This window comes from Schaalia suimastitidis DSM 15538 (genome assembly GCF_000429105.1).
Classification (GTDB): Bacteria; Actinomycetota; Actinomycetes; order Actinomycetales; family Actinomycetaceae; genus Pauljensenia; species Pauljensenia suimastitidis.
The window spans coordinates 57,672-165,894 of the sequence record NZ_AUBF01000009.1; the positions used below are offsets into that span (position 1 = coordinate 57,672).

General features: G+C 56.8%; 88 protein-coding genes, 1 tRNA gene, 3 rRNA genes, 1 other RNA gene and 1 pseudogene (1 of these 94 running past the window's edge). 73 read left to right on the forward strand and 21 right to left on the reverse strand.

Going from position 1 to position 108,223, the window contains the following annotated elements; genetic code table 11:
- The 4 genes in view from G438_RS0104470 to deoC are tightly spaced (at most 24 nt apart) and all read left to right on the forward strand, a layout consistent with a single transcriptional unit that may run on beyond the window.
- A protein-coding gene (locus tag G438_RS0104470; RefSeq protein WP_051259296.1) for an ABC transporter permease crosses the window boundary here: on the forward strand, positions 1-1,186 show its 3' portion. 89 nt of this gene lie to the left of the window's left edge; the window shows 1,186 of its 1,275 coding nt (coding positions 90-1,275); its start codon lies off the left edge, out of view; the stop codon is at positions 1,184-1,186.
- Positions 1,183-1,608 (forward strand): cytidine deaminase, encoded by a 426-nt coding sequence (locus G438_RS0104475; RefSeq protein WP_026460314.1) that lies wholly within the window; start codon positions 1,183-1,185, stop codon positions 1,606-1,608. Before G438_RS0104470 ends, G438_RS0104475 begins: the two co-directional genes overlap by 4 nt.
- A 10-nt stretch (positions 1,609-1,618) precedes the next feature.
- Entirely contained in the window at positions 1,619-2,911 is a 1,293-nt protein-coding gene (locus G438_RS0104480) for a thymidine phosphorylase (RefSeq protein ID WP_205618409.1), read from the forward strand.
- A gap of 24 nt (positions 2,912-2,935) precedes the next feature.
- Complete coding sequence (deoC, locus tag G438_RS0104485; protein ID WP_026460316.1) at positions 2,936-3,589, forward strand: deoxyribose-phosphate aldolase; 654 nt, start codon at positions 2,936-2,938, stop codon at positions 3,587-3,589.
- A gap of 82 nt (positions 3,590-3,671) precedes the next feature.
- Here the strand turns inward: deoC and G438_RS0104490 are convergent, their stop codons facing one another.
- A complete protein-coding gene (locus G438_RS0104490; protein WP_026460317.1) occupies positions 3,672-5,513 on the reverse strand; it encodes a phospho-sugar mutase in 1,842 nt (613 codons plus the stop codon).
- 147 nt (positions 5,514-5,660) lie between these two features.
- Here G438_RS0104490 and G438_RS0104495 point away from each other — a divergent pair.
- From G438_RS0104495 to G438_RS10820, 4 genes are all read left to right on the forward strand, one after another.
- Positions 5,661-5,732 (forward strand) — tRNA-Gln (locus G438_RS0104495).
- 49 nt (positions 5,733-5,781) lie between these two features.
- Positions 5,782-6,822, forward strand: a complete 1,041-nt coding sequence (locus G438_RS0104500) for a bifunctional UDP-N-acetylglucosamine diphosphorylase/glucosamine-1-phosphate N-acetyltransferase GlmU (protein WP_026460318.1) — start codon at positions 5,782-5,784, stop codon at positions 6,820-6,822.
- Between the two features lie 36 nt (positions 6,823-6,858).
- Entirely contained in the window at positions 6,859-7,839 is a 981-nt protein-coding gene (locus G438_RS0104505) for a ribose-phosphate diphosphokinase (RefSeq protein ID WP_026460319.1), read from the forward strand.
- Between the two features lie 153 nt (positions 7,840-7,992).
- Complete coding sequence (locus G438_RS10820; RefSeq protein WP_034285230.1) at positions 7,993-8,280, forward strand: 50S ribosomal protein L25; 288 nt, start codon at positions 7,993-7,995, stop codon at positions 8,278-8,280.
- Between the two features lie 421 nt (positions 8,281-8,701).
- On the opposite strand, the gene G438_RS0104515 is transcribed toward G438_RS10820, so the two are convergent.
- Together G438_RS0104515 and G438_RS0104520 are read right to left on the reverse strand one after the other, a co-directional pair.
- Positions 8,702-9,238: a hypothetical protein gene (locus tag G438_RS0104515; RefSeq protein ID WP_026460320.1), complete on the reverse strand. Its 537-nt coding sequence runs from the start codon at positions 9,236-9,238 to the stop codon at positions 8,702-8,704.
- 15 nt (positions 9,239-9,253) lie between these two features.
- The gene (locus tag G438_RS0104520; protein WP_084403090.1) at positions 9,254-10,132 is read right to left on the reverse strand and encodes a purine-nucleoside phosphorylase; all 879 of its coding nucleotides are present in this window, start codon (positions 10,130-10,132) and stop codon (positions 9,254-9,256) included.
- An 80-nt stretch (positions 10,133-10,212) separates the two neighbouring features.
- On the opposite strand from G438_RS0104520, the gene dapE reads away from it, so the two are divergent.
- From dapE to G438_RS12220, 3 genes are all read left to right on the forward strand, one after another.
- Entirely contained in the window at positions 10,213-11,343 is a 1,131-nt protein-coding gene (gene dapE / locus G438_RS10825) for a succinyl-diaminopimelate desuccinylase (RefSeq protein WP_034285232.1), read from the forward strand.
- A 30-nt stretch (positions 11,344-11,373) separates the two neighbouring features.
- Entirely contained in the window at positions 11,374-12,105 is a 732-nt protein-coding gene (locus tag G438_RS0104530; protein WP_026460322.1) for an LOG family protein, read from the forward strand.
- Positions 12,106-12,207: 102 nt separating this feature from the next.
- Positions 12,208-12,372: a DUF3117 domain-containing protein gene (locus tag G438_RS12220; protein ID WP_084403092.1), complete on the forward strand. Its 165-nt coding sequence runs from the start codon at positions 12,208-12,210 to the stop codon at positions 12,370-12,372.
- A 263-nt stretch (positions 12,373-12,635) separates the two neighbouring features.
- Here G438_RS12220 and G438_RS0104540 read toward each other — a convergent pair whose 3' ends face one another.
- The 4 genes from G438_RS0104540 to G438_RS0104555 form a co-directional block, all read right to left on the reverse strand.
- Complete coding sequence (locus G438_RS0104540) at positions 12,636-13,271, reverse strand: O-methyltransferase (RefSeq protein ID WP_026460323.1); 636 nt, start codon at positions 13,269-13,271, stop codon at positions 12,636-12,638.
- Positions 13,272-13,329: 58 nt separating this feature from the next.
- Positions 13,330-14,454, reverse strand: a complete 1,125-nt coding sequence (locus tag G438_RS0104545) for an Mrp/NBP35 family ATP-binding protein (RefSeq protein ID WP_026460324.1) — start codon at positions 14,452-14,454, stop codon at positions 13,330-13,332.
- Between the two features lie 282 nt (positions 14,455-14,736).
- A complete protein-coding gene (locus G438_RS10830) occupies positions 14,737-15,276 on the reverse strand; it encodes a DUF1003 domain-containing protein (protein WP_034285201.1) in 540 nt (179 codons plus the stop codon).
- On the reverse strand, positions 15,269-16,558 hold the full coding sequence (locus tag G438_RS0104555; protein ID WP_420804714.1) for a magnesium transporter MgtE N-terminal domain-containing protein: 1,290 nt from the start codon (positions 16,556-16,558) through the stop codon (positions 15,269-15,271). The genes G438_RS10830 and G438_RS0104555 overlap by 8 nt, the downstream gene beginning before the upstream one ends.
- Before the next feature lie 107 nt (positions 16,559-16,665).
- Here G438_RS0104555 and G438_RS10835 point away from each other — a divergent pair, with 107 nt between their 5' ends.
- From G438_RS10835 to G438_RS0104585, 5 genes are all read left to right on the forward strand, one after another.
- On the forward strand, positions 16,666-17,346 hold the full coding sequence (locus tag G438_RS10835; RefSeq protein WP_131245767.1) for a YflT domain-containing protein: 681 nt from the start codon (positions 16,666-16,668) through the stop codon (positions 17,344-17,346).
- A gap of 151 nt (positions 17,347-17,497) precedes the next feature.
- On the forward strand, positions 17,498-18,547 hold the full coding sequence (locus tag G438_RS0104565; protein WP_026460326.1) for an NAD(P)-dependent alcohol dehydrogenase: 1,050 nt from the start codon (positions 17,498-17,500) through the stop codon (positions 18,545-18,547).
- Positions 18,548-18,814: 267 nt separating this feature from the next.
- Complete coding sequence (locus tag G438_RS0104570; protein ID WP_026460327.1) at positions 18,815-22,342, forward strand: DUF5979 domain-containing protein; 3,528 nt, start codon at positions 18,815-18,817, stop codon at positions 22,340-22,342.
- A gap of 346 nt (positions 22,343-22,688) precedes the next feature.
- Positions 22,689-23,096, forward strand: coding sequence for a hypothetical protein (locus G438_RS12465; RefSeq protein ID WP_026460328.1), 408 nt, complete (start codon positions 22,689-22,691; stop codon positions 23,094-23,096).
- Positions 23,097-23,103: 7 nt separating this feature from the next.
- Positions 23,104-23,307: a hypothetical protein gene (locus tag G438_RS0104585; RefSeq protein WP_026460329.1), complete on the forward strand. Its 204-nt coding sequence runs from the start codon at positions 23,104-23,106 to the stop codon at positions 23,305-23,307.
- Between the two features lie 21 nt (positions 23,308-23,328).
- Here G438_RS0104585 and G438_RS0104590 read toward each other — a convergent pair whose 3' ends face one another.
- Positions 23,329-24,876, reverse strand: coding sequence for an aminopeptidase P family protein (locus G438_RS0104590; protein ID WP_026460330.1), 1,548 nt, complete (start codon positions 24,874-24,876; stop codon positions 23,329-23,331).
- A gap of 114 nt (positions 24,877-24,990) precedes the next feature.
- On the opposite strand from G438_RS0104590, the gene G438_RS0104595 reads away from it, so the two are divergent.
- From G438_RS0104595 to G438_RS0104625, 7 genes are all read left to right on the forward strand, one after another.
- Positions 24,991-25,836: a PHP domain-containing protein gene (locus G438_RS0104595; protein WP_026460331.1), complete on the forward strand. Its 846-nt coding sequence runs from the start codon at positions 24,991-24,993 to the stop codon at positions 25,834-25,836.
- Between the two features lie 2 nt (positions 25,837-25,838).
- Positions 25,839-26,474 (forward strand): MarC family protein, encoded by a 636-nt coding sequence (locus G438_RS0104600; RefSeq protein WP_026460332.1) that lies wholly within the window; start codon positions 25,839-25,841, stop codon positions 26,472-26,474.
- A 185-nt stretch (positions 26,475-26,659) separates the two neighbouring features.
- Positions 26,660-29,026, forward strand: coding sequence for a glycogen/starch/alpha-glucan phosphorylase (locus G438_RS0104605; RefSeq protein ID WP_026460333.1), 2,367 nt, complete (start codon positions 26,660-26,662; stop codon positions 29,024-29,026).
- Between the two features lie 143 nt (positions 29,027-29,169).
- Positions 29,170-30,069 (forward strand): AlbA family DNA-binding domain-containing protein, encoded by a 900-nt coding sequence (locus G438_RS10840; protein ID WP_051259315.1) that lies wholly within the window; start codon positions 29,170-29,172, stop codon positions 30,067-30,069.
- A gap of 234 nt (positions 30,070-30,303) precedes the next feature.
- Positions 30,304-30,684, forward strand: a complete 381-nt coding sequence (locus tag G438_RS0104615; protein ID WP_026460334.1) for a GntR family transcriptional regulator — start codon at positions 30,304-30,306, stop codon at positions 30,682-30,684.
- Positions 30,681-31,394 carry an ABC transporter ATP-binding protein gene (locus G438_RS0104620; RefSeq protein ID WP_026460335.1) on the forward strand — a complete coding sequence of 238 codons (714 nt, stop codon included), beginning with the start codon at positions 30,681-30,683 and terminating at the stop codon, positions 31,392-31,394. Before G438_RS0104615 ends, G438_RS0104620 begins: the two co-directional genes overlap by 4 nt.
- Entirely contained in the window at positions 31,394-32,209 is an 816-nt protein-coding gene (locus tag G438_RS0104625; protein WP_026460336.1) for a hypothetical protein, read from the forward strand. The genes G438_RS0104620 and G438_RS0104625 overlap by 1 nt, the downstream gene beginning before the upstream one ends.
- A 315-nt stretch (positions 32,210-32,524) precedes the next feature.
- Here G438_RS0104625 and G438_RS0104635 read toward each other — a convergent pair whose 3' ends face one another.
- Entirely contained in the window at positions 32,525-34,177 is a 1,653-nt protein-coding gene (locus G438_RS0104635) for a DEAD/DEAH box helicase (RefSeq protein WP_240470987.1), read from the reverse strand.
- A gap of 250 nt (positions 34,178-34,427) precedes the next feature.
- Between G438_RS0104635 and G438_RS0104640 the strand changes: the two genes are divergently transcribed.
- Positions 34,428-35,057, forward strand: coding sequence for a ferritin-like fold-containing protein (locus G438_RS0104640; protein ID WP_026460339.1), 630 nt, complete (start codon positions 34,428-34,430; stop codon positions 35,055-35,057).
- Positions 35,058-35,175: 118 nt separating this feature from the next.
- Here the strand turns inward: G438_RS0104640 and G438_RS0104645 are convergent, their stop codons facing one another.
- On the reverse strand, positions 35,176-35,400 hold the full coding sequence (locus G438_RS0104645; RefSeq protein ID WP_026460340.1) for a DUF3107 domain-containing protein: 225 nt from the start codon (positions 35,398-35,400) through the stop codon (positions 35,176-35,178).
- A gap of 79 nt (positions 35,401-35,479) precedes the next feature.
- Here G438_RS0104645 and G438_RS0104650 point away from each other — a divergent pair, with 79 nt between their 5' ends.
- The gene (locus G438_RS0104650; protein ID WP_026460341.1) at positions 35,480-38,962 is read left to right on the forward strand and encodes a UrvD/REP family ATP-dependent DNA helicase; all 3,483 of its coding nucleotides are present in this window, start codon (positions 35,480-35,482) and stop codon (positions 38,960-38,962) included.
- Positions 38,959-42,366 (forward strand): ATP-dependent helicase, encoded by a 3,408-nt coding sequence (locus G438_RS10845; protein WP_051259300.1) that lies wholly within the window; start codon positions 38,959-38,961, stop codon positions 42,364-42,366. Before G438_RS0104650 ends, G438_RS10845 begins: the two co-directional genes overlap by 4 nt.
- A gap of 89 nt (positions 42,367-42,455) precedes the next feature.
- Here G438_RS10845 and G438_RS10850 read toward each other — a convergent pair whose 3' ends face one another.
- On the reverse strand, positions 42,456-43,550 hold the full coding sequence (locus G438_RS10850; protein WP_240470989.1) for a phosphotransferase: 1,095 nt from the start codon (positions 43,548-43,550) through the stop codon (positions 42,456-42,458).
- Between the two features lie 140 nt (positions 43,551-43,690).
- On the opposite strand from G438_RS10850, the gene G438_RS0104665 reads away from it, so the two are divergent.
- From G438_RS0104665 to G438_RS0104730, 15 genes are all read left to right on the forward strand, one after another.
- Complete coding sequence (locus G438_RS0104665; protein WP_051259302.1) at positions 43,691-44,905, forward strand: TadA family conjugal transfer-associated ATPase; 1,215 nt, start codon at positions 43,691-43,693, stop codon at positions 44,903-44,905.
- The gene (locus tag G438_RS0104670; protein ID WP_026460343.1) at positions 44,905-45,765 is read left to right on the forward strand and encodes a type II secretion system F family protein; all 861 of its coding nucleotides are present in this window, start codon (positions 44,905-44,907) and stop codon (positions 45,763-45,765) included. Before G438_RS0104665 ends, G438_RS0104670 begins: the two co-directional genes overlap by 1 nt.
- Positions 45,762-46,655: a type II secretion system F family protein gene (locus tag G438_RS0104675; RefSeq protein ID WP_051259303.1), complete on the forward strand. Its 894-nt coding sequence runs from the start codon at positions 45,762-45,764 to the stop codon at positions 46,653-46,655. Before G438_RS0104670 ends, G438_RS0104675 begins: the two co-directional genes overlap by 4 nt.
- Positions 46,656-46,814: 159 nt before the next feature.
- On the forward strand, positions 46,815-47,006 hold the full coding sequence (locus G438_RS0104680) for a hypothetical protein (RefSeq protein ID WP_051259304.1): 192 nt from the start codon (positions 46,815-46,817) through the stop codon (positions 47,004-47,006).
- 49 nt (positions 47,007-47,055) lie between these two features.
- Positions 47,056-47,412 (forward strand): TadE/TadG family type IV pilus assembly protein, encoded by a 357-nt coding sequence (locus G438_RS0104685; RefSeq protein WP_026460346.1) that lies wholly within the window; start codon positions 47,056-47,058, stop codon positions 47,410-47,412.
- Positions 47,402-47,818: a hypothetical protein gene (locus tag G438_RS0104690; protein ID WP_026460347.1), complete on the forward strand. Its 417-nt coding sequence runs from the start codon at positions 47,402-47,404 to the stop codon at positions 47,816-47,818. The genes G438_RS0104685 and G438_RS0104690 overlap by 11 nt, the downstream gene beginning before the upstream one ends.
- Before the next feature lie 29 nt (positions 47,819-47,847).
- Positions 47,848-48,258 carry a hypothetical protein gene (locus G438_RS0104695; protein WP_205618407.1) on the forward strand — a complete coding sequence of 137 codons (411 nt, stop codon included), beginning with the start codon at positions 47,848-47,850 and terminating at the stop codon, positions 48,256-48,258.
- Between the two features lie 81 nt (positions 48,259-48,339).
- On the forward strand, positions 48,340-49,701 hold the full coding sequence (gene gdhA / locus G438_RS0104700; protein WP_026460349.1) for an NADP-specific glutamate dehydrogenase: 1,362 nt from the start codon (positions 48,340-48,342) through the stop codon (positions 49,699-49,701).
- Between the two features lie 176 nt (positions 49,702-49,877).
- Positions 49,878-51,008, forward strand: coding sequence for a peptide chain release factor 2 (gene prfB / locus G438_RS0104705; RefSeq protein ID WP_026460350.1), 1,131 nt, complete (start codon positions 49,878-49,880; stop codon positions 51,006-51,008).
- A gap of 116 nt (positions 51,009-51,124) precedes the next feature.
- Entirely contained in the window at positions 51,125-51,814 is a 690-nt protein-coding gene (gene ftsE, locus G438_RS0104710) for a cell division ATP-binding protein FtsE (RefSeq protein ID WP_026460351.1), read from the forward strand.
- Positions 51,815-51,818: 4 nt separating this feature from the next.
- Entirely contained in the window at positions 51,819-52,733 is a 915-nt protein-coding gene (gene ftsX / locus G438_RS0104715) for a permease-like cell division protein FtsX (protein WP_026460352.1), read from the forward strand.
- An 11-nt stretch (positions 52,734-52,744) separates the two neighbouring features.
- Positions 52,745-54,118 (forward strand): peptidoglycan DD-metalloendopeptidase family protein, encoded by a 1,374-nt coding sequence (locus G438_RS0104720; RefSeq protein ID WP_165569229.1) that lies wholly within the window; start codon positions 52,745-52,747, stop codon positions 54,116-54,118.
- A gap of 148 nt (positions 54,119-54,266) precedes the next feature.
- Complete coding sequence (smpB, locus tag G438_RS0104725) at positions 54,267-54,794, forward strand: SsrA-binding protein SmpB (protein WP_026460354.1); 528 nt, start codon at positions 54,267-54,269, stop codon at positions 54,792-54,794.
- Positions 54,795-55,059: 265 nt separating this feature from the next.
- Positions 55,060-55,435, forward strand: a transfer-messenger RNA (tmRNA) gene (gene ssrA, locus G438_RS12225).
- Between the two features lie 442 nt (positions 55,436-55,877).
- Positions 55,878-57,089 (forward strand): hypothetical protein, encoded by a 1,212-nt coding sequence (locus tag G438_RS0104730; RefSeq protein ID WP_026460355.1) that lies wholly within the window; start codon positions 55,878-55,880, stop codon positions 57,087-57,089.
- Between the two features lie 63 nt (positions 57,090-57,152).
- Here the strand turns inward: G438_RS0104730 and G438_RS12730 are convergent.
- The 4 genes and pseudogenes from G438_RS12730 to G438_RS12470 form a co-directional block, all read right to left on the reverse strand.
- Positions 57,153-57,408: pseudogene (locus tag G438_RS12730) on the reverse strand (terminase TerL endonuclease subunit); the annotation flags it as partial.
- A gap of 166 nt (positions 57,409-57,574) precedes the next feature.
- A complete protein-coding gene (locus G438_RS12755; protein ID WP_205618408.1) occupies positions 57,575-57,727 on the reverse strand; it encodes a hypothetical protein in 153 nt (50 codons plus the stop codon).
- A 378-nt stretch (positions 57,728-58,105) separates the two neighbouring features.
- Positions 58,106-58,414 carry a hypothetical protein gene (locus G438_RS0104745; protein WP_026460356.1) on the reverse strand — a complete coding sequence of 103 codons (309 nt, stop codon included), beginning with the start codon at positions 58,412-58,414 and terminating at the stop codon, positions 58,106-58,108.
- A gap of 50 nt (positions 58,415-58,464) precedes the next feature.
- Complete coding sequence (locus G438_RS12470; RefSeq protein WP_165569230.1) at positions 58,465-58,614, reverse strand: hypothetical protein; 150 nt, start codon at positions 58,612-58,614, stop codon at positions 58,465-58,467.
- Here G438_RS12470 and G438_RS0104755 point away from each other — a divergent pair.
- The 3 genes from G438_RS0104755 (at position 58,605) to G438_RS10860 (ending at position 62,019) form a co-directional block, all read left to right on the forward strand.
- Positions 58,605-60,458, forward strand: coding sequence for a cytochrome c biogenesis protein CcdA (locus G438_RS0104755; RefSeq protein ID WP_026460357.1), 1,854 nt, complete (start codon positions 58,605-58,607; stop codon positions 60,456-60,458). The two genes, G438_RS12470 and G438_RS0104755, sit on opposite strands and share 10 nt — an antisense overlap.
- A gap of 200 nt (positions 60,459-60,658) precedes the next feature.
- The gene (locus G438_RS0104760; protein ID WP_034285206.1) at positions 60,659-61,183 is read left to right on the forward strand and encodes a sigma-70 family RNA polymerase sigma factor; all 525 of its coding nucleotides are present in this window, start codon (positions 60,659-60,661) and stop codon (positions 61,181-61,183) included.
- A complete protein-coding gene (locus G438_RS10860) occupies positions 61,180-62,019 on the forward strand; it encodes an anti-sigma factor (protein WP_051259305.1) in 840 nt (279 codons plus the stop codon). The genes G438_RS0104760 and G438_RS10860 overlap by 4 nt, the downstream gene beginning before the upstream one ends.
- Positions 62,020-62,195: 176 nt before the next feature.
- Here the strand turns inward: G438_RS10860 and G438_RS0104770 are convergent, their stop codons facing one another.
- Together G438_RS0104770 and G438_RS0104775 are read right to left on the reverse strand one after the other, a co-directional pair.
- Complete coding sequence (locus G438_RS0104770) at positions 62,196-63,518, reverse strand: family 16 glycosylhydrolase (RefSeq protein WP_026460359.1); 1,323 nt, start codon at positions 63,516-63,518, stop codon at positions 62,196-62,198.
- A gap of 74 nt (positions 63,519-63,592) precedes the next feature.
- A complete protein-coding gene (locus G438_RS0104775) occupies positions 63,593-64,768 on the reverse strand; it encodes an ROK family protein (RefSeq protein ID WP_026460360.1) in 1,176 nt (391 codons plus the stop codon).
- A 73-nt stretch (positions 64,769-64,841) separates the two neighbouring features.
- Here G438_RS0104775 and G438_RS0104780 point away from each other — a divergent pair, with 73 nt between their 5' ends.
- From G438_RS0104780 to G438_RS0104825, 10 genes are all read left to right on the forward strand, one after another.
- Positions 64,842-65,768: a carbohydrate ABC transporter permease gene (locus tag G438_RS0104780; protein ID WP_026460361.1), complete on the forward strand. Its 927-nt coding sequence runs from the start codon at positions 64,842-64,844 to the stop codon at positions 65,766-65,768.
- Between the two features lie 2 nt (positions 65,769-65,770).
- Positions 65,771-66,664 (forward strand): carbohydrate ABC transporter permease, encoded by an 894-nt coding sequence (locus G438_RS0104785; protein ID WP_026460362.1) that lies wholly within the window; start codon positions 65,771-65,773, stop codon positions 66,662-66,664.
- 29 nt (positions 66,665-66,693) lie between these two features.
- A complete protein-coding gene (locus tag G438_RS0104790; protein ID WP_026460363.1) occupies positions 66,694-68,058 on the forward strand; it encodes an ABC transporter substrate-binding protein in 1,365 nt (454 codons plus the stop codon).
- Between the two features lie 195 nt (positions 68,059-68,253).
- On the forward strand, positions 68,254-69,930 hold the full coding sequence (locus tag G438_RS0104795) for a glycoside hydrolase family 36 protein (RefSeq protein ID WP_026460364.1): 1,677 nt from the start codon (positions 68,254-68,256) through the stop codon (positions 69,928-69,930).
- Between the two features lie 283 nt (positions 69,931-70,213).
- A complete protein-coding gene (locus tag G438_RS10865) occupies positions 70,214-71,617 on the forward strand; it encodes a peptidase U32 family protein (protein WP_131245774.1) in 1,404 nt (467 codons plus the stop codon).
- Between the two features lie 89 nt (positions 71,618-71,706).
- Positions 71,707-72,180, forward strand: a complete 474-nt coding sequence (locus G438_RS10870) for a VOC family protein (protein ID WP_051259306.1) — start codon at positions 71,707-71,709, stop codon at positions 72,178-72,180.
- On the forward strand, positions 72,125-72,802 hold the full coding sequence (locus G438_RS10875; protein WP_131245776.1) for a hypothetical protein: 678 nt from the start codon (positions 72,125-72,127) through the stop codon (positions 72,800-72,802). Before G438_RS10870 ends, G438_RS10875 begins: the two co-directional genes overlap by 56 nt.
- 188 nt (positions 72,803-72,990) lie before the next feature.
- Entirely contained in the window at positions 72,991-73,845 is an 855-nt protein-coding gene (locus tag G438_RS0104815; protein WP_026460365.1) for a VOC family protein, read from the forward strand.
- On the forward strand, positions 73,845-74,192 hold the full coding sequence (locus tag G438_RS0104820) for a YciI family protein (RefSeq protein ID WP_131245778.1): 348 nt from the start codon (positions 73,845-73,847) through the stop codon (positions 74,190-74,192). Before G438_RS0104815 ends, G438_RS0104820 begins: the two co-directional genes overlap by 1 nt.
- Before the next feature lie 148 nt (positions 74,193-74,340).
- Positions 74,341-74,805: an ASCH domain-containing protein gene (locus G438_RS0104825; protein ID WP_051259308.1), complete on the forward strand. Its 465-nt coding sequence runs from the start codon at positions 74,341-74,343 to the stop codon at positions 74,803-74,805.
- Positions 74,806-75,009: 204 nt separating this feature from the next.
- Here G438_RS0104825 and G438_RS0104830 read toward each other — a convergent pair whose 3' ends face one another.
- Together G438_RS0104830 and G438_RS0104835 are read right to left on the reverse strand one after the other, a co-directional pair.
- Positions 75,010-75,468 carry an SRPBCC family protein gene (locus tag G438_RS0104830; protein WP_026460368.1) on the reverse strand — a complete coding sequence of 153 codons (459 nt, stop codon included), beginning with the start codon at positions 75,466-75,468 and terminating at the stop codon, positions 75,010-75,012.
- Between the two features lie 211 nt (positions 75,469-75,679).
- Positions 75,680-76,018, reverse strand: a complete 339-nt coding sequence (locus tag G438_RS0104835; protein WP_026460369.1) for a VOC family protein — start codon at positions 76,016-76,018, stop codon at positions 75,680-75,682.
- Between the two features lie 526 nt (positions 76,019-76,544).
- Between G438_RS0104835 and G438_RS10880 the strand changes: the two genes are divergently transcribed.
- A complete protein-coding gene (locus tag G438_RS10880; protein WP_051259309.1) occupies positions 76,545-77,894 on the forward strand; it encodes an MFS transporter in 1,350 nt (449 codons plus the stop codon).
- Between the two features lie 114 nt (positions 77,895-78,008).
- Here G438_RS10880 and deoD read toward each other — a convergent pair whose 3' ends face one another.
- Entirely contained in the window at positions 78,009-78,737 is a 729-nt protein-coding gene (gene deoD, locus G438_RS0104845; protein ID WP_026460370.1) for a purine-nucleoside phosphorylase, read from the reverse strand.
- A 743-nt stretch (positions 78,738-79,480) separates the two neighbouring features.
- Here deoD and G438_RS0104850 point away from each other — a divergent pair.
- From G438_RS0104850 to G438_RS0104915, 14 genes are all read left to right on the forward strand, one after another.
- On the forward strand, positions 79,481-80,998 hold the full coding sequence (locus G438_RS0104850; RefSeq protein WP_026460371.1) for a sugar ABC transporter ATP-binding protein: 1,518 nt from the start codon (positions 79,481-79,483) through the stop codon (positions 80,996-80,998).
- Positions 80,995-81,999, forward strand: a complete 1,005-nt coding sequence (locus G438_RS0104855) for an ABC transporter permease (protein ID WP_026460372.1) — start codon at positions 80,995-80,997, stop codon at positions 81,997-81,999. Before G438_RS0104850 ends, G438_RS0104855 begins: the two co-directional genes overlap by 4 nt.
- Before the next feature lie 78 nt (positions 82,000-82,077).
- Positions 82,078-83,082: an ABC transporter substrate-binding protein gene (locus G438_RS0104860; RefSeq protein ID WP_026460373.1), complete on the forward strand. Its 1,005-nt coding sequence runs from the start codon at positions 82,078-82,080 to the stop codon at positions 83,080-83,082.
- A 131-nt stretch (positions 83,083-83,213) separates the two neighbouring features.
- Positions 83,214-84,974, forward strand: coding sequence for an L-fucose isomerase (locus tag G438_RS0104865; RefSeq protein WP_026460374.1), 1,761 nt, complete (start codon positions 83,214-83,216; stop codon positions 84,972-84,974).
- Between the two features lie 186 nt (positions 84,975-85,160).
- A complete protein-coding gene (locus tag G438_RS0104870) occupies positions 85,161-86,567 on the forward strand; it encodes a rhamnulokinase (RefSeq protein WP_026460375.1) in 1,407 nt (468 codons plus the stop codon).
- Positions 86,557-87,540, forward strand: a complete 984-nt coding sequence (locus G438_RS0104875) for a LacI family DNA-binding transcriptional regulator (RefSeq protein WP_034285210.1) — start codon at positions 86,557-86,559, stop codon at positions 87,538-87,540. The genes G438_RS0104870 and G438_RS0104875 overlap by 11 nt, the downstream gene beginning before the upstream one ends.
- A gap of 26 nt (positions 87,541-87,566) precedes the next feature.
- Complete coding sequence (locus G438_RS0104880; protein WP_026460377.1) at positions 87,567-87,998, forward strand: RbsD/FucU family protein; 432 nt, start codon at positions 87,567-87,569, stop codon at positions 87,996-87,998.
- Positions 87,999-88,597: 599 nt separating this feature from the next.
- The gene (locus G438_RS0104885) at positions 88,598-89,344 is read left to right on the forward strand and encodes a DeoR/GlpR family DNA-binding transcription regulator (protein ID WP_026460378.1); all 747 of its coding nucleotides are present in this window, start codon (positions 88,598-88,600) and stop codon (positions 89,342-89,344) included.
- Positions 89,345-89,358: 14 nt separating this feature from the next.
- The gene (locus G438_RS0104890) at positions 89,359-90,708 is read left to right on the forward strand and encodes a dihydrolipoamide acetyltransferase family protein (protein WP_026460379.1); all 1,350 of its coding nucleotides are present in this window, start codon (positions 89,359-89,361) and stop codon (positions 90,706-90,708) included.
- Positions 90,709-90,738: 30 nt separating this feature from the next.
- Entirely contained in the window at positions 90,739-92,106 is a 1,368-nt protein-coding gene (gene lpdA, locus G438_RS0104895) for a dihydrolipoyl dehydrogenase (protein WP_026460380.1), read from the forward strand.
- A 31-nt stretch (positions 92,107-92,137) separates the two neighbouring features.
- Positions 92,138-94,588 carry an alpha-ketoacid dehydrogenase subunit alpha/beta gene (locus G438_RS0104900; RefSeq protein WP_026460381.1) on the forward strand — a complete coding sequence of 817 codons (2,451 nt, stop codon included), beginning with the start codon at positions 92,138-92,140 and terminating at the stop codon, positions 94,586-94,588.
- Between the two features lie 158 nt (positions 94,589-94,746).
- Positions 94,747-96,048: a hypothetical protein gene (locus G438_RS0104905; protein ID WP_026460382.1), complete on the forward strand. Its 1,302-nt coding sequence runs from the start codon at positions 94,747-94,749 to the stop codon at positions 96,046-96,048.
- Positions 96,049-96,105: 57 nt separating this feature from the next.
- Positions 96,106-97,116: an SDR family NAD(P)-dependent oxidoreductase gene (locus G438_RS0104910; RefSeq protein WP_026460383.1), complete on the forward strand. Its 1,011-nt coding sequence runs from the start codon at positions 96,106-96,108 to the stop codon at positions 97,114-97,116.
- 41 nt (positions 97,117-97,157) lie between these two features.
- On the forward strand, positions 97,158-98,765 hold the full coding sequence (locus tag G438_RS0104915) for an alcohol dehydrogenase catalytic domain-containing protein (protein WP_026460384.1): 1,608 nt from the start codon (positions 97,158-97,160) through the stop codon (positions 98,763-98,765).
- A 297-nt stretch (positions 98,766-99,062) separates the two neighbouring features.
- On the opposite strand, the gene G438_RS0104920 is transcribed toward G438_RS0104915, so the two are convergent.
- Positions 99,063-100,544, reverse strand: a complete 1,482-nt coding sequence (locus G438_RS0104920; RefSeq protein WP_084403103.1) for an alanine/glycine:cation symporter family protein — start codon at positions 100,542-100,544, stop codon at positions 99,063-99,065.
- Between the two features lie 215 nt (positions 100,545-100,759).
- On the opposite strand from G438_RS0104920, the gene G438_RS0104925 reads away from it, so the two are divergent.
- The 4 genes from G438_RS0104925 to rrf all read left to right on the forward strand — a co-directional run.
- On the forward strand, positions 100,760-102,508 hold the full coding sequence (locus G438_RS0104925) for an FAD-dependent oxidoreductase (RefSeq protein ID WP_026460386.1): 1,749 nt from the start codon (positions 100,760-100,762) through the stop codon (positions 102,506-102,508).
- A gap of 501 nt (positions 102,509-103,009) precedes the next feature.
- A 16S ribosomal RNA gene (locus G438_RS0104930) occupies positions 103,010-104,547 on the forward strand.
- A 303-nt stretch (positions 104,548-104,850) separates the two neighbouring features.
- Positions 104,851-107,974 (forward strand): 23S ribosomal RNA (locus G438_RS0104935).
- A 150-nt stretch (positions 107,975-108,124) separates the two neighbouring features.
- A 5S ribosomal RNA gene (gene rrf / locus G438_RS11935) occupies positions 108,125-108,223 on the forward strand; the annotation flags it as partial.

Consider the following 108,223-nt stretch of genomic DNA (forward strand, 5'->3'; position numbering starts at 1 on the left):
TATGACGGCACTGACCTTCATTATGGCCTTCACATCGACGGGTGCCTCACAAATATCATTGTCAGGAGCGACTTCCTGGTTTGACCTGGGTCGCTACTCGATACCGGCCTTTGCCACTGGCATGGTGCTGGCAGTAATCGCCTTGGCAAGCACCGTACTGGTTTACCGTGCGGCGCTAGCACGTCAAGAAGGCAACGGTTGGCTTGTCGGCATCGTTGGCGTTGCCTTCGTTGTCACCTTCCTTCTGTGGACTGTTGCCGGTAAAGACTCATCGGTCCTCCCTGTCGTGTCTTTACTCAGTGGTGGCCTGATGTTTGCCACGCCACTGGTTTTTGGTGCACTTTCGGGTGTCATTTGTGAACGCAGTGGCATCATTAATATCGCCATTGAAGGCCAAATGCTGCTGGGTGCTTTCCTTGGTGCCGTTGTTGCATCAGCAGCGGGCACACCCCTTGCAGCCTTGATTGCTTCCCCACTGGCAGGTGTCCTTGTCGCAGCACTACTGGCACTGTTTACCATCAAGTTCCGCGCCGACCATATCGTCGTTGGTGTCGTATTGAATATGCTGGTCCTGGGGCTGACATCCTTCCTGTTCTCCACTCAGCTGAAGAATGCGCCAGGCCTGAATAAGGCGCTGCCACTGTCAAGTATCGGTATCCCCATCCTGAAAGATATTCCGGTTATTGGCCCGGTCCTGTTCAACCAGACCATCCTTGTGTACCTGATGTTTGTGGCCGTTATTGGCCTCCAAGTGATGCTATTCCGCTCTCGATGGGGTCTACGCACCCGCGCCTGCGGTGAGCATCCTAAGGCAGCCGATACCGTTGGCATTAAGGTCAATGCGATGCGTTGGAAGAATGTGTTGATCGCTGGTGCCTTCGCAGGTCTGGGTGGCGCATTCTTCACCGTCGGTGAAGGCCTTGCGTTCTCCAAAGATATGGCCGCTGGTAACGGCTTTATTGCGCTGGCAGCAATGATCCTTGGACGATGGAACCCGAAGGGCGCATTGGCTGCGGCTCTTCTCTTTGGTTTCGCCACTAACTTGGGTGCTGTCATGCAGGCGGTAGGCTCACCTGTACCGGCAGAATTCCTCCTGATGACACCATATGTCGTCACCATTTTGGCGGTGGCAGGCTTCGTTGGTGCGGTACGCGCACCAGCCGCTGAAGGGGTGCCGTACCCGTGAGTTTTCCTGCCATTGACGAGGCGACCTGGACGCGTCTGCACCATCTGGCCTGCGAGGCCGCCGAGATGGCTTACGCCCCTTATTCGCGGTTCCGGGTGGGGGCGGCGGCTCTGGTTGACGATGGGCGCTACGTCTCAGGGTGTAATGTTGAAAATGCTGGCTACGGTGTGACGCTATGCGCTGAATGTGGGCTGGTATCGGACCTGATCCGCAATGGGGGAGGGCGCCTCGTTGCTTTTGCCTGCGTTGACGAACAAGGCAACGCCTGTTCGCCCTGTGGGAGATGCCGTCAACTGCTGTATGAACACGCTGCACCAGGGATGCTTTTAGCAATGCCCGCAGGGCGTATGACGATTGACCAGGTCCTGCCAGGCGGATTCGGTCCACGTGATCTGGCAACGGCAGATCCTATTGAGGAATAAAACGATGAGTATTGAAACATTCGACGCTGTTGAGGTGATCGCCGCCAAACGTGACGGGAAGCGTCTTAGCAGCGCACAAATTGACTGGGTGATTGACGCCTATACGCGCGGTGTGGTCGCAGACGAACAAATGTCAGCCCTAGCTATGGCGATCTTTCTGAACGGGATGGATCGTGCTGAAATAGCCCAGTGGACGCAGGCGATGATTCGTTCTGGCGAACGCATGGATTTTTCGGCGCTTGCGCGTCCTACCGCCGATAAGCACTCCACCGGTGGCGTGGGCGACAAGATCACTTTGCCGCTTGCTCCACTTGTGGCGGTTTTTGATGTGGCGGTGCCTCAGCTTTCAGGTCGGGGTTTGGGGCACACCGGCGGCACCCTCGACAAAATGGAATCTATCCCCGGGTGGCGCGCGGCACTGACAAATGACGAGATTATGGACATTCTTGGCACGGGTCCTGGCGCCGTCATCTGCGCTGCGGGGGCGGGCCTTGCGCCAGCAGACCGGAAGCTCTATGCCCTGCGTGATACGACCGCTACTGTCGAGTGCGTACCGTTGATTGCCTCGTCGATTATGTCGAAGAAAATTGCTGAAGGAACAGGATCCCTTGTTCTTGACGTAAAGGTGGGTCAAGGCGCGTTCATGAAGGACGTAGACAAGGCCCGTGAGCTTGCGCAAACGATGGTGGACTTGGGTGATGACGCAGGTGTGAAAACGGTGGCTCTTCTTACCGATATGAACGTGCCACTTGGTCGCACTATTGGTAATGCCTTGGAGGTCCGTGAATCGGTGGAAGTTCTCGCTGGCGGTGGGCCGCGGGATGTGGTGGAACTGACCCTTGCGCTTGCGCGTGAGATGCTCACCTTGGCCGGTAAACCAGATGCTGACGTGGAGGCGGCCTTAACAGATGGGCGTGCCATGGATAAGTGGCGCGCTATGGTGGCTGCTCAAGGTGGCGATCCAGATGCGCCGTTACCGGTCGCAGAACACACGCAAGATGTTTGTGCCCACGAAAGCGGTTATGTCACAGGCATGGATGCTTTGGCGCTAGGTGTGGCATCGTGGCGCCTGGGGGCTGGCCGTGCGCGTAAGGAAGATCCGGTGCAGGCGCAGGCAGGTATTGAAATCCTGGTGAAACCTGGTGAAACAGTGGTTGTTGGTCAGCCAATCCTTCGCCTGCATACTGCAACACCTGAGCGTTTTGATCGGGCTTGTCAGGGGCTTGCCGATGCCATTGCTATCGGTCCGAAAGCACCACAATTGCCCAGCAGTGTCGTCCTTGAACGCATTAGTGCGCGTTAAGGCGTGAATAGATTAAGGAGAATGATGACTCGTCGAGCAGATGTTGCCGCAATGATTGACCACACGCTTTTGGCTCCTGAGGCCACTGCGGAGCAGGTCGCGGCCCTTGTTGCTGAAGGTCGTGAACTTGGTACCTTCTCAGTGTGTGTATCCCCCAATATGTTGCCCGTCAGTGTGCCTGCGGGCCTGAAAGTGGCGTGCGTTGCGGGTTTCCCTTCAGGTGCGCATAAGTCGAGTGTTAAGGCCGCCGAAGCGGCCCAGGCAGTGGCGGATGGTGTTGACGAAGTCGATATGGTCATCAATCTTGCCTTGGCCAAGCAGGGAGATTGGGCCGGTGTTGAGGCGGATATTCGTGCTGTGCGTGAAGCCTGCCGAGGTGCTTTGCTGAAGGTCATTATCGAATCTGCTGCCCTCACCGATGAGGAAATCGTTGCCGCCTGCCGCGCATCGGAGGCAGCGGGTGCTGATTTTGTGAAGACCTCGACGGGTTTCCATAAGGCTGGGGGTGCCTCGACCCACGCTGTGGCGCTGATGCGAGCAACGGTGGGGGACCGTCTTGGCGTGAAAGCTTCCGGTGGGATCCGCGACGCGGAAACAGCGTTGGCGATGATCGAGGCAGGCGCAAACCGTCTTGGTTTGTCAGCCTCCCGTCAAATTCTTGAAGGTTTACCTCAGTAGTCCTGCAATCTGTCGCTCCTGCTAATAACTGTGGCTCACGAAACGGGAGGTTTCGTGAGCCACAGTTATTGAAGACTATCCACTAGATTCCTAGGGCAGCGCGCACATCAGCCTTGACAGTGGCCAAACGTGCTGCCGCTGTGCCACGCGCATGGGCAATGCTTTCGGCAGCAGCGGTACTGTCAGTACCAGCGGTACTTTCGGCACCTGCCGTACTGTCGCCGACAGCGACACCTTGAGCCGCACCATCGGTTTCGAGGTGCTGGCCAGCTGCATGGTCGCAACCCGTTGGCGCCTCTAAGGACACCTGCTGGGCCAGGGGCACAATCACCTCGCAATAACACTTGAGTTTCGGCTCAGTCCCCGAGGGACGCACCACAACACGATCCCCAGCCTCGGTGATAAATAACATGCCATTGGTGGGAGGCAAACCTTCCCACCCATCTGACAGATCTACTGCTGTCACTACCGCAGAACCAGCCAACGTCTCAATATTGGCGTTGCGCAAATTCGCCATCCCTTGACTAATGAGAGACAGATCGTCCACACGGATACTCAGCGGGGAAGTCGCGTGGAGGCCGTGACGCCGCGCCAAGTCATCTAATTCATCGCCCACAGTGCGTCCCTGGGCTTTACAAGTGGCGGCAAGGGCCGCAAAGCGTAGGCAGGCCGAAATGCCGTCCTTGTCGCGCACATGGGCTGGATCGACGCAGTATCCCAACGCCTCTTCGTAACCAAAAACAAGGTTCGGCACACGCGAAATCCACTTAAAGCCCGTCAGCGTATGCTGGTAGGACACGCCGTGGTACTGTGCGATCTTGGCAAGTAGGCGCGATGACACCACAGAATTAGCCAATACTGCATCGTTATTGCCGCTGCATAGGCGTGCTGTCTGCTCACCCAGAAGGGAACCGACCTCGTCGCCGCTAAGCTGCCGCCACCCTTGGAGTATCGATGCGTCAGGAATAGCGACCGAACAACGATCCGCATCAGGGTCATTCGCTAATATCAGGTCAGCATCCACTTGCCGTGCCAACGCGAACGCAAGGTCAAGTGCGCCTGGCTCCTCAGGATTAGGGAAAGACACCGTTGGGAACTCTGGATCGGGTTCGTGTTGCTCGGGGACAACGTGTACATCGGTGAATCCAGCGCGATGAAGAACGTCAAGCATCGTCTGTCCGCCAACACCATGCATCGACGTCAATACGATCCTCAAATCGCGCGGGCCAGCATCAACAAGGGCTGCAACGCAGGCAATATAGTTCTCCACAATATCTTCGCCGAGGATTTCCCAGCCCTGCTCGGCGCGCGGAACGGAAGCGACGGACTCTACCGCGACAATCGCATTGTGGATACGTGCATCAAAGGGGGGAACAATCTGCGTGCCCTGCCCCCAGTCGGAGACGGCACGGCCACCAAGATAAACCTTGTACCCATTGTCGCGTGGGGGATTATGTGAGGCAGTGACCACCACAGCGGCGTCCGCGTGTAGAGCACGCAGGGCATAGGCGGCAACGGGCGTCGGCAGGCTACGCGGGAGCAGCAGTGCGCGGCCACCAGCGGCGGTCACAACCGCAGCAGTGTCGGTCGCAAATTGTGCTGACCCATACCGTGCGTCGTAGCCGATCACGACGGTGAATCCGTCACCGACATCTTGTTTGAGTACGGATGAGATCCCAGCAGCAGCGCGTATCACGACGGCGCGGTTCATGCGCTTCGGGCCGCCGCCAAGTTCGCCGCGTAACCCTGCAGTACCAAATTCCAGTAGTCCACTGAAACGGTCCGCAAGGTCGGCCCGCGCGGCAGCGTCGCCACTGCGGGCAGCATCCAGCAGTGTGGCGATTTCCGAGGCGGTGTCAGGGTCGGGATCGTCTGCGATCCACGTTTCAATGGCAGTTTCGTCAAGCTTTCCGGTAGTAGTCATGCCAATACGGTAGTGCCTTTAGGGTGAAGCCGCCCACTTATTGGCCGATGTTGCCTGTGAAAAAGCGCGAAATGACGCGGTGTGACGTAATCGCCGCCTCTGCCGATGCGGTGTGTCGGCAAAAAATATGGCACAATTAGAGAGCATTCCGCCTTGGTGTAATTGGCAACACAGAGGTTTTTGGTGCCTTTATTCTAGGTTCGAGTCCTAGGGGCGGAGCTCTCAAAGCGGGAATGAAATACCCGCTTTATGGTCTGTGGGAGGATCTGTGACTCAGCCAGCAGCCGTGATCGTACTTGCTGCGGGGCAGGGTACCCGCATGAAATCTGATCTCCCTAAGGTGCTGCATCCCGTCGCTGGTCTGTCAATGATCGGACACGCTCTGCGTGCAGCTGGCTCCTTACATCCCGCGCGCCTAGTGACGGTGGTCCGCCACCAGCGTGAAACGGTTGCCGCAGAAGTGCTGCGTGTGGCTCCCCATGCCTTACTTGCTGATCAAGATGAGATTCCAGGTACCGGACGCGCCGTCCAATGTGGGCTTCAGGCGCTCGTTGATGCCGGTGCCGACATCGCGGGCACGATCGTCGTGACGTCAGGTGACGTACCGATGCTGTCGCACGATACCTTGGCTCGCCTCGTCACAACCCACGAAGATGCCGACAATGCCGTGACAGTCCTCACTTCCATCGCCCCAGATCCCACCGGGTATGGACGCATTATCCGTGACGAGGCTGGAATAGTTACCCGCATTGTTGAACAGCGCGACGCCACTCAGGCACAGCGAGCCATCACTGAGGTGAATGCTGGCATATACGCTTTTGATGGGGCATTCCTACACCAAGCGCTCCAAGGCCTCGGCACAAATAATGACCAGGGCGAGGTCTACCTTACCGACGTACTGGCTGCTGCAGCCCCATCGGGCCGCACCGCCGGGGCAGTACTCCTTGAGGACCCATGGCAAGCGGAAGGCTGTAACGACCGCGTGCAACTTGCTCAATTGGGTGCCGAATTCAATCGACGTATATGCGAGGCACATATGCGTGCAGGCGTATCCATCACTGACCCTGCCTCCACCTGGATTGATGTGGATGTCACCATCGGTGCTGATACGACGATCCACCCAGGAACCCTACTACGTGGGCACACCACAGTTGGTTCACACTGCCACATTGGTCCCGGCGCGACCCTCACCAATGTGACGGTCGGCGATGGTGCTCATGTGCCAACAGTCTGGGCTGACAACACCACTGTCACACCGGGTGCGATGGTGACGCCATTTCTTGTCCTTGGGCAGTCCACTGGGGACTGACCGGAAAACCGCGTAGGCAACAGGGAGGATAAACCCATGAGCGGGTTGGTGACCAGCGGCGAAAAACGCCTCGTACTCGTGTCTGGACGGGCACATCTCGAACTTGCTCAGCAGGTAGGTGACGTCCTTGGCTGCGGCGTTTCTCCCACCACCGCCTACGACTTTGCTTCCGGCGAAATCTACGTGCGTTTCACCGAATCACTGCGTGGCGCCGACGTTTTCGTCCTTCAGTCCCACACTCAGCCGATTAACAAATGGCTGATGGAACAGCTCTTGATGATTGACGCCGCTAAACGTGCCTCCGCTAAACGCATCACGGCTGTCTCACCCTTCTACCCCTACTCGCGCCAAGACAAGAAACACCTTGGCCGTGAACCTATTTCGGCACGCCTCGTAGCTGATATGTATAAAACAGCAGGTGCCGACCGAGTGATGAGCGTAGACCTGCACGCCTCCCAAGAACAAGGTTTCTTCGACGGTCCCGTCGACCACCTGTGGGCAATGCCGGTTCTCGTGGACTACGTGCGCACCCGCGTGGACCTGTCACAGGTCGTCATGGTGTCGCCCGATGCGGGCCGTATCCGAGTGGCAGAAAAATGGTCTGCGAAACTCGGCGGATGCCCGCTCGCATTCGTTCACAAGACACGGGATATGAGTCGCCCCAATGTTGCCGTCGCCAACCGTGTTGTCGGTGACGTGGCAGGCAAACCCTGTGTTCTCGTCGACGACATGATCGACACCGCAGGTACTATCGCTGAGGCCGTTAAAGTCCTCTACAACGCGGGGGCACAATCGGTGATCGTGGCCGCAACCCACGGTATTTTGTCTGACCCAGCTAGCCGACGCCTCGCCGAATGCGGTGCCACAGAAGTGGTGGTGACTGACACACTGCCCATCACGCCGGAGAAACGCTTCCCCAGCCTGACGATACTGCCCATCGCGCCACTACTTGCAACGGCGATACATGAGGTCTTTGAAGACGGTTCGGTCACATCTTTATTTGACGGAGTGGCATAAGGACGTATCCACCCGCTAATCTAGAGGGGTTGCTCCGGCGAGGGCTGCGCTGTGCGTGGCCGTTATCGACAGAGTTTCCTCGACTGACACAGTTGCGGGTTCTGGCGCGTCGGCGCGCCGACCTGATGACCCGATTATGCGAGGAGACTCAATATGAGCGAAACCCCGATCTTGACCGCCCAAACACGTACCGAATTCGGTAAGGGTGCTGCCCGCCGTGCGCGTCGCGCAGGCCTCATTCCTGCCGCCATTTACGGCGCTAAGCAGGAAACACTTCATGTCGATCTGCCCGGCCACGAACTCACCCTTGCTGTGCGTGACTTCCGTAACGAGGTGATGGAAATCAAACTGGACGGCACCTCGTACAAGGTGAAGGTCCAGGAAGCCCAGCGTCACCCAGTGAGCCGCGTTCTGCTTCACGTGGATTTTGTTATCGCCTGATCCACGCTGGAGGCGGAAGAAATACTCGATTCAGTCTCTGCCGTCTATTGACACACTCAACTGAATCGACGGTATTTTCCACGCCCGAATGGCCCAATAAAATGGCGGATTTTCAAGGGATAGTGCCTTGAAAATCCGCCATTTTGGGTAAGTAATCGCCGTACGAGGTTGTAATGCAGTGTGGGGTAATAGGACAACGCGTGCTGGCGGGGGCCAGGCGATGCGGTTGACGGGACTCGAAAACTGACAACACGGGCAAAATGTTGGTGGGGTGAGCCTCAAATGATGCAATTTCAGGTGATGTAGTCCTAGGTGATGTGGGCGCCGATAGTGCACGGCTATCCCGCCCGGATCGGCACAACGAGCGCGAGTACCCTTGGGGAACAACGACCACGGGTCCCCACGAGCGGTAGCCACGAGTTCACCCTGGAACAACTGCTGCGAGTACATGACGCCAATTCCCAAAGGCCGCAACACCCGCAGAAGAACCATCACGGACGGTGGACACTGCGACGTCATACACAGCGCCCGAAGAAGGCTCGAAGACCGCATAGGAGCCGACACGCCCAGCAGACTCCGCACCAAGGACGACAACAACGTGACGCGGCACAAAGCGATCCAGTGGCCGCCCAGCCCCACCCACATAAAGGAAAGTATCGGCATTGGCTGCAACCGCCTCGTCAAGGAGGCAAGCAGTACGACCGTTCCACGGCACTGCCCGATACTGTACGCCACTAGCAGCCGAAGCCAAGTGTGCGAGCGCCCACGGTGAAGTCCCCAAAGCACGAGGCCACGGCACGCCGACGCGTGACGCCACCTGGTGAAGTCGCAGCTGGATCGCTTCAGCCTGCTTAGGATCGGCGTAGGCGGGTAACTGCCCACACCGAGCTGCAAAGGTGGCGAGGGCAGCAATACCGCAGGTTTGACCATTGACCTGCGGGTGAAAAAAATGCTTCACCGTCAGCGCCTGCCTTTAGGCGCGGGCGATGCGGGACACAATCGTGGCAAGAAGCTGCGAGATACGTTCCGCGTGATCGCGCCCAGCTTCCAAAACCTCGTCGTGAGACAGCGCCGACGACCCCACCCCTGCCGCAAGATTCGTCACCAGTGACAGTCCGAGGACTTCCATGCCTGACTGGCGTGCAGCAATAGCCTCCAAGGTTGTGGACATGCCCACAAGGTCACCACCAAGTATGCCTGCCATTGTCACTTCAGCTGGCGTTTCATAGTGAGGACCACGGAACTGAACGTACACACCTTCAGGTAAATCGGGGTCAACCTCGTGGGCAATGTCGCGCAGACGTTGCGCATACAGGTCAGTAAGATCAACAAAATGAGCGCCCTCGATGGGTGAAGCCCCCGTGAGATTAATGTGGTCGCGGATAAGAACTACCTGCCCGGGACCCCACTCCGGGTTCACAGAACCACAGCCATTGGTCAAAATGATGGTGCGCGCGCCGCAGGCGGCAGCGGTACGAATAGCATGTGCCACTGCACGAACCCCATACCCTTCGTAGTAGTGGGTGCGGGCCCCAATAACAAGCGCATGGGTGTCACTGTCGGCGATACGTACCGATTTCACGTTTCCACCATGCCCTGCAACCGCAGGTGCCCGGAAACCAGGTATTTGGCGTGCCGGTAACGTTGCCACAGTTTCGCCCAACAGATCCGCGGCACCTGACCATCCTGACCCCAAAATGAGCGCGATATCGTGGGTATTCACCTGGGTACGGCCACGGATAGAGCGTGCTGCCGCCTCGGCCAGTTCAAATGGATCTGCCTGCGCCAAAGGCTCCGATGGTGAAATAGTGCGCTGTGCAGGCACGGATGACGGTGAGACATATTCAGACATACCGCTAAGGTATCGCGTGGGTGCATATTGGTCCACTGCTACCGTCAGAGCAGGTGTCACGACCACGGGAAGGTGAAGGCATGGCAGCGCGTGACGTATTGGCTCTTAAGGATCCGGTGGCATTGACCGCAGATCTCATCGACATTCCCTCGGTAAGCGGTGACGAAAAACGTATTGCGGATGCTGTCGAAGCAGCCTTACGCGGGGGCCGTCATCTTGAAGTGTTGCGTGACGGCGACGCAGTCATGGCGCGCACCAAACTGGGACACGGCAGGCGTGTCATCGTTGCCGGCCACCTGGACACGGTGCCAATAGGAGACAATATTCCACACCGTCGTGCCACAGTGCACGGTGTTGACACTCTGATTGGACGTGGCAGCGTTGACATGCTTGGCGGTGTAGCCGCAGCGCTCTATGCGGCGCTACAGGTAACGGAACCGACCTGCGACGTTACATGGATTTTCTACGACCACGAGGAAGTTGACGCCGCACTCAATGGGCTTGGGCGTCTCGCAACGCGATACCCCCAGTGGATGGAGGCAGATTTTGCCGTCCTTTGTGAACCTACCAACGGCTTAGTCGAAGGAGGTTGTAATGGTACTGCACGTATCTGCGTGTCGTTTAGCGGCGTGGCAGCCCACACGGCACGTCCATGGCGAGGTGACAACGCCATACACCGCATGGCTGCCGCCATTGACGCAGTCGCTGCCTACGGTAATCCCGACGTGTACGTCGATGGTCTTGCGTATAAAGAATCCATGTCGGTGGTTAAAGTTGACGGCGGTGTCGCTAGCAATGTAGTGCCCGACAGTGCGCGTATGTGGGTGAATTACCGTTTCGCCCCCAGCCGCACTGAAGCCGAAGCCCACGCGCGCGTCGCACGCCTCGTCCATCGTGCAAGTGGGGGAGGGGTGGAGCTGCGTATCGACGATAGTGCACCCGGAGCACGCCCGGGCCTCGATTCGCCGCAAGCAGCCCCCTTCCTACGTGCCGTAGCGCGAGCGTATGGACGAGGCGACGGCACCCTTGACGGTCTCGTTGGGCCAAAATACGGGTGGACGGATGTGGCGCGCTTGAGCGCGCAGGGTGTACCAGCGGTGAACTATGGGCCCGGTGACCCTTTGCTGGCCCACACGCAGGACGAATACGTGCCGACCGCGCAGATCCGTACCTGCGCGCACACCCTCATTGATTGGCTATCCTCACAGTAACGATCACTTTGACATGTAAAGGAAAAACCGATGGCTGCACAAAAGAACAAAAATGGGTCATATCGGCGTGGGCCTGTGGTTCTACGTGGTGGACAAATCCCAGCTGAAACCTCTGACACCAGGCTCCTTCGTAGTCAGACCGATACGACGTGGCTCCACGAAGACCCATGGCGGGTATTGCGTATTCAAGCAGAATTCGTCGAAGGCTTCGGAGCATTGGCTGAGGTCGGCCCCGCGATCTCTGTTTTCGGTTCCGCACGGACAAAACCTGACGACGCTGACTATGTGAAAGCTGAAGAAATTGGTCGTCTCCTGGTTGAGGCGGGGCAGGCTGTGATCACCGGCGGCGGCCCCGGCGTGATGGAGGCAGCCAATAAGGGAGCGTGGGATGCAGGCGGAACCTCAATCGGCTTAGGCATTGAATTGCCCCACGAACAAGGGTTGAACCAGTGGATTAACCTTGGTATCAACTTCCGCTACTTTTTCGCACGAAAAACCATGTTTGTGAAGTACTCGCAGGGTTTCATTGTGATGCCTGGAGGCTTCGGCACGTTGGATGAGCTTTTTGAAGCTCTCACGTTGGTGCAGACACAGAAAGTCAATTCATTCCCGATCGTTCTTGTGGGTACACAGTACTGGTCAGGTTTGGCCACGTGGCTGCGGGAAACCATGCGCACTAACGGCATGATTAGCGATGGTGATGCCGAGCTTTTCTCCATCGTTGATGACCCTGCTGAAGCGGTACGCTTGGTATTGGCTTAGCTCCGTCGCATCTCAGGCTGAGAGAAACGCCGAAGACGGGTAGAATTGACGCTGAACATCGCCAAAATACCTGTGGCGACCCACTGTGGGAGGAGTCAGCACATGGCAGCTATGAAGCCGCGGACCGGAGACGGCCCCCTTGAAGCAACGAAGGAAGGGCGTGGCATTGTCATGCGTATTCCCAGTGAAGGTGGTGGGCGTCTCGTTATCGAGCTGACCGCAGACGAAGCGAAGGCATTGTCTGAAGCACTCGCTGAAGCACTCTGACCGCCCCTTCGCCGCAGCGATGTGATCGTTTCGATTGCCGAGGCGACGCGATCGTCCGGCATGTCAGCCACTGATTCACGTGGCGTCACGACGAAGCACCGCGAATACTTGTAGCCCCGCTCCTCTTTCCGAGGGCGGGGCTACGTGTCCGTATCGACGCTGACAAGCGGTGTGCATTGGAGGGCATGCGCCGTCAAGCGGTGTGTATTGGGGGCTTTCCCCGTTGCGGGCTGGAGGGCGGGGCATCGCGTGGTCGGCGGCACCTACATGCGGCGCACTGCCGCCAGCAAACCGTCACCTACAGGCAGCAAACAGGGAATGAAATCATCCGAGGCTCCAAGGAAACGGACAACTTCACGGGCGACGACCGTCTCCGGATCACGGCGTGCCGGGTCAGCAACTTGGTCGTTCCACAACGCGTGAGCTACTGCGACAAGACCTCCAGGACGCAGGACACGTAAGGCATGGTCCAAATAGTCTGGGGTTTCCATAATGTCAGCGTCGATCAGCATCATGTCGTATCCGCGGGCAGCCATTCGCGGTAAAACGTCAAGGGCACGACCAGCGATCAGGCGCGTGCGTTGGGTTGACACACCTGCTGACATATACGCGCGACGTGCGTGTTTTTGGAACTCAACTTCGTGGTCAATGGTGGTGAGTACGCCGTCGGATGCCATCCCATCGAGCAGCCACAAGCCCGATACGCCAGCACCTGTGCCTACTTCAAGTACTGCACGAGCACCAGATACTGCGGCAAGCAGACGCAACGCAGCACCCGTTCCAGGAGACACAGGGTGGGCGCCCAACTCAATGGCTGTTTCCCTGGCTTTGGCTACAATTTCGCGTTCGGGAAGAAAATCCTCGGCATAGACCCAGGCCTGTGCTTTGTCTACCGTCATTATTCCTGGTCCTTCCATATATCCCACTGCTACTACCAGCCTAGCGCTCCAGTAGCAATTAGTGGTGGATTGGAGCAACACCAAGTGGTCGGCCAGCCAGACCACGCTGCGCTCCACCAAGTGCGCGGGCCAGTGCCGTCAATGCGCTGGCAGATGGGCCTTGGCCAAGGGCGACAGGTTCACCAGCGTCACCGCCTTCACGCAGCGCAATATCGAGAGGGACTTGGGCTAAAAGCGGAATTGTGTATCCCAGTTGCGCGCTGAGGCGTTGGGACACCGACTGGCCACCACCGGTGCCGAAGATCTCCAAACGGCTACCATCTGCCTGTTCAAGGTAGGACATGTTTTCCACAACACCGACCACTTTTTGATGAGTCTGCGTGGCGATCGAACCAGCACGTTCAGCAACTTCAGCGGCGGCAACCTGCGGCGTAGTAACGACAAGGATCTGCGAGTTGGGTAGCAATTGAGCAATGGAAATTGCCACATCACCCGTGCCCGGAGGCATATCGATGAGCAAAATATCCAAATCACCCCAAAATACGTCGGCAAGAAATTGTTGGAGTGCACGGTGCAGCATCGGGCCACGCCAAATCACCGGTTGCCCGTCAGGGACGAACATGCCGATCGACATGACTTTAACGCCCCCAGCACCAACGGGCGGGATAATCATCCCATCAAGAACCTGCGGCTCATGGGTGACGCCAAGCATACGGGGGATAGAAAAACCGTAGATATCGGCATCCATCACACCGACTTTGAGTCCGGTGGCGGCCAGAGCAGCCGCGAGGTTAGCGGTCATCGACGATTTTCCAACACCACCTTTGCCAGAGGTCACCGCAATGACGCGCGTCAGCGACGATGGCTGCGCAAAAGGTATTTCACGTTCAGGGCGCCCACCGTTGAGTTTTTCCCTCAACGCTTTCTTTTGCTCGTCGTTCATCACACCCATCACCACAGAAACGGTGGAAACACCGTCGATTGCGCCAACGGCCCGTTCAACGTCAGCAGTGATCCGATTGCGCAGCGGGCAACCTGCAGTGGTCAGCAGGACAGTCACCGTGACCGCCTCACCCTCAATTGCAATGGAATCAACCATATTGAGGTCAGTAATAGGGCGGTGAATCTCCGGGTCTTCAACAGTGGCCAGAGCTTCCATAACAAGTTTTTCGGTGACAGACATAGCCACTATCGTAGTCTGCCTTATGCCGTGGTGGCGCCCGCAGTACTGCACAGCCCGCAGATGCGCACAGACACGAGCTCACCTAGGCACAGTGTCACGCTGTATTGATGGGGCCCGCCTGATTTGCAGTGCGCAAGAAAGGTCACACCCGCGTCAGCCTCAGGTCCGTTGCCTTATTTGCGCGTGTGGCAAGAAAACACGGTGTGCAAGCCAAATAACCCACAACGACGTGCTTTACTTACTCCGCGTGGGAAACTTGGTGCCTGTTCTGCGATGGCTCAACTAGTCGTGTGCTTCACCTTTACTGTCTGCTTGAGGACTTTCATCCGCAATGGGGGTGAGGCGTTCAATATCTTCACGCAGATCCTCAAGAATTGACCGCAACTCTGAACGCACAAAGTCACGAGTCGCCATATCCTGCATGGCGATGCGCAGCGAGGCGATCTCTCGGGTCAGATACTCTGTGTCGGTAAGGTTGCGTTCAGCACGCTGGCGATCCTGTTGAGCTTGGACGCGGTCACGATCATCCTGACGGTTTTGAGCGAGCAAGATAAGTGGTGCGGCGTACGACGCCTGCAAGGACAGCATAAGAGTCAGAGCAGTAAACCCAAGGTCTGCCCGGTCAAACTGCCACGCAGACGGCGCCCACGTATTCCACGCGAGCCAGGCAAAGACGAAGGCCGACAAGTACACAAGGAACTGGGGTGTGCCCGAGAAACGCGCGATGAGTTCTGCACCTCGCGCCACCTTTTCTGACTCCAGATTGATGCGAGGGAAGGTAAAACCTTTCCGTTCCGCTGGGGTATCAAGCCGTTCAGCCATCTATACTCCTCGCCATCAGTCGGTCGGTGACCTCGTCATCGAGATTACGCCAGTCAGCTGGCAGCAACTCGTCAAGGACGTCGTCAGCGGATACAGCCCCATGCAGGTGTCCATCTTGATCCACCACGGGGATCACCATGAGGTTATAGGTTGCCAGTAGACGCGTCACCTTCGCAATGTGATCTTCTGGTGCCACCACCTCAACATCGGAGTCAACAATTGTGCCCAGAAGTGTATGCGGTGGTTCACGTAAGGCACGTTGAATATGGACCATGCCAAGGAAATGTCCGGTCGGCGTTTCTAGTGGAGGACGAGTAATGAAAGCGGCTGTTGCAAGCGAGACCGACAGGTCCTCCCTACGCACCGAAGCAAGCATCTGCGCCACCGTGGCATCAGGAGGCAAAATCACAGGCTCAGTCGTCATCAAAGCGCCAACAGTGGATTCGTGGTAGCGCATCAGACGACGCACATCCTCGGCTTCCTCCGGTTCCATCAGGCCCAACAGTTTTTGTGCCTGATCGTCTGGCAGTTCAGCAACAAGGTCGGCAGCATCGTCTGGCTGCATGACATCAAGAACGTCAGCAGCGCGTTTAGCGTCAAGGCCAGAAAGTATTGCAACACGCACGTCTTCGCCGAGCTCTTCCAGTACGTCAGCCAAGCGCGCGTCCGTCAGGGACTGTGCCACTGCAAGACGCCTTTCGTGCGGCAAATCGTGAATGAAATCTGCAAGGTCAGCAGCTTTCATATCCTCTGTGTGTTGGAGTAAAGCAGTGGCAGCCTGGTTCGTATCTGTACGCAAAAGGCCCGATACGTCAGAAATATTGACGGTAAGTGTTTCCCCGGCGCGCCTAAAGCCCAGCGAAGACATGCGGAAGCGTTGAACGTGAAGTTTTTCAATGACCCAGTCACGTGGGCGACGCTGTCGCATGGCGACGTCAAGGACACGAACAGTCGTGCCATCTTCATTAAGCGTGACGTCGCGGTCGAAAAGCTCCGAAACGACGAGCGTTTCGATGGGGCGCCTCGTAAATGAACGAATATTAAGCAAACCCGTGGTGATAACCGATCCCGATTCGATGGCCGTGACGCGCGTGAGAGGAAGAAAAACACGTTTACGTGGGCCAACTTCAACCACAAAACCAATGACATTGGCAACAGTGTTGAGACGGAAGGTGACGACCACGTCGTGGATTTTTCCCACCTTATCGCCCAGTGGATCAAAGACAGAGGTGCCCGCAAGCTTGCCGATATAGATGCGTCGGCCGCCTGTGGAGACATCAATTGGTGCATTGCTCACAGGAACAGCCTAGGCTGAATACAGACATAAGGCAGTATTCTTTGCGAGATTCGTCAAAGAACCCCGGCGTAAGCGTGCAAGAGAGGATAAATGTGGCCAGACGAGCAATGATATTGGCTCCCCAAATGCCCAGCGGAGTAGAGGTGGGCTCGTATAAAACGTACCTTGAAGCGCAGGCTGCAGTGGACTACCTTTCTGACAGCCACTTTGATGTGAAAGCTATCACTATTGTGGGTACGGATCTGCATATGGTTGAGCGCGTCACGGGCCGTATGACGGTGGGGCGCGCCGCCTTATCCGGTGCAGGTACCGGGATGCTGTGGGGCGGGTTCGTTGGTGTCATGATGTCTTTTGGCAATACTGCCACGACACCTATTCCGTGGTTTGTCCTCGGTGTGGGCGGAGGCGCGCTGCTGGGGATAGTGATGGCAGTCCTGGGATACGCCCTGTCAGGTGGCCGACGTGACTTCACGTCTCATTCGCAGGTAGTGGCATCGCGTTATGCCGTGCTGGCCTCAGCGCAGGTGGATCGCGCGTTCGAATTACTTCAGAATACGCGCGGCAACCAGATGCGCCCAGCCCCCAAGCGCTCGCGGCGGGCCGAGGCCAATGGTGGGCCAACAGAATACGGTTCGCGTGCGGATGAGGAGCCTCGTTTCGGCGTGAGACTCAGCGACGCCTCGACGATGCCTGAAAATGGTGCAACGGTCAGTGAAGCGCCGACAATACCGACGGTTGACCAGTCAGAAAAGCCAGCAAGCCCCGGGGAGTAGGAGCTGCAGACTTGACCATCCGCAGTAATCGGCAGCGTCTGCGAACGTCGCTGGCGGCGCTGGAGTGGGGGGATGGCCGGGGCTGCGTGAGCAGGTATGCTTATCGCCCTTTGCTGATGCCCTTTCGGTGGCCGTGGTCTAGGCTAGTGATATGACATTCCTCACCAAGGCGCTGCAAAAAACCGGCCCCGATGCTCCGTTTAAAGTTGTCACTATTGAACGCCGTAGTCCGCGCGCTGATGATGTTGTGATCGCCATTCGCGCGGCCGGGATCTGCCACTCGGATATTCATACGATTCGCAATGAATGGGGACAGGCGCATTTTCCCCTCACCGTTGGCCACGAGATTGCCGGAGTGGTCACCGAAGTTGGGCCTGCGGTCACCAAATTCGCCGTGGGAGACCGTGTGGGCGTGGGGTGCATGGTCAACGCCTGCGGTCATTGTGAGCAATGTGAAGCAGGGCAAGAGCAGGATTGTCTGAACGGTAATGTTGGCACCTACGACTCTATTGACGTTGACGGGACAGTGACACAAGGGGGCTATGCCCAGCATGTCGTCGTCAACGAAAACTTTGTCTGTTCCCTTCCCGATGATCTTGATTTTGATCATGCGGCGCCACTGCTGTGCGCAGGTATTACCACATACTCTCCGTTGAAACGTTGGGGCATTAAAGCAGGCGACAAAGTGGCTGTTGTGGGTCTTGGGGGTCTGGGGCACATGGGTGTCCAGATTGCTGCGGCTCTTGGTGCTGAGGTGACGGTACTGTCCCGTTCGCTTGCCAAGGCTGACGAAGCCAAGGGTCTTGGTGCTGTGGACACATTGGCGACAACCGAGGCGGTTTTTTTTGTTACCCATCGTGGCACTTTCGATTTCATCTTGTCGACGATTTCTGCGCCGTATGATGTGGATGCCTATCTTGGCTTGCTCAAGCCTCATGGCGTAATGAGTGTTGTGGGGCTGCCGCCAGATGCAATGCCTGTTTCAATGGCGGCCTTGATTCTGGGCGGCAAGGTGCTGACCGGATCCAATATTGGTGGTATTGCGCAAACTCAGGAGATGCTCGACTTTTGTGCGGCGCACGGCATTGGCGCGGTGATTGAAAAAATCCCTGTAGATCAGGTCGACGATGCCTATGATCGTGTGGTGGCTGGGGATGTGAACTTCCGCTTCGTTATCGACATATCTACCTTCGACCGGTAAGCAGATATTGAATCTTGTGATATCGGCGACTAGGCAGAAGTTACCAATAGGTAAGTAATTGTCCGCTGTGTGCGCTACGCCTTTTGGAGTTGCGTGGTTTTCTGATAAGTGTTGCCGGTGCTGCTGATACGTCGCCCTATGTGGGGTGTCCTCATTGTGAGAATAGCGATTGTTTAAATCTGTGAAACAGTGGGGTAACCGTGTACGCTTGACCGCTTGTAATATGAACTCTTTTGAGTTTGGTCAACACCGTGTAGTGGAGGATGAATGTTCCACCGTGTCGACGGTAACCGATTCACGCGTCGAGCAGCCACAGTCTTTGCCATGCTGCTTATCGCATTACTGGTGACAATCGGTTCTGTTTTTGTTGCAACCCCGGCCCAAGCAGCCGACGATCCTAATATTTCCTTCCTATCAATGAAATTGGACAAGACGGATGCCTCAGGTAACGTCTTGACGGGCGCACTTGCTCAATGGAATATCGCGACGCTGGCATTCCAATGGCAAGTACCTCAAAACGAAGAAACCAATATCCAAGCTGGCGATAGCTTCTCAATTCAATTCCCCGCCGAACTGACGGCGCGCGTCCCCAACCAAACGAAACCTTTCAAAGTTGTCTATGGTGGGGAAGAAGTCGAAGTTGGTACCTGCCTCATTCTGTCAACGAGTATGGAATGCACCTTCGACGACTTCATACCTAGCCGCGTGGCTGACCAGGGGTGGAAGAACTTTGGTGGTTCCGGCACGCTACAACTGGTTGCCTCACAGACCACGACCGAAGAAGTACTGACTTTTACTACGTCAGGCACACCCTCGGCTGTCACCGTTGATCTGCCTGGTACGGGTGGCATCACTGCTCCAATCTCCGCAGGCTACACCGCGCTGGACGTCACCAAAGGCATGTACGGCATCTCAGAGGCCTCCAAGAATGTCACCTACCCACTCGGCTTTAACACCAAAAAGGTCGCCGAGCATTTCACTGCCGCTGGCATGACCATGACATTTGACGGAGTAACTAATCAAACCCTGACCTTCGTCGATACCTTGGGCCCTGGACAGACCTTTAGCGACCCTGCAACGTGGAGCTTCAGGTGGATGTATGACCAAGCATCCTTCGCTCAAACACCACGTCCTGCCCCGATTCAACTCGCCACTGGCAGTGGTGTCGCCATGACAACCGACAAAGGCACCTTCACCGTTAATGTTGAGCTGGGCACAGCAACGCCGGACGGGCAAAGTGCACGTATCTCCATTACCGGTCCCTTCGAAAAAGAGGTCCAGTACGAATTGCTCTACACGGCAACGCCAACGGCGAGTACGAACCTCCTTCCAGGGGTAACCTACGGTAACGCCGCGAAACTTGTGGCTGACGTCAACAATGACGGCGTTGAAGACACGCTTCGCTCAGTCGAAGTGAAAAAGTCCTTCATTGAGTCATTCTCGATGAGTGTGACGATGGAACCAGCCTACGGAACTTTCAAAGTCCTTAAAACGCTTGAAGGTCCCGGTTCGACCCTGATATCGCCAACCCAGACCTACCGTGTCAAAGTTGACTACACGCTGCCAATGGATGCATCCTCCTATCATCCCAATGACACCACCTACCCAGGTGGCTGGGAGGCCTATGCTCCCGGCACATTGAATGCCGACAACCGCACCGGTACCGCATATTTCGATGTCACCCAAGGTAAGCAAACCCTTTTCCTTGGTCAATATCCACCAATCACCTTCCCGCGAGGTACGGTTGTCACCCTCAGTGAAGTGACATCGGCAAGTGCAGCCCCCGCAGGGTATCGCTGGGCAACACCCGTCTTTAAGGTGGGGTCGGCTACTACCAACACATTCACCATTGGTGACGAAACTATTACGTCGGTTGAACTGACCAACCGCCTTGAGCAAATCAATGGCACCTTCACTGTGTCGAAGACCTTGAATGCCGCCTCGCAAGCAGGTGCAGGTAAGACCTTCACCTTTGCTTATGCCTGTAATGACCTGCGCCAAACCACGGGCACAATTACTGGCGTGCCAGCGGACGGCTCCCAGGTAGCCTCCAATGTGACATTGCCAGTGAATACGCAGTGCACGATCAGCGAAAATGCCGCCACTGCAGCCATCGATGGATACGATCTTGCAGCACCTGCCTCACAGACTGTGACCATCACCGAACCTGCGGCACAAAATCCCGCTGTGAACGCCGCCTTTGAAAACAATTACACTCGTCAAACGGGGAGCTTCAGTGTTGCCAAGACGGTGACCGGCGACCTCGTAGGTGATGCAACACAAGTGTTCCCCGTGACCTATGTGTGTAATGATGCTTCAGGCACCACCGGCAAACTGCAGCTCACGGGTGACGGCGCGCGCGTACAAGGACCAACCCTGCCGGTTGGTACCAACTGCACCATTACCGAAGATCCGGTAAGCCTTGACGGTTACGCAATCACCACGTCGTACTCGGCAAGTGCAGTGACGATCACAAAAGACTCCAATGAACTGGTGACCGTGACCAATGCCTATAAGAAACTCGCAGGTGGTCTGACTGTCACGAAATCTGTCACCGGTAACGGCGCCGCGCTAGCGCCGTCCTCCTTCACCTTTACCTACACCTGCAGCCGTGCAGGCGCAGTTGTGAAAGAAGGAAGCATCGAACTGAACGCCGCCAATAACTTCATCGCAACAGTTGCCGACATGCCTGTGGGTACCTGCGAACTGAGTGAAGATGACGCGCGCGTTGCAGGCGCTGATGTCACATCAACCCTAACCATGGGGACTACTAGCGTGACCGACGCTCCCATCACCTTCGAGGTGACTGACGGTTCGTCCACTGCCATTTCCGCCACCAATACCTACACGCGCCACAAGGTTTCCGTTGGAAATTACGTGTGGTTCGATGCAAATGGTGACGGGCTGCAAGATGCAACCGACGAGCCTATGGGCGGTGTGACGCTTGCCCTGACAGGTCCGAACGGGCAAGCTGTCGTCGATATCCACGGCAACCCTGTCGCACCAGCCATCACCGACGTTGATGGACGATACCTATTCGAGAACCTGCCAACGCTTGCGCCGGGCGAGTCCTACACCGTGACCGTGACCGACACTGGCCGTTTCGGCTATGTGGCGACACTGCCAGATGTAGGCGCAGACCGCAGCGTTGATTCCTCGGACACAGCAGCATCCTCAACTGCTGACCTGAGCATTGACGGTGCTGAGGATCTGACACTGGACTTTGGCTTTGTGAAAGCCAAAGTGTCGGTTGGTGACTTCGTGTGGCTCGATACCGACCGTGACGGTAAGCAGGACGACGATGAACCAGGTCTTGGTGGCGTCACCCTCACTGTGACTGGGCCGGACGGCAATCCCGTGACCGATGTCTATGGCAACGAAGTGACACCCGTCAAGACTGACGAGAACGGAAAATATTCCTTCGATAACCTGCCGTTGCTTCCGAACTCCCAAAGCTACCGCGTGAGTGTCACCACGCCGGATGGCTACTTGCCAACTCGCGCGGGCGCAGATGACACGACGCGTGAAGATGACTCTTCCGACGCTTATGCCGACTCAGAGGGACTGAATACGGATGGCGACCGAGATGCCACGCTGGACTTCGGTTTTGTCGCTATCGAAAAACCTGCAGCAGACACCTCGGGTACCGCTGCACAACCGGTTACCCGCCCCTCAAACACCAAGGGTGCCCTTGCGTCGACCGGCACTAGTGCTCCCATCATCCTCGGTGGCGCAGTGCTTGCCGCCATCCTTGGTGGAACGGTGCTGGTTCTTCGCCGCAAACAGGTGAAGTAGTTGGTGGCGCTCTAGCGCTGTAGGCCAAACCCCAAAATGGCGGATTTTCAGGATGTCATTCCTAGAAAATCCGCCATTTTGTATCGGCATTTCAGGGCGCAATATCTTTGATATAGCCCTCATTTTGTCGCGTGCGCCCATCTTGGTGTGCCCGCCGGTCGTTATCGGAGACGTCGTGGTCAATGCACAACAAAAGTGGCGCCATCGCGTTTAGGAGAGAAACTCTGTGAACTATTGTCTAAAGGTTATCTGGTAACTATTGTTGGGGGTGGAAGGTAATTGCGTCAATATGACGTTGACCCTTCCTTTCATCAAATAGCTCAATACCAGCAATTAGGAGGAGACAATGAAGACTCTCATGCGAACGCTAGTGGTGACTATGACCACACTTGCTCTTTGTGTAGCAACAGGTGTAGGAGCCGGGGCTGTTCCACGACAAGAAGTATCGGTGATACCACCGCAGACATCTTTTGTGCTTGAAGGGGAGGAGCCGGAAGCGCAACCAGCCGCGGCGTCAGGCGTTGTGGTCGCAGTCCTTGCGGTTCTCTCTTTGGGGTATGCGGTGGCAAGGGATGACGGTATAGCTCGTGCTGCCGCCGGACAAATCACATGGAGTCAGTGGAATGGAAGCATCGGGTGGGCGATTTTCACCGGCGCCAACTCGCTGGGTGTTGCTGGTGTAGTGGGGTATCAGGGCTGGAAGAATGGCTTCGTTAGCGAATGTCCAAAGCATCGCCATTGCTGGAACCGATGAGGGGTACATGATGAAGGCTGTGGTTCTGCTACGTACAGTCATGATGTGGGGAGCAGTCGTTCTTTCAGGCACCGCACTCCTGTACGCAATGTTTGCCCAGCAAGCGATTCCTCAATGGACGGTGTGGGCAACTTTTCTTCTGTATGGCGTAGGTTCCACTCTGCCGGATGGGAAGCAGCCACGACCTGAAGACACCACTGACGGCCACTAGAGGGCAGCGGATTGCCGCCGCTCATGCCTTACGTTGTGCGGCGGCAATCCACGCTTCAACATCCTCGATAGTACGTGGAATGCGCTCAGATAAACGTGTCACCGTTCCGTCAGCATTGACCACCACGTCGTCTTCGATGCGCACACCGATTCCGCGGAACTCTTCAGGGATGAGCATGTCGTCGGCACGGAAATACAAGCCTGGTTCGATGGTGAAACACATCCCCGGCGTCAACTCGGCTTCCTGATACATTTCGCGGCGCGCCTGCGCGCAATCGTGCACATCAAGACCCAGGTGATGGCTGGTTCCATGTGGCATCCAGCGTCGATGCTGTTGACCAGCAGGGGAGAGGGCCTCCTCTTTCGATACAGGAAGTAGACCCCAAGCTTCGAGGCGATCCACTATGACCTCCATAGCCGCCTCGTGAAGGTGTCTGAAACGTGCACCAGGTTGATTCGCGCGAGCAAGGGAGGCCTCGCACGCATCCAATACTGCCTGGTACACCTTGGCTTGAACCGGAGTGAAGCGGCCAGACACAGGAAGGGTTCGGGTAATATCGGCGGTGTAGAGCGAATCAACCTCGACACCAGCATCAACCAGCACCAGATCACCGTCATTGACAGGGCCGTCATTGTCAATCCAATGCAATGTGTTGGCATGGTTTCCCGAGGCGGCAATCGTGTCATACCCCAAGCCGTTACCTTCTTCACGGGCTCTGGCCCCGAATGCTCCCTCGATCACACGTTCGCCACGCTGGTGGCCCACCGCTCGCGGCAAAGCCAGCAAAATCTGGTCAAAACCACTGTGTGTAGCATCGACTGCACGCTGTAATTGTTCAATCTCCCACTGGTCTTTTAATAGTCGGATCTCAGATAGGTGCTCTTCGAAATGTTCATCCTCGCTGCGGGCTTCCTCGCCTGACGGCAAACCCGCCTGCTCACGTACCTGATCCACAAGTGCCTGCACGTGTACATCCACATCGCGCAAAACCCTCAAATTCACCCGCCCAGCATCCTTGGCCAACGCGTCAGGCAGAGTGTCGATATGGGCGCAGCGCAGACCTGTCTCGGTGGCGACTTCCTCCAGGGAAGGACGCGCGCCCACCCAAAACTCACCGTAACGTGCGTCTGCGTAAAACTCTTCGGAGGAACGGGATGATCGTGGTTTGAAATACAGGACCGCTTCGTGAGGACCTACTGCCTGGCCATCCTCGTCAAGAGGGGCTGGCTCAAGGACCAGCACAGCATCCGGCTCGCGTTCCCCACCCAGACCTGATAGGTGGGCGAAGGCCGAATGGGCGCGGAAACGGTACGCGCAGTCGTTATTGCGGGTTTTATACGTGCCGGCAGGGATTACGAGGCGTTGACCGGCAAAGGGTTCCCCTGCGGCGCGTGCACGAGAGGGAAGGTAATCGGCAACGGCCATGCGTGTCACGCCTCGGTCGGTCCGTGGCCCCCAATTGGCTCCCATAAAGGCGCGGAATGCCTCTGAATCTGGTCGGTGAGACCGTTGTGACCCGCGGTCGGCCATTGACTGTGTGGTCTGATCAGCACTTTCAGTGGCGGTCATTGCAGGGTCGCAAGGGGTGGTGGATGAAGCGGCGTCGCAGTGATCAGTCATAGTTCCTAATTATCCACCCGAGCCGATGTGTAGTGCACGCCAGGTTTCAGATACCCTCAACCTATGCTCCGAATTGACCCCCACACGCATACGTCGCTATCTGACGGTACCGACACCCCTGCGCAGCTTATGGCCGTTGCGGCTCGTGTGGGTCTTGACGTTATCGGATTGACAGATCACGACACGACAGCGGGTTGGGCTGAGGCAGCAGCGAACGTGGAAAATACCGGTGTAGCGCTGATACGTGGCGTGGAAATGTCCTGTTCTTCCCAGGGGATCACCGTTCATTTGCTGGGCTACCTTTTTGACCCTACGCACCCAAGCCTGGTGGCCATGTGGGAGAAAACGAAACAGGACCGTATCAGACGTGCCGAAGAACTGGTGTCGCGTGTTGCGCAGGACTATCCCATCACCTATGAGGATGTCCTTGTTCACGCAGGGCAGAGTCATACTATCGGGCGCCCACATATCGCTGATGCTTTGGTTGCCGCAGGATGCTTTGCGGATCGCAATGGTGCTTTTGAGCACGTTCTTCATCCGCGTGGACCTTACTACGTGCGCTACCATGCGCCGGACCCAGTTGAGGCAGTCCAAGTTATTCGCGAGGCGGGAGGTGTTCCCGTTTTGGCGCATCCACGCGCTTCAGCTCGCCAACGCCTCTTACCTGAAGACGTTATTGCCGAGATGGCCCAGGCGGGTCTTTTTGGTATCGAAAGAGATCATCGTGAGCATGACGAGGCTGCGCGTGCCGATGTCGACCGTATTGCCTATCGCCTTGGATTAGCACTGACCGGGGCGTCGGATTATCACGGGAGTGGGAAGCCAAATATCCTTGGCGAGAATCTCACCCCAGAACATGTGTATCGAGCAATTGAAGAACAAGGCCACCTGGAGGTTGTGCGTCCGTGAGTATGTCACTGTCGTCTTTCATAGATCTCACCCTGTTGGCGACAACGTTTACCACGCTGATCGTGATCTTGGATCCGCCGGGAACTATTCCGGTTTTTTTGGGACTCACTGGCCGTTACTCGCCTGCGGGACAACGTAAAGCAGCACGTCAGGCGACCTTTGTATCCCTTGGTGTGATCCTCATATTTGCGTTCCTTGGGCATCGGATACTGGCTCTCCTGCAAATCTCTGTTGAAGCCTTGCAGCTGTCGGGCGGTGTATTACTGTTCCTTGTTGCAATGGAACTGTTGATGGGCAAGGACAGTGAAGAGCCTGATACGGGTGACCCCAGGGTGAATGTGGCTCTTGTTCCGCTGGGTACCCCGCTCCTTGCTGGGCCTGGTGCCATCGTTGCGGTCATGGTGTCGGTGGGGCAGGCGAATGGTTTCCCAGGGTGGGTTGCCGTGGTGCTGGCCGTGATCCTCGGTCATGCGGTGATGTGGGCGACGATGCGTTTCTCGCTGACGCTGTCTCGCCTATTGGGTCCGGGCGGCATTATGTTGCTCACGAAAATTGCTGGTTTGCTACTTGCTGCGATTGCGACGCAGTTGGTGATGGGTGCTGTCTTCCTCTTCATTGAGGCCTCGTCACTCGCATAATGACGCGCGCGCACAAGAGATGTAACTTGCAGTAATATTTTCCATTAGTGGGGTGCCTCGCCCCACTGAGAAGACTTTCACAGCCACGTGAACCATACGCGGTGATAGAAAAGTACCAAGGTCACCATTGGCCGATCCATGCTTTTGGGTGTGGGTGCACAATGACTCCGAATTGGGGACACAACATGACGCAAAATCTGACCGAGACTCTGGCATACCAGGTTCGCGCAACCTCCGGTCGGCCAGCCCGAGCATCTACCGCCATGGAAGTGTGGCAGGGATTATCTGCCGCTGTTGTCGATCGCATCGCTGACCGCTGGCACGCAACTGACCGCACCTACGCGGCAGGACGCCAAGAGCATTACTTCTCGGCAGAGTTCCTCATGGGTCGCGCCCTCCTTAACAACCTGTCCAACCTGGGCATGGTTGACGAGGCGCGTGAAGCTTTGGCTGCTATCGGCCAAGACCTGAGTGTCGTTCTTGAAGAAGAACCAGATGCTGCCCTTGGAAACGGTGGCCTCGGCCGCCTCGCCGCATGTTTCCTTGACTCATGCGCAACCCTGGACCTCCCAGTGGCGGGCTACGGTATCCTCTACCGCTACGGCCTGTTCAAGCAGCTCTTTGACAACGGATTCCAAACCGAGCACCCTGACCCGTGGATGGAAGAAGGCTATCCGTTCGTTATCCGCCGTGAGCACGAGCAACGCATTGTCCGCTATGCGGATCTGGATGTGCGTGCTATCCCTTATGACATGCCGATCACCGGATACGGCACGCAGAATGTCAATACTTTGCGCCTGTGGCGAGCAGAACCAATCGAAGAATTTGACTACGACGCCTTTAACTCACAGCGCTTCACAGATGCCATTATCGACCGTGAACGCACCAACGATATTTCTCGTGTCCTCTACCCCAACGACACGACCTATGAAGGCAAGGTTTTGCGTGTACGCCAGCAGTACTTCTTCTGCTCTGCGTCCCTGCAAGCCATTGTTGATAACTACGTTGCACACCACGGCACAGATCTGTCTGATTTTGCGACCTACAACGCAATCCAGCTCAACGACACTCACCCGGTTCTGGCAATTCCCGAACTTATGCGTCTGCTGATGGATGAACATGACATGGGATGGGACGAGGCATGGGCAGTCGTTACCAAGACCTTTGCGTACACCAACCACACCGTATTGGCCGAGGCGCTAGAAACCTGGGAGATGTCGATCTTTGACCGGCTCTTCCCTCGCATCGTCGAGATTGTGCGCGAAATTGATCGCCGGTTCCGCCTAGAAATGGCTGAGCGTGGCCTCGACGAAGGCACCATTGAGTATATGGCACCCGTTTCAGGCAACCACGTGCGTATGGCTTGGATTGCCTGCTACGCCTCGTACTCCATCAACGGTGTCGCTGCACTGCACACCGAAATCATTAAACGTGAAACCTTGGGACACTGGCATGCCATTTGGCCCGAGCGTTTCAATAATAAGACCAATGGCGTGACGCCGCGTCGTTGGCTCAAACAATGCAACCCACGCTTGGCTGCCCTCCTTGACGAAGTGACAGGCTCAGACGCGTGGGTGAGGGACCTTTCGGTGCTTGCGGACTATGTCGACGCTGCGGATGACGTGGTGCTTGACCGACTGAGTGCCATCAAACACGCCAATAAGGTTGATTTTGCAGCGTGGGTCAAGGCGCGTGAAGGTGTCGATATTGACCCTGATGCGATCTTCGATGTGCAGATCAAACGACTACACGAATATAAGCGTCAGCTGTTGAACGCCCTCTACATCCTTGACCTGTATTTCCGCATCAAGGATGAGCCGACACTGGATGTGCCTAAGCGCGTCTTCATCTTTGGCGCTAAGGCCGCTCCTGGTTATATCCGCGCCAAGGGCATTATTAAACTCATCAATGCCATTGCTGACATGGTGAATAATGATACGGATATTGACGGACGCATCAAGGTGGTATTCATCCACAACTACAATGTGTCGCCCGCGGAACACATTATTCCTGCAGCCGACATTTCCGAACAGATCTCCACTGCAGGTAAAGAAGCATCAGGCACCTCGAATATGAAGTTCATGATGAACGGTGCACTGACGCTGGGCACGCTCGACGGGGCGAATGTCGAGATTCTCGATGCTGTGGGCCACGACAATGCGTATATCTTCGGTGCGACCGAAGAGGAACTGCCGCAGCTGCGTAAGAACTACGATCCGCGTTGGCATTACGAGAATGTGCCTGGCTTGCGTCGCGTCCTTGATGCCTTGGTTGACGGCACTTTGGACGATAATGGCTCTGGATGGTTCCATGACCTGCGCTGGTCGCTTCTCGAGGCGGGCTACGAGCCAGCGGACGTGTACTACGTTCTGGGTGACTTTGCTGCATACCGTGAGGCGAAAGACCGCATGGCATTCGACCACGCCGATACGCGCGCATGGGCACGCAAAGCCTGGGTCAATATCGCGCGTTCAGGACGTTTCTCGTCGGACCGCACGATACGTGACTACGCGCAGGACGTGTGGAAATTGGATGCGACCCCAATCCAATGAGTGATCACTAATGCTGGGAGCTGCACGATACCCGTGCGGCTCCCAGTGCTATTGTGGCGCAGTGTGGTGACACCACAGTGAAAGGACTATTTGTGGACGGTGTTTATTTCGAATCCACGCCAGCAAATCCTGATCTATTGCTGATGGTGTTTGTGCAGCAGGTCTTGCTGCTCATTGCCTTTATCCTTGGTCTCTTTGTGCGATACCTTCTTCGCGGTCGTGCGCGCATTTCAGTACCTGCAGCAACCTTGACTGCCCTGATCGGTCTGTGGATCGGCTTGTACTGTGTTGGCTGGGTTTTCGACACCTCCCAGGAATGGTCTTTCGGGATGATTGGCACCGCCTCGCTCGTTGCGATGTTCGTCGTGGCGATTGTTGCACTGGTGCTGACTGCCGTGCAGCACGAAAAGCCTTTGCCTCCCATTGCAGAGGTGGCGCGTGGTGGCGAATCGGATCGCCTTGAATTTAAGTCCACTGCTCGTTGGAATATCCGTGAAAATAAGCGCGACGAAGCTATGGAGACAGTGATAGCGAAAACTGTGACCGCTTTCTTGAATTCGGCGGGCGGCACCTTGCTTATTGGTGTGGATGACGATGGGCGCCTGATCGGCCTTGATTCGGATTACGCGACGTTGAAACAGCCTGATGCAGATCGCTTTGAGTTGTGGATACGCGATATGTTGGGGCAGCGTGTGGGGGCAAATGCTGCTGCGTTGCCGTGTTTAGATTTTGCGCCTGCGCACGACGGTAGCGGTGAGGTATGCCGCGTGACTGTGCCGCCAAGTCCCTTCCCTGTCTTTCTTCTTGGTCCCAAGGGCAAAGGGGTCCCTGAGCTGTGGGTGCGTGTTGGTAATTCGACGAGGCGTCTCGAAGTTGACGATGCGGTGACCTATGTTGCGCATCGCTGGCCATCGGTAGCGCGGCCTTCTCTTCGTGTGCGCCTCGCTGGTTTCCTTCTTCGTCGCAGGGTGCACTTTCAGGGGGCGGCCTTGCCTGGGGCTGTGGCATCGTCACAGTCCAAGCCTCGTACTGTCAGGGAGTAGCACGGTTAGGTTCCGCCAATTGACGCGTACTGCAAAGGAGTAGTGGGCTAGGTTCCGCCAATTGCCGCATGCTGTCGATAAGTGGTGCGGCGAGGTTTTGCTAACTGCCACGTGCTGCCAAAGAGTAGTGTGGCCGGGCCTTGTCAAGATTTTTTCGCAGGGGGTTGACATAAACCACCCACTGTGTCACTGTATTAGTGTATTAATACACCGACACAGTGGGGAGTGCGAGGAATGCGCATTGACGACTCGCGACCGATATGGGTTCAACTTGTTGAAACCTTTCGGAAAAACATTGCTTCTGGACAATGGGCCCCCGGAAGCAAAATCCCCAGCGTCAGAGAACTGGCCATTGACGCTGGCGTTAACCCCAACACCGTCCAACGCGCCCTTGCTGAACTCGACCGAGATGGCCTCACCATTCCAGAACGCACACAAGGACGCTTCGTCACATCTGATGCGACGGTGATCCACACAATCCGTCACGACCTTGCTCAAGGCGCCACCGACGATCACATCACCACACTCAAAGCCATCGGCATGGACATCGACGAAGCAACAGCACTGTTGCTTAAACGATGGCCACATGCCTCAAGCCACGGAGCACCACAATGAGCCCAAATGAATCCACCGATGCGTTGATTCACATCAACAATCTCACCAAGAAATATCGCACCCAAACAGCCATTGACGACTTCAGCGTCACACTGAAGGCCGGACGAATCATTGGTCTGATGGGAGCAAATGGCTGCGGCAAGACCTCCCTACTGAAAATCCTGGCAGGCGTCCTTACTGACTGGGAAGGAACGGTGAAAATCTGCGGCACCGTGCCAGGCGTGGCAAGCAAGGCAAATGTTGCCTTCCTGCCAACAGCAGACTTTCTTGACCCGAAACTCACCCCTGCCTCGGCAATCGACCTGTACCAGCGTTTCTTCGCTGACTTCGACGCACGCAAAGCCCACGACATGGTCACCTTCTTTGACCTGCCCAAAGACCGGCAGCTCAAAGAAATGTCCAAAGGCATGGGAGAAAAACTGCAGATCGCACTGGTGATGTCTCGGAAAGCACGGATCTACCTGCTTGATGAACCTATATCAGGCGTAGACCCGGCTGCACGAGACCTCATCCTCAGCGGCATCCTCAAGGACTTTAACGAAGATGCCCTCATGTTGATCTCAACTCACCTCATCGCTGACGTCGAAACCATCGTTGACGAAGTCATCTTTATGAAAGATGGGCGCCTGTTACTGCACGAAAATGCTGACGATCTGCGCCAGGAACGGTCGATGACCATTGACGCCATCTTCAGGAAGGAATACCGCTGATGTTTGCTCAACTATGTGCGCAAGAATGGCGCGATAATGGTGCCACTACCACGGCTGTGCTCGGCATCCACGCCCTCATTGGGGCAACATCGCTAGGTGTGGCGCAATTAGACGTGCCAGTACTGTCGTTTCTTCTGCAAGCAGTTGCTATCGGCACATTTATTTCAGCCCCAATAGTCGTGCTGATTCGACTCCACGTTGCCTATTGGCAGTCAATGTACGGCTCACGTGGATATTTCACCATGACACTGCCCGTAAAAGGCCGCTGTTTGTATTGGGCCAAGAGTATCTTCGCCTTTCTTTTCATTCTGCTTGCCCTGGTACTGACGGCAACTGGACTCGTCGCTGTGGCATGGTCTGTTGCACACAGCAACGGCATGACGCTAGGAGAGTTCTTCCAACCATTGCGTGACAGCATCGCAAATATGCCTTCGTGGATCCTTCTCCACGTGCTGATCAGTTTCCTTGTCAGTATTGCCTTCCTCGTTTTTCCGGTGATGGCAGTGATGAGTATTGGTGCACAAAGCCAATGGAATCATATGGGCTTTGGTGCACCAATGATCGGCCTGGTCCTGCTGTATCTGGTTGGGCAGATTGCCGTGCTGATTGGCATGATCCTTCCAGGCGCCGTTGATCTGCAAACAGGGCAATTTACCTGGGACAGTATGCTTTTTCAACTGATCAATGCCATGGGTGACAATGGGGCACAGCCGAGTATCGTTGGACTTGGCAGCGTAGTGGCCAGTGCGGCACTCACCTCTGTAATGGCATGGTGGGGGATTCGCTCCATCGAAAGGCACACCTCACTGCGATAAGGGAAACACTTCAGTAACACTGTGGTGTCCATACGCGCAGGCGATCATCACCAACCTGCATGGCACAGCTTGCTTGCGCGTAGTGCGACCACGCATGAGCTGAATTGCGCAGCGAACATCGGTGTTGGCCGCAGCGTGGCGTGCCCGACCATAGTGCCGCCAGGCAGCCCCTGCAGCACGACTACCCTGCGCAGCGTGGCCTACCCACAGCGCGACCAGCGCACAAAGGGGTGCGGTGAATACGCCATCACCGCACCCCCCTTTGCACACGGCCACGGACAGTAAAGTTACGTGTCTACGGCAACGTGTCTAAAGCTATGCATCCGACGATGGCTTCCGACGTCGAATCCGCTTACGTGCTGCCCTCGGCGCTGCGGAACCTTCACGATGCTCCGACGAATGCTCGCCGCGTCCGCGTCCGCGTGACCCACGATCCTGACGTCCCTGCCTCCCCGGGGTGACCTCACGATCTCCATCCTTGGCACGCCGATTTCGCTGGCCGGAATGCACACGAGTACGACCGCCTCGTGAAATGGCTGCAGAACGCGCTGAACGGCGACGTGACGGGCTGAGATCCTCAATTTCTTCGGCCTCAAGACCAGCGCGCGTCCGTTTCGCTCGCGGCAACCGGTCAGTGACCGACGGGTCAATATTAAGGTCGGTAAATAAATGAGCGGACGTATGGTAGGTTTCCAGCGGCTGTTCAACACCCAAGCCAAGAGCTTTAGAAATCAAGGACCACCGCGGCTGATCGTCCCAATCGACAAAGGTCACAGCCGTGCCCGATTGGCCTGCACGTCCAGTGCGTCCAATCCGGTGGATATAGGTCTTCTCATCCTCTGGACACTGGTAGTTGATCACGTGCGTGACATCGTCAACGTCAATGCCTCGCGCAGCCACATCAGTTGCCACGAGCACATCAATTTTCCCCTTGCGGAAAGCACGCATGGCCTGCTCACGCGCCCCTTGGCCAAGGTCGCCGTGTAGCGAACCGACGGCAAAACCGCGATCGGTGAGATCTTCCCCGAGATGGGCGGCTGTGCGTTTTGTTCGACAGAAAATCACTGTGCGGCCACGCCCTTCGGCTTGAAGGATACGCGCGACAACCTCCACCTTATTCATCGCATGAACACGGTAGATCACCTGTTTGACGCTGTTGACCGTGGCTCCTTGATCAAGGGGGTCCTGAGCACGTATATGGGTGGGTTGGACCATGAATTTGCGAGCCAAAGCAACAACTGGGCCCGGCATGGTGGCTGAAAACAGCATTGTGTGACGATTCGCTGGTACACGTGACAGCAGCGTCTCCACATCGGGCAGGAACCCTAGGTCCAGCATTTCGTCTGCTTCATCCAACACCACCGTTTCAGCGCCGTTGAGGTGAAGAACACCTTTGCGCAGCAAGTCGATCAGACGGCCAGGTGTCCCCACGACAATATCGGCCCCTTTTTCCAAGGCGGCGATTTGTGGTTCGAAAGGCACACCACCGTAGATTTCAACGATGCGGGTTGACAGATATTTCGCTGCAGCACGCAAATCGTCCGCCACCTGCTTTGTCAGCTCACGAGTCGGCAAAATAATGAGCGCCTGAGGTTTTCCTGGATTGAGGAGCTCGTCGTATCCCTCTTCATCGGGCGCAATGACGTCCTCAAGTACGGGAATACCAAAACCCAATGTTTTGCCGGTACCGGTTTTGGCTTGTCCGATGATGTCGTGACGGTCGAGGGCAGGCCCAAGGGTAAGGGCCTGAATAGGGAAGGGATGTGTGATGCCGCGTTCGGCAAGGGCATCCACGATGGGGTCGGTGACACCGAAGTCAGCGAAGGATTTGAGTATCACATCTGAAGCGCTCGCCTCAACGTCCGCAGGTACCTCGTCGTTTTCCGGTGTCACAATATTGCCGAGGCGGACGACGCCAGCGGAGTACTGTGCAGCAGGAAGGGGGTCATTATTGTGCAAATCGGTCACGATCGGCCTTGTCTCGGGGCAAACCCCGTGTTGGATGAGCAGCCGATCGCGCAGTTACAGGTGGCGCGCCATGCGCGCAAAGAAAATGGTCAAAGCGACCGGGCAGCTATATGGTCACCCTCAGTGTACGGGCTTTGGCTTGCGTGTGGGTACTGCAACGGCCGTGGGGTTTCACCGCCACCACGATCACTTTGCAACTTTACGTGTCGAGGTGACACGAAGTTGACTCTAGATGACTAGGCTGTCAGGCATGGAGCATGTACATGAGCCTGTGACCACGCAGGATGGAGAACTTGTCGGTTTACTTGCCTACAGTGCGCTCGCGGCAATGACTCGTTTGGCAAAAGACGGCGACCAAGCCCCCACGATCCTTGCACACGTCGAACATGCCCGCATGTCGTCAGCGGCTTTTGGTGTATTTGAACAGCTTGAAAAGTGGTCTGATGCGCGTGGCCTTGACCTGCTTGAAGTAGCGGGACGCTACTCGGGGCTATTTGATGATCTTGATGCCCGCACCCGGCCTACAACGTGGCGGGAACGCTCGGTGAAAACCTATGTCACCGTAGGTATTTTTGCTGACCTTTTGCGTGAGGTGGTGCGTCGACGCGAGTTATTTGGTGGGTCAATCGACGACTGGCATTTCGGTCAACAGGCGTGGGTCCTTCAGCATCTTGCTCCTGAACTTGCCTCAGACGAGGAAGGAGCCGCTCGGCTCTCGCTGTGGGCACGACGGGTCGCTGGCGAAGCTTTGGGGCTGGTGCGTTCGACGCTTTTCACGCACCCGCACCTGGTGAGTGACCCCGATGCGGTTGACGAGATCGTGGCGCATGTGACGGCGCGTCACGGCGAGCGGATGGCAGCGATCCACCTGCGGGCGTAGCGTGGCGCTGGAACAGCTCACTACGCTGGCAAGGCGCAGCTGACTGACGTCGCCAGTGCACCTGACTAACGTCGCCAGTGGCGACCGATATTGCTGGTGGCGCGGGTCTGCCAGCTGCTTAGGTGAGGGAGAAACCGACGCGACGCTGTTGAGGTGCAGCGATTTGAATGTACCCAATGGCCTGCGGTGCAATGAAGGTTTTCTCACCGCGGCTGTCGGTAAGACGAAGCAAGGTTCCCGCACCGAGTGCAATGTTGACTTCCATGAAAAGGTCGTCTTCACTCATGTCAAGGTCGAGGGTGAGTTCGCGGGCGACATTGCGCAGACCAATGGTGACGTTCATACGGCAACTCCTTTGTGTTGTGATCTGGTGACCATGCTACGCGTACACAGATGTTGGTGCTGTCTGAGACGATTAATCTATGAGCGAAACGAAGGTCAGACTGCAGATACGGTCAACGGTGCCGTATCAGCTTCCACGCCTGGGGGCCCAGCAGCAGCTGGTGCGTGAACGAGCGCAGGAAGGACACTGCGTGGTCCGAGGCGCACCCGGGTCTGGGCGCACCACCACGGCCTTGGCAATTTTCGCTGATGCTATTGCGTCAGGACGCAGCGCCATCATCCTCGTTCCCGATCGCCTTCGGGCAGACAATCTCCTTGCCCGCGCCCAAAGTCTGGCCCCCAATGAACTTCGTCCCGTACGCAGCTTGGCATCATTCGCCTACCGTGTCGTTTCCACATGGCGTGTCGAACGCACTGATCCGCTTGGCCCCGTTGAACTGGTCACGGGCGCCCGAATGGACCAACTCCTTACCGACCTCATTGCATCGGACACCGGGCCCTGGCCCGCACACCTGAATGCTGACATGCGTGCGCTGCCAGCATTTCGTACCGATATGCGTAACCTTTTCGCTCGTGCAGGTGAAACAGGTATTGATGCGGCGGAACTGGCACGGCTTGGCGCGGCTCATGGTCGCGACGAATGGGTTGCTGCCGCGCGGATATTCCAACGATGGTGCGACGACAAAGGTTTCGCGGTGACCACACGGGAAGTGATGCAAGCGGACCTGTCGCGTTTACAACATGAAGCCGCGGCCATCCTCGAAGGTTGGGATGATGCAGCCAATGCTGCGGGCGTAACTGCTCAACGTCCCTTACCTCAGGTGATTGTCGTCGACGACCTCCAAGACTGCACGGCCTCGACCATTGAATTGCTACGTGCTGCTGCTGCATGCGGTAGCCGGATTGTGGCAATGTCTGACCCGGATGTTGCAGTGGCCACATACCGTGGTGGCGAGCCACAACTTGACGGGCGTTTGGCGGCCTGCCTTGATGTGCCAATCCTGGACTTAGGTGACGTTTATGTGGGGACGCCTGCCTTGCGTAAACTCACACAACACATGCTCGGCGGAATCGCGCAAAGCGGCTCTGTTGCGCGCCGTCACGTAGGGGTACACACCACGGCATCCCTGGAGACTCCAATTCCCGACGCAACCCTGCCAGTGAGTGATGCAAATGATGAACAACAACACAATGAATCCGAACAGGCAGACGATCCTGCGGTACTGCTCAATGCTGCTGGGAAGCAGGCCTTGACGCCAGGAACAGAGCATATCCGCCTGCATTTCGCGGCAACGTCGGCACAACTTGGCGCAGCCATCAGCCGCCAATTGCGCGCACACTACGTCCACGGTGACGTATCACGTTGGGACCAGCAGGTCGTGATAGTGAAAACCAACGCGCAGGTCGAAATGATGCGTCGCCACTTAAGACGCGCAGGCATACCCCTTGCAGGCGGGCAGCGTGCCTTCTCATTCTCTCAGGACCCCGTCAGTCGCACGTTGCTGACATTGATTGTCAACGGCCACGTCCGAGGCGTCATGCAACATCCGGCGAAGGACAATGCGCCAGTGCCAGGTGAGGTGACACAAGGTGCAGATCACGACGCGGACAAGTGGAGGGTGACGCAGGTACAGGCCGCACATGACCTTGTTGACTCGCAGTGGGCCGACATTGACATTTTGGATCTGTCGCGCCTTTTGCGCCGACTCAACATCCACAAGACCCGGCTGGGGGCAGTCCCCTTGGTGGGCATGGAGCCCTGCCCACTCAACGCGACCTCATCCTTGGAGCACGTACCGCATGTCACCACAGAAGCAACACCCGCCTCGGCAGATGCAGCGCCTCTCAACACGGGTGCCGTGACGAATCACAGGCCGTTCGATGTGTTGGATCTGCTGGAAAATCCTGCGCTTATCGACGCCCACGCCACTAAGGACCTACGCCGCGGACTGAAGCGCGCCTCGGCAATGTGGCTGACTTCGGCCACCGTGGGACACATGGCTCCCTACGAGGCGCTGTGGGCACTGTGGCAGAAGGCAGAAGTTGCTGAGCTGTGGCGCCACAACGCTGTGGAAGGTGGTCCTCAGGCTGCCCACTACGATGATCGACTTGACTTGATATCTGCACTTTTCCGCGTCGCTGATATCTGGCAACAACGTCACATTGACGCGAAAGCAATAGACTTCGCCCAGCAAATACTTGACGAAGAAGTCCCTTTGGACACTCTGGCCACTACGGGACACAGGCCGCCGGGTGTAGAAGTGCTCACACCGGCCCAAGCTGTTGGGCGTCATTGGCCCGTCGTAGTCATCGCCGGGCTCCAAGACGGAAGTTGGCCAGACCTGCGCCTACGTGACCGGCTGCTACGGGCGGATCTCCTTGTCGACCTGACCCAAGGTCGGGCACTCCTCAACGACGATGGACGCCTTATCGCTGGCACCCACCCACATGCCGCACGTCAAGCGGTATACCAGGACGAATTACGGCTTTATGTGGCGGCGATTACGCGGTCGACACGGCACCTTCACCTTGGAGCGGTTAGCGCCGAAGAACAAGCCCCGTCCCCATTCCTTGACGCGGCACTGGCACTGACCAACTATCCGCGCACCGACGATGGTGACATTGACGTCCAACTTGTGCCACCTCCGCTTGATCTTTCCGGCCACATCGGCACGCTGAGGCACATGGCCGCTTCCGAGGAAGAGCCCGCCACAGCAGACTTGGCACTGACATTACTTGCCCTCGCAGCGAAAGAAGGGATTGCCTCGGCACACCCAGCGCGCTGGGCAGGGGCTGGCGGCGTAAGTTCAGATCAACCCATCGCTGACCCCAACGCCGTGACCATCAGCCCGTCAAGCTTCGACGACGTACGCCTGTGCCCGCTGCGCTGGTTCCTGGGATCGCACGGAGGAAAAGTGCAAGAAAGTGGAGCGCAGAACCTGGGTACACTCATCCATGCCATCGCCGAACAGTATCCACATGGGACACGCGAAGAACTAGCAGCCGTATTTGACCAACGCGTAGGTGAACTTGGCTATGACATGGATACCGGCGTTGGCAAGAAACAGATGCAGCACGCTCGGGCTGTCCTTGAGGCGCTGGCCACCTATATTGAAGGCGTACCAGGACGGGTGGATGTCGAAGTACCCCTGAACGTCACCATCGACGGAGTACACCTACGCGGCCGTATTGACCGCGTCGAATATGTTGATGACGGCGTTCGTGTCACCGACCTTAAAACTGGAAAAGGTGGCAATAAAAACAGACCCAAGGATGCTACTGAGAATCCTCAACTTGCCCTGTATCAGCTTGGACTGTCCGAGATGGGCTATACCGTGGTGGGTGCAACCTTGCAGTACTTTGGCAATGAAGACGTTCGTTCGGCCAGCCAACCAGCACTGACCGATGACCGTTCTGCCTACTGGAAAGCAGAAATTCAGCGTGTCGCTGACATTATGCGTGGACCTACCTATGAGGCAACGCCCTCATCCGAGGTGTGTCGACTCTGTCCACATACCGCGGTGTGCCCGGCCACAGAAAGCGGTGAAAGGACGATCCAATGACGCAGATGGGCAGTTACGACCGTTATGACGCCAACGGACTTGCCCAACTCCTCGCTGACGAGGGGCGGGCGGTGCACTATCCCACCCAAGAACAGGCGACCGTCATTGAAGCACCATGTCGCCCACTGCTGGTGGTAGCGGGAGCTGGCGCAGGCAAAACGACGACCATGTCTCAACGTGTGCTCTGGCTGATTGCCCACGAAGGATATGCGCCTGAAAGTATCCTGGGCCTGACATTTTCGCGTAAAGCTGCAGCAGAACTCGGCGCCAAAATGCGTAATGATTTGGCGCGCTTTCGCGCACGCACCGGATGTGCAATCGAGGGCGACCCGCAGGCGGCAACATATAATTCTTTCGCACACCGGATCGTCAGTGAATACGGGATGCGCATTGGTCTTGACCCCGATGTCACCCTGCTTGGACAGGCACGCTCCCATGAAATCATGACCCAGATTGTCGCCACCTGGCCCGGTGACCTCCCAGAATCAGGGGCAGTCACGACCTTCGTGTCGCAGGCCTTGTCGCTGTCGAGTCAACTGGGGGATCACCGACTAAGCGTGACACAGGCACGACGTGAATTGACTGAACTGTCGGATGATATTGCCAATATTGGGGACGCATCGCCATCCAGCATTTTAGGTAGGATGCTCGCCGCAAATAATACGCGTCTCCTATTGCTAGACATCGTGCAGGCATACCAGGCGCATAAACGTGCCATCGGTGCGATCGACTACGCTGACCAGCTTGTCCTTGCGCACCAGATCATCACAACGTGTCCCGATGTCGTCGACAGTATCCGGCAGGAGTATCAGGCAGTGCTGCTTGACGAATTCCAAGATACCTCTGTGATTCAGATGGATCTGCTCGCCACCTTGTTCCACGACACGACAGTAACTGCTGTGGGGGATCCCAATCAGGCAATATACGGGTGGCGAGGCGCATCGGCCGCATCGCTGGAATCCTTCCTGTCGCGTTTCAATACCGCGTCGGCACCTGAAGCTTGTCAAACACTGACCTTATCAACCGCCTGGCGTAACGATCACAGCATTCTCGTCGTCGCCAATGCGGTCGCACAGCCCTTGCGTGAACACTCCGAACACGCCAAATCGCCGATCTTGCGTCCACGAGCGGGTGCCGGTGTGGGAAGTGTCGACATTGCTTACGGCGCTGACATCGACGCACAGGTGCGCGCAGTCGTTCACTTCGTAAAAACACACCGCATCCGCCAAGGTAAAGCCTGGAAAAAAGTTGCGGTACTTAGTCGCCGTCGCAATGAAATACACCAGATTGACTTAGCGTTGCGACAAGCAGGCATCCCCACACACGTGGTCGGAATTGGCGGCCTATTGGAACAAAGCGCAGTAGCTGATGTGCGTGCCGCCCTGGCCATCAGTGCAAATATCGGCGACTCGCCTTCGCTCCTGCGTCTGATTGACGCTCAAGATATTGGCGCTTCGGATATTTCTGTGCTGTGGGATTGGGCCAAACACCTGGCTCAGCGACACGACGGCGGACATGTCGACGCCTACCTGGTGGAAGCTGTTGACACGCCACCGCCTCCAGGGTGGTCCTCCCGCGATGATGGTCCAGTGTTTTCGTCGGCGGCACATCAACGTATCAGCATCCTGGGGGCGCGACTGCGCGCCATTCGTGCCGCACACGGTCTTAGCGTTGTTGACCAGGTGGAACGCTGTATTCATCTGCTGGGTATCGTGGAAGACATTATTGCGGATCCGCTTGATAACAACGGAAGGGTTGCCCTTGACGCTTTTGTAGATGTGGCACTGACCTACACGCAGGAGGTTCCAGGCGCAAGCCTGCGCGGTTTCCTCACGTGGATGGACACTGCGATCGCTGAGGAACGCGGCCTACCGCTGCCAGTAACACCGCCCGAACCGGGTGCCGTGGAGCTCCTCACCATCCATGCCTCCAAAGGCTTGGAATGGGATGCGGTGGCAGTCGTGGGGATGTGTGACGGCATATTTCCTAGTCATCGCAGCGACAGTGTGCCCTGGACCGAGGCGCCGCCATCTCAAAAGGGCTGGCTCATCTCCGCTTCGGAATTGCCTACTCCGTTACGGGGCGACCAAGAGCAACTGCCTCCCCTGGTGGCGGACCTTCCTCCGGGGGAAGAACTGGCAAACTATTTCGCTTCCGCCTTCGCTCAAGCCCAAGCTGGAGGGGAGCGTGTGCGAAAAATTGGAGCCTTTGCCAGCAATTACCTTGGCGACGTCACGTGCCGCGCCATCGGTGCGCACAATGAGTTAGAGGAACGACGCCTCGCCTACGTTGCCCTCACACGCGCACGTTCAGCAATGCTTCTCACCGGTGCGTGGCACACCAATGGGGCGACCAAACTGCGGGAACCGTCACGTTACCTGATGGAGGCGCTAACAGCCTTACGCGATGAATATCGGCGTATGAGCGCCCAGAAGGGGTCGAAAGAACTACAAGCAGCACTGCACGGCCTTGAACAAGCGATAACGCCAAAGCCCGAGGCACACGACCTCAACACTGTTTTGCCGACGGCTCTCTACCCGAAAACGCCAGGGCCAACACGCCAGCGGGTTGCTGCCTGTGCCCACCTCGTTGAGGATCGATTGCACGCGTTGCCCCCAGGGGTGGATCCTCTTGCCGCACTCCACACAATGGAGTCACACCCATTGGTTGACGAGGCGAAGGCACTATTCGAAGAACGCCGAAGTGCGCGCTCTGACGAGGTTGTCGACCTGTCTCTTGAACGCTTGTCAGCGACAGCCTTATCTCGTCTGATCGAAACCCCTGCCGAATTCGCCGAAGGCTATCGCCGACCGATGCCAACACCACCATCGGCGCAGGCAACACTGGGCACACTCCTTCACACGTGGATTGAACGCGAACTACGAACCGCTAGCGAAACTCTGTGGGAAGAACCCCTGGTGGGAATAGCGGCGCTGAACCAGGACGATCGCGCGAAACTGAAGACGATACAGAAGAATTTTGCTGAACTTGAACTGTTGACCACCCACGTGCCCGTTGCAGTAGAACAGAGTTTCACTGTGGATATTGCCGGTATTTCCATACAGGGACGTATTGACGCCGTGATGCAGCGGCGCAGTGATGGGCGTGCTTGCGTGATCGACTGGAAAACGGGGCGCCCTGTGGGTGCACACAGTAGCATCGAACAACTCAACGCTTTCGCGACACAGCTGCGCCTCTATCGCACAGCTTGGGCGCGGCACACTGGCACAGATGAATCTGATATTGACGCCGTGCTCGTATTCCTTTCCGCGCCCAGTATCGTCACCCTGGAACAACTGGAAGCAATGCTTCGCACGCGCGAGGCGTGGTACAGCCTTGAGGAAGCTGCCGCCGCCGCTCTGGGTGAATCAAGGGCGGGAAGGAGTGTGGAAGGAAACCGGTGAGCGAGCAGCAGTTCCGACGAGGCAGCGGCGAGTAGCGAACGTTGTGACGAGTAAAGCAGGGGAGGGCTGAGTGTTTCTTACTGCGCGTGCTACGGCTCATCCGACAGGTAAAACAGGCGCTCGGTGGGTCGCTCAGCACCGTCATCTGCATCTGCCACATCCGCTGCGTCCTGGTCTGCATCCGTCTGAGGAGCCTGCAGGGCACTCTCAGATTGGACAGGTTCCGTTGTCCCCGCCTGGCCGTGCAAGGTCGTGCCGACGAGCTGATCATTGCCTAGGTCATGCGACAGATCAGCAAGCATAGCCTCGGCCTCGCGCTGAATCTGCCGATCCTGTGCATGTACGCCGTGTACATACCAGCGCACTAAAGCCAATTCAGAGAGTAGCTGCGCACGAGTCAACAAATGCAGATCTGTCGCATCACGCTCCATCACGTAGGCTTCATTGAACCTGTCAAGGAACTCATCGCTCGCCTGTGCCAATACCCATGCAATATCGGTAGCAGGATCTCCCACATGCGCACCGTGAAAACCCGACATGGCTACCACGGTGCCATCCGACACAGTAATGGAGGTCGCCGCCAAATCGGCATGTATCGGCGCAGCTGGGAAACGCCACAGCGAAACGTCCTCCAGTGCAGCCTCCCACCGGTTCCACAAATTGGCGGGGATCACGGTAGCTCGGGCTGCCTCGTCAAGCACGGCCAGGTGCCGCTGCCTGCACTGCTCAGCGCTATACGACGGCAAGCCCGCACCCGTGTAGGCACGCTCGGGAAGGTTATGGAGTGCAGCGAGAGCACGCCCAAGGGAGGCAGGGAGAAGTTGAGAATCTGAAAAATCGTCCTCCGTGAGGGATCGCCCGCCAAGGTCCTTGTAGACCATCACGCGATCACCTTCAGGGGTGAGGGTTGAGCCAGCAGGTCGTGGCACGTCGAAAGGGATTCGGCGATAGTCGTAGGCTTGCGATAAGCGATACAAAACCGTCGACTGTGACTCAAGGTCAAGGCCACCAATAGAATCATGTGGGCATACAACAGTCCACTTATTACCTTTAGAGTCAACAATCCCTGTCTGTGACATGACCTCATCGCAGTGAGACGGTTGGCGGATCGCCACCACTTTCATCCCCGGCACGGCCACCGTTGCCAAGGCTGCTAACTCGAAGGCGTTCTTTGTGCGCGTCACGGTATCCACCGTACCGTGTTGGCTGCCTCGGCGTGTAACCGTGGATGTTCTTTCCACAGATTTGTCCAAATGCGTGACAAAAGGGGTGCCAATGTAGTTATCTGCCTGTAGCAGTATCTTTCTGGTCACAGGAGGGCGATATGGCAGATCAGTGGATTGATCAACTATTGCCCTATGTGCGTGAACAGCTTGCACGCGCGGGCATCGACCCATTTGCTTCCAGCGAAAAAGCCCGGTATGTCATCGAAGCGGCATTGGATAGCACCGGGCGTCCGCTCCCGCCTGATGACCGTACTGACGCCGTCGCCCACCTTTTAGCGGAGGTATCTGGACTTGGTCCACTTCAGGCACTCCTGGACGATGACGACATTGAAGAAATCTGGATCAACGCTCCCACCAGGGTTTTTGTTGCGCGTCACGGTGTGCCCGAACTGACGACTATCATCCTGTCCGACACACAGGTGCGGGACCTCGTTGAACGGATGCTGCATTTTTCGGGGAGGCGTCTCGACATTTCGCAGCCCTTTGTTGACGCGATGTTACGTGGAGGGGAAAGGCTCCACGTGGTGATCCCACCGGTGGCAGGCACGCACTGGTCAGTCAATATTCGGAAGCATATCCAGCAAGCCCACAGCCTGCGTGACCTTGAAGCGGTTGATATGGTTGCCCCGCCCATTGCCCGGTTCTTGCGGGCCGCAGTGCAGGTGGGTCTGTCCATTATTGTGTCTGGCGCAACTCAAGCTGGGAAAACCACGCTGCTGCGCGCATTGGCAGGTGAAGTCCCACGTACTCGCCGTATCATCACCTGTGAAGAGGTTTTCGAACTTGGGCTGCTCCATCGTGACTGTGTTGCTCTACAAACCAGGCCTGGCAACCTCGAAGGGCGCGGTGAAGTAAAACTGCGCGACCTTGTGCGCGAAAGCCTTCGTATGCGGCCAGAAACCTTGATCGTCGGCGAAGTGCGTGGCCCAGAAGCCCTTGATTTGCTTCTCGCACTCAACGCTGGGGTGCCAGGCATGGCAACCGTTCACGGTAATAGTGCAAAAGAAGCGCTGTCTAAGCTGACGATGCTACCGCTACTGGCAGGAGGTAATGTCACCACCGGCTTCGTCCTGCCCACCTTGGCTTCTTCCGTTGACTTGGTGTGCCACGTTAACCGGGAGCGTTCGGGGCATCGCCGCATCACGGAGGTGCTTGCCTTGCCTGGCCGTGTGGAAGGCGAATCCATTGAAACGTCATTGCTATGGACCGTTGATGATGCCCGGATCCATCGCGGTGGCGGCACACTGGATGCGCACGAGCGTTTCGCAGCAGCAGGCTTTGATCTTGGGCAGCTTCTGGCAGGAGGCGCGTGATGTTCGCAATTATGCTTGGTGTCCTTTTCGCCGCCGGTGTCCTGCTAATGGCATCCGTTTTCGTTGGCACACCACACGTGGGTATTCGCGTGCCGAGGTGGTGGCTGGCGTGGTCCGACCAGATCATCCGCAGTCGGATCACGTGGCTTACACCATGGCGACTGGTCGCCTTGAGCATCATCGTTGCTGTCGTTGTGGGACTTGCTGTTGGCGTGTGGACAAGGGTGTGGGTTGTCAGCATTACTTTGATGGTGTTGTCTTTGCCTGCCTTGCCGTTGGTGGTGGCCCAGCGGGCACGGGCCCACAGTCGTTTGATGCAACGCGCTTGGCCTGATGTTGTTGACGCGTTGGTATCGGGCGTGCGCGCTGGTGCAGGTTTGCCTGACCTGTTGTGTGAGCTTGCTGTCAGTGGGCCGGAGGTGTTGCGGCCCCATTTTTCGGTTTTTGTTAGTCACTACCGTGCGCATGGAAAATTCAGTGAAGCACTTGATCGTGTGAAAGAGCGCTGTGCTGACCCTGTGGCAGACCGCATTATTGAGGCTTTGCGTCTGGCCCGTGAGGTCGGTGGTGCTGACCTTGGGGTTGTGTTGCGTGATCTTGGGGTGTTGCTGCGCGAAGAAGCGCGCACTCGAGGTGAATTGGAGGCTCGCCAGTCGTGGACCGTTAACGCTGCCCGCCTTGCCGTCGTTGCCCCGTGGCTGGTGCTTGTCATGGTGTCAGCACAGCCAGGTGCAGCTGCCGCGTGGAATACGCCTCATGGTGCGATTGTCTTATTCATTGGCGCTGTGTGCTGTGCGGGCGCCTACGGCTTGATGCACCTGTTGGGTCGCCTCCCCACAGAGAAACGGGGTTTGCGGTGAGCGAAAATCTTTTGTCGGTCGTATTTGCTCTGGGTGTTTGTGGCGGAATCATACTGATAATCGCCGCTGTGCGTCTGCGTTACCCCAGTTTGGCACAACGTGTTGCCCAAGCTCAGCCCCAGGCGTGGTCACCGTCAGGCTCCGCTTCGCGTCGATTACCCACCTGGTTGACCTCCGTGTTAGAAACCATAGGGTCAACCCACGGCAGCGTTGAACGACGCCTCACACTTTTGGGTTCTCCTGATTCGGTGGTGAACTTTCGTCTTCAACAGGTTGGTATCGCAGTGGTGACCAGTGCGCTCAGTGCAACTATGGTCGCCCCGTTACTGTGGTCCAAACATCCAGAACGTGCAGTTTTGCTGTTGCTGCTTGGGGTTACCCTTGGTGCGCTCGCGGGTGCTGCACTGGTGGATTGGCTGTTGTCGGTGCGTGCCAAAGCACGCCAAAAGGCTATCGAGCAGCAGGTTCCTGATGCTTCAGAACTGATGGCGCTTGCGGTCAGTGCAGGTGAATCTGTGCCCGATGCGCTTGCCCGGGTGGCCCGAGCGTGTTCTTCCCCTATTGCTGGCGAATTCCACCGTGCGGTGCGCCATATCCATTTGGGTGAATCCACCACTCAAGCCCTTGCCGATCTTGCGGCACGCAACGACTCGCCTGCCCTTGATCGTTTGGCACGCACTCTGATTGCTGCCATAGAGCGGGGCTCACCTTTGACGCAAATCCTCCACGACCAAGCCCGTGATATTCGGGAGCATTCCCGCGCAGCCCTTATGGAGGAAGGAGGAAAAAGAGAAATCGCCATGCTCTTTCCCGTGGTTTTCCTGATTTTGCCCATCACAGTGCTGTTTGCACTGTATCCCGGGCTGGTAGCCCTCTCCTTTTCGCCGTAGTGTGGAAGACGTTGTCGGTGTCGACAACCCCGCCTAGGCGCCTTTCGCCCGCAACCTGTTTTCCTTGTCCACAATCTACTCTCGTCTTCTACGATCGGCTTTCGTTCCGATCCCGATTTTCCACACGCCGACCCCCATCAACACTTCAAGGAGCTTCCCATGGTAATCATCACCGCAATTTTTGCGTTCTTCTTCCCAGCTCGTGGCGACGATACTGAACGAGGTGACGTCCCTGGGTGGGTACTTGTTACGCTCATGACAGCCGCCTTGGTGGTGGCCATATGGACGGTGGCTCAAACACAACTCGTGCAGGTATTTGAAAGTGCGATCAACAAAATCGCCGTCATCTAACGGCCGGGCAGCAAGTCATGGCTGGTGCCGCGACGAGGAAGGGTCCGAAGTGGTATCCCATGTCCTCGTCCAGGTACTTGTCGTTGTCCTTTTCCTTGGGCTTATCCAACTTGGCCTTGCACTTCACTGCCGAAACATGGCGACACTGGCTGCTGTTGAAGGAGCGCGCCGCGCTGCTTTGGTAGGAAGTAGCGATGAAGAGGGCCGTCAACGTGTCCACGCCATGCTCGACACTATGCTTTCCCCCGCAGTGAGTGAAGTGACTGTGTCACGTGTGGGTAGCGCAGGTCAGCAGGTCGTGGAAGTCAGTGTACGCACCAGCGTGCCGCTTGTAGCTACGTGGGGACCGCAGTGGTTGCGTGTGACGGGCCGTGCACCGGTAGAGGTGACGCAGCATGACGAATAGAGCGTCCACCAATGGGGAAAAGGGTGAGGCCACCATTGAGTTTGTTGGACTCGTCGTTGTCCTGGTGGTGCCACTGTTCTATTTCATTCTCACGCTCGCTCAAGTGCAGGCAACGGTATTTGCAGCGGAATCGGCCAGTGCCTCGGCCAGCAAATTAGTGGCGCGTAATGCCGAGGCTACAGCTGGCGCGCACGAGCAGATTACGATGACCTTCGCTGATTTTGGGTTACAAGCGCCGCAGTCGGTAGATATTGGGTGCACTGTCTGTGAGGGGCCAGAGCGCAATATTACGGTGACAGTGCAAGCAATGGTGCAGTGGCCGTTGGTACCACAGTGGATGAATGTTGCACAGATTCCCATTTCAGCCAGTGCCACCACCTTGGTCGAGCAGGTGAGTGTCCAATGAGGCCACAGCCTGACGCCGAAGAAGGCCGCGTGAGTTTATTAATGCTCCTCGTGTTGGTTATCGTGCTCTCTCTGGTGCTGGTCGGGGCGGCAGTTAGTGCTCTTGAAGTGCAGCGAATGCGTTTACTGTCGTGCGCCGACACCGTGGCTAATGCGGCCGCGCAGGTAGGTGACGCCGATGCGTTTTACCGAGGCGGTGCCTCGGATCGCTTACCGATACACGTTGTTGGCGCTACACAACGGGCCGAGGCGACACTTAGTCGTGCGCGGCAGGCGAATTGTCGCGTGGGAGAAGGTGTGACACTGCAGTCAGTCAATATCGAAGGTGGCGATGTTGTGGTACGTGTGACTACGCAGGCAGTGATCCCTGTGTTTCCTGAGATTGTTGGTGACGTTGTGGCTCCCCGGTTGGATATTACGGCTGCTGCGCGGCTTTACTGACCTGACGATAGGGTCATATTGGCAGGTCCACATACTGGAAAGGTAATGCGGTGGTAAAATAATGCTTGAGAAAATCATGACATGGTGAATCTAGATATTGAACGAATCAGTGAATCGCTCCGCGCTCCCTATCAGGCTGTCCTTCGTCGGAACCCCAACGAACCCGAGTTCCAGCAGGCGCTGTATGAAGTCTTTCTCACCCTCGCTCCGCTGGCTGACCGCAAGCCTGAGTACCGTGATCTCGCCATTCTTGACCGTATCGTCGAACCGGAACGTCAAATCATGTTCCGCGTCCCGTGGACCGATGACGCTGGAAATGTCCACGTGAACCGTGGTTTCCGCGTCGAATTTAACTCGGCTCTTGGCCCATACAAAGGCGGACTACGTTTCCACCCTTCGGTCAACCTGTCGATCATCAAATTCCTCGGCTTCGAACAGATCTTCAAAAACGCCCTCACCGGACTGCCTATCGGCGGCGGTAAGGGCGGTTCAGATTTTGACCCCAAGGGGAAGTCTGACGCCGAAGTCATGCGTTTTTGCCAATCCTTTATGACTGAACTTCAACGTCATATCGGTCCCGACACCGACGTGCCTGCCGGTGATATCGGCGTGGGCGGTCGCGAAATTGGTTACATGTTTGGCCAATACAAGCGTATCCGCAACCGTTTCGACGCTGGCGTACTCACCGGTAAGGGCCTGACTTGGGGCGGATCCCAGGTGCGTACCGAAGCAACCGGCTACGGCCTCGTTTTCTTCGCGCAAGAAATGCTAGCCACCAAGGGACATAGCTTCGACGGTAAGAAAGTTGTCGTATCCGGCTCAGGTAACGTCGCGATTTACGCCATCGAAAAGCTCCAGCAGCTGGGTGCCACCGTCGTGGCGTGCTCTGACTCGTCAGGCTACGTTGTTGACGAAGCCGGTATCGACCTTGCGCTGCTCAAAGAAATTAAAGAGGTGCGTCGCGGACGTATCGCTGACTATGCGGCACAAAAGCCTGGCGCTCGCCTGGTTGCCGACGGTTCCATCTGGGACGTGCCCTGTGATGTCGCACTTCCCTGCGCCACCCAAAACGAACTCCACCAGGACGATGCGCGTACGCTGGTAAAGAATGGTGTGCTGCTCGTGGCAGAAGGCGCGAATATGCCGACCACCCCGGAAGCCATCGAAGTGCTGCAAAGCGCAGGCGTCCTCTACGCGCCAGGTAAGGCATCCAACGCTGGCGGCGTGGCCACCTCGGCACTGGAAATGCAGCAAAACTCGGGCCGCACCTCGTGGACTTTCGACGTTGCCGAAGACAAACTTCACCAGATCATGGTCGACATCCACCGCAACTGCGTGGAAACCGCAGAAGAATACGGTGTCGGCGGCGACTACGTTGCTGGCGCTAACCTTGCCGGATACATTAAGGTTGCCGACGCAATGGTGGCGCACGGCATTATCTAATCCACGCCACTTTAAGCGGGGCAGCCACTTGGGACAACCAGGGCTGCCCCGCTGCCTGTATGCGCAGTGCGCCGTAATCTACAGCGGACCGTTATGTGCAGTGGAGCGCACCATAGTGGGGCCTAACACCGGCGCCGAGGGCGACTAAAGGCATGCCCCTCGCGTAGGCTATAGGGGTGGCAATTGAGTACTCAGAAGAGATCCAGTCCCTGCGCACCACGATGGACAATATCGTGGCCGTTGTGCAGCCCGAAAAACTGCGCAGCGAAATTGCGCAGTTAACGGAGAAAGCCGCAGCCCCCGACCTATGGGATGACCCTGCGAAAGCACAGGAAGTCACCTCGGCACTCAGTCACCGGCAAAGTGAATTGGATCGTGTCACCAGCATGACCAGCCGCATCGATGACCTTGAGGCGATGGTGGATATGGCTGGCGAAATTGCGCAAGATGACGCTGACGAAGCCGCAGAGATCCTTGCCGAAACCGAAAAAGACTTGGCGAAACTACGGGCGGACCTGTCGGATCTAGAAATTCGCACCCTCCTTGATGGCGAGTATGACGAACGAAACGCGGTGATCACCATCCGCTCAGGTGCAGGTGGTGTCGATGCCGCAGATTTCGCTGAAATACTCCTCCGCATGTACCTGAGGTGGGCCGAACGCCACGGGTATCCCACAAAGGTTATGGACACGTCATACGCTGAAGAAGCCGGGCTAAAATCGGCCACCTTCGAAGTGCAAGCCCCTTACGCATACGGCACCTTGTCGGTCGAAGCAGGCACGCACCGCCTCGTCCGTATCAGCCCATTTGATAACCAAGGGCGTCGGCAAACCTCGTTTGCAGCAGTGGAAGTAATCCCTCTGATTGAATCCACTGACCACATTGAAATCCCAGAACATGAACTCAAAGTAGATGTTTTCCGTTCCTCAGGGCCGGGCGGACAGTCAGTCAATACCACTGACTCTGCGGTGCGGATGACCCACATCCCCACAGGCATTGTGGTGTCCATGCAGGACGAAAAATCACAGATTCAAAACCGTGCTGCCGCGCTACGTGTCCTTCAGTCCCGTCTGCTCATGCGTCGCCATGAAGAAGAGCAGGCAATGAAGAAAGAACTGGCGGGTGACGTCAAAGCATCGTGGGGTGATCAGATGCGCTCCTATGTGCTGCAGCCTTATCAGATGGTCAAGGATCTGCGCACCGAATATGAATCGGGCAATCCGCAGTCGGTATTTGATGGGGATATTGACGGCTTCATTAACGCCGGTATTCGCTGGCGTAAGAACCAGGCAGCCGAAGAACGCTGAGAGTCACCAGCACCATAGGGCACATATCGTGAATTAGGCGTGTCGCCACCTGCGAACGGACAAAGGCGCGCCTAACCTGAAGTGGACCATGTCCCCGAATTGGATGGCCCCACGATATGATCCGCTTCGACGATGTTTCGATGGTGTACGCCAAAGGCGCACGCCCCGCACTTGACCACGTGAGTTTAGAAGTCGAGCGCGAAGAATTTGTGTTCCTTGTGGGCAAATCCGGGTCAGGTAAATCCACCTTCCTTCAGCTAGTCATGCGTGAACACAAGGCCACGTCAGGCAAGGTGTGGGTCCTTGGTCAAGATGTTGGGAAATTGTCCCGCTGGTCAGTGCCGAAACTACGCCGCCAGGTCGGCACAGTATTTCAAGATTTTCGCCTCCTGCCGTCCAAATCGGTGTACGAAAATGTCGCTTTGGCAATGCAGGTAATTGGCAAGCCGCGTCACGCCATTGAAACGTCAGTACCTGACGTCCTCGACATGGTGGGGCTGAAAGGTAAAGAACGGCGTCTACCGCATGAACTTTCCGGCGGTGAAGAACAGCGTGTAGCAATTGCGCGCGCCATGGTGAACCGTCCGCAACTGTTGCTGGCTGACGAACCGACCGGGAACCTCGACCCGGATACGTCTCTTGGCATTATGCGACTGCTGGATCGTATTAACCGCACGGGGACGACCGTTGTCATGGCAACTCACGATGCAGCGATCGTCAACCAGATGCGTAAACGTGTCATTGAGCTGGATAACGGGCACGTGGTGCGTGACCAACAGCGTGGCGTGTACGGAGAAGGGAACTGACACGATGAAACTCCGTTTTATCCTCGCCGAGGTCGGCAAAGGCCTGTCCCGCAACCGCGCTATGACAATCGCCGTGATCTTGGTGACCTTCGTGTCGCTCCTATTTGTGGGTGTCGCAGGACTATCTCAAATGCAGATTTCTCGGATGAAATCACAGTGGTACGACAAAATTGAAGTGTCAGTGTACATGTGCGCCCAAGACGACGAAATGCCGCAGTGCAATGGCCTCGAAGCCACTGAAGAACAAATTGCCGCAGTACGCACACGCCTACAATCAGCTGAACTTGCGCCACTGGTCAAAGAAGTTTACGAGGAATCCAAAGCTGAGGCTTTCAAAAACTTCACTGAACTTTTCGGCAATACCACCATTTACCAGTGGACCACTGAAGACATGATGGCCGTGTCATTCCGCGTCAAACTTGTTGACCCCGAACAGTACACGGTGATTCAAGAAGAATTCTCAGGCACAGCTGGTGTGGCGGTCGTCAAAGACCAACGAGAAATCGTCGAGCCACTGTTTAAAGTGATCGACACGGCGAAATTGTGGGCCCTTGGATTGGCCGCGGTGATGATTGTGGCCGCCGTTTTGCTGATCACCACAACGATTCGTCTATCGGCCCTGAGTCGTGAACGCGAAACCTCCATTATGCGTCTCGTGGGTGCTTCCTCCTTGTTTATCCAAGCCCCCTTCATGATTGAAGGCGCCTTGGCGGCAGTGACGGGCGCGATACTTGCCGTGGGCACCTTGTTCCTTGGCGTCCACCTGCTGATCGACGGCTGGTTGGCTAAAGCATTCCAATGGACCAGTTTTATTGGGACTGCGGAGGTATGGATTATTACGCCGCTGCTCATTGGCGCAGCCGTGCTCCTGGCCTTATTTGCCTCAATGTTCTCACTTGCGAAGTACACGAAGATCTGAGCGGAGGAATCATGATGCGTCATCGCCGCCACCGGTCCACCCTATCGCTTGGGGCTCGCACGTCTGTTGCGCGACGAGGCGTTGCAGCGCTTGCGCTGGTCCTGGCCGTTCCGCTGTCGCTGCTTTCTGTCACTCCTGCGTCGGTTGCTGACGAACGTGACGACGCGGTGGCGCGGCAGCAAGCAGCGCAGGCGCGTGCTGACCAGTTACGCATTGACCTTCAAGGCATTGGTACGGAATTGGCGCAGATCTACATTGATCTTGATGCTCTCAATCAGCAGATTCCACTAGCAGAAGGTGACCTTGCCGCAGCGCAGGTGAGGCGTGACAATGCGGAACGTGAACATCAGATCGCTGTTGAGCAACTTGAAGCGTCCCGTGGCGAACAGGAGCGACTGGAGGCTGAGGTCGCTTCGTCACAGGACCGACAAGAACAAGCGACGAAAACAATTGGCGGTATGGCACGCGAAATGTACCGAGGTGGTATGACCTCGCCGATGGCGTTGGTCTTGTCCGCCGAAGGTAGCCAAGAGATTGGACAGCGTGCTGCTGCCGCGGAAGTCCTTGCCAAAAGCCAAGATCAGGCGCTCCAACAAGCGTTGAACTCAGAGTCCACACAACGTAATCAGGCTGCGCGACAAGAAGCAATCACTGCGCGTGTTACTCAACTGGAAGAAACGGCGCGTGCTGCCGCGGAAGCCGCAGCTCAGGCAGAGCGTGATGCCGAAGCGAAGGTACTTGAGCTCGCGTCACTACGTGAACAGGCTCAGGCAAAACAGGAAGAATGGAACGGACGTCAAGCTGAAGCCACTGCTCAACTTGCTCAAGCCGACCGCGAATTTGCTGACGCTGCTGCACAGGTGCAACGCCTCGACGCTGAACGTGAAGCGCAGCTTGCTCGGGAACGCGCGGCAGCAGCGGCAGCAGCAAGCAGTGGCAGCTCAGGTTCGTCGGGGTCTTCCGGTTCTTCTTCGGTGTCGTCATCCTCTGGTTTTGTCTACCCGTTGCCGTCGTACTATCCGGTGACCTCGCCTTTCGGGTGGCGTATCCATCCCATTACAGGGGTGCGTACCATGCACCAGGGAACTGATTTCGGTGCTCCTTGCGGTGTTCCAGTGTATTCGGTGGCAAGTGGTTACGTCACTGATGTGAAGTGGTGGGGCACTGGTGGCCAGACGGTGTGGGTGAACCACGGGACGATTAATGGCACTCCGATGGTGTCGCACTACCTGCACTTATCGGCCTACTCTGTGTCTGTCGGCCAGTATGTGCGTGCTGGACAGCAGGTAGGTTTGGTGGGCACGACGGGTGGCTCAACCGGGTGCCACCTTCACCTAGGGTTTATCGCCAACGGTAGTTACGTCAACCCGATGAACTACCTGTGAACTGACGCTACCACTGCTTGCGAATGGTCACGCGGTGCTGCTACTCAGGTAGCGGCGCTGGCCATCCCGTTTTGGTGCGATGAAGATGCACGGCGGGCGCGCCTCGTCTATCGTAGGTGTGCTGGAGTCAAGAAGGGAGGAAGCACCGATGCCCAAAGAGTGGAAAAAGCCGAAGATGACCGAGGCGGAGCGCCGCAAAGCAGAAGCGGACTCGAAAAAAGTTGTTGCTCGCAACAAGAAAGCACGCCACGACTATCTTATCGAAGACACGTGGGAGGCAGGTCTGGTGCTTTCGGGAACCGAGGTGAAAGCGCTACGAATGGGGCGCGCGTCGCTAGTTGACGCGTGGGTGGAAACCAAGGATGGTGAAGCGTGGCTGTACGGTGCCAATATCCCCATGTATGCGCAAGGCTCGTGGAATAATCACGCGCCGACACGTAAACGGAAACTGCTGCTTCACAAGGCAGAAATTGTGCGTCTCGCGCAGAAAGTTGCGGCCAAAGGCTATACGATTGTGCCTTTGGAACTGTACTTTATCGGTGGAAAAGCCAAGGTCGAGATTGCTTTGGCCAAAGGTAAACAAGAGTTCGACAAGCGTCATGCCTTGCGTGAAGCGCAAGATAAGCGTGAGGCGGAACGTGCGATGAGTCGTTACGTTAAGCGGCCTCAGCGTTAACAAGCGCTTTTGACTGCCTTGGGTGAGATGTGGAAGGGCGCGTGTGAGGATTTCGTTGTGTGCGGCTTCTGTGCGTTGCGCTGTTTCGCTGCACATGCGTAGCCGGTGGTCTGCTGCGTTGTATTGACTGGTGCTGCCTGGGCATACATAGCGTCGCGACTGGCTTGTCGGAGGATCAACCAGTCATTGATCTCTTGCGAGTAGGGGCGTAGGCAGCGTAGAATGACGTGTTGCCCCGGTAGGGGAGTGAGTTGTGAACTCAATAGGGGATGATCGGTTTCGACGACGGTTGTCGATCGAGGGGAAGCGGGCCGAGGATGTGCGTTCAACTCGTTAACGATACGCGCAAACCAATAGGTGCCGAACAGAACCGCACCGACTACGTTCTCGCCGCCTGATTGCCGCGTGAACCTTTAGTCCGTCAGCCCGGGTGGTGCTCTCAGCCCGGTTCCTGGCGTCGTTCAGAGAGCCACTGGTTGCGAGTTGCGTTGGCCGACTCGCTTCGACATTCAGTCAACTGAGCCTATCCGGTAGCAGGTCTGCATGACGCCGGGGGCTGAGAAATAATCCAGCAGACTGCGCCCGGAGAAGACCTCGGGGCCAGCCGTCGGACCGGGGTTCGATTCCCCGCATCTCCACTAGAAGGCTCTTTCTTCACGAATCTGTGTCGAAGAAATTGCTTTGGGTCGCTCCCCCGGCGCGTGCCGGGGGAGTTTTCGTTTGTCAGGCGGCGGCTGTTCTGCCGACTTGGGTGAGTTCGGGGCTGGTGAACTGCTCGAAGGGTAGTGTGGGCGGGGATGTAGATCGGCGAGGCGGCGAGGATCCGCACGACGGAGTAGATGGTGGTCATCTGCATCGCCCTACGGTCGGTCACTGTCTGCCCCGATGTGCTGGGACCGAACAGGAACGCCTACTGGCCCGACAGCTCGTGATTGTCGGCGTGGCGGGTGTTCTCACCACGGATCCAGTTGTCAAGGCCCATGTCTGTGTTTCCTTCTCGAGATAACATGAGTTGACAGTGTTTTGTTACCGATGGCATCTTGACTGACGTACCATGTGCTTCATATACAAGGTGGTTAGGGAATGGACCGTACCGATGGTGATGCCAACGAGGTCTTCGTTGTAGATCCGATTGACGAGGAGATCGTTACCTCTGACGAAGATAGGAATCACGTCAAGCGAGAGGTTGCGCGTATTCGAGAGTTCGTGTCGAACCTTTCGATAGACGATCTCAAAAGCGGAGACTGGTTCGTTAAGCTTCTAGCGTTCTCGCTCAATCAATATGTGACGCAGGTTGATGCGAATTACTTCAAGAAAAAGTACCCAAATCTTCCTCCTGACGCTGTTGTCGATGCGCGTATCAAGATGGCCGCAAACTACGCCGCCATCGAAGGTGCTCTCAGTTCATTTGCCTACACAGGTGTCGTTGCCGCCACGATTGGCACCGGTGGTGGTGCTTCCCCGCTGACGCTACCCGCAGGCGGAGCGAGCTTCGCCATTGACCTGAGTTACACGTCCTACTTGCAGCTACGCATGACCCATGACATCTCCGTTCTTTATGGCGTCCCGCTAGATCTCAATGACCCAGATGACACGTGGAAGCTGGTGAAACTGGCTTTCGGTGTCAAGGCAGGTGAGACCGCAGGCGGCGCGGTCATGAAGGGACTGCCCGCTTTCATACGTCCCGTCATGAAGAAGGTATTCAGCGGCGCAACTCTCGCGGCGCTCAAGAGTCTGCCAGTCGTCGGAAAGTACCTTCTTCAACGCAATATCATCAAGTTTACCATCCCTGGTGTCACTGTCCCCTTGACGACTGCAGTCAATCGATGGATGACCAAGGCGGCAGGCGAACGGGCCAAGATCTCGCTTTGCAGGGAAGCCCAAATCATCGAGGCCTCTCGGCGAATTGTGGCCCAAGCAGAGAACGTTGAGGCAGTTCTTGCAGTTCTGTGGTGGATCATCAACATTGACAAGACCGTCCAGGACAAAGAGCGACTTCTCCTGCACTACCTCACGGTGTCTGCCGAGCAAAGCGGTAATAACAGTGAGGACTACCAGCACTACATCGAGTCCTTCAAAAGCCAGATCGAAGTAGATGAAGAGGATCTTTGGGAACGAATCAGCTCGATGTCCGCTGAGGGCGCTCCATATCTCTACCGGGCAGCTGTCATCGCATCCGCGGTCGATGGCAAGATCAACAAGCAGGAGCTTGATCTCCTGGAAATTCTTGCTGAGCGTCTAGGGCTCCAACATGACAAGAAACTGATCTATGAAATCGAGTGTCAGTGGAAGTAAGCCCCCTCCGAACCGACCAATTGAACTGACGAGATATCTCGTTACGCTGCGCCTCATGGTGACCTAGAAAACCAGTATGTCGTGCTCGTCGTGCACCGAAGCCCCGGTGCTGGTGCTGCATCTATGGATGGTGCGGTCGAGGCTATGATGGTGGCGACGGTGCTGTCGATTTCTTGATGGATTTCTACTTGTCGAGTTTGATATTCCCGGCCGGGTCGGTGTGCACATGAATGTTGTCGACCATCCGGCCGAGTACCGGGTATCCACCGTGGGCCAGCCTTCCCTCTATCGCGAGTTTCATCAGTTCTTTCGAGGGCGGGACATGTGGCTCACCGCAATCGACGTTGTACCGCGAGCGTGATCGGGGCGATGCGTCGGTGCTAGGGTGGGGGTCTGGGTCTTCCGATGATGGAGGTTCTTACGCCTTCCACCTGAAAGACCTCGACGTGCTTCACGTTACCTTTACCCGCCCTGACCTTACCAGGTTAACGCGTCTCAATGAGCTCGGTCTGGAAGTCGTCGGCCAACACGTTGAGTCCAAAAGGGCGGTGCTTGCCCGCCGGGTCGTTGATGATGAAAGAGCATGACCACAGCAACCCACCAAGCTGCATAACCTGTATCACCTCGCCCTGCAGCACGCCTACAATCTTCTGGCCGACAAGGTCGCTAAGATTCCTTGACGCCCATGCGAGGTGACTCCCTGGCTGCGTGAGTATTCCTCGTCTAGCTGACGACACCCGATGTGGTACCGACACACCAACTCGTGACCGAAGTGTGCATTCCATTGGAGTAAACACGCACGGGCAATCAAGGCACACCCAAACGTGCATACACCGATGAGCGCCATAACGCCACGAGGCCGACAAAAGGTGCCCAACACGTGCCGCCATACGCCCGCAGGAGCGATGTGTTATTCGCTCCTGCGGGTTTTGTTCTGTGATGAAAAATCAGATGGTGGCAGAAAAGCCACGACGCACGGTCGCGTCACCTGCGCAACAAGTGCGGGAGAAAAGCCTTTAGCCCACCGCCTTTTTGTTATCAGTCATCTTGTTATCGCTCATCTTGTCGTCGGTCATTTTAGTGTCGCTCATTTTGTCGTCGCCGGTCTTTCCGTCGCTCATCTTCCCGTCACTCATTTTGTCGTCGCCGGTCTTTCCGTCGCTCATCTTTCCATCACTCATTCTGTCGTCCGTCGTATTCGACACCGCTGGCTGATTTTTATTGCTGTTGTTCATAGAACCTGAACCAGAGGTGCCACACGCGGCCAATCCCAGTGCGGTGACGATAGCGAGAGAAGATGCTGCGACAAATTTCAAGGTTTTCATGGAGGATGTGTCCTTTCACTGATGGAGGTATCAGGCGATACCGTCACGAGCTATTCGAAGCACAGCCCCACCGTGGATTGCTCAATAACCTGTGATTCATGTAACGCGCGGAAACGAACCTTCGGCCAATCCGAATGAGCATTGGCATCGAACCCTGCATAAGTCATCAGTTCGAAGGAAGAAGGAAAATATGACGTCATTAATCCTTGTTGGCCTCCTTGGAGGGTTAATTACGGGAATATCGCCGTGTATTCTCCCGGTTCTACCCGTGATTTTCTTATCGGGTGGTGCGCAATCGGCGCGGCAGGGCGCCAAGGTTGGAAACATCAATATGGGTGTTGCTCCGGGCATTAACCTGGGTGGTCAGGGTGCTTTACGAGGCCAGGGTGCGTCCGTCGCCCAAAGTGCTTCCGGCAGCCCAGGCGTGTCGGGCGCACTGGGGACACTCCCAGCACAAGGCAGCCCTGAGGCTCAGCAACGCGCATCCCGGTGGCGACCCTACCTTGTCGTCGCCGGCCTCGTCCTGAGCTTCACCACATTTACCTTGCTTGGCTCGACGCTGCTCAATCTTTTGCGTCTACCTCAAGACTTCATTCGCTGGACCGGCGTTGTCCTATTGGCGTTGATTGGCGTGGGAATGCTCTTCCCCCAAGTGATGGAGATCCTCGAACGTCCTTTCGCTCGCTTCGGCAAAGCTGACACAGGAAAATCGTCCAACGGGTTCCTCCTCGGCCTGGTTCTTGGCACAGCCTACGTGCCATGCGCCGGTCCTGTGCTTGCTGCCGTGTCAGTCGCAGGTACAACAGGAATGATCGGAACTGACACAGTCCTCCTTGCAATCTCATTTGGTATAGGTACCGCTATCCCGCTGCTATTTTTTGCGCTCGCAGGGCGACGCCTCACCGAACGTATCGCCGCATTCCGCACACGTCAGCGCGCTATTCGACTGACCGCTGGTATCGCAATGATCGCGCTTGCTGTCGGCATCGTTTTTGATCTTCCTGCCGTGATTCAACGTGCACTGCCTGACTACACTGCTTCGCTCCAAAAGAGCACGGGAGAACTCCTTCGAGGTGGTAGCGCCCCATCGGCCGCTGCTAACGGCACATTGAGAAACTGTGTAGATGGTGCAACAGAACTAGCTGATTGTGGTCCACTGCCAAAGATCGACGGGATCCACGCCTGGTTCAATACGCCTAACGGTGCGGCAATTGACGAAACCGCACGTCAAGGAAAAGTGACGCTGGTGGATTTTTGGGCCTACTCGTGCATTAACTGCCAACGCTCAATACCGGGAATTGAGCGTCTCCATCAGACCTACGCACAATCGGGTCTGCAAGTCATTGGTGTTCACTCACCTGAATACGCTTTCGAAAAAGAGGTGGCGAATGTACAGGCAGGTGCCGAAAAACTGGGCATCACATATCCGGTGGCGGTCGACTCAGATTTGGTGACGTGGCGTAATTTTGATAATCACTACTGGCCTGCTCATTATCTGGCCGACGCCTCGGGGCGCCTGCGTCAAATTAAATACGGCGAAGGCGGAGAAGCTAATACTGAGAAGCTCATCCGAGAACTTCTTGTTGCCGCCAACCCGCAAGTGACCTTGCCTGCACCGATCTTTGCCACTGAGGATGCCACCGCCTCGCACATTCGTCGTACCCCCGAAACCTATTTGGGAGCGTGGCGTGCCCAGCGGGTGGCGAATGGGATGCTCACGCAGGGTGAACATCGCTTCGCCTTCCCAGAAAACCTCGATCAGGACCATGTTGCTTTTGATGGGAACTGGCAGGTTGAACACCAGCACATTACGCCAGCAGGCACGCCTGCCCGTTTGCGCCTGGCCTGGCAAGGGTCTCAGGTGAATGTGGTGGCGTCGGGCGAAGGGAAACTCACGTGGAACAGCAATGGTGTGCAAAAGACAATGGATGTGGGTGGTGTGCCCAATGCACTGGAACTAGTGCGCACCATGGAGCCAACATCGGGCGTGCTTGAACTAGAAGTTTCCCCAGGGGTGCAACTGTACTCCTTCACATTTGGGTGAGCCGCACCAGATGCCCGGTTCGGTGAGGCGGTAAGGCCCCCGGGCTGGGGGAAAGGCGGTAAGGCCCCCGAGCTGGGGGAGTCGCGCCATGTGCCCGACGTCATATGCTCGCGGTGGGTGCGAGGGTATCCCACGTGCTCACCGTGAGCATATCGCCCTATGATAACTAAGTGAGTTTTCGAGTAACTACTGTCGATGAGATGCTCCTCGTTCGTATCGGACGAGGTGACACGGAGGCATTCGAGCGCTTTTACGACGCATGGTCCGGACGCCTATTCGCGCTCATCCTCCAAATCCTTGTGGATCACGCACAATCTGAGGAAGTCTTACAGGAAGTGTTTCTGGAAGTATGGAGGCAAGCATCATCATATGATCCGCAGCGAGGAAGCGCCCAGGCATGGGTGGTGACCCTGGCTCGCCGCCGCGCAATCGACCGCGTGCGGGCGAGCCAAGCTCACCGCGACCGTGAAGCAAAAATCCCACACGCCAGTGCCGACTATGATCAAACGGTAGAAAAGGTTGAAGAACGTATGGTCCAAGAAGAAGTACGACATATGCTCAAAGAACTGGGTGAACCCTACCGTTCGACAATTATCCTGGCTTACTTCACGGGTCTGAGCCACGCACAAATTGCACAGGTCACGCACACTCCGCTTGGCACAGTGAAAACACGGATACGGGACGGTCTGTCCCGAATGAGACAATGGATGGAGGCGCAACGATGAGCGACGAATTTGACGACATCACGAACGAGGCGGCCGCTGCCTTAGGCGCCTCACTGCGCCCGGTCGCCCCACCCCCTGCGATCAAAGCTGCACTGATGCGGGCCGTCACTTCAAGTGGGCAAGACGAGGCGTCGCCTCGTCAGGCAGCCCAGGCGGACGAAGCACGGCAGACGGACGGGGTAACAGAGCAGATGGATGGAGCAACGCTGACGGACGAAGCAGGGCAGACGGACAGTATCGGGCAGGCAAATGAGTCAGGGCGAATGGCTGAGCCAGCACAGACAGCCGAGTTAGCACAGGCGGATCGGTCAGCGGCCCAAGGTGCGCCTGCGCCCGTTACGCCACTGCGGCCTCGGCAATTCCGAACCTTTGCATTACGAGGCGTAGCCGCGGTCCTGCTTCTCCTTGCCGGTGCGGGCATTGGCCGGTGGAGCGCAATGGACTCAATGGAACCGTCAATGCACTACGCGAAACTGAATCAAGCGCAAGACGTCGAACGTGTGGCTGACGTGATGCCTGATGGACACGTGGCAACACTGACATGGTCTCGTGGAATGGAGATGACTGCGCTGACACTACCGGCCGAACTTCAACAGTCTCACGGTTTGGCTCTACAGTTGTGGCGACGCCAAAACGGAGTGGTCACACCCTTAGGAATGTATTCACCCAGCAAAGGAACATCATTTTCCTTTATCGACATCATGCCCGAACCAGGTCTGGAAATCCTGGTCACAATTGAACCTGAAGGAGGCTCAGCACAGCCTTCAGGGGAGCCTGTAGTGGTACTCCGCGTGGCCGACGATACTCAGAAAGAGTCAACACTGGTGACAGCATAAGCACATGAAGTGCCACAAAGGGTGCATGAGACAGCGTGACATGAGAGGCAGCGTTTTGTGGGAGGGGGGACTTTTGTGAAAGATAGGGGAGTTTCGTGGGAGATGGGGACCTTTGTGGCAGGTGAGGCACTCGTGCTGGGTGGGAATGCCGTAGCAATGCCCACCCAGCACGCAGTTTAGTTGCCTGAGTCGGCAAGATGCTCAATGACGTGTAAAGAACCAAGGTCAGGCGCATCCCCCGTTGGATTGGAGAAATGAACCGTGTTCCACCCTGCTTTTAGTGGTGCCTCGAAACCAACTTCGGCATAGTTTCCACCAAAGCTCCCAGAGTATAGACCTCGTAGAACAATCGGACTATCGTCGTTGACCGTGATGTGAACATCGCGGCGCTCGCCGCTACGGAAATCCACGGCAAGACGGTAATTCCCGTCGGCTGGTGCCCATACTTGAGTGAGCGTCGCATCATTGCCTTCTCCGCCAAGCCAACGTGTTGAACCTTTTTCGGCGACCGTTTGGCCGCGTAGGAATCCATTATTGACTTGAACAGCGTAAGGAAGTGTCGGTTGTGCCTGGTATGCCCGGAAGTAATCGACCTCAAAGGTTTTCGGATAGGGGGTGTGAGGGTCGAAAGGTCCTGTCCACGAACTCCCCATTTTTTCGTAGACACCTATGAATGTCATCATCGGGTAATCAGGAGATTGCCACGTGGAGTGCACGAGTTTGCCGTCGACGTACAGTTTCATGCCTGAGGGAAGCCATTCGAAACCGTAGGTATGCCACTGGCTGGTGAAATCTGAGCCGTCACCAAAATGTGCTCGACTTGGCCAGAGTTTGAAGTAGTCTCCCCACGTGTGGGTGCTAAAGAGAGCTTCCTTTCCGCCGTACCGGCCCAGGATCTCAAAAATATCAACCTCACCGGACTGTCGTGCCTGCGTATTGGCCCCGATAGGCTGATCTTGGTTGACGCCGGTCATCCACCACGCAGAGTGGACGCCACCGCCTGGTGCTGCTTTTGCTCGTAACTCAAAGTAGCCGTATTTTTGCAGATGCCCGCGGAATGGTTCGACGTGCTGCGCAACATTGGGATAGGAGGTCCAGCGGTGGATGTAATCCTTGTTGAAAGTCTGGATGGACGAGATTTTGGTGTCGCCGTCTCTGGCGGGGTCCCACGGTGCGTCCTCGCGATTAATCGTGAGTTTAAGGGTACCGTTGTCAACCTGATAGCGCGCTTTCGTCCCCGGTGACGTTGACCAATGTGGAAGATATTCGTCACTAAATAGTTGGCGATTGATATCTGTCGAATTGAACTCTTCTGATGCTGTAATGACATAACCTGGCCGCTCAGGGGTCTGTGGGTCAATCAGCGAGGATGTAGGTGGGGGAAGTGGGCCGTTGATCGGTGCGCTATTTGCCGAGGCGGCATGCGGCAGGAGCGGTAGGGCAAGTGCACTTACGGCCAGCGTCGTGATCAGTGTGAAATGCCATTGTCTGGAGTGCATATAGGTGTCCTTTCGTGACGACATTGTCGGTAGTGGTGTGTGCGAGGCACACGGCTTGGCGCGCATCGACTCATTTAGTACTCACCTTCCCAAAGGGAACCTGGAGTGGGGGAGGGGAAATAATCGGCCTCATGGACGAGGCGCGCCAAGGCATCGTTGATTGCATCAAGCCCGTAGCGGGCTGCGCCGAGAATGATTTCTTTACCGGCGAGCTGTGAGGCGGTGATCGTCGGCATAAAGGGGCATATTTGTGAGAGTCGTTCCTCTAGGCCCGGCACAATGAGTTCTGAGTATGCGGCGAAACGGCCACCAAGGACAACGCATTGTGGGGCGAGCGCCAAGATCATGGCGGCTGTCCCCAGGCTGAGCACATCAATGTAGGCATCGATGGCAGCCAGTGCTTGCTGATCGCCTGCCTGTGCCGCTGGGAAGAGTTCGACCCGTGGAGGCTGACCCTTCGGGTACAGGTGTGTGGCAAAACATTCATTTTCGAGGTCGCGCCACTGTAACGCTGGAAGTTCCCCAATGAGCCCGGCGCTTCCTTGAAAGCCTCCGTGGACGCGGCCCGAGATTACGGCGGCGGCGCCTGTGCGTCGCCCAGCAAGGATATATAGGACGTTGTCGAGACCTGCTGCCGCGCCTTTCCATGATTCGCCGCGCGCGCCAAGGGCGCAGTCACCAGCCACAATCGTTTTGGTTGACAGGGCGTGCGAGAGTGCCGAGGCAAGGTTTGTACCGACCCAGCCAGGCATTCCGTGACCGCCGAAGTAGGTGACTGTGCCGTCATGAACGATGCCTGGTGTGGCGACGGAGCAGATAAGGGTGCTTCCGGGAGCTGCTTCCTGTGCGTGCTTCGCTAAGGTGATGCCACGATCGAGGCGTTGCTGGGTTGGTGTCTCTTCCTGGCAGCTTTCCTCGTAATCGGTGAGGATCTCGCCATTCAGGGTTGTAGTCATTACGCCAATGTGGTGGGCACCAAAAGAGATGGCCAGAACATGTCCCGATGATGGTGCCAGGTGGTAGTAGCTAGCTGGACGGCCAAGTGACGACAAGGTGTCAGGTGGTGCTGTTTCACTGATCCAGCCCAGTGCCTTAAGGTCTGAGACCACTGCTTCGGCGCCGGGGCGCGTTAAATCACTCAGACGTGCTAGCTCGCTGATTGTTTGGGCAGATTGCGTGCAATGTGACAGGACGGAAGCCATATTTGCTCGGCGTTGAATACGTCGGCGAGCGGTGGGTGTGGTCGTCATTGTCGGCCCCCTTTTGACATACAAAAGAAACTTGCATAATAATATCAGCACTGTTGACGGAATGGGGATATCAATGACGACTATTCTTTCACCCGCCTCCAAGAAGACGAGGAAAACGCGCACCAATGCGCGCGCACGGCATGAAAGCCTAGTGGCATTAGCTTTTATTGCACCCGCCTGCCTGGGATTCATCGTGTTCTACCTATTCCCAATGATGCGCGGTGTACAGATCAGTTTCACCGACTGGGACCTGTTGACTGCGCCGAAGTGGGTGGGCCTGGATAATTACACAACGCTGCTGGCCGACACCCATTTCCACAACGCCCTCCTCATCACCGCCACCTACGTGGTGGTCAATATCAGCACACAGACAGCCGCAGGTTTCGGTATTGCCCTACTGATGCAACGCATCAGCCAGTCAACCCTGGTCCGTTCGCTGCTCCTCGTGCCGTGGCTAGTACCAAATGTCACCATCGCCGTGATCACACTGTTCATCCTTGACCCCAACGTTGGGCTACTCAACCACCTCATGGGATATATCGGCGTTGGCCCCATTGCCTTTTATGGGAACCCTGATATCGCCATCATCACGGTAGCTCTGGTGAACTCCTGGCGAAATATGGGCTACACAGCACTCCTCATCTTCGCGGGCATGCAGATCATACCCAAGATGGTTTACGAAGCCGCTGAACTAGATGGCGCCAGTACGCTCCGCACCACCTTCTCAATCACACTGCCGCTAATCCGGCCCGTGCTGGTCATGGTCGTCGTAGTGTCCATGATCGGTTCGTTCCAAATATTCGACACCGTGGCTGTCGCAACGAAAGGCGGGCCAATCGGCTCCACACGCGTCATCTACTTCTATATCTACGAAAAAGCCTTCCAACAAGGCCAAATGGGCTACGCCGCAGCCATGGCAGTCGCGCTGCTCATCATCATCCTTGCCATGACGTTGCTTCAACTTCGTCTAACCCGCGCAACCGAAACAGACTTGGACTGACAATGACACGTGGACAAAAGATCACAATAAAGCCGGGCAAAGTCATTGGATGGGCTACGCTTATCCTGCTCCTCGTCATCACACTCATCCCGTTTGTGTGGACTATTCGAACGGCATTTGTTCCCAACGCGCAGATTTTCAGCGGAGACTACTCGCTTATCCCGCAGGACGCGACCCTCGTCAACTTCAAACGTGTACTGGGTTTGGTGTCTGCAGAAGAAGACCTCGCAGCCGGCGGTGCAGGCGCCAAAATGTACTTCTGGTTGTACCTGCGAAACTCGATGATTTTTACAGCACTGCTGGTAATTGGGCAGGTCGTGACATCCTCGATGGCCGCCTATGCGTTCGCCCGCCTGCGCTTCCCCGGACGCGACAAGATCTTCGCAGTGCTGCTGACAGGCATGATGATTCCGCCAATCTTCATTGTGCTACCAAACTTTGTGCTCATTAAAAACCTTGGGCTACTCAACAGTTTCCTTGGATTACTTGCGCCGTATTTCTTCGTCAGCCCATTTGCCATCTTCTTCCTGCGGCAATTCTTCTTGTCAATTCCGCGTGAAGTAGAAGAAGCCGCCAAAGTTGACGGCGCCGGATACTGGCGCACTTTCCTTCGCATCATCCTCCCGATGAGTTCAGCACCGATCGCCACTATTTCCATCATCCAAGCCGTTTTCGCTTGGAACGAGTACCTGTGGCCACAGTTGATTGGCAAAGACCACGCTGTGCGACTCCTCAACGTCGCGTTGGCGGTATTCCAACAAGCCTCACCATCGACCAGTCCAGACTGGGCAGGCCTCATGGCAGCGGCAACGCTGCAAACACTTCCAATGCTCATCGTCCTTCTACTTGTCGGAAAGAAACTCGTGGGCTCCATTGGACTGACATCTGCCAAATAAAAAACAAGAACCCCTCAAAGGAGAGACACATGAAAATCAGGCGAACACTTCTCGCATGTGCGGCAGTTACCGCGCTGGGCCTTGCTGCCTGCACGCCAGCAGAATTGCAAAACACCAGCGGTGGCGGTGGCTCCAGCGAAAGCGGCGGCACAACTATCACTTACACGCTGTGGGACCCCAACCAAAAACCCGCATATGAAAAATGCGCTGCGAAATTCACTCAAAGCACAGGCATTAACGTCAATATTGAACAATCCGGTTGGGATGACTACTGGCAAAACCTCACCACGTCACTGAACGCGGGAACTGCACCAGATGTTTTCACTAACCACGTTGCCTACTACCCGGAACTTGCCACCAAAGGCGTGCTACTGGACCTCAACCCGTTCTTAGAAAAAGACCCTGTCGACTTCAGTCAATATACCGGTGACCTTGCCAGCTTGTGGGAATATGACGGCCAACGTTTCGGCATTCCACAAGACTGGGACACCATCGCCCTGGTCTACAACGTCGAGGCAGTCAAAGCTGCCGGCATCGACCCCGGAACCTTAAAGGACCTCGACTGGAACCCCACCGACGGAGGCTCCTTCGGTAAACTCATTTCCCACCTGACGATTGACAAAAACGGTGTACGCGGCGACGAACCAGGCTTCGACAAAACACAGGTAGAAACCTACGGGTGGGGCTTGGAAACCGGAGGCGGCGTCGTCGGACAAGGCCCATGGTCGTGGTTGGCAATGTCCAATGGTTTCACCTACCTTGACAAGAACCCATTCGGTACTCGTTACCAGCTGGATGACCCGAAGCTTTCCGAAGCGCTGACCTGGTGGCAACAACAAATTGAAGCTGGTTTCGTCACCCCCGTTGAAGAGGCCGGTAACCTGGGCCTAGAACCGATGATGGAACAGAAGAAAGCGGCGCTTGTGCCCGATGGATCGTGGCGTATCAACTCTTGGGCCAACTCCCAAGCGCAGGATTTCGCATTCGCTCCGCTGCCGAAGGGACCTGAAGGCCGCAAGACCATTATTAACGGCATCGCTCCATCCATCACGAAAGACACCAAGCATCCTGAGGAAGCATGGAAGTGGGTCCGTTTCCTTACCTCCAGCGAATGCCAAAGCATCATCGCCGACGAGGCCGTGGTCTTCCCCTCCATCACCGCCTACTCCGAGGCTGCAGCTAAGGCACATGAAGCCAAGGGTGTTGACGTATCGGCTTATCTCGATATTGCGCGTGATCCCAACGCGCTGGAATACTACCCGATCACCTTCAAAGCAGCTGAAATCAATGCCGAAGCAGGGCTTGTCATAGAACAAATCCAACGCGGTCAAGTCAAACCTGCCGACGCTTTGCCAGCGCTCAACGAGAAGATTAACGCGATCCTCGCCCAGTAGCGCACGGTGGTGCGGTGTACGCAACGAGTGTACGTGCACCGCACCCCACGCGCAGCGGCCTGTGTGCAGGCCGCGCGTTAGTGCGGCCAATGCTTTTCGCCTCGTCTGCGCCGCCAACGCACGACGGCCCAACCGTGCCGCACCTTTCCCACCTTCCACAGCTTCGCCTCGATACGCACGGAGAAGTGCACGACGATGAATATTCAACTCAGCCAATGTGATGGCATATGGCAACTGACCGGTGACATTGCCCTCGCCTATGACAGCGCTGGTGTCAGCACCGCCAAGGGCACCAGCCGTACTGTCCGCATCCACCACACCTTACCGCCGTCGGTGTCCTACCTCAGACACGGATATGGATCCTGGTCACCGACACGATGGTGGTACCTTGACCGAGACCCGTGGCGCGTATGGAACAATCCGATGCGCACCGCAACCGCTGAAGATGCCGCCACCGACACTCCGAGCGTGCACCAGTCCTATATGCTCACCTGCCTTGAGCTGGCTCCAGGCCAGATATTCCTCGTCGGAGCACTCGGAGCGCGCACGGCACTGTTCGGATTGCGGGACGGCGAAATATTCGGATCCAGCCTTGACGAGGCCGAAGAAGGTACCGCAGATTCTGGGGAAATACTCGAATGGTTTTTTGCCTTCGGCCCCGAATATGCATGCCTGACAGCCTTCGCCCAAGCGGTCAGCGCCTCGGTTGGCGCTTCTGATACTCAGCTGCACCACAGTGAAACCTGCGCTGTAGCCCCCACAGTTGCCGCCGCGGCCTCGGTGAGAGCCCACGATGACCATGGGGTGGGCATATCGACTTCGGCCAGGACGTACCCGCGTCACGAGGTTGGCGCAGTCTGGTCCTCCTGGTATTCCTGGTTCGAAGAGATCACGGAAGAACATATTGCCTCGGAAATTTCAGCGGCAGCGCGAAGCGGCTACGAGGTCGTGCAAATCGACGACGGATGGGAAAAAAGTGTTGGCGACTGGACGTGTAACGACGATTTTCCCCGAGGGATGGAAGGCCTCGTCAAGCAAATAAATGATGCCGGAATGACCGCTGGCCTGTGGATATCACCCTTTATTGCGCTCGCGGACACGCCGGTCGTGCAAGAACACCCCGAATACTTCGTTGCCGACGCCGACGGGTACCCAGCCGTTGCTGGGTATAACTGGGGACAGGCCTACTATGCCATCGACTGTACCCGCCCTGAAGCAATGGCTTGGGTACTTGATGTGATTGATCGGGCTTACCGCTGGGGCTTTCGATACTTTAAATTTGATTTCCTCAATGCGGCGGCAATGCGTGGGCACCGGTACCAGCAGGTGAATCGGGAAGATGCCTACCGCATGGGTCTGGAAGCGATTCGCCAACACATACCGGATTGCTACATTATGGCGTCGGGCGCTGTTGTGGCTGCGTCAATTGGACTTGTTGACGGTATGCGAGTGGGGCCGGATACTGCTCCCTACTGGGACAATATGGATCGGCATCGAGACCCAAGCGGACCTGCCGTGCGTAATGCGTTACGTAACTCCGTGACCAGGTATTGGCTCAGTAGCGTGGTGGATATTGACCCTGATGTTGCTTATGCGCGCACGCGCGGTTCGCTGCTGTCGCCCGAGGTGAATGCAATCACGCAGGAAATGGCGCGGGTGTGCGGTGTTTTCGGATGCTCCGACCCAGATGCGTGGCTGACGGATGCTGAACGTGCCATTATCGCCGGCTGCTGTTACTCGTTTAAAGACGGGAAACGACCGCAGGTTGAGCAACTGTCGCGCTACGTCTTTCGCGTTGATGGGCGAGACGTTGATTTCGAGCCGTGGATTACCCCCGCCGGTCGCGTCTCTGACCGACTGCTGGTCAAATAGTTGCCGGGTGTCGGCGACTGCTTGACGAGGCGGTGGATGGTTGACGTGGGCGACGCGCTGATGCGGCGAGGCGGTGGCCGATTCACGTGGGCGACGCGCTGATGCGGCGAGGCGGTGACCGATTCACGTGGGCGACGCGCTGATGCGGCGAGGCGGTGACCGTTTCACGTGGGCGACGCGCTGATGCGGCGAGGCGGTGACAAGGCGGCGAATAGCTGGCAGCTGCGCACCGCCTCGTCACGTATTCTCAGGTGCGCACCGCCAGGTCGCGTATGCTGTGGGGGTGTCCGTAGACTTCCCGCCCATCGTCAGGCGCACCAAGCCCGAGGTCCTCGCCCCCGCAGGTAGCCTTGCCACTGTCAAAACCGCTATCGATTTTGGGGCCGATGCCGTGTACTGCGGCGGGAAAGCCTTCGGGATGCGTGCAGCGCCAAAAAACCTCAGCCTTGAGGATTTCGAGCAGGCGGTAGCCTATGCGCATCAACGCGACGCCCGGATCTTCGTCACCTGCAATATTTTGCCGCGCAATGACGAAATTGAGCAGATGAATGCCTACATGGGGCAGCTCGGCGAGATCGGTGTCGATGCACTTATCGTTTCGGATGTTGGTGTCCTCATGGCTGCAAAGCAGGTGGCGCCACACGTTGAGGTGCACGTATCGACCCAGGCGGGGATCACCAATTACCAGGCCGCCAATGCCTTCGCTGCCCTGGGAGCTTCTCGCGTGGTGCTGGCCCGGGAACTTGACCTGGAAGCAATCCGAGGTATCCGAGCTAATGTTTCACCGGACCTTGAAATCGAAGCATTCGTCCATGGGTCCATGTGTATGGCCTTTTCGGGGCGGTGTTTAATCTCGCAGCACATGACCGGAAGAGACGCCAACCATGGGGATTGCGCGCAGTCATGCCGCTGGAAATACCACGTCGTGGAAGAGAAACGGCCCGGCGAGTTTATTCCGGTAGAAATCACCGACCAGGGAACATTCCTGTTTAACTCCCATGACATGAATCTGTTGGCTCACGTTGACGAGATTCTTGACGCGGGCATCACTAGCTTGAAAATTGAAGGCCGAGCAAAGAGTGCTTATTACGTGGCGGCTATGGCCAATGCCTATAAATGTGCCGTCAATGAGTACATGCTGCAGCGCGGCTTTGAGGACGCCGCTGGCAATACGCTTACGCCATTTCGGCATCACCTGAGCGACGGTGCGGATGTGCTGCCGGTGGCATCGTCTGCCTGCGCGTGCACTGGTGGCGGTACCGCACCTCCAAAGGTGGTCCTTCCAGCATGGTTGCTTGAGGAACCTTACAAAATCGCTCACCGAGAATACTCCACTGGCTTTTACTATCCAGAACACAGTGCTGGCGAAAATATCATGTCTGGCGCCTATATCAATACGTGGCGGTGGGTTGGAAATGTCATTGGCTACGACGATGCCGCGGGCCGCGTGCGCATCCACGCGAAAAATAAAATCAGTCCGGGGATGGATATCGAGTTTCTTTTCCCTGGGCACGAACCTGTCGTATGCCGCGTCCCTGAACTCGGTCTGCAAGACGAGGCGGGGCGAGCTGTCGCGGAAATCAACCATCCTGCGCACGAGTTTTCCCTTCCCATTGATCAGCCTGTACCTGCAGGTGCGATGATTCGTGCGCTCATGCCGAAACGAGTGTCCAGGAGTCACAACTGAACTGCTGGGACAAAAGTCATAGCGGCCACTACGATGGTATTCACTTTGCTTGCCGCATATGAGCCGCGGAATTGCTGAAAGGAAAACCCATGGCCTACGAACTACGCGTCTACCTCAACTTCCCCGGAAATACTGCCGAGGCCATGACCTACTACCAGGGCATCTTCGGTGGCGAACTACAGATCATGACATTCGGCGATGCGCAGGCGCTGCCGGAAGGCTCCCCAAGCCTCGACAAGGTCATGAATGCTGAACTGCGCACACCGCACTTCACCCTAATGGCTGCCGACATCATTGCAGAAACGCCGATCGAGGTCACCCTGGGCAACAACTACAACATCGCCCTGGTGGGTGAAAGCGTCCAGACACTTGAGGAACTCGCCTCAGCCTTCGACGCACTCGCCGCGCACGACAATGCCACCGTCGTCATGCCGCTGACACGCGTCATGTGGGGCGCCGTCTTCGGATCGCTTGTTGACGGATTCGGCGTACCGTGGATGTTCAATATTGACGTCCCCGCCGGTCAAGCCGGTCGTTTCGACGACGTCAACGCCAATGCCTAAAGACTTGGCGTCCGTGTGGGCCTCGGTCGAACGCAATACCGGCATCGGCCAAGAAGAATGGTTGACGTATTTTGAGCCGCACCGGAGCCTGGACCACACCGCGCTGGCGAAATTAGCGTTGGCGCGCATCGTCGAATCCCACGAGGCCGGTAATCCAGCGCTGGCCAACCGGAGCCTCCAGTGGTGGGCCCAAGGTGTGACCGCCCTGTATGAGCAGCACATTGGTCGACGCCAAGAGGGGCAACGTTGCGACGGTGCTTACGGTGCGAGCGCCTCGAAAACCGTGCCTGGGTCGATGGACGAGGTGGCCGACCGTTGGGCACTTTTCGTGCAGGAACGCTTGAGCGAGGTTGAGGGGATTGCCTGGGCTAGTGAGCCGCGTTGCACAGCTACTGACAAGTGGCGGTACTGGCGCTGCGAATTAGAAAACGGTGCGCCGGTCTCGGTCAATATTAGTGCGCGTCCCAGTGCAGCTGGTGCCGCCAAATGCGGAATCGCCGTTGAAATGCGCAAACTGGGTAGCAGTGATGAGGCTACAGCGTTTAAAAACATATGGAAGGCAGTGCTCGCTGAATTTGCTGCCTGGGAAGAACCCGGCAGCATCGGGACCAGTGACCAGTGACCAGTGACCAGTGACCAGTGACCAACGTCGTGACTCGCTGGCAGACCAGCATCGTGACTTGCGAGCAGCGACCAGCATCGTGACTCGCTGGCAGACCAGCATCGTGACTCGCGAGCAGCGACCAGCATCGTGACTCGCTGGCAGACCAGCATCGTGACCAGCAATCAACAAACAGATTGGCCAAACGAATGACATCATTATCTCACGGTCCCACGCCGTGTATCTGGATCAACGGAGACGCAGCGCAGGCAGCGCGGTACTATGCTGACATTTTCCGCGATGTGACAATCGTTGACGCAGGTATTACCTCGGAAATCACCATCCACGGCCGCAAACTAGTGCTGCTGGGCGCAGACGCCACATATGCACCCAACCCGTCCATCAGCGGACTGCTCAACTTCGATCCGCTGCTCTTTGGAGGTGAAGCGCAGGCACGCCAATACCTCGACCATTGCTACGAGCACCTCAGTGAAGGTGGCGTACTTATGGAGCTGGGGCAGTACCCTTTCAGCGCGCACTACGCCTGGGTGAAGGACCGTTACGGTTTCACATGGCAACTGATGCTGACGAATCCTGAAGGCGAACCGGCACCCTTTGTGATCCCGGCCTTTATGTTCGGTGGTACCAACCACGGCAACTGTGAAGAAGCCACCGATCATTGGATCGCGACCCTTGGCGGTGAACGTAAAAGTATCGTCAGATACGACGACAACGGGCCGCTGGAAGCCGGTAGCGTCCAATTCACCAGTTTCACGCTGGCAGGCCAGTGGTTTGCCGGCATGGATTCGGGGACCTTCCACGACTTCACATTCACGCCCGGTGTTTCAATGATGCTTTTCACCGCTACTCAAGCTGGGTTGGACACGTACTGGGCGGCACTGTCACGTGTGCCCGAGGCTGAACGCTGCGGCTGGTGCATGGACCAGTGGGGTGTTTCGTGGCAGGTTCTGCCCGACACTATTGGCCAACTGATGGCTGACCCGATTACGAGGGGTCGCCTGATGGACATGGGTAAAATCGATCTGACTCAACTGGAGGCATAATGCAGTACCTGATCAGCGTCTACAATCCCGCAGGCGCACACGACGACGGCACGGTTTACGCCGACGAGGCCGCAATGCAAGCAGCATTTGCCCGCGTCGACGCATTCAACACTGCGTTACAGGAAGCGGGACAATGGGTGAGTGCTGCCGGGCTCATGCCGCCATCAACTGCGGTGAGCATTACTCCTGACGGTGAGGCGACGCCTGGCCCTTACGTTGAGGCGAGCCATTTCCTTGGCGGTTTCTGGATTGTCGAGGCAATCGACCTTGACGAAGCCACCGACATTGCGGGTCGCGCCGCAGCGGCATGTGGAAATACCGTTGAGCTGCGGCAAATGGCAGGCTGAATACATCTGACATCAAACCGTCGCCACGCAGTGCGTTTCCGCGTGGGGTAATGCGTAACAGAGCGTCAGACGTGGCGGCGGGCCAAATATTGAACCAAGGGCGAGCGTCGCACAATGGGGTTGCGTCACACGCAGAAGGGTATTAATTGTGGTCGAGGAATTTTGGGCGCGTGCCACTGCTGTCTGCGCCGATCTTAATCCGCTTTCCGAGGCGCCACCTGCCTGGGCATTCGGGGCTGGCTCCGAGCAGGCAAATCGGCTGGCCCAGCTGGTAGTTGATGGCGTAAAAACGGCGACCGCCTCGTATTTTGCTGACTACCTTGCTGAGGAAGAACCACTTCCGCACATCGGTGACCTGGGTATCGTGCTGGATGGCCAGGGGGTGCCTCGTGCCCTTATTCGCACGACCGAGGTTGATGTGGTGCCATTTGCTTTGGTTGGAGCCGATCATGCGCGCGCTGAAGGTGAGGGTGACGGCTCTATTCAGCAGTGGCGCGACTCCCATGAAGCATTCTGGCTTGCTCATTCGTCGGCCATTGCAGGCAATACTCACCGGATTGACGAAGCTGCCCTTATCGTGTGCGAACGTTTCACTGTGCTGTACGCGGAATAGGTGTGCGCCGGGTATGCCGAATGGGTGCGTGTTCGGGTGGGGGAGGAGCGTGCGTGTCTGGGCAGGCGATGTATTGGCGGGCGGGGCGAGCGTGCGTGCTCGGAAGTAACGGTACTCAGTGCCTTGGCAGCCGGTGCGTTGGGGCGTCGGTAGCTGGGGCGTTGGCCTGGTTTTGCGCCCCAAACGCTGGTTGAATGCGCCGACTTAGTTCGCTGCCGCCTCGGCGAGGCGCGCGAGGCCACGCTCAAAGTCAGCACCAATGCGCCCATCCATCTTCATGACAGAAAACATCACCTTCATCAGAAGGTTTTGTTTGCCCGTCATTTCCCACGTGACAACCGTGGATTCCTCACCTTGGACGGCAAGAGTGAAGTGGCTGCGGTTCAACGCTTTGAAAGGTTTGAGGAACTCAACGTCAACCTCAATCAATTCAGGCGTGTCAGTAACGACAGTCATGCGGCCGGAACCGGCCTCCTTGTTCCCCGACCATTCCATGCGCGCACCAACGCCAGCATCAGCACCGGAATAGGTTTGCGTCATCTGGGAGTCAATGTCTTGCCAGGGTGACCATTTTTCCCATTCATGCAGGTCGCGAATAAGTGCACGGACAGTGTCGATGGAAGCGGGGATCGTGGCAGAACGAGTCACTGAAAAAGTAGCCATCGGGCAAGACTAGCAGGACAAGGTGACGTGCGGGTGGTGAGGGGCTTTTCTGCGAGTACCAATCTGACAAAATTAGTTAAGGAGCCAGTCCATAATGGTTGGTACAAATGGAAAACACAGACAGATAAGCAGGACTTGTCCACAATCAAAACTGTCTTTGTTTTTGGTATTGGCTAGTTTTTGCCCAGGCTTGTCTAATCATCCATCGCGTTTATAGAACTTCTTGCGCAAAGGAAATGCGATTGCCATCAGGATCGTCGATATAACAGGTCAGAACGACCTCCCAATCCATTAGGTCACTTGGCTCTAAACCGTTGCTGGCAAGTTCTTCTTGTACTTTCTTAATGTCATCCACACCGAGGACAAGACTGGTTGGATTCCCTTCTTCTTGGGACAGTTGCAACCAAGCAGTCTCGGTCACGTGGTACTCCGCGATCCCTTCCATGGGGATGACATCAGGATCGCCCAGCCATTTTCTGTACCAGGCTAGGCTTGTTTCCAAATCCTTGACAGGAAAAATGGAGATGAGGCTTGTCACGTGTGATTTCATGTCGTTGCTCCTTCTTCAGTTCTCATATTAAAGCCCAAGGTTCGGGCTACCTAAAAGCGAGATCTTCGCACGCGATTTATCCAGATCGACATTGCCAAGATATCTCTTGCCTCTCATGTCAGTGGCACCGGATTTTTCTCTCACACACCTTATGGCACTTAGACCTTTCTGGCAGGCGGCCCGAAGGTGTGTGGGTTACTTTCTGACCGTCAAAATGCTCCCGGTCCAATGCCGCCGTGGGTTCTGTTGCCGCATTGCCTTACAGTCTGTCGGCCGCATGCTGCCGCGACGCTGCGCCATTGTGCCGTGGCATCGCGCTGTGTGACTGTGTGCTACTCCCACGCTGTGCCACCACACTGTGGCGCTGCCTCGTGTCGCTCTTGACCGAGATAGCACCGACCCTCGCATGGTTATTTGACAACTGAATGGTTGCGCGGGATCCTAAAGTCCTCACTGCAGTACGTGGCACAGCATTGACGCACGCGACCAAACTGCACACACCACGCTCACAAGAGGACACGTACCAATGGGTATCCTGGCACGCAATGGATTCGCCACCCGCCAACAAAGCGCCGCATTCTTCAGCGTCGTCTTTTCCGGACAACTCATCTATTCAGCCTTCGAATCCTTCAAAATACCTTTTTACGAGCGTCTCGTCACCTATTACGGGTTGAGTGACACACAATTTGGTCTGCTCTTTATGGCCCTTGGCGTCGCTGTCCTGTTCTATATTCCGGGCGGATGGGTCAATAACCGTTTCAACGTCCGCAGCCTCCTGATCGCGGGCCTTCTCTACCGCTGTGTGACGAGCCTGACGATGATCCTGCTCATCCCGCCGTTCCCCGTCATGTTCACCATTGCACTGAGCTGGGGCATCCTCGACGCTATCTTTTGGCCGGCTGTCGTCAAAGGCGTCGTCCTCTTTAGCGGCGAAAACAACAAAAGTATGGGCCTTGGCCTCCTGACAGCCCTACGAGCAGGCGGCGAAGCCACACTGAACGGTATCCTCATCGGCGTCATGGCACTACTTGGCGGCACCATGCTGGTGTTTAAGGCAGGCATGATCGTCTACGCATGCCTCACAGTGCCCATGGCCTACCTGGTTCACCGTTTCGTACCCGCTGACTCCGCCCACGCCTCGGTAAGAGGAGAAAGTAACGGCGCCCGGCAAGCAGACTCGGCCCGAGGCGGAGAGAATGGCGCCCGGCAAGCAGACTCGGCCCGAGGCGTAGGCACCGACAATCGGCAAGCGCTCGCTGGGCTTATGGCCACGTTGCGCATCCCCACCGTTTGGCTCGCTGGGCTGGTTGGACTATGTATTTACTGGGTCTACACCACCCTTGTTTACACCGCGCCGTACCTCATTCGGGTCCATGCGATGAATGCCGATATCGCGCCAATCTACACCACAGCCAATGCCATTCTCCTTGGCCTCGGCGGGGGAGTAGTGGGTGGTTGGCTTGCTGATCGGCTGATACGTTCTGCTTCGAAAACGATCTTCGTCACCCTCGCCGTTTCCGCCGCACTGCTGGCAGTACTTGCCTACGTTCCCGCGCGGCCCGGCTGGATGCTGACTGCAATTATCATCATGTCGTGTTTTGCCTTCGTGATCCTCATGGCGAAAGGGATTCAGCAGGCACCCATCGCCGAGCTTGCCTTGCCTGACACAATGCTCGGCTCTGCGATGTCGGTCAACTCCTTTATGGGATTTGCATGCATTCTGTGGGCGATGCCAGTCAATGGCATGATCCTTGACGCTTTCGAAGGTGAGCCTGCGACGGCATTCCGCATCATTTTCCTCATGATGGCAGGTGTCGCAGTCATTGGCGCGCTGAGCGCAGTATGGCTCCTGCGGCTGATCAAAGCCAAGCGCTAGGAGGCAGTGGCGGAGGCGTAACGAGGTAGGACGTCGCCCGTGGATGGGCCAGACGTCGCCCGTGGCAGCGCAGGACGCAGCTGCTGTGCCAGGGCTATGGCAGCGAACCTGCTGCTACGACAGTGCCGCTGCTACTGCTAGGCGGAGCGAGGCCTGGAACCGTGTCTCGCGCTCGTCAGCACTCATATCGTAGGAATGATCGAATAGGTGATCCGAGACTGTGAGAATCGCCAGTGCCTGCTTGCCGAACTCAGCTGCTACGCCGTAAAGAGCGGCAGCCTCCATTTCCACACCGAGCACACCGTAGGCCGCCAGTTTTTCAGTCTGTCCCTCGGGTGTGAAGTAGAAGTGGTCGCGGGAAATAATCGCGCCAGCATGAACCGTTGCGTCAAGTTCGTTCGCGGTAACGGCTCGTTGCGCTTCCTCCCACGCAGCATTGGCGAGGCGGAAATCAGCCACAGCGGAAAAATTCACACCGGGGATGCGTAGTTGGTTCATGGCAGAGTCCGTGTGTGCGCCAGTAGCAATAAGTACGTCGCCAACTTTTACCTGCGGTGCAATGCCGCCAGCTGTCCCCACACGAATAATGCGCTCAACGCCATACTGAGTAAAGAGCTCAGTGGCGTAGATAGAAGCAGAAGGTTGCCCCATACCTGAGCCCATCACGCTAAGGGGGTGACCATTCACGGTACCGGTGAAACCCAACATTCCGCGTACGTCGGTCACTTGACGAGGTGTATCAAGGATCAGTTCAGCAATACGCTTGGCGCGTTTCGGGTCCCCGGGCATGAGGACTGCGGGAGCAAAATCGCCAACTTCGGCGGAAATATGAGGGGTAGGCATACGGTGATCTCCTGTTCAAGCAAGCGGCATGGATGCCTGCGCGTTGTCCAAGGCGGCGCAACGGGTTGGAGCAAGTGTGCCACATTACCGGCTAATGTACCGCGCGAAGCGGGTTGTGCATCGAGACGGCCGACACGCTTCGGGATCTTCGCCAGCGCAATGGACGAAGCAGAACGCAGGTTCGATGCAACGCGATGTCTGTGAACGCACGCACCTGTGCAGGCAGCAATACGCGGCATTGCAGGCGACCATACAAGATGCTGTTAACCCAGCTTGTTCTAACGTATCCGCAAATGTAAAAACAAAGTAATTACGCCAATGTGAACGTTACCGAAAGAGTGTGGGTTACTCAGACGCCTTGTTGAAGATTTGACCCGTCTGGACGCTGTACCTAGGAGCCTGAGGTGACGCTTCTGTAAAAATGAGACGGTGAAAATCAGTACAAATGTAAAACGAGAGACATATTAGGGCTAATCGTCTCAAAATGGCCTGTGACCTGGAAATATGCGGAATGGCGTTAATGTTTTTAGTCAATGAATTGAGTGCGAAAAGTGAATAAAAGGGGTGATGCTGGTAACGATTTAATAACAGTGTGCCCCAGTTGGTCATTAGCACCCCAATTTATGAGGTACCGTTATCTACACGATCGCAACGGGGCAAATGCGTGACACTTCGTTAACGCTAACGAACCGGAGTGATAAGGCAGGCACAAGGCAGTACCTGGCACTTCAAGGGGTGAAACAGTGACCAACTTGCTTGAACTCAAGGGGATTTCAAAGACATTCCCCGGCGTCAAAGCACTGTCGGACGTAAATATCGATCTTCGCGCTGGAGAGGTCCTGGGTCTGTGTGGTGAAAACGGAGCCGGTAAATCGACTCTGATGAAGATCCTCACAGGCATCTACACGGCTGATCCAGGCGGCGAAATTTGGTTAAACGGCGAAAGAGTCGACGTCCGCGATCCAAACCATGCCCGAGACCTCGGTCTGAGTATCATTCACCAGGAACTGAATATCATTCCTGACCTGACTGTCGCTCAGAACTTGTATATCGGACGCCCGGGTTCCCACTCAGGTTCCCTTATCAACGACGCCAAACTTGTCCGCGATGCACGCGAACTTTTCGAGCGCCTCAATATGGATATTGATCCCACCGCCTACTGCCGTGACCTCTCCGTCGCGCGTCTGCAGATGGTGGAAATTGCCCGCGCGCTCTCCTTCGATTCCCGCATCCTGGTCATGGATGAACCGACTGCTGCATTGACGACGCAGGAAACCGAAACACTCTTTGGTCTGATCCGCGACTTCGTCACACCAGAAACCGCGCTGGTGTACATCTCCCACCGTATGCCAGAAATTGAAGAGATCACCGACCGCGTGTCCGTGCTCCGCGACGGCCAATACGTTGGCACCGTCAACACCAAGGAAACCGAAATGCGTCAAATCATCTCGATGATGGTTGGCCGTGAGGTTCCTGCAGATGCGCGTCCGAAGAATGCCCCTGCCACTGATGAAGTGGCCCTCAAAGTGACCGGACTGTCCACACGCAAACTTCTGAAGGATGTCTCCTTCGAGGTGCGTAAGGGCGAAATCTTTGGCTTCGCTGGACTCATGGGTGCAGGACGTACCGAAGTTGCACGCTGTGTTTTCGGAGCTGATCCACGCACTGCGGGCGAAATCCAAGTCCACGGAAAAACAGTGAGCATCGGCAGTGCACGTGACGGCGTGCGCGCCGGTATCGGATACCTTTCCGAAGACCGCAAACGCTATGGTCTGCTTTTGGACCAAGATGTCAAATTCAACACCGTCTTGTCCTCGATGGAAAACTTCTCGAAGGGCTCCATCCTCCAACACCGCAAGATCGTTCGTGAATCGCAAGAATACGTTGAAAAACTGCGTACACGTACCCCCTCGGTTGACCAACTCCTGCGCAACCTCTCGGGTGGTAACCAGCAGAAAGTCGTCATCGCCAAGTGGCTGCTGCGTGACTGCGATGTCCTCATCTTCGACGAACCCACACGCGGCATCGACGTTGGTGCGAAAGACGAAATCTACGAACTGCTGGAAACCCTTGCCGCAGCGGGTAAGGCAATTATCGTCATCTCCTCAGAACTACCAGAGGTCCTTCGCCTCTCACACCGTATTGCCGTCATGGCACACGGACGTATCATCGGCACCCTCAACAACGAGGAAGCCACTCAAGAAAACATCATGGAATTGGCCACCGTCGGCCAGGAACAAGCGAATGGAGCAGTCGCGTGAGGAACGCAGCAACTAAGGCAGCCCCTGAAAACTCCGTGGTTGTCGCCATCAAATCCCAGATGCAGCTGGTTATGGTCATGCTCGCACTGGTGGTCGTCTACGTGTTCTTCATGTTCGCGGCCCCCAACTTCGCGCAGTTCAAGATCCTGACCGACATCATCATGCAGGCCGCCTTCATGGGGGTCATGGCCCTGGGCGCCACTTTTATCATCGCCACCTCCGGTATTGACCTGTCGGTAGGCACCGGCATGACTCTTGTCGCAGTTGCCGCAGGTTTCTTCCTTTCAGAAGACGAAGGAAAATTCGCTCTCCCTCTGGCGGTGGGTCTACTCCTGACACTCCTTGTTGGCGCACTCATGGGTGCCATCAATGGCTTCAACGTTTCGGTCCTCGGCCTCCCACCGTTCATTGCAACCCTGGCAATGATGATGGTCGCACGCGGCCTCGCGCTGGTTCTGTCCAACAAGCAAACCATCTCCATTAAGAACCCGGGCTACATCTTCTTGTCAACGGGACAAATGATCCCCAACATTTCTAACGCAGCACTGATCTTCCTTGCACTGGCCATCGTTGCCGGCTTCCTCATGAATAAAACCCTTATCGGTCGCTACGCACTGGCGCTGGGATCAAACGAAGAAGCCACCCGCCTGTCAGGCGTGAATGTCCGCTTCTGGAAGATCATCATTTACGTCGTCGCAGGTATCTTTATGGCGATCGGCGCCATCCTCTACTCGGCACGCTTCGGCTTCGTCCAGCCCGCTGAAGGTGTTGGCTTCGAACTTAACGTCATCGCAGCCGTCGTCATTGGCGGCACCTCGCTTGCAGGTGGCCGTGCATCAATCTTCGGCACCGTTATCGGTGCACTCCTGATGGAGACCTTGAAGAAAGGTCTGACCATGATGGGTGTCGCAGCTGAATGGCAGCTCGTCGTCACCGGCATCGTCGTCCTCCTCGCGGTCTTTGTCGACAACGTACGTCGCGCTCGGGCCGCAACGGTCTGAGCTCCCATCAACGGACATCCCGTCCACCACAAAGATGTGGCGGAGTAACCGCTCCGTCATCCCACGAAAGGAACACAAATGCGCTCCATCGGACGTATCGTCGCCGCAGCTGCGGCGGGCACCCTGGCCCTTGGCCTAGCTGCATGTTCAAACACCAGCAGCACCTCCACAGAAACCGCTGCTGAAACCACCACCACGACGGAGACCACCACCACTGAAGGTGGAAAGATCATCCTCGTGTCCAAGGGCTTCCAGCACCGCTTCTGGCAGGCAGTGCGCGAAGGCGCTGAAGAAGCCGGCACCGAATTCGGCTACGAAATCGAGTTCATTGGTCCTGAAGACGAGACCAAGGTGACCGAACAGCTCAACCAGCTCCAAACCGCTCTGGACTCCGCACCAGCCGCCATCGGCTTCGCAGCTCTTGACTCCGGCGCAGCAGCACCGATCCTGGAACAAATCAAGGCCGCTGGCATCCCCGTCATCGCCTTCGACTCCGGTGTTGACTCTGACATCCCGCTCACCACTGTTCAGACCGATAACTACGCTGCTGCTCAGGAAGCAGCCAAGCACATGGTTGAACTCATCGGCGGCAAGGGCACTGTCGGCCTCATCTGCCACGACCAGACCTCACAGACCGGCAAGCAGCGTTGCGAAGGCTTCCAAGACTACATCAAGGAAAATGCTCCTGACGTGAAGGTTCTCGAACCTCAGGTCGCAGGTGAAGTTGGCCTGGCAGCAAACACCGCCAAGGCAATCATCGACGCGAACTCTGATATCTCCGGCATCTACGGCTCCAACGAGGCTGCTGCCACCGGCGCGATCCAGGGCGCTAACGAATCCGGCAAGGAAGGCCTGGTTGTTGTTGGCTTCGACTCCGGCAAGACCCAGATCGACGCCATCAAGGCCGGCACCCAGGCAGGCGCAATCACCCAGGCTCCCAAGCTCATGGGCTACAAGACCGTCGAAGCCGCTGTGAAGGCCATCAAGGGCGAATCCCTCGAAAAGATCATCGACTCGGGCTTCTACTGGTACGACAAGACCAACATTGACTCCGACGAGATCAAGGCAAACCTGTACGAGTGATCCGCACGCTAGTGCGCCACTGATGTACATCTGAGGTGGGGCAGACCTCAGTCTGCCCCACCTCAACCACAACTGGATCCGAGGGGTGATTAAAGCCCCCCGCTGACACCTGAGAAAGAGACGCAAGGGACATGACAAAGCACCCCCGTATCGGTATCCGCCCCACCATTGACGGCCGCCGCAATGGTGTACGCGAAAGCCTCGAAGACCAAACAATGGCAATGGCTCAACGCGTCGCCAAGCTCTACACCGAAAACCTCCGTTACCCCGACGGCGAACCTGTGGAAGTTGTCATCGCTGACACCACCATCGGCCGTGTTCACGAAGCACAAGAATGCGCCGCAAAATTCCGTCGCGAAAATGTTGGCCTCACACTCACCGTCACCCCCTGCTGGTGCTACGGCACAGAAACCACTGACATGGATCCGGCAATGCCGCATGCCATCTGGGGCTTCAACGGCACTGAACGTCCAGGCGCCGTCTACCTTGCTGCCGCACTGGCTGGTCATGCCCAAATTGGCATTCCCGCCTTCGGTATCTACGGCAAAGAGGTCCAAGATTCCGACGACGACACCATCCCTGAAGACGTACGTACCCGCCTCCTCGACTACGCTGTGGCAGGCCTTGCCGTCGCACAAATGAAGGGCGAAGCCTACCTGTCCATGGGGTCTGTTTCCATGGGCATCGCTGGTTCCGTCGTCGACCCCAATTTCTTTGGCGCCTACCTGGGTATGCGCAATGAGTACATTGACATGTCCGAATTCACCCGCCGCATCGACCGGGGGATCTACGACCCTGAGGAATACGAAAAGGCCTACGCGTGGATTCGTGAAAACCTCACCCAGGGTAAGGACTGGAACCCGCAGGACTGGCAATTCCCAGAAAAGCACGAGGAATGGTGGCAGTTCGTCACCAAGATGACCATCATCGGTCGTGACCTCATGGAAGGCAACCCTCGTTTGGCGGAACTGGGCTTCGTTGAAGAAGCAGGTGGCCACGGCGCACTTGCCTCCGGCTTCCAAGGCCAGCGTCAATGGACCGACCATTTCCCCAATGGGGACGTCATGGAAACGCTGCTCAACACCAACTTTGACTGGAATGGCAAGCGTAAGCCGTACATCATGGCCACCGAAAATGACTCCCTCAACGGTGCCTCAATGCTCTTTGGCCACCTGCTGACCAATACGCCGCAGATCTTCTCTGACGTGCGTACCTACTGGAGCCCTGAGGCAATCGAGCGTGTCACCGGCTGGAAGCCAGAAGGCCGCGCCGCTGTTGGCCTCTTGGACCTGCGTAACTCCGGTTCCACCACCCTTGACGGTGCGGGTAAGGCAGTGCGCGATGGCGAGCACGTCATCAAGCCCTGGTGGGAAATGACCGACGAGGATATCCAAGCCACCCTGGACGCTTCTACCTTCCACCCCGCGTCCACCGGATATTTCCGAGGCGGGGGCTTCTCTACCCACTTCCGTACCGAAGGCGAAATGCCAGTGACCATGTGCCGCATCAACCTTGTTGCAGGCAAACCCGTCATGCAGATCGCTGAAGGATGGACTGTGGAGCTGCCTGACGAAGTGGCCACCACTATCGAAGCGCGTACCAACATTGAATGGCCCACCACCTGGTTCGTTCCGAACCTCACCGGTGAAGGCGCATTCGCTTCCGTGTACGACGTGATGAACAACTGGGGTGCCAACCACGGTGCCATCAGCTACGGCCATATCGGCCACCAGCTCATCACACTGTGCTCAATGTTGCGTATCCCCGTGAATATGCACAACGTGCCCGAAGAGCGCGTATTCCGTCCCAAGGCATGGTCGCTGTACGGCACCGCTGACCTTGAAGGCGCCGACTATCGCGCCTGCGACACCTTCGGTCCGCTGTACCGCTGAGTCTCAGGTGGCCCGAGACACCCGTCTCGGGCCACCTCCGGACAGGCGCGACGTGTCTTGCCGACACCTGCACCGACCCAAGCATCGCCTCCCACCTCGTCACTGACGACGAAATACCTCAACCCGTTAAAACCGCGCTTACCCGCCGTTTGGTACGGCGAAGAAGCCCCAGCTTTCGGAGGGAATATGACCACCGTCCTCGCCGTTGACCTCGGATCTTCCTCAGGTCGTGTCCTCGCCGGCACACTGAACGACGGCCATATTGACGTCACCAACGTGCACCGCTTCAAACACGAAGCCACACGCGTTGACGGACACCTCGTGTGGGATCTTGAAACCATGTGGGCCGAAACCGTCAAGGGGTTGACCTTAGCCCTTGAACAATTCCCTGACGCTGAAAGCGTCTCAGTGGACACCTGGGGCGTGGACTTTGTTCCCCTTGACGCAAACGATCAGATCGTTGGTGCCACCCGCGCCTACCGTGATGAACGTACTGCACGCACTCACGACTCATTCCGCGCCCGTCTTGCGGACCGTGAATTTTTTGAACTGACCGGTATCGCACCGGCCACTATCAACACAGCCAACCAGCTCTACGCCCTCAGCGTCGAGGAGCCAGAGCTGGTTGCCGCGATCAACACTGTCCTATTACTACCGGATTACTTCGCATGGAAACTGTCCGGTGTCAAAGGGTGGTCGCGGACAATTTGCTCAACGTCCGGCCTATGCGAACCGGGCGCACCACGTTGGTCCGATGAAGTATTCGCCCGCCTTGGCCTGGACCGCACATGGGTGGGGGACCTTAACGACGACCTGACGGTGGTGGGCCCGTGCACGGTGCCCGGCCTCGAAAAGCTGACCGTAGTGCGCGGTGGCGCTCACGACACCGCCTGCGCTGTCCATGCCCTTCCCATTGACGAGGGTGTCGACGCGTGGTGGCTGAGCTGCGGATCCTGGTCGGTGCTGGGGGCAATGGAAGACCACGCAGTGACCAGCGACGCCGCCTTCGAGTTGGGGATGACTAATGAGTCGCGCACCGACGGCGGCGTGCGTCCGCTGTTCAATATCACTGGCATGTGGATCCTCCAAGAACTACAGCGCCAATGGGAACGCGAAGGTAACCCCACCGACACTGACGAACTTGTTGCGGCAGCACGTACGGTTGCCCCTCCAGCCGTTGTCATCGACCCTGACGATGAGCGCTTCGCGGAGCCAGGCGAAATGGTGCAAAAGATCGACACCTTCCTGGCTGAGCAAGGGGCGCCGACCCCGCAGAACGAAGCCGAGTACGTGCGCCTGGTGATTGAGTCCTTCGCACAGCGTTACGCACGCGGCATTGACGAGTTAGCTCAAATCATTGGGCGGCGACCTGAACAACTCAACCTTGTCGGTGGCGGTTCACGCAACCATCTGCTGTGCGACCTCACCGCCCAAGCTGCGCAGTTACGTGTTGTTGCCGGCCCCATTGAAGCCTCGATTCTGGGGAGCCTGCTGGCGCAATTTGAAATCCGCGGACACCTTGACCCTGCCGATCGCCCCCAGGTCATTGCTGCCACCGCCACAACCCACATCCACACGCCTCATGCCGACTAATCGGAGAATCTCCCAAGCGGATGTGGCGCGCATTGCGGGCGTCTCAACCAACACGGTGTCGCGTGTCGTGCGCGGCGACCCTGAGGTTGCGGACGCCACTAGGCGACGTATCTCGGCTCTCCTTGCCGAGGTCGATTACCGGCCCAATTTTGCTGCCCGTTCTCTGGCAACTAACAAAACAGGTGTCCTTCACGTGGCGTTGGCTGCACCAATGTTCCACGGACATGGACGAACCTTGCTGTCAGTGCTCAACGCTGCCGCGTTAGCTGGATTCAACGTGTCGATGTCGAATACGTGGAATGCTGAAGGCAATACCCAACGCGACATTGCGCCTTTTGACGTTGACGGTATTGTCATCCTCGGTGGGCAAGAGCCGACGATTGACTTGGCATTGCGCGCCGCAACGAAGGTTCCCACCGTGTTGCTGCTGGGATCGGAGCATGACCTTGATGGGGTATCCACCGTTGCAGTGGATAATGTTCGAGGCTCATACCTGGCCAGTAGTCACTTGCTGCGGATGGGCATCACCGACTTGGCTCACCTCGGTGGGCCAGGATCTTGGGGTGACTCCGGGAAACGCCAGAAAGGCTTCGAACAGGCCTGCCGCGAATTTGGTGTGAAGGCCCCTGTATTTCCGGCCGATTCGTGGAATGCGCGCGATGGGTACGATGCGGTGCGAAGTTTGCCGCGCTTGCCCGCTGGTCTTGTATGTGCCAACGACCAGCTAGCGATGGGGGCAATGCGTGCCATCGCAGAGTCGGGCGCGTTAATCCCCGGTGATGTGCGCGTCGTTGGCTTCGATGATATGGACGGTGCCGACTGTTTCCAACCGCCGCTGACGACGATTCGCCAGCCCTTTGACCGTGTGGGGCGTACCGCTGTGCGTCTCATTCGGCAAATGCTTGATGGTATAGAGGCGCAAGACATTTTGATCGAACCAGAATTGGTCATTCGGGCCAGTTCGTCCCACTGAAGACCCCACATTGAAAGGATACTGACATGCTGTACGGACCCATGACACACCCCCAATTCCTGCGTGCATTGGCCGCATCAGGCCATGGCTCAAAGATTCTGCTTGCTGACGGCAACTATCCTCACACCACTGGCGTGAATCCGAATTGCGAATTGGTTAGCCTTAACCTAGCTCCCGGTATGCTCACCGTCAGCCAGGTTCTTGAGGTTCTTAAGCGCACCATTCCCATTGAAAAAGCGGAAATTATGGTGCCCGAGGCAGATCAAGCACCAATTGAGATTCCTGCACATGACGAGTACAAGGCGGCACTGCCCGATGTTGAATTCGGTGAAATTGCGCGTTTTGCCTTCTACGATGCGGCTCGTAGTGAAGACGTGGGCATTATCGTGGCTACCGGTGACCAACGCCTGTATGCCAATTTGTTGCTGACTGTGGGCGTGCGTCAACCAGGACAGTGACGACCTTTCCGCAGTGGCGGTGAGCTCTTCACAAGACGTGGAACTCCTCGGAAGAGGTGGGCGACGAAATACTCGCCTGCCTTCCGAGGAGTTTATGTTGGCGACCGCGTGTGTTGCGGTACAGCGGCCACCGTCTAGCTGAGTGGCCCAGCGGTAGCGCTAATCGAGGCGGCGATTCGCCGGGTGGGTGACAAGGTGGCAGTTGGCAGCGCTGATCGAGGTGGCGATTCAGTGGGTGGGCGAAGATGTTGGCATCCAGAAGGGTATCGGCAACATGATGTGGAAGAAAAATATCCAACGTCACCACCACGATGAGCACCGAGCAAGGACTGTATCGAGGCATATTTGGCGATATTGTGCTTTCGTATTGAATCGAATGCGAAAGATGGTGGCAGCGTCGCTCCCTACAGCTAATTACTCATCCATATCGCCATGAATATGCTGAAAGTCCTATATTTTCGACACAGTATGTGAGGCGCCCCGCAGAAGGTTGGGCAATCAAATGTGACGGCGAGAACTTTCGTTTTATTCGCCTATTCTTGCCATAACGAAAACAAAAGTGATAAATTAGTGTCGTCAGCGAACGAAGGGGTGACACAATGACAAAGCAAGAGCGCGCGGCCCTTATCTTGGACCGTCTAGCTGCTCATGGTGAAGTCTCTGTCGCCGAACTCGCTGAAGAACTTGGCGTCTCCCTCGTGACAATTCGAACCGCACTCAAAGACCTCGAAGATGAGGGCTATCTTGTGCGAACTCACGGGGGAGCACGCCCCACCACCTACCGCAATATTCACCTGCGTCTGACCGACCGAGTCGAACAAAAAGAACGTATCGCCGCCGCAGCTGCCGCGATGGTTCGCGACGACGATCGCATCATGATTGAAGCCGGTACAACCTGCTCGCTCATCGTGAAATACCTGGCCAGCCGTCGTGGCGTCCAAATTGTCACCAACTCGGTCCTTGTATTTGCCAATGCGCGGTCCAACCCGAACCTCAACCTCACCCTCACCGGCGGACAATTCCGGCCAGAGTCGGAATCGCTTGTCGGACCGGTCGCAGAAAAATCTATTAATGCCTTCAACGCACGTATCGCCTTCCTTGGCACAGACGGCTTCACCGTTGAACGTGGTCTGACAACGCAACTCGTTGAAGGCGGACAAGTCGGGTCCCTCATGCGCGCCCGCGCAGAAGAAACCTGGCTTCTTGCTGACTCGTCCAAATACGGGCGAGCCGGCTTCGTAAGTTTCATGGACGTCGATCAGATCAGCGGCATCATCACCGATGACGAACTCCCGGTCGACCCCAGGGAAGAATTGGCCTCGCGTACCACACTACGCATCGTCTAGGAGGAAAAGAATATATGGCCACCATCGTGGTGATGCCCCAGTTGGGCAACTCCGTCGAATCCTGCATCATAATGTCCTGGGAGGTCGCAGTCGGAGACACTGTCGCCGTCGACCAAACCCTGTGCGCCATCGAAACCGATAAGGCGACAATGGACGTCCCCAGCACTGAAGCGGGCACCGTCCTGGCGCTCCTCGCTGAAGAAGGCGACGAAGTGCCGGTCAAAGATCCGCTCGTCATCATTGGCGAGGCCGGTGAAGATATCTCCGCACTCCTTCCCAACGCAGGTGGTGACGCAACCCCCGCCGCTGCGCCAACAGGCACCGAAAGCCCCGCGGCTGCAGCTCCCGCCGCCCCCGCACCAGCGTTTGCTACCGCTGCCAACGATGGCGCCGTTTCGCCTCGTGCCCGCAGCCTCGCTGCCTCCGCAGGTGTTGACACCGCAGCCATCACCGAAGGCAGCGGACCCCACGGTCGCGTCATCGAACGCGACGTGCAAGCACATATCGCCGCAGGACCTGTACTCACCTCAGCAGCACAGGTAACAGGTGGAAGCGCTGCACAAGGCACCGGCATCGGTGGCCGCGTCACCACCGCCGACCTCGCGGCAGCGCCAGCATCAGCTACACCCGCCGCTGCGGTAGCAATCCCCGCCGCCGAATTCCCCGGCGCATCCACCTCGACACCACTCAAGGGCGTGCGCAAGGTTGTGGCTGAACGCATGATGGCATCCCTTGCAGAAACCGCACAGCTGTCCTACACCGTCAGCGCCAACGCAGCGGGCCTGCTCGCCATGCGTAAGAAGCTGAAGAATGCTGACGAAAGCCTGGGACTCAACGGCATCACCATCGGTGATCTTGTTGGCTACGCACTTGTGCGTACCCTCGTGAAATACCCCAGCTTCAACTCCCACCTGGAAGGCGGTGTTTTCACCACCTTCGAACAGGTACACCTAGGATTTGCTGCCGACACGCCGCGTGGTCTGCTGGTCCCCGTCGTGCGGAGCGCTCAAGCAATGAGCCTCAAGCAGTTCTCCGCTGCCTCCAAGCAACTTGCCGCTGAAGCGATCGACGGCAAGATCAACCCTGAACTGCTGTCGGGTGGAACCTTCACCGTGTCAAACCTGGGATCGTTTGGCGTAGAAACCTTCACCCCCATCATTAACCGCCCGCAAACGGCAATCCTCGGTGTCGCCGCCATCACCCCACGCCCCGTGGTCAAAGCTGACGGCAGCATCGGTGTCGAACAGCGTATCGGTTTCTCCCTCACCGCAGATCACCAAGTGATTGACGGTGCCGATGCCGCGCGCTTCCTGCGTGACCTCGTGTCGGCCATTGAAAATATCGACGTCACCGTGCTGGCCTGAAAGCCAACAGGTAAATAGGAGTAAAAACTCATGACTCAGACCCATTTTGACGTCATTGTCCTTGGCGCAGGCCCAGGTGGATACCTTGCCGCCGAGCGGCTTGGCCACGCCGGAAAAAAAGTTCTCCTCATCGAAGAAATCGCCCTAGGCGGTACCTGCCTCAATGTGGGCTGCATCCCCACCAAGACCCTACTGAACGGCGCGAAGAATTATTTACACGCCAAAGAAGCAGGACAATTCGGGGTGGATGCCACCGGCGTAACCTACGACTGGGCACGGATGCAAGAGTGGAAGAACCAAGTCGTTGCTGGACTTGTTGGCGGTGTGGGCGCCGCCGAACGCAAAGCAGGCGTGAAAGTTATCAACGCCCGCGGACACTTCGATGGCCCAGGTAAGGTCACTGCTGACGGTGTCACCTACACCAGTGACCACGTCATCATTGCTACCGGCTCAGTGCCAGTGATGCCGCCGTTGCCTGGCGCTGCAGATAACCCAGCTGTCGTGGACTCTACGGGTATCCTCTCCCTTGACGAGGTGCCTTCCCGTCTGGCAGTTATCGGCGGTGGCGTTATCGGCGTGGAATTCGCTTCACTCTTTGCCACTCTCGGCTCTGAGGTGACCGTCATTGAAATGGCACCTGAAATCCTGCCATTCATGGACGACGACATGGCAGCCCAGCTCCGTGGCGCCATGAGCAACATTACGTTCGAATTGGGCTGCAAGGTGGAAAGCCTCGACGGAGCATCAGTGACCTATAGCAAAGATGGCGAACATAAGGTCCTTGAAGCTGACGTCGTCCTCATGGCCGTGGGGCGTCGCAGCGCCACCACCGGCTGGGGCGCCGAAGAAGCGGGCCTAGAAATCAACCGCGGAGTTGTCGTCGACGATCGTATGCGCACGAACCTGCCGAATGTGTGGGCTATCGGGGATGTCACCGGCCGCTCGCTCCTGGCACACGCCGCCTACCGCATGGGTGAAATTGCTGCAGCAAATATCCTTGACCCCCAGGCCCACCGCCGAGGCGAAGTGATGCGTTGGCACACCGTGCCGTGGGCTGTGTACTGTCTGCCCGAAGCCGCTGGTGTCGGCCTGACAGAATCTCAAGCAAAGAAAGAAGGCCGCGACGTTCTCGTGGCAAAAGTACCGGCACAAATGTCGGGCCGCTTTATTGCCGAAAACGGGTTCCGTGCACCCGGTAGCGCCAAAATCATCGTTGACCCCACGACACACCAGGTCCTCGGTGTTCACGTCCTAGGCGCTTACGCAGCCGAAATGATCTGGGGCGCACAGGCAGTCCTCGAAATGGAACTCACCGTTGAAGACCTCCGTCAAGTCGTCTTCCCTCACCCAACTGTCTCCGAAGTTATTCGTGAAGCCGCTTGGGCCGTCAAACTCTGAATCACACCCCATTTGATAGGAAAAATCGACAATGACTAAGTCCCTTATCGTAGACCCGGCAAAGGTGCGCGCACGCGGTAGCCTCAAGCTCCCGGAAATCCCGCTCAATGCCTACGAATTCAACCTTGACACCGAGGTTGGTCGCTACGGAAAAGACGGCATGGTTCGCATGCTTCACGACATGATCGTCGTGCGTGTCTTTGAATCCATGCTTGACTCCATCAAGAAGACCGGCGAATGGCAAGGCATCGCCTACAACCACGCAGGTCCCGCTCACCTGGGTATCGGCCAAGAAGCCGCCTACGTTGGTCAGTCCTTCGTCTTGAGCCCCGACGATCAACTTTTCGGCTCGCACCGCTCCCACGGCGAAATCCTCGCCAAGTGCTACTCAGCAATGCGACAGATCGAAAATGGCAAGCTCGAAGACATCATGAAGAGCTTCCTTGGCGGAGAAACCCTGTCATTTGCTGAAAAAATCGACTACGCCGACACCAAAGAACTCACCGAAAACTTCATCCTCTTCGGCGCACTCGCTGAAATCTTCGCCCGCAAGGCCGGCTTCAACCGCGGCCTGGGCGGCTCCATGCACACCTTCTTCCTGCCCTTCGGTTCCTACCCGAATAACGCCATCGTCGGCGGCTCAGCCCCAGTGGCCAACGGTGCTGCATTATTTAAGCGCATCAACCGCAAGCCCGGCATTGTGATCTCCAACATTGGTGATGCCTCCATGGCCTGCGGTCCCGTGTGGGAAGCCATGAACTTCGCGACCATGGACCAGTTCGCCACCCTGTGGCGTGAAGAAGACGGCGGCTACCCGCCGATCCTGTTCAACTTCTTCAACAACTTCTACGGCATGGGTGGCCAAACCTTCGGTGAAACCATGGGCTACGAAGTCCTCGCTCGCGTGGGCGCCGGCCTTAACCCCGAAGCCATGCATGCTGAACGTGTCGACGGCATCAACCCCCTCGCCGTTGCAGACGCCACCAGCCGCAAGAAGAAGATCCTCGAAGAAGGACGCGGCCCCGTCCTCATGGACACCCTCACCTACCGCTTCTCTGGCCATTCGCCGTCGGACGCCTCGTCCTACCGCGAAAAGGACGAAGTGGCACTGTGGGAAGAGATCGACTGCATCAAGTCTTACTCCGAACTTCTCATCAGCAACGGCCTGACCACCCAGTCCGATATCGACGACTACACAGCAGCCTTCACCGAGAAACTCGTCAAGGTTTTGCGCCTAGCCACCGACGAAGAAAACTGCCCGCGTATCGCCGACGGCTACATCGAAACCGTCATGTTCTCCAATACCCCCACCGAGGCAATGGAGGAAGGCGAAGCAGAAATTGACCTTGAAGACAACCCGCGTATCAAGGCCATCGAAAAGAAGATTCGCAGCGCCTACGACGAAAACGGCAAGCCCGTTTCCAAGATGAAGATGTTCCAATTCCGCGACGCACTCTTCGAATCCCTTATCCACCGCTTCTCCATTGACCCGACGATGGCAGCCTGGGGTGAAGAAAACCGTGACTGGGGTGGCGCATTCGCCGTTTACCGTGGACTCACCGAAGCCTTGCCGTACCGTCGCCTCTTCAACTCGCCGATCGCTGAAGCCTCCATCGTGGGTGCCGGGGTTGGCTACGCGATGGCCGGCGGCCGCGCAGTCGTTGAACTCATGTACTGTGACTTCCTGGGCCGCAGCGGCGACGAAGTCTTCAACCAGATGGCCAAGTGGCAATCCATGTCCGCTGGCCTGCTGAAGATGCCACTGGTCCTGCGCGTTTCCGTGGGCAACAAGTACGGTGCACAACACTCCCAAGACTGGACAGCACTGACTGCCCACATCCCAGGTTTGAAAGTCTTCTTCCCGACCACGCCCACCGACGCCAAAGGTATGCTGAACCTCGCGTTGCGCGGCACCGACCCGGTCGTCTTCTTCGAGTCCCAACTCCTGTACGACAAGGGTGAAGAATTCGAACCCGGTGGCGTACCGACCGGCTACTACGAGACACCCGAAGGTGAACCCGCCATTCGCCGCGAAGGCACCGACATCACCATCGCCACCATTGGCGCGACCGTCTACCGTGCGCTGGCAGCTGCCGACATCCTTCAAGAGAAATACGGTATGAGTGCTGAGGTCATCGACCTGCGCTTCATCGCACCGCTGAACTACGACAAACTTGTCGCATCAGTGAAGAAAACCGGACGTCTTCTGCTGTCCTCCGACGCTGTCGAACGCGGCAACTTCCTACACACAGTTGCCACCAACGTTCAGGCACTTGCCTTCGATGCGCTCGACGCCCCGGTTGCAGTGGTGGGATCACGCAACGGCATCACCCCCGGACCGGAACTGGAATCCTACTTCTTCCCACAGCCTGAATGGATGATCGACGCCATCCACGAACGCATCGTTCCGCTGCCCGGGCACGTTCCCAGCACCAACCAAACCGAAGGCGAAATCGCCCGACGTAACAAACTGGGAATCTGACCTCAGCATGTGGGCTGGGTGGACACCGCGCCACCCAGCCCACATCACCCACCTGAAATAGCGCCGGTAATAATCGTGAGCGCCCAACGGCGCTGAGCGTCACCCGGCCTTCCTCGAAAAACCTGCAACTCCGCCTCGTCACTGGAAGGACAGCAACGATGGAGCCCACTAACGACCCCACACTGAGCCCGGCTGAGCGCATCGAAGCGCTCCGCGAAGTCGCCGCATGCGAAACCTTTCCCAGCTGGGTTGCCGAATCCAATAACCATATTCACACCTGCTATTCTTTCAGCCCCTACACTCCCGCAGGCGCTGCCCTTGGTGCGCGACGTGCGGGCCTGCGTGTCGTTGGCTCCGTGGATCACGACTCCATTGGCGCCGCCGCAGAAATGACCGAGGCCACGCGGATCTTGGGCATGGGCTCAGTGACCGGCTTCGAATGCCGCGCATTCTTTGACCCTGAAGGCCCCTTCGCCTCAAAGAAGCTCAATAACCCTGACTCGGCAGGTATTGCCTACATGACCATCCAAGGTGTGCCCGCCCCCGCCCGCGACAGTGTCGCCGCATGGCTCACACCGAAGCGTGAGGCACGGCTGCTTCGCACCCTTGCGATGGCAGATGCTGCTAACGAGATCCTCGAAGGCCTTGGTTTGGCCCCCTTTGACCCACAGGCCGACATGGTCGACATCAGCCAATTCGCCAACGGTGGTGGCATTACCGAACGGCATCTGCTGGCCGCAATGGCAGGCGCACTTATCCGCGGCTTTGGACGTGGAGAATCATTGGTGCGTGGACTGGTGTCGATGGGCGTCAATATTCCAGCTCCGCTCGCAGGTGCGCTGGGCGATGAAGAAAACCCACACCTGATGTACGACCTGCTTGGTGTCCTCAAATCTGAATACCTCGATCGCATCTTTATCCAACCCACCGACGAATTACCCACTACTGAAGAGGTTGTGACATTCGCCGATTCAATTGGAGCGATCGCCACCTACGCTTACCTTGGTGACGTATCTGCCTCACCCACAGGGGACAAGAAAGCCGAAAAATTTGAAGACGATTTCCTCGATGAGCTGGTAGCTGCCGCAGCAGATCGTGGTTTGCGTGCCATCACCTACATGCCGCCGCGGAACACCCCGGAGCAGTTGCGTCGCGTCCACGAACTTGCCGTTCGCTACGGAATGCTGGAAATATCGGGTGTTGATATCAACCAGCCACGCCAATCCTTCAACTGCCCCGAACTGCGGCGCCCTGAATTTGCCGACCTCAACGAAGCTACGTGGGCGCTCGTGGCTCATGAAGCCCTCGCCAGCGTCGATGCGTCGCTGACCTTGCTTGGCGAAGGGCGCCTCGCCCCCGAGACCCTTGCCGCACGGATTCGTGACTACGCACCACTTGGACGTGCTTACGCCGACGGCGCCGATGCGCGCGAACTCGCCGAAAAAGCTACCCGCGCCTGAGCCAACCGATGTCAGAGCGTGTCTGCACAACAGCACACACCTCGTGAAAGGAAAGATATGAGCAACGCACCCGAAATAAGGGGACTATTCCTCCAGGCGCTGGGCCGCCCCGTCCTCGTGCGTCCCAGCGACAAAACCGCGACCCTCACATTGCCAGAGGATCTGGCCACCGCCTCGCTGAACAATGTTGAACTTCCCGTGGTCGTATCGTCAGGTAATGAGGTGTACGAGGTGACAGCCACCCACCGCACCGAACGGGAAATCTCTGGTCGCGTAGCCCTGGTGACAGGCGGCGCACAAGGTTTTGGCGCCGAGATTGCCAAAGGCCTCGTGGATCAAGGATGCTTCGTCTTTATCGCCGACCTCAACGCTGAGGGTGCGGCAGCGAAATGCCAGGAGCTGGGTCCAGATACAACACACCCGATCGCTGTTAATGTCGCCGACGAAGAGTCAGTTGCCGCCATGGTGGCTGAGGTGGAAAAGGTTGCAGGCGGGCTTGACCTTGTCGTATCCAACGCCGGTATTGTGCGCGCAGGATCGGTTTTAGAACAGGACGCTGCTGCGTTCCGCCTGTCCACCGACATTAACTACGTGGCATTCTTCCTTGTCACGAAGCACCTTGGTGGCCTTCTGGCTCGCCAGCACCGCACCAGCCCAGCGTGGCTTACCGACATTATTCAGATTAACTCCAAGTCCGGTCTGGTCGGATCCAATAAGAATGGCGCCTACGCCGGATCGAAATTCGGTGGCATTGGCCTAGTGCAGTCCTTCGCCCTAGAAATGGTGGAGCACGGCGTCAAAGTGAATGCCATTTGCCCAGGCAATTTCTACGATGGGCCACTGTGGTCAGATCCCGAAAAGGGGCTTTTCGTCCAGTACCTGAACTCTGGAAAGGTTCCAGGTGCGCGCACCGTTGCTGACGTCAAAGCCTTCTACGAATCGAAGGTCCCGATGCGTCGCGGCGCCACCGGCATTGACGTGCTGCGCGCCATCTACTACATCGTTGAACAAGCCTATGAAACTGGCCAGGCGGTGCCCGTCACCGGCGGCCAAGTCATGATGAATTAGCCCTTTGCCATCCGGCCCTTCGACTCATATAAGGACAGATCATGCCTCAATACCCGGATACACAGTACGCCATTCAAATCACTGGTAAAGATGAAGTAGGTGTCAACACTGCTAAGGCAGTTGACCCGGTTGGCCCACACCAAATGATGCTGCAAGTGGAAGCCTGCGGTATCTGCTTCTCTGACACGAAACTGCTTCACGCATTTGACACACACCCCCGCAAGGCTGAAGTCATTGAAGGTATCGACCTGGATGCTCTCAATGAGATTCCAGGGTACAAGCCCGGGCAGCTTGCCACCGTTCCCGGACACGAACCTGTAGGCCGCATCGTGGAGGTTGGCGAGAAGGTGACCCACTTCAAGGTAGGTGACCGTGTGCTGGTTCAAGCCGACTGGAAGCACCTGCGCACCGCGAAATCCAATGGCGCTTTCGGATACAACTTCGAAGGCGCACTGCAGGAATATGTGGTGATCGACGAGCGTTGCGTGGTGTCTCCTTCAGGGGAAGAATTCCTTATCCATGTCTCTGACGGCCCGTCCGCTGCCGCTGTTGGCCTTATTGAACCTTGGGCGACCGTTGAGGGTTCCTACGCGTGGAAAGAACGCGCACACGTGGCTGATGGTGGTCGTCTGCTTGTGGTTGGCAGCGGCGACGTAACGGCGCTCACAGCTGAGCATCGTCCAGCTGAGATCGTCACAATTGACGAGGCGGGGGTGGCTTCCCTGGGGGAGCAGACCTTCGACGACATCGTGTATTTCGGTGCTCACGCGGAGGTAATTGAGGCTCTGGGCGCACTGCTGGGTACACGTGGTGTGATGTGTGTGGTCCTGGGCGGAGGCACTATTGAACGCAAGGTGAGTCTTGACATTGGTCGTGTCCACTACGATTTCATTCGGTTCTGCGGCACCACTGGCTCTGACCCTGCTGAGGGCTATGCGTGGATCCCTGCCACCGGTGAGCTGCGCGAAGGCGATAAGGTTGCCATTATCGGTGCAGCAGGCCCAATGGGACAGATGCATACGATGCGCGCCATCACCTCGGGTGTTCCCGGTATCACCGTGGCAGGCACAGACCTGAGCGACGAACGTCTTGCGGGTCTGCGTAGCGTGGTCGGGCCAGTTGCCCAGCAGCGCAATGTGCCACTGGAGATTATCAACACGGGGACAACACCACTGGAGTTCGGCTACACCCACTTGTCATGTATGGTGCCTGTGCCCGCATTGGTGTCGCAGGCAGTGGATTTGGCAGCTGACGGCGCAATCCTCAATGCCTTCGCTGGTATTCCCGCCGGTACCTTCGGTGAATTCGACCTGCAAGGCATTATCGAGCGACGCATCTTTATGCTGGGTACTTCCGGCTCAGATGTTTCCGATATGCGTACCGTGCTGCGCAAGATCGAAGAAGGCATTATTGACACCACGATCTCGTTGTACGCGGTGACAGGTATGGCTGGCTTTGTTGACGCGATTAACGCCGTGATGAACCGTACCTCAGGCGGCAAGATCATGGTGTTCCCGCAACTGCATGACTTGGGCCTGACGCCTTTGTCTGAACTCCGTGAGAAACTTCCACAGGTCGCTGACAAGCTCGTTGATGGCCTGTGGACCAAGGAGGCGGAAGAGGCTCTGCTTGCTAGCGCACAGAGCTAAACGCTTCCACTGATTGGGGAGAGACTGCGCCCTGGCGGCATATTGGCTGCCAGGGCGCAGTGTCGTATTCGACGGGTAGTGGTTGGCTATGGCACTGGTGGGCTATTGCAGTGGGGCTTTCCAGTGGTGGGCTATCTCTTCGGACAGTGCCTTGTCCTCGCTGGTCGCGCATGCCGGAAAACTGGACGATATTCACCGAAACAGCCACGGTTTCCCGTCGCTCGTTGCGCATAGAGGAATATAACCCCGGCAATACGCCGGGGTTATTCCTCGTCGGACGTCTAAGACATCACGGTGTCACTGCCAGTAGTCAAGTTTTTCGGTGATGCCGATGGAGGCTGCTTTGAACTCTGGGTTAATACCCTTGGCTCGTTGAGCGCGGTAGTCCTTTGCCGCATCAAGTGCTTTCTTTCCCAGAATAAGGATCACTGGCAGGTTGATCAGCACCATTAGGCCCATGAGGATATCGCCAACATTCCACGCCACCGAGAAATCGAGCAGCGCACCACCAAAAACAAGCACGACCGCAACGGTTCTAAAGATGCGCAATGTCGTCAGCGAAGCGCCACGTTTGCCCAACAAGAACCGTAGGTTTACTTCGGCGTAGTAGAAGTTACCAATGATGGTGGTGAATGCAAAGAGCAGCAGTGCAAAGGTCGTGAAAGGAAGGGCAAAGCTTCCCAGCGCTGTTTGCATGGCAGCCGTCACCAGCGGTGCGCCTTTGAGGTCCTCACCGCCTTGCACGCCGGACGATAGGATGAGGAATGCGGTCAGTGTGCACACGATCATTGTGTCGATAAATACCGACAACATCTGAACCAAGCCCTGCTTGACCGGGTGTGATACAGATGCTGAAGCCGCGGCGTTAGGAGCCGAACCCACACCCGCCTCATTCGAATACAGGCCTCGTTTAATCCCGTACATCATGGCTGAGCCAGCGAAGCCGCCGAAGATCGCCTCAAAGTCGAATGCGCCAGCAAATATCGCCGAGAACATGCCCGGCACGTTACGCCAGTTAATCACCACCACCAAGATGGCGACAACCAGGTAAATCGTGGCCATGATCGGCACAAGAACTGCGGCAACTGACGTGAGGCGACGTGTTCCACCATAGATGGATGCAGCCATTGCCACAGCCAACAGTGCGCCGATGACGTATGGCGTCAACACCACGCCATTCCACGTCAGATCGTTGTACCAAGCGTAGGAAGTGAAGGCATCGGCAACGTTGAAGGACGCGAGGAGGTTGAATCCGCCCATATAGGTCAGGATTAATACTACGGCGAAGGTGACGGCGAGCCAGTGTTGCTTCAAAGCAATTTCAATGTAGTACGCAGGACCACCAATGGAGTGGTCATCCTTGCTGGTGCCGCGCTTTTTGTATATCTGCGCCAGTGTTGATTCGACGAAGGCCGAGGCGCCGCCAAGGGTAGCGATAACCCACATCCAAAACACTGCGCCTGCGCCGCCTAGTGCGATCGCGGTGCCAACACCAGCGATATTGCCAACGCCAACGCGTGATGCGGTTGATACCATCAGGGCGCGGAAAGAAGAGATTTCGCCCTCTTTTTCTGGCGGTTCAGTGACGACGCGAATTGATTCCTTGAACATGCGCAGTGGGAGCGCGCCTGAGCGCACAAAGAAGTACAGGCCGACACCAAGGAGTAGCGCAATCAAAACATAGCTATAGAGATAGTTGACGATCGGTTCTAGAACAGCGTTAACTGCAGTGCTGATCTGGTGAAACTTGTCATCTGGCGCAGGTGATAGGGGAGCCATTGTTGTCCCTTCGCATGTCGAGTGGGAGGTGTGCATCGTGTGCACGAACACAACGATGTTACAGGAATGGTCAAGACTCAGTCAGTGACTCACACGCATTTGGTCACGACTGCATCGAAATGGGAAGGAGCTTCAAATCCTCATGCATCTCGCATGATCTGGCACGCAGGACTAAGGTCGTGCTCAAGTGAAAGTTTCAACCTAAGGAGACCCTTATGCGGATCGTTGTCGTTGGCGGCAACGCCGGCGGTATGAGTGCCGCAGCGCGCTTGCGGCGCCTCAACGAAGACGCCGACATTGTGGTGCTAGAGCGAAGTGACGAGGTGTCAGTTGCCACCTGCGGCATCCCCTATTTTGTAGGCGGGGAAATTACTGACGAAGCGGCTTTGCGTTTGCATACTCCCGCATCGCTTCGCATGGCCCTCAACTTGGACGTTCGCCTGAATCATGAGGTCGTGGCAGTGGATCGTCAGGCGAAAGAAGTGCGCTGCCAGACACCCCAGGGGGAAGTTGCCCTCACCTACGACGCGCTGCTGCTCTCTCCGGGTGTTTCGCCTCGTCAAATCCCTGGCGTCACCATTAGCCAGGCGCTCGCCCCCTCTGTCTTTACAGTGCGTTCAGTTGCCGATGGTGTTCGCCTGCGTGAAGCAGCCCAACAGTTGGTTGCCGCCAGCAACGATGCGCATACCTACGTCATTGGTTCCGGCGCGGTGGGACTTGAGATTGCGGAGAATTTGCATAGCCTCGGCTTGGCGGTCACCGTCGTCGAATATGCCCCTTATGTCATGCCGCGTCTCGATCAGGAAATGGCGGCCCTTGTCCGACGAGAACTACACCGCCTCGGCATTGAGACGATGGAAGGTTTCGGACTTACCGCCCTGGAGGCCCGTGAAGACGGACGCCTCGAATTGACGCTGACATCTGCTGCAGGCGATGCGCAGCAGCGCCAAGCGCATCACGTAGTTATCGCAGCGGGCGTGCAGCCAGAAACACAGATCCCAGGTATTGAATCGCTCCTTGATGCGACAGGCGCAATTGTTATTGACGCGCATGGACGTACCAGGGACGAGCGTATTTGGGCTATCGGTGATGCTGCGACGCAGGAGCATTTCCTTGGCGGGCCAGCTCGTCCTGTTGCCTTGGCTGGCCCTGCGAATCGAGGCGGCCGCCTCGTCGCTGACGACATTATTGCCACCATCGCAGGAGGAAAGGCAGCGCGTCCAATGCCCGCACCGCTGGGTACGCATATTGTGCGCGTGGGCAATTTGCAGGTAGCTGCTACCGGCGCGAATCGCCGTGATCTGCACGGTCGGCAGTTCCACACCTTCCACCTGCATCCCCTCAACCACGTCGGATACTTCCCCGGTGCGAGCCAACTGGCCTTGACCGTCCACGTTGATCGCGATGGCACCTTGCTTGGGGCACAGGCGATCGGAGCACAAGGCGCTGCGCGACGCATTGACGTGCTCGCGACGGCAATGCGGGCAGGTATGTCGGTCGAGGATTTGATGGATCTTGATTTAGCGTATGCACCTCCTTATGGTGCGGCAAAGGATCCAGTGCAGATGCTTGGCATGGCAGCCCATAACGTCCTAGGCGGCGCGCTTCGGCAGTGGCAGGCGTGGGAATTGCCCCAGATGGTCCTCAGTCACCTTATTTTGGATGTGCGTGGCGACAAGGAAGCGGCAACAGATACGCGAGTGAGTGGTGCGTTGCAGATTCCTCATACGCAGCTACGTGAACGTCTCGATGAAGTGCGCGACGCGGCACAAGGTCGCCCCATCGCTGTGCATTGTCGTAGCGGTGTTCGCTCATATTTGGCGTGCCGAATCCTGGAGTCAGCGGGCTTTGAGTGCGCCTCCCTGTCAGGTGGCATGTTGACCCTTGACGCATTCGCTGAAGGAAGCGAATTGGAATCCCTATTGGAAAGAGAGAAGGAATATGTGTCGACCGGTGCGTTGTGACGTGTGTGGAAAAACCACTTGGGCTGGCTGTGGGCAGCATATTGATTCGGTCAAGGCGCAGGTCCCTGCAGCGCAGTGGTGCAACGGCCGCCATAGTCAGCAGGAAATTGCCGAGGCGGAGCAACGTTCCGCGACGACGGCGAGCTCTGGCGGTTGGTTGAAGGGGCTATTTGGCCGTTGAAAAGCACAGATGAGGCTGAGGGTTCCTATGTGGTCACCCTCACCCTCATCCAGTTTGACGTTCGAAAGTAAAGCCGCGTAGGCTGTATAACCGTCGCCCGAACCGATAACAACGGTAAGGATGGCAAGCAGCCTTTCGCAATTGGCTCATTTATGGGGTTAAATGCGGATGTGTGGTTGTTGTTTGTGAACTCGATAGTGTGTTTGTTTGTTTTTGTTTTGCCTGTTTTTTGTTTTTGAGTTTTTTGGTTGGGATTGTTTCTGGTTGGCTGTCTGCGCGTGTTGTGTGTGGGTGGTTGGCTGGGGTTTTCCGTTTTGTTTTTTTCGGAGAGTTTGATCCTGGCTCAGGACGAACGCTGGCGGCGTGCTTAACACATGCAAGTCGAACGGGCTGCTTGGGCGCTTGCGTCTGGGTGGTGAGTGGCGAACGGGTGAGTAACACGTGAGTAACCTGCCCTCTTCTTTGGGATAACGGTCTGAAAGGGCTGCTAATACCGGGTATTCACTTTCTGGCGCATGTTGGGGGGTGGAAAGCTTTTGTGGTGGGGGATGGGCTCGCGGCCTATCAGCTTGTTGGTGGGGTGATGGCTTACCAAGGCTTTGACGGGTATCCGGCCTGAGAGGGTGACCGGACACATTGGGACTGAGATACGGCCCAGACTCCTACGGGAGGCAGCAGTGGGGAATTTTGCACAATGGACGAAAGTCTGATGCAGCGACGCCGCGTGAGGGATGGAGGCCTTCGGGTTGTGAACCTCTTTCGCTCATGGTCAAGCCGCAGCTTTGGGTTGTGGTGAGGGTAGTGGGTAAAGAAGCGCCGGCTAACTACGTGCCAGCAGCCGCGGTAATACGTAGGGCGCGAGCGTTGTCCGGAATTATTGGGCGTAAAGGGCTTGTAGGCGGTTTGTCGCGTCTGCCGTGAAATCCTCTGGCTTAACTGGGGGCGTGCGGTGGGTACGGATGGGCTTGAGTGCGGTAGGGGAGACTGGAATTCCTGGTGTAGCGGTGGAATGCGCAGATATCAGGAGGAACACCGGTGGCGAAGGCGGGTCTCTGGGCCGTTACTGACGCTGAGGAGCGAAAGCGTGGGGAGCGAACAGGATTAGATACCCTGGTAGTCCATGCTGTAAACGTTGGGCACTAGGTGTGGGGGCCACCCGTGGTTTCTGCGCCGTAGCTAACGCTTTAAGTGCCCCGCCTGGGGAGTACGGCCGCAAGGCTAAAACTCAAAGGAATTGACGGGGGCCCGCACAAGCGGCGGAGCATGCGGATTAATTCGATGCAACGCGAAGAACCTTACCAAGGCTTGACATGCACCCAGAGCCTCCAGAGATGGGGGTGCTTTTGGTTGGGGGTGTGCAGGTGGTGCATGGTTGTCGTCAGCTCGTGTCGTGAGATGTTGGGTTAAGTCCCGCAACGAGCGCAACCCTTGCCCTATGTTGCCAGCGCGTTGTGGTGGGGACTCGTGGGGGACTGCCGGGGTTAACTCGGAGGAAGGTGGGGATGACGTCAAATCATCATGCCCCTTATGTCTTGGGCTTCACGCATGCTACAATGGCTGGTACAGAGGGTTGCGATACTGTGAGGTGGAGCGAATCCCTTAAAGCTGGTCTCAGTTCGGATTGGGGTCTGCAACTCGACCCCATGAAGGTGGAGTCGCTAGTAATCGCAGATCAGCAACGCTGCGGTGAATACGTTCTCGGGCCTTGTACACACCGCCCGTCACGTCACGAAAGTTGGTAACACCCGAAGCTCATGGCCTAACCGTTTGGGGGGAGTGGTCGAAGGTGGGATTGGCGATTGGGACGAAGTCGTAACAAGGTAGCCGTACCGGAAGGTGCGGCTGGATCACCTCCTTTCTAGGGAGCCCTTTTTTTGCTGTTGCATGTGTGTGCGTGTTGTGCGTGCGCGTGTGTGGTGGTTGGTCATGATTTGTTTGCTGTGCGTTGTATGTGTGGCTGGTTGTGGCTTTTTTGGGGTTGGGTAAAACAGGGATGGGTGGGCATGCTGTCGGGTTCTCGGGTAATAGCCTGTGGGTTGTTGTCTGGTGCCTGCGATTGTGCTGCGCGCGCGTGTGTGTGGTGTGGTTGTGTGGTGGGGTTGTTTGTGATTTGTATAGTGGTTGTGAGCATCTTTATTTTTTGTTGTGTTTTCTGTGGTTTTGTTTAGTTTTTGTGGGCATTCGGTGGATGCCTTGGCACCAAGAGCTGATGAAGGACGTTGTGGCCTGCGATATGCCTCGGGGAGTTGGCGAACGAGCGTTGATCCGAGGGTTTCCGAATGGGGGAACCTAACCTGGGTTGTGCTGGGTTACCATCATCTGAAGTTCATAGGGTGGTGGGGGGAACGCGGGGAAGTGAAACATCTTAGTACCCGTAGGAGAAGATATTCCGTGTGTAGTGGCGAGCGATAGCGGAGGGTGGCTAAACCGTGTGCGTGTGATACTCGGCGGGGGTTGCGTGTGCGGTGTTGTGGGGCTCAACTGTCTGCTTTCTGCCGGGGGTGGGCATGCAATGGCGTGTGGAGGTGAATCATTTGGGATGGTGGACCGTAGTGCGTGAGAGTCGTGTAGCTGGACGCGTGTTGTTGTGTGTGGGTTGGGTGCCCGAGTAGTGCGGGACTCGTGGAATCTCGTGTGAATCTGCCAGGACCACCTGGTAAGCCTAAATACTACTTGGTGACCGATAGTGCATAGTACCGTGAGGGAATGGTGAAAAGTACCCCGGGAGGGGAGTGAAATAGTACCTGAAACCGTGTGCCTTTAAGCCGTCAGAGCCTTGTGGGGTGATGGCGTGCCTTTTGAAGAATGAGCCTGCGAGTCAGTGGCATGTGGCGTGCTTAACCCGTGTGGGGTATGCGTAGCGAAAGCGAGTCTGAAATATGGCGTGTGTCGCGTGTTCTGGACCCGAAGCGGGGTGATCTACCCATGGCCAGGTTGAAGCAAGGGTAAGACTTTGTGGAGGACCGAACCCACCAGGGTTGAAAACCTGGGGGATGAGCTGTGGGTAGGGGTGAAAGGCCAATCAAACTCCGTGATAGCTGGTTCTCCCCGAAATGCATTTAGGTGCAGCGTTGTGTGTTGCCTGCTGGAGGTAGAGCTACTGGATGGCCGATGGGCCCGCAAGGGTTACTGACGTCAGCCAAACTCCGAATGCCGGTATGGTTGAGCATGGCAGTGAGACTGCGGGGGATAAGCTTCGTAGTCGAGAGGGAAACAGCCCAGATCATCAGCTAAGGTCCCTAAGTGTGCGCTAAGTGGGAAAGGATGTGGAGTTGCGTTGACAACCAGGAGGTTGGCTTAGAAGCAGCCATCCTTGAAAGAGTGCGTAATAGCTCACTGGTCAAGTGATTTCGCGCCGACAATGTAGCGGGGCTTAAGCGTACCACCGAAGCTGTGGCACCTACGCGTGTGGATCCAGGCATTTGAGTGTCTAGGGTTGTGTGGGTGGGTAGGGGAGCGTCCTGCACGTGGTGAAGCTTGGGGGTGACCTCTGGTGGAGTGTGTGGGAGTGAGAATGCAGGCATGAGTAGCGAATGACGGGTGGGAATCCCGTCCGCCGATTGACTAAGGGTTCCAGGGCTAGGTTTATCCGCTCTGGGTTAGTCGGGTCCTAAGGCGAGGCCGACAGGCGTAGTCGATGGATGACCAGTTGATATTCTGGTACCGCCTAACAACCGCCCGTACTGAAGCGCATGTGCTAACCATGTGCTCCTTGTCTTCTGCGTGCTTTCGGGCGTGTGGGGGGTGGGGGGTTGTGGGGTCCTGTGTGTTGTAGGTAAGCGTGTTAACAGGGGTGACACAGGAAGGTAGTTGCCGCGCACCGGTGGTTGTGTGTGTCTAAGGTTGTGGCCCGTCCTTCAGGTAAATCCGGAGGGCTTGTGGGTGAGGACTGATGGGGGCCCTTTTTTGGGGGTCTGGTGATGATCCTATGCTGTCAAGAAAAGCCTCGACGTGAGGGTGTTAGGCGCCCGTACCCTAAACCGACTCAGGTGGTCAGGTAGAGTATACCGAGGCGTTCGAGTGAATCATGGTTAAGGAACTCGGCAAAATTCCTCCGTAACTTCGGGATAAGGAGGACCCTTGCGGGTAGCGCATCCTTGCGGTGTGTGGCGTGTGGGGGTCGCAGAGAATAGGGAGAAGCGACTGTTTATCAAAAACACAGGTGCGTGCGAAGTCGTAAGACGATGTATACGCACTGACGCCTGCCCGGTGCTGGAAGGTTAAGAGGAACGCTTAACCACGCTGTGTGTGTGGTGAAGGTGTGAATTTAAGCCCCAGTAAACGGCGGTGGTAACTATAACCATCCTAAGGTAGCGAAATTCCTTGTCGGGTAAGTTCCGACCTGCACGAATGGCGTAACGACTTCTCCGCTGTCTCGACCGTGAACTCGGCGAAATTGCAGTACGAGTAAAGATGCTCGTTTCGCGCAGAAGGACGGAAAGACCCCGGGACCTTTACTATAGCTTGGTATTGGTGTTCGCTTGGGCTTGTGTAGGATAGGTGGGAGACTGTGAAGCTTGGGCGCTAGCTTGGGTGGAGTCGTCGTTGAAATACCATTCTGGTTCAAGTGTGCATCTAACCTTGGCCCGTGATCCGGGTTGGGGACAGTGCCTGGTGGGTAGTTTAACTGGGGCGGTTGCCTCCTAAAGAGTAACGGAGGCGCTCAAAGGTTCCCTCAGCCTGGTTGGTAATCAGGTGGTGAGTGTAAGTGCACAAGGGAGCTTGACTGTGAGACCGACGGGTCGAGCAGGTACGAAAGTAGGAACTAGTGATCCGGCCATGGCATGTGGGTGCGTGGTCGCTCAACGGATAAAAGGTACCCCGGGGATAACAGGCTGATCTTGCCCAAGAGTCCATATCGACGGCATGGTTTGGCACCTCGATGTCGGCTCGTCGCATCCTGGGGCTGGAGTTGGTCCCAAGGGTTGGGCTGTTCGCCCATTAAAGCGGTACGCGAGCTGGGTTCAGAACGTCGTGAGACAGTTCGGTCCCTATCCTCTGTGCGCGTAGGAAATTTGAGAAGGGCTGTCCCCAGTACGAGAGGACCGGGATGGACGAACCGCTGGTGTGCCAGTTGTACCGCCAGGTGCATGGCTGGTTAGCTACGTTCGGAAGGGATAACCGCTGAAAGCATCTAAGCGGGAAGCCTGCTTCAAGATGAGATTTCCGTCCACACTATTGTGTGGTGAAGGCCCCCAGCAGACTACTGGGTTGATAGGCCAGAGGTGGAAGCGTAGTAATACGCTCGTGAGCCGACTGGTACTAATGGGCCAACACTAAACAACAACCAACACACCCCCCCCCCTTTTGGGCGGGCGTGCAACAAAAAAGCTGCTGCACGCAGCACTGCTTACACCACTATACAAATCACGACCAACCCAAAACCCCACACCCGTGTGGGGGACACAAGAGAATACACTCGTGGTCGACACTTTTGCGGCGGCCACAGCGTGGGGGAAACGCCCGGACCCATACCGAACCCGGAAGCTAAGCCCCACAGCGCCGATGGTACTGCAACCGACAGGTCGTGGGAG

Excerpts from the sequence above, each read along its gene's own strand:
- deoC (WP_026460316.1), top strand. The coding sequence starts at position 2,936 with ATGACTCGTCGAGCAGATGTTGCCGCAATGATTGACCACACGCTTTTG.
- G438_RS0104490 (WP_026460317.1), bottom strand. The coding sequence starts at position 5,513 with ATGACTACTACCGGAAAGCTTGACGAAACTGCCATTGAAACGTGGATC.
- G438_RS0104505 (WP_026460319.1), top strand. The coding sequence starts at position 6,859 with ATGAGCGGGTTGGTGACCAGCGGCGAAAAACGCCTCGTACTCGTGTCT.
- G438_RS10820 (WP_034285230.1), top strand. The coding sequence starts at position 7,993 with ATGAGCGAAACCCCGATCTTGACCGCCCAAACACGTACCGAATTCGGT.
- G438_RS0104520 (WP_084403090.1), bottom strand. The coding sequence starts at position 10,132 with ATGTCTGAATATGTCTCACCGTCATCCGTGCCTGCACAGCGCACTATT.
- dapE (WP_034285232.1), top strand. The coding sequence starts at position 10,213 with ATGGCAGCGCGTGACGTATTGGCTCTTAAGGATCCGGTGGCATTGACC.
- G438_RS0104530 (WP_026460322.1), top strand. The coding sequence starts at position 11,374 with ATGGCTGCACAAAAGAACAAAAATGGGTCATATCGGCGTGGGCCTGTG.
- G438_RS12220 (WP_084403092.1), top strand. The coding sequence starts at position 12,208 with ATGGCAGCTATGAAGCCGCGGACCGGAGACGGCCCCCTTGAAGCAACG.
- G438_RS0104540 (WP_026460323.1), bottom strand. The coding sequence starts at position 13,271 with ATGACGGTAGACAAAGCACAGGCCTGGGTCTATGCCGAGGATTTTCTT.
- G438_RS0104545 (WP_026460324.1), bottom strand. The coding sequence starts at position 14,454 with ATGTCTGTCACCGAAAAACTTGTTATGGAAGCTCTGGCCACTGTTGAA.
- G438_RS10830 (WP_034285201.1), bottom strand. The coding sequence starts at position 15,276 with ATGGCTGAACGGCTTGATACCCCAGCGGAACGGAAAGGTTTTACCTTC.
- G438_RS0104565 (WP_026460326.1), top strand. The coding sequence starts at position 17,498 with ATGACATTCCTCACCAAGGCGCTGCAAAAAACCGGCCCCGATGCTCCG.
- G438_RS0104570 (WP_026460327.1), top strand. The coding sequence starts at position 18,815 with ATGTTCCACCGTGTCGACGGTAACCGATTCACGCGTCGAGCAGCCACA.
- G438_RS12465 (WP_026460328.1), top strand. The coding sequence starts at position 22,689 with ATGAAGACTCTCATGCGAACGCTAGTGGTGACTATGACCACACTTGCT.
- G438_RS0104585 (WP_026460329.1), top strand. The coding sequence starts at position 23,104 with ATGATGAAGGCTGTGGTTCTGCTACGTACAGTCATGATGTGGGGAGCA.
- G438_RS0104590 (WP_026460330.1), bottom strand. The coding sequence starts at position 24,876 with ATGACCGCCACTGAAAGTGCTGATCAGACCACACAGTCAATGGCCGAC.
- G438_RS0104595 (WP_026460331.1), top strand. The coding sequence starts at position 24,991 with ATGCTCCGAATTGACCCCCACACGCATACGTCGCTATCTGACGGTACC.
- G438_RS0104600 (WP_026460332.1), top strand. The coding sequence starts at position 25,839 with ATGTCACTGTCGTCTTTCATAGATCTCACCCTGTTGGCGACAACGTTT.
- G438_RS0104605 (WP_026460333.1), top strand. The coding sequence starts at position 26,660 with ATGACGCAAAATCTGACCGAGACTCTGGCATACCAGGTTCGCGCAACC.
- G438_RS10840 (WP_051259315.1), top strand. The coding sequence starts at position 29,170 with ATGGTGTTTGTGCAGCAGGTCTTGCTGCTCATTGCCTTTATCCTTGGT.
- G438_RS0104615 (WP_026460334.1), top strand. The coding sequence starts at position 30,304 with ATGCGCATTGACGACTCGCGACCGATATGGGTTCAACTTGTTGAAACC.
- G438_RS0104620 (WP_026460335.1), top strand. The coding sequence starts at position 30,681 with ATGAGCCCAAATGAATCCACCGATGCGTTGATTCACATCAACAATCTC.
- G438_RS0104625 (WP_026460336.1), top strand. The coding sequence starts at position 31,394 with ATGTTTGCTCAACTATGTGCGCAAGAATGGCGCGATAATGGTGCCACT.
- G438_RS0104640 (WP_026460339.1), top strand. The coding sequence starts at position 34,428 with ATGGAGCATGTACATGAGCCTGTGACCACGCAGGATGGAGAACTTGTC.
- G438_RS0104645 (WP_026460340.1), bottom strand. The coding sequence starts at position 35,400 with ATGAACGTCACCATTGGTCTGCGCAATGTCGCCCGCGAACTCACCCTC.
- G438_RS0104650 (WP_026460341.1), top strand. The coding sequence starts at position 35,480 with ATGAGCGAAACGAAGGTCAGACTGCAGATACGGTCAACGGTGCCGTAT.
- G438_RS10845 (WP_051259300.1), top strand. The coding sequence starts at position 38,959 with ATGACGCAGATGGGCAGTTACGACCGTTATGACGCCAACGGACTTGCC.
- G438_RS0104665 (WP_051259302.1), top strand. The coding sequence starts at position 43,691 with ATGGCAGATCAGTGGATTGATCAACTATTGCCCTATGTGCGTGAACAG.
- G438_RS0104670 (WP_026460343.1), top strand. The coding sequence starts at position 44,905 with ATGTTCGCAATTATGCTTGGTGTCCTTTTCGCCGCCGGTGTCCTGCTA.
- G438_RS0104680 (WP_051259304.1), top strand. The coding sequence starts at position 46,815 with ATGGTAATCATCACCGCAATTTTTGCGTTCTTCTTCCCAGCTCGTGGC.
- G438_RS0104690 (WP_026460347.1), top strand. The coding sequence starts at position 47,402 with ATGACGAATAGAGCGTCCACCAATGGGGAAAAGGGTGAGGCCACCATT.
- gdhA (WP_026460349.1), top strand. The coding sequence starts at position 48,340 with ATGGTGAATCTAGATATTGAACGAATCAGTGAATCGCTCCGCGCTCCC.
- ftsE (WP_026460351.1), top strand. The coding sequence starts at position 51,125 with ATGATCCGCTTCGACGATGTTTCGATGGTGTACGCCAAAGGCGCACGC.
- ftsX (WP_026460352.1), top strand. The coding sequence starts at position 51,819 with ATGAAACTCCGTTTTATCCTCGCCGAGGTCGGCAAAGGCCTGTCCCGC.
- G438_RS0104720 (WP_165569229.1), top strand. The coding sequence starts at position 52,745 with ATGATGCGTCATCGCCGCCACCGGTCCACCCTATCGCTTGGGGCTCGC.
- smpB (WP_026460354.1), top strand. The coding sequence starts at position 54,267 with ATGCCCAAAGAGTGGAAAAAGCCGAAGATGACCGAGGCGGAGCGCCGC.
- G438_RS0104730 (WP_026460355.1), top strand. The coding sequence starts at position 55,878 with ATGGACCGTACCGATGGTGATGCCAACGAGGTCTTCGTTGTAGATCCG.
- G438_RS0104745 (WP_026460356.1), bottom strand. The coding sequence starts at position 58,414 with ATGAAAACCTTGAAATTTGTCGCAGCATCTTCTCTCGCTATCGTCACC.
- G438_RS0104755 (WP_026460357.1), top strand. The coding sequence starts at position 58,605 with ATGACGTCATTAATCCTTGTTGGCCTCCTTGGAGGGTTAATTACGGGA.
- G438_RS12470 (WP_165569230.1), bottom strand. The coding sequence starts at position 58,614 with ATGACGTCATATTTTCCTTCTTCCTTCGAACTGATGACTTATGCAGGG.
- G438_RS0104760 (WP_034285206.1), top strand. The coding sequence starts at position 60,659 with ATGCTCCTCGTTCGTATCGGACGAGGTGACACGGAGGCATTCGAGCGC.
- G438_RS10860 (WP_051259305.1), top strand. The coding sequence starts at position 61,180 with ATGAGCGACGAATTTGACGACATCACGAACGAGGCGGCCGCTGCCTTA.
- G438_RS0104770 (WP_026460359.1), bottom strand. The coding sequence starts at position 63,518 with ATGCACTCCAGACAATGGCATTTCACACTGATCACGACGCTGGCCGTA.
- G438_RS0104775 (WP_026460360.1), bottom strand. The coding sequence starts at position 64,768 with ATGACGACCACACCCACCGCTCGCCGACGTATTCAACGCCGAGCAAAT.
- G438_RS0104780 (WP_026460361.1), top strand. The coding sequence starts at position 64,842 with ATGACGACTATTCTTTCACCCGCCTCCAAGAAGACGAGGAAAACGCGC.
- G438_RS0104785 (WP_026460362.1), top strand. The coding sequence starts at position 65,771 with ATGACACGTGGACAAAAGATCACAATAAAGCCGGGCAAAGTCATTGGA.
- G438_RS0104790 (WP_026460363.1), top strand. The coding sequence starts at position 66,694 with ATGAAAATCAGGCGAACACTTCTCGCATGTGCGGCAGTTACCGCGCTG.
- G438_RS0104795 (WP_026460364.1), top strand. The coding sequence starts at position 68,254 with ATGAATATTCAACTCAGCCAATGTGATGGCATATGGCAACTGACCGGT.
- G438_RS10870 (WP_051259306.1), top strand. The coding sequence starts at position 71,707 with ATGGCCTACGAACTACGCGTCTACCTCAACTTCCCCGGAAATACTGCC.
- G438_RS0104815 (WP_026460365.1), top strand. The coding sequence starts at position 72,991 with ATGACATCATTATCTCACGGTCCCACGCCGTGTATCTGGATCAACGGA.
- G438_RS0104820 (WP_131245778.1), top strand. The coding sequence starts at position 73,845 with ATGCAGTACCTGATCAGCGTCTACAATCCCGCAGGCGCACACGACGAC.
- G438_RS0104830 (WP_026460368.1), bottom strand. The coding sequence starts at position 75,468 with ATGGCTACTTTTTCAGTGACTCGTTCTGCCACGATCCCCGCTTCCATC.
- G438_RS0104835 (WP_026460369.1), bottom strand. The coding sequence starts at position 76,018 with ATGAAATCACACGTGACAAGCCTCATCTCCATTTTTCCTGTCAAGGAT.
- G438_RS10880 (WP_051259309.1), top strand. The coding sequence starts at position 76,545 with ATGGGTATCCTGGCACGCAATGGATTCGCCACCCGCCAACAAAGCGCC.
- deoD (WP_026460370.1), bottom strand. The coding sequence starts at position 78,737 with ATGCCTACCCCTCATATTTCCGCCGAAGTTGGCGATTTTGCTCCCGCA.
- G438_RS0104860 (WP_026460373.1), top strand. The coding sequence starts at position 82,078 with ATGCGCTCCATCGGACGTATCGTCGCCGCAGCTGCGGCGGGCACCCTG.
- G438_RS0104865 (WP_026460374.1), top strand. The coding sequence starts at position 83,214 with ATGACAAAGCACCCCCGTATCGGTATCCGCCCCACCATTGACGGCCGC.
- G438_RS0104870 (WP_026460375.1), top strand. The coding sequence starts at position 85,161 with ATGACCACCGTCCTCGCCGTTGACCTCGGATCTTCCTCAGGTCGTGTC.
- G438_RS0104875 (WP_034285210.1), top strand. The coding sequence starts at position 86,557 with ATGCCGACTAATCGGAGAATCTCCCAAGCGGATGTGGCGCGCATTGCG.
- G438_RS0104880 (WP_026460377.1), top strand. The coding sequence starts at position 87,567 with ATGCTGTACGGACCCATGACACACCCCCAATTCCTGCGTGCATTGGCC.
- G438_RS0104885 (WP_026460378.1), top strand. The coding sequence starts at position 88,598 with ATGACAAAGCAAGAGCGCGCGGCCCTTATCTTGGACCGTCTAGCTGCT.
- G438_RS0104890 (WP_026460379.1), top strand. The coding sequence starts at position 89,359 with ATGGCCACCATCGTGGTGATGCCCCAGTTGGGCAACTCCGTCGAATCC.
- lpdA (WP_026460380.1), top strand. The coding sequence starts at position 90,739 with ATGACTCAGACCCATTTTGACGTCATTGTCCTTGGCGCAGGCCCAGGT.
- G438_RS0104900 (WP_026460381.1), top strand. The coding sequence starts at position 92,138 with ATGACTAAGTCCCTTATCGTAGACCCGGCAAAGGTGCGCGCACGCGGT.
- G438_RS0104905 (WP_026460382.1), top strand. The coding sequence starts at position 94,747 with ATGGAGCCCACTAACGACCCCACACTGAGCCCGGCTGAGCGCATCGAA.
- G438_RS0104910 (WP_026460383.1), top strand. The coding sequence starts at position 96,106 with ATGAGCAACGCACCCGAAATAAGGGGACTATTCCTCCAGGCGCTGGGC.
- G438_RS0104915 (WP_026460384.1), top strand. The coding sequence starts at position 97,158 with ATGCCTCAATACCCGGATACACAGTACGCCATTCAAATCACTGGTAAA.
- G438_RS0104920 (WP_084403103.1), bottom strand. The coding sequence starts at position 100,544 with ATGGCTCCCCTATCACCTGCGCCAGATGACAAGTTTCACCAGATCAGC.
- G438_RS0104925 (WP_026460386.1), top strand. The coding sequence starts at position 100,760 with ATGCGGATCGTTGTCGTTGGCGGCAACGCCGGCGGTATGAGTGCCGCA.